The following is a 115,343-nucleotide window of genomic DNA, read 5'->3' on the forward strand; positions in this document are numbered from 1 at the left end:
CAGAGACGTCATTTCCCGGCTTAGAGGAATCCGAACTAGCCCATGCCGCCGAAGTAAACGTGGAAACGACCATCGTTAAGACCAGGGCGAGGACAAGTCCGATTCGTAATTTCTTGTTCATTTCAACTCTCCTTATTATTGAATGCGTTTTCATAATATAGACTAACAAGTAATAACAAAAATCGACAAAACAATCAGGGTAGAACGAGAGTCGGCCCTCCTTCGTTGGATGCTACGGATCGAAAATGCTAATAAACGCCTACATACCACTCGTTTGTAAGCGCTTTTACAAGAGATTATAGCTTAATGGCAGGAAAATTATAGAGGTCTGAATTGGTTTTTATTGTGTTCGTTTGTTGTTGTTTGTTAGGTTTCCTTGAGGGGGCAGAAAAAGTTTTGTTAGGTAGTTCGAAATGGAGGGAGAGGAGTCATGGACAACTCCGGTAGGCCATAGTCGTTGTCCATGATCGTGCTAGATTTGCGATCGGTACTCCGAGGGGGTCATTCCGACTCTCTTCTTGAATATCCGGCTGAAATATTTGTCGTCCTGGTAGCCGACCAGATTGGCAATCTCGTAGGTTTTCCCGTTCGTAGTCGTTAAGAGCGACTTGGCTTGCTCTATGCGTACGTGGGTAATGTAGTCCGTAATGTTCGTGGACTCCACTTGTTTGAACAAGAAGCTCAAATATACCGGGGAGAGGAACACTTCGGCGGCAATCGTTTCGAGCGTAATATTGCTTCCGTAATTGGCGAGGATGTACTCTTTGATTTTCTCGACGACGGCGTTTTTTCCGGATTTCCGCAAGCTTTGCGTCAAAGCCAGCAGCTTGAACAGAAATCCGCGCAGCAATTGGGCCAATTCATCGATCGTGTTGGCCTTGAAGACCAGCTCGATATCCTCGCCGGAGAGCAGTTCGTCCAGTTGGAGCTGGGGGTGCATCTCAACCATGACGTGGGTAGCCGCGATCATTTGCTGCAGGCTTAACGTTTTCGTTTCATGCTGGGTAAGCCCTTGATCCTTCAAAGACGAGAGGAAGGAAGTCAGCCAATCTTCCAAGCCGTTGGCGTTGCATACCCGAATAGACATGACGAGGTTCTCGTCTTGAAGGGGGGAATGATTCTTGCCCGTCAAGACGCCGCCCTGTTCTATCTCTAGATCGTCAACGCATATGACTTGGTTGGCGCCGGTGTAATATTTATATTGCAGCGCGATTTTGGCGTTCTCGTACGCCGTTTTACAGTCGCTGAGCAAGCTTGCGCAATGTCCGGATACTCCGATCGTAGCTCCAAGCCGCAGCGCGGCTTGAAGATTGGCGATTAGTTGCCGAAGAAGCGAACGAAGCTGGGGAAGCTGCTCCTCGGCGTCGATGTTGCACAGGATAATGAACCGCCGGGATTGTTCTTGGAATACAGCCTTGGCCGTCCAAGCTTCGAACGTTTCTTCGATAATGTTGGCGACGGCAAAATGGATCAGATGGTGATCTTCGACGGTGTACCGGTCAAGCTTACCCGTGTCATCCTCGATCTCCAACAGGCATACGCGAAACGGCCCGGATTGGATAGGGAGCCTTAAATACTCCGTTTTCTCCCGGAATATCTCTTGTTTCTGCTTGGTTCCGTCGATGAGGCTGTGAAGGAATCGCTCGACCATGACGGGGAAGTTCTCCTTCATCTGCCGCTTCAACGCGATCTCGGATTCCCATTCTTTCTTAACGCGCAGAATAACCTCCAGAAAGTGTTCCAGATCGGGCGGCTTAAGCAGGTAGTCGGATGCTCCGAGTTGGAGCGCTTGCTGGGCATACATGAATTCGTCATAGCTGCTTAGAATGATCGACTTGAGCTGAATTTGACGCGCGGCGATCTCCCTCAGCAACTGCAAGCCGTCCATTAACGGCATTTGGCAATCCACGATAATCAAATCCGGACGATGGGCCTCTATCATAGCCAACGCCTCTACGCCGTTATCCGCGGTTCCTGCCCATTCGAACCCGTACTCCTCCCATGGAATAAGCTTTCGCAGCCCGATGCATACGATGGGCTCATCATCGATGACTATGACTTTCATATAGGCTCACCCATTCCTCTTCGTTGTGGATCATCGGCAAACGAATCATGACGGTCGTTCCCTCGCCGATCCTGCTAGTTATCCGTAACCGATATTCTTCTCCGAACAGCATCGTCAGCCGTTCGTTCACGTTCTTGATCCCGTATCCGCCGCTGCTTGCGGGAGATACCTCCAAAAGCGCGGCCACTTGCCGCTCTTCCATGCCTTTGCCGTTATCCTCCACGGTGAACACGATTCCTTCGTCCCTAATGGCACCGGAGATCCGAAGGATGCCCTCTCCTCCGCGCTTCGTATCGAAGGAATGAAGGATCGCGTTCTCGACGATGGGCTGCAGAAGCAGCTTGGAGGTCAGATAGGGCTCAACGGCGGGCTCGATATCGTACTCCACCTTGAAACGATGCGGGAACCGCGCTTGTTGTATATTGACGTAGGCTTTGATTTGGTTGATTTCGTTTTCCAGCTTGTAATAATCGTTCCCGCGGTTAAGCGATAAACGAAACAGCTGGCTAAGCGACTTGACGACTTCCGCGGTATCGTTATCTCCATTGATCTTGGAATTGAGAAAAATATAATCGAGCGTGTTATACAGAAAATGGGGTTCGATCTGGGCTTGAAGCGTCTTCAACTCGATCATCTTCTGATTCGTCTGGCTGATATATACTTTCTGGATAAGCTCGTTTAACTCGGCGACCATCTGGTTGTATTTTTGCGTAAGCAGTCCAACTTCGTCTTTGGACTCGACGGGCACCTTCTGGTTGAAGTCCCCTCTCTTGAAATTGTTCATCGACCTCAGCAATTTCTGAATAGGCGAAGTCACGTTGCGGGACAGAAAAACGGACAACAACCCTACGATAAGCAAGAGAGAGGCGGACGCAATCAGAGTAAACCGCAATAGCACTTGGTGCTGAAGCCGTATTTCCTGCAAGGGAGTTAGACTGACTACGCTCCATTCGTAGGGCTCGACCTGAGCCGTGGATACGTAATAGTCTCTGTCGTTCACGCGGATAACCGGATCGGCATCGGGATCGATCAACCTCTTTTTAAATTCGAGATCCCCGTTGCGATAATATTCGATATCCCGGCTCTTCTGGTTGCTGGCCACCAGGTTGAAGTTGTCGTCGATCAACAGCAATTGAGTGGACTGGCTGATCTCGATATCTTGAATGGAATTCAACAGAGCATCGCGGCGGATCCCCATGAAGAGCATCCCCAGCTTCTGGTCGGCATCGTAGATGTTCGTTATGCGTCGTCCGATCATGATTTCGTTGTACTGTTGCAAATACGGGAAAAGAGGATCGCTGGAGAACATCCAGTTCGCTTCCCCCGCTTTGGCCGCGGTTACGATGTAAGTCGGAGTCTCCATTAACTGTTGGTAGGGAATCACTTCCCGATAAAAATCGTTGAAATCGCGGTACAGAAAGCCGTTCTCGCCATACACGATAATGAACGAGATGTAGTTTTTGGCGACCTTCAAGTTGGACAAGTAGGACACCATCGTCTGTTGCGCGCGATTGTATTCGTCGGGTTTAGGTTGGTTCAGCAGATTCTGGAAAGTCTCGTTGTTCATGATATAAGATGAAATATCCTGAACGTCGTCGAGCATCAGCTTAATGTTGCTCTCGATCAGGCCGATCGTCTGGTTCTGCTGGGTGAGCACCTGTTTCTCCAACAGCTTGGTAGAATTGAAATACGAGAAGATTCCCAAGCTTAGCAAGGGGATGAGCACGACGAGGATAAAGTAGAGAAAGATTTTTGTTTGGAGTTTTTGAAACAGCTTCATGGCGGGACCCTCCCGGAAGTACGACAAGGATGCTTATGGTGGCAAGCTTAACAAAAATAAAAAAGGGTTACAATCCTCGCAAACGTTTGCGAACGAGACTTCTAGAATAAGTCCACCAAATCTTGAAGTTGTCTCATTGTGAGGCGATCGCGGGAAAGAATATGATTAAAGCGCAGGAACGAATCCACTTGATACAGGGGGCATAAGCATGAAGACCGGCAAGAAGGGCGCGGCAAGATTAATAGGGTTGATCTTGGTTTTCAGTTTAATATTCGCAGGATGTTCCAACGGGAATAAGAACGAAGCTTCTCCGGAGGCTCAGCCATCCGGCACTCCGGCAAGCTCAAGCGCAAATGCGGGTTCCTCCGGCGAAGAAATCGATTGGAAAACGGTCAAAGCGGATATTCGCTTCGTCTATCCGGGTACGTCGGAGTCGGAGAAGCTGTTCGCCGAGACTTTCAAGAACGCGATGAAAGAAAAATATCCGAACGTCAACATCGAGTTCATGTACTTATCTTGGGCGGATATGGAGAAAAAAATCTCCGTTATGATCAGCACCGGCGACGTTCCGGACATCGCGACGACCCAAGACGTGACGAACTTCGTGCAAATGGACGGCTTGGAAGACTTGGCTCCGTACATGCAACGCGAGAATTCGACCGTGAAGACGGACAACTTCCTTCCCGGCACGCTTGATTATTCGACCATAGACGGCAAAATTTATGCGGCTCCTGCGACCGCGAACGCGTTCAATCTCATGGTCAACGAGAAAATGTTGAACGATGCCGGCATGAAGCTGGAAGATCTTCAAACTTGGGCGGACGTAGAGAAAGCCGCCGAATTGATGACGAAGGACGGCAAATACGGCTTCGGCTATCCGCTCGGCGTCGCTCGCTTCGCGTTCCGCGTGCCGTTCACGGCGGGTTACAGCAACGATCTGCTGATCGCGGACACTTCCGAGCAAAGCAAAGGCAAATATATCGAGCTGCTGAACCATTTCAAGAACCTGGAAGCCTTCCAACCGAAAGCCCATCTGACATGGGGCTATCCGGAAATGTTCAGAGCTTACAGCAACGGCGAAGTCGGCATGATTCCGGCGGGAACGTTCTTCTCGGCCAACGTTTACAGCATCAACCCGGACATCATCAACGTTTCCCGCGCGATTCCGTATCCGAAGGGTCCTTCGGGATCGGCGGCTAAAACTCCGGTTGCCAACTCCGGCTTCGGTATCTATAAAGGCAGCAAGAACAAGGAAGTCGCATGGAGATTAATCGAGGAATTGTTGTCTCCGGAGTTCAACAGCACGCAAGCGGCTATTCTAAACATTTCCGCCGAAAAAGAGACGAGTCTGGACGAAGTTATCAAAAAAGCGGAGAACGTGTATCCGAAAGCGATCGAAGGACATAAGCGCGTCATCGAGGATTTCTTGGGCATCGTCGACAAGACGGGCGTGCCTATGGACAAAATCATCGGACAACCGGAGATGGAAACGGTCGTTCAAGATATTATGGTCAAATTCCTGACGAACAAAGTTGACGCGGAAGAAGCTTACGGCGCAATCAAGAAGGGCATAGATTCAGTCGCAACCAAATACGCGAAATAAAAGGATTAATAGTATGGGGGACTCTCTATGGTTCAATCATTCGGAGTCCCCTTTCCTATCCGCATAAGATTGGACAGGGCGAGGAGAGTGGCATGATGACCCGCAAGTTTTTCAAGGCGCACGCTTTTGGCTATATGCTTCTGGCGCCCGCCGTGCTTTATTTGATCGCTTTTCAGTTCTACCCCCTGTTCGAGACGGTTCGGCTCAGTATGTTCGACTATTCCTTGATCTCGAATAGAGCCATGTCTTTCATTGGCCTCGACAACTACGTTTACTTGCTAACCGAAGACGATAAATTTTGGAAAATTATGTGGAACAGCCTCGTCTGGGTCATCGGATCGACGGTATTCCAATTCGCGGTGGCCATTCCGGCCGCATTGATATTAAATTCGAAGCTTCGATCGCGCGGATTATGGCGGGGGCTGATGATGGTTCCTTGGGTATCCCCGGTCGTCATTATCGGTATCGTGTGGAAATGGATATACGACGGACATAACGGCTTGGCCAATCACTATCTGACGACATGGCACATCATTCAGGACAATATCGTCTGGCTCGGAGACGAGTTCTGGGTATGGCCCGCGCTGCTCCTGACTTCCGTATGGAAAGGGTTCCCGTATATCGCCTTAATGTTGTTATCGGGGTTGACGGGCATATCGAAAGAAATGATGGAAGCCGCCGAAGTGGACGGGGCTACGTCTTGGCAGCGGCTAACCCGCATCGTGCTGCCGTTGCTCAAACCGATCATGTACGTTACGGGGATGGTTTCCATCGTCTCGTCTTGGACGAAGTTCGAAATGATCTGGGCTTTGACGAATGGCGGACCGGGTTTCGAAACGAGCATTTTACCGACTTACGTGTATACGAACGCGTTCGTCTATTACGATCTCGGAAGAGGCTCGGCCATCGCGGCTCTATCGATGGTATTCGTCCTTGTGCTGGTGGGGATCTACGCGAAGCTGTTCGGCAAGGAAAATGATTAGAAGGGTGAGGTTATGAAAGAGACGCTGTCGCTACGCACGATGAAATACGCAAGCTTAACGATTCTGATGGTGTTCACCCTTTTCCCTTTCCTGTGGCTTGTGGATACGACGTTTAAGGGCACGGAAGAGATGTTCGCTTCGTCGCCGACGTGGTGGATATCCGACTTCACTTTCGAACATTACGCCTGGGCAGTCGGGGAGCAAGGAATGAATATCGGCAAGCTGCTGTCCAACTCCATTATCGTGTGTGCTTTAACCGCGCTATGCACCGGGCTCATCGCCTGCGTCAGCGGGTATGGGCTAGCGAGGTTTAAGGTGCCGGGAATCAGCTTGGTCGTCGTATTATTTGTTCTGGCTCAGATGATCCAGGGGCCGTTAATCATGATTCCGTGGTACAAGCTGGCTTCCGCTTTCTCGATCTTGAATACGAAGACCGTGCTTGTCCTGATCTATAACACGATGACCATTCCCGTTGCCGTATGGATCATGAGCGGATTTTTCAAGAGCGTGCCTAAGGAGTTGGAAGAAGCCGCTTATATGGACGGATCGACCAAGCTCAAGACTCTGTTCAGGATCATGGTGCCTATGGCATTGCCGGGTCTCGTCTCCGTCAGCTTGTATTCGTTCATCCTTGGTTGGAACGATTACCAATATTCCTTGATTCTGACCAACTCGCTGGCGGCCAAAACCGTTCAGGTGGGCATCGCGGAAGTGATGGAAAGCATGGGAGCGGCGAACTGGGGCGGCATTCTGGCCAGCGGGGTCATAGTCATTCTCCCGATTATCTTTATTTTTTCGTTCATTCAGAAGCTGTTGATCGAAGGCCTAACGGCCGGCGGAATTAAAGGCTAACTCATCCCAGACACGGATAGGAGATTTCACTCATGACGACAAACCGTACGAAATATGCGAATCTGCAAGGAATCATTCCCGCTCTCATTACGCCATATGGCGCCGATGGCAAGATCAGCGATCCCGTTACCCGGCAACTGGTTAGACATCTCATTGCTCAGGGCGCATCCGGGTTTTACTTAAGCGGAAGTACCGGCGAAGGTTTTATGCAAACGATCGAGGAGCGCCAATATTTGCTGGAAATCGTCATGGACGAGGTGAAGAAGGAAGTTCCCGTCATTGCCCATGTCGGCGCGATGGATACGGATACCGCCGTCAGATTGACTCGCCACGCGCATGACACCGGAGCGACGGCCGTATCGGCGGTGACGCCGTTCTACTACAAGCATGGTTCGGAGCAGATCAAGCGCCATTACATCGACATTGCCGAGGCGGCCGACATTCCGCTTATCGCGTATCATTTTCCGGACATGACGGGCTCGAAGCAGTCGGCGGACTTCTATAGGGAATTGTCTCGGGTCGAAGGGATTATCGGATTGAAATTCACGTCCACGAACGTCTATGAGATGCAGCAAATCATGGATGTCTGCGGCGAAGATTTCCTCGTATTCAACGGTCCGGACGAGATTTGCTTGGCGGGCTTGACCATGGGGGCCGTCGGGGCGATCGGCTCGACCTACAACATCATGCCCGCGAAATTCGCGGAGCTGTACAAGCTGTTCCGGCAGGGCAAGATCGCGGAAGCGAGAGCGATCCAGTACGAGGTCAATCGGGTCATCCATGAGTTGCTCAAGTACGACTTCATTGCGTTCGAACGGGAGATTCTGCGTCTTCAAGGCATCGACACGGGCGTGCCGCGCAAACCGATTCAGCAATTGACCGACGCCCAGCGCGCCGACATTTACGAGACGGCTAAACGTTTCTCTTTCTTGAACGTGCAATAACGCGAGAGCGGAGGAGGCGAAGGCAAGTGGAGGCAAGGGTTAACGTACGGCAGTTGTTCGATCTGACGGGGAAGATCGCGTTGGTTACGGGCGGGAATAATCTAGGTTACGATGCGGCGGAAGCGTTGGCGGAGCTGGGGGCGACCGTCGTGGTCACCCGCCGCCGCCAGGAGGAAGCGGATCGGACGGCGGAGCGGCTCGCGGCGGATACCGGCGCGCTTGTTGTCGGAGCGGAACTGGAAGTAACGGACGAGGCGAGCTGGAGGAAGGTCGTCGGCGATATTGTCGGACGTTTCGGAAAGATCGACATTCTCGTCAACAACGCCGGCGGACGCAAGGTATCGACCGTTCCGGAGACGATCGAGGACGATCCTTCATTCGAGTTCTTGGAGACTCGTCTGCTGGAAGATTGGAAATATACGATGGACGCGAATCTAACGAGCGTGTTCCTAGGATGCCGCACCGTCGCTCCTCATATGAAGCAAGCCCGTTCGGGGAAAATCATTAACATGGCTTCCATCGACGGAATCGTAGGACGCGATCTGAGAATTTATCCCGGTTCGGGGTTGTCCCCGACCGTACCGGATTACTTGGCCAGCAAGGCGGGCGTCATCAATCTTACGAAGGGGATCGGCGTATCCTTGGCTCCGTTCGGGATCTATGTTAACGCGATCTCGCCGGGAGGCTTCTACCGGGCGCAGCCGGACCGATTCGTCGAGAATTACACGAAGCTGGTTCCGCTAGGGCGAATGGGACGGGACCGGATCGACCTGAAAGGATCGATCGCTTATTTGGCTTCGGGAGCCTCCGACTACACGGTAGGACATAACCTCGTCATTGACGGCGGGCTTACCTCGTGGTAAAACAGATGCGTAAAGCGCCAAAGCTAAGGAATCCTAGGGGACGGAGTTGCTACTATGATATTCGGCGATAGCTCCAAGCTCGCGACGCGCGAGTTCGAAATTGTTCATCCGGTGCTGCGGGAAGCCCTCTTGAGGCTGGAACGGACGGATTTGAAGGCGCTGGCTCCGGGGAAATACGAATGGGACGGCGACCGCGTGTTCTTGCTCATTCAAGAGCTGGAGACGGCGCCGAAAACGGACAAGAAGCTGGAATCGCATGAGCGATATGTCGACATTCAATATTTGATCGACGGAGAAGAAGTCATCGGTTACGCTAGAAGATCCTCCGATCATATCGTTTGCCAGGACGAGCTGGAGAGCAAGGACTTTGCCCTCTACGAGGATCCTGCCGTCGAGATGGACTTGCTCTTGAAGCCGGGAATGTTCGCCGTGTTTTTCCCCGCCGATCTGCATCGTCCGGGCGTTAGCGGCATTGTACCCGGCAAGATTAAGAAGGCGGTCGTTAAGATAAGCTGCGATCTGCTTTAGAGAAAGGCCGCGAGCCCTCGCTCTGGGGAGTTCGCGGTTTTTTTGCGATTCGTTGGCTGTTGACAGCCTTCGTCTCATTAGATACATTATAGTTAAATATTTAACTAATTAAGGGCGATGGCATAAATGAATGACATTCAACGGTACGTGACGGAGCTCCCGCTCGAAGCCCGAACGTTCTTCTCGCTGGTGGACGCTACGGCGCGTTTGATCGGTTTCTCCGAGAAGTACTGGTCTTCCAAAGGCTTGAACGGAGCGCGAATACGTTTGCTCGTGGAAATCGCCAAAGCCGGCGGTACGATCCTGCCATCGGATTTGGCTGCTCGAATCGGCGTGACGAGGGCGAACATAAGCGTCTTGCTCGTTCCGTTAGAGGAAGCGGGTTATCTAACGAGTTCGGACCATCCGGAAGACGGACGGAAGAGAATCGTCGTTCTTGCTCCGGAGGGAGAGCGCTTGTTGCGGGACGTGCTGCCGGGGAACAGGTCGGTCATCGCGTCCCGGATGGAAGGCCTTAACGATGAGGAAAAAGTACAATTGTTAACACTGCTTGGCAAGCTCCAAAAGGGGACTGCGACTCCGTAGTTCCTTTCTTTTAAGGAATATAGTTAAATGTTTAACTAATAACGAGAGGGGTTATTTGAACAATGAGAATCGTCATGACGGGCGCGACCGGCAATCTTGGGAGGTTAATTGCAAACGAATTGCTCAATCGCATGCGAGCCGAAGATCTTATCCTTAGCGTAAGGAGACCGGATGCAGTCGAAGTCGAACCCTTCAGGCGGCAAGGGGCGGAGGTTAGATACGGAGATTACGACAACCCGAAATCGCTTAGGGAAGCTTTTAGCGGAGCCTCTCGGCTGCTGCTCGTATCTTCCTCCCATTCCGATGATACCGTTCGTCTGAAACAACACGCGGCCGCGATCGAAGCGGCAGCGGAAACGGGAATCGAACATCTTTTCTATACAAGCTTCGCCTATGCGGAGAAAGGGCGCTTACCACTGCATGCGATGCATCTTCAGACGGAACAAGCGATCCGTGCCTCTGGTCTGTCTTATACGATTCTTCGAAATGCGACCTATACGGATGTTCTTAGATTTCTAGGTTTAAGAGAAGCGGTATCGAGCGGCATTCTGCTCAGCCCGCCCGGGGATTGGACGTTTAATGCGGCGTCCAGAGAGGATCTGGCGGCTGCCGCGGCAACCGTTCTGACGGAGGATGGGCATGAGAACCGAATGTATGAGCTCACGGCTTCGCGAGCATGGAATCTAGGCGATCTAGCGCGCGCGCTGTCGGAGGCGTCGGGACGCCGAGTCGTTCATCGCGCGGACCCCTCCATGAATAATCCCTTGTACGGGATGCTTCCTCTGTCGGATACGAGATCAGTTTCCCCCGATTTGGCGAGGCTGGTCGGCTATCCTTTGCAATCGCTGAAGGATGAAGTCCGCAAACTGCTGGAGTCCAAGATGATCGGCTAGAGGTTAATTCGGACGCTGTTCTCTAAGTTCAGAATGGGTTCAGAATCCCGATTATACTGGAGGAAAACAACCGCCGTGCATGAATGGCAGGCGCTCCTGCGTCTCATGCCGTGGAAGCCTGTCGAAGCGATGCTCTCGACAGGCTTAACTCTCGTTTAAGGCGGAATAATTCTGATATAATTCGAATAACGAATGGAAGGACAGAGAGATGCCGAGGAGCCGAATGATGGACAAGCGTAAGCGAATCATGGGTTTGGTTATGATTGCCATTTTAATATTAACCGTGCTGATGTTCGCTTGGATAGAGTTCGAATCGCGGGATGGCGTGAGAGCCAGCGAAGGCGTCATCGATTTGAGCGAATGGGATTTCAAGGGCGACGGTACGGTTCGGCTGGACGGGGAGTGGGAGTTCTATCGGAATCGGCTTCTTAAGCCGGAGGATTTCGCGTCGGGCGCCCTTGCCCCGGACAAGCTGGCGGGCGATGGTCAGTTCGTCAGCGTTCCCGGCAATTGGAACGGCTATTTGCACGGGGACGGATCCAAGGGAGGAATCGGCTACGGCACTTATCGATTGAAGATCAAGCTGCCCGACTCGTCAAAGGGCTTATACGGAATCAAAACTTCGAATATTCGAATGGCTAACCGGATTTATTTGAACGGACAAGAGGTTGGCTCAAGCGGATCGCCAGCTGCAATTCGATCGGAGGGCGTGCAAAATAACATTCCTTACGCAGGGTACGCCTCCATCGAGGGGGATTCCGCGGAATTGATCGTACAGGTTGCGAATTACAGCTACTCAACGGGAGGGATCATCTATTCGATCTCCTTCGGAGATCAAGCTTCCGTGACGAACAGCAAGCTGTTCAGCGTAATAAAGGATGCCGCATCGGTGACCGGTTTATTGCTTCCGGCCGTATTCGGCATGTTGCTCTACGGCTTGAGGAAGCAGGAGAAGGGCTTGTTATTTTTAGCGCTGTTCTGCTTGGTTTGCCTAGTCTATATGTTGACCCAAGGAGAGAAGCTGATCGCTCTGTTGCTTCCGGGCATTCCTTACTGGGTCGTGTTGAAGATTCAGCCGATCTCTTCGTCGTTAGTCTATTATTTCTTGCTGAGATCCGTAGCTTTGACCAGCCCGGGAGAAGCGCATAAATACGCGATACCCGTAGCGACATGGCTTACGCTTACCTGGATAGGCGTTATCGTATGCGGGTCCTCCTTGTTTATCTCCCAGTGGGAAATTTTGATTTTGTTCAACGGCATGACGGTGGTCGGCTATTCGATGTATTTAATGTTGAAGGGGCGCCAACGGAATTCGCCAATCGACTTCTACTGGTTGCTTAGCGCGCAGAGCGTTCTAATCATGATCGTCCTCTATGTGCTTTATTTGTCAGGGGTATGGGCGGGGTTGCACCTCGTCGCTTACGAGATGGTCATCTTTTTCATTGCCCAGGCCGCGCTATTCGCGAAACGGGTCACTCATTCCGCTAGGGAAGTAGAGAAGCTGTCCGAGAGGCTGCTGACCCTTGACGGGCTAAAGAACGAATTCATGGCCAATACGTCGCACGAGCTGCGAACGCCTTTGCACGGCATGATCAACATTGCCCAGTCCATGCTGGAGGGGGCAACGGGATCGCTGAATAACGAAAAGCAAGCGCAGCACCTGTCCATGATCGTGACGACGGGCAAACAGCTTTCGGTCATCATTAACGAAATCCTCGAATTCGCCGAGCTGCGCAGCGGAGGGCTGAAGCTGGTCAAACGAGCGGTTCATCTCCAGCCGGTCGTTCATGCCGTAGTCGAGGTAATAGAGCACACTCTGGCGGACAGGCAGGTGCGCATAGTCCAACGTCTGTCCGGCAATCTGCCGCTTCTGGATGCCGATGAGGATCGGCTGCGGCAAATTCTCTATAATCTGCTCGGAAATGCGATCAAGGCAACGAGCGCCGGAGAGATATCCGTATCCGCTTATGCGGAAGACGGTTATGTAACGGTCGAAGTCACGGATACGGGCATAGGGATGCCCGCCGAACAGTTAACGGCGATTCTACATCCCCGGCAAGGCAGGGCTTCCAGTCGCAAGTTCCAAGGCTCCGGGCTGGGGCTGAAAATTACGAAGCAGTTGGTCGAGCTGGGGGGAGGAACGATCTGGGCGGAGTCGGCCGAGGGCCAAGGCACGACCTTCTTTTTCACCGTGCCCTGTCTGGAGGAAGAGTCGCAGCTATCCGTTCAGCAGGGGATGGCGGAGGTTGCCGCTGCGGCCGTGCCGAATTGGGACATGCAAGGGGAGGTCGTCCCTTCGGCGGACCGCGGAGAAACGGAGTTCAGGGTTCTGATCGTGGACGACGATCCGGTTAACCTTCAGGTGCTTGTCCATTTGCTGTCCATGGAACGGTGCGAGGTTATCGCGGTCGGCAGCGCGGGAGAAGCGCTTCAGGAAATTATGGCGCCGGGCATGAAATACGATCTGGTGATCACGGACTGGATGATGCCGGGGATGTCGGGAATCGAGCTTTGCCGGGCGATTCGGGGAAGGTTCATGTTATCCGAGCTGCCCGTTCTGCTTCTGACGGCCAAGAGCAATCCCGAAGATATCCGAATCGGATTCGAGGCGGGCGTCAACGATTACATCAGTAAGCCCGTCGATGCGGGCGAGTTAAGGGCGCGCGTTCGAACGTTGCTCGAGCTGAGGGGATCGGTCAAGCTTGCCGTTCAATCGGAGATGGCGTTTCTGCAAGCGCAGATCAAGCCTCATTTTCTATACAACGCGTTAAATACCATTATCGCCGTCTGTCCCGTCGACCCGTACAAAGCCATGGAATTGTTAGTCGAGCTAAGCCAGTTTCTTAGAAGCAGCTTCGACTTCCATAACCGGGACAAGCTGACGACGATCGGCAAGGAGCTGGAACTGGTGAAATCCTATCTGGCGGTAGAGAAGGCGAGATTCGAAGAGCGGTTGAACGTACGGTTGGAAGTGGAGTGCGATTTGCAGGTGCGGATTCCTCCGCTGACCATCCAGCCGATTATCGAGAATGCCGTTAACCACGGGGTAATGAAAAAAGAAGCCGGGGGCACGGTCAAGCTCGGCATTACGGAAGAGAACGGTAATATTATGGTCAGGGTAGAGGACGACGGAGTCGGATTTACGGAGAAGCGGCTAGCCGAGGTGCAATCGGATAAGGGGACCGGGAGAGTCGGGCTCAGCAATATCCACCGGAGGCTCGTGAATTTATACGGCAGCGGATTGGTTATAAGCAACGGGCAGGAGCGGGGCGCGATCGTTAGCTTCCGGTTCCCGAGAGATTCCGTCGCGAGATCCGCCGAAGATGAGAGGGATGGGGGGGAGACAACGGATGAGAGCGATACTGATCGATGACGAGAAACCGGCGCTTGCCCAGATCGAATGGTTGTTGGAGCGCGACGGCCGCTTGGAAGTGGCCGCTAAGTTCACTTCCGCCCGCGAGGGGATCAAGTACCTGGAGAAGAACAGGGCGGAGATCGTCTTTCTGGATATCGAGATGCCCGGGCTGAACGGGCTTGAAGCGGCGGAGCATATTCGGCAGATCGATTCGGAGATCCGAATCGTATACATTACCGCATATTCCGAATACGCGATCGAAGCGTTCGATCTGAACGCTCTGGATTACTTGCTTAAGCCCGTTCACCCGGAGAGGTTCAAGAAGACCGTCACCCGGATTATCGAGGATTTAGGCAGAATTCGGGTCAAGACGGAAGAACCCGTTCAGCCTCAGGTGACGACTTTCAAAAGGCTTGCCCTTCATGACGGGGAAACGTCGAATACGTCTCTCAAGCATTTGCGGGCGTTACGAACGTTGAAAGCCCAGGAGCTGTTCGCTTATTTCATCCATCACAAGGATCAATGGATTTCCAAGGATCAATTGCTGGAAACGTTGTGGCCCGGCGGCGTGTACGAGAAAATCATGGTATTGCTGCATACTTCGGTATATCAAATCCGCAAAATGTTGAAGGAATGGAACGTAAAAGCCGCGATCGAGTTCGCCTTGGATAGCTACAGGTTAACAAGCGACAGCCTGACGGTGGATAAAGAGTTGTTCGAACGGGATACGGCTATAGCGTCCGTCGAAACGGAATCGCAGAGAGAATCGGTTGCTCGCGCGTTGGGATTGTATACGGGAGATTATTTGGAGGAGCACGATTACGATTGGGCCGCGTCGCGCAGAGGAGAGCTGAGGCAGAAATACGTAAGGCTGACGAACAGCCTCGCCCAATATGAATCGGCGACGGGCAGGGAGAAAGACGCCCTCGGGCGACTCATCGCGCTTCATGGGCAAGAGCCATACTCCGACGAGATTTGCCTGGAGATCATCAAGATGTATGCCGCGATGGGGGATTATGAAGCGGTCGGGGCTTATTATGATAAGTTCGCGCGCCTGATACGCGATGAGCTTAATGCCGAGCCGGAAACAAGCCTGACGCAGTACGCGAAAGATTTGGCTGCGGGAAACAAAGGCCGGAAACCCTAGGGTTTCCGGCCTTGTGCATGATAAGGTGATGCCATAACGCTTTTGCGTGCAAACAAGGTCGTTCGGAGCGAAATAGAGTGTTGGCATAGCGTAATGAATCCGAGATGGACGAAATCGGCTCTATCGATCACGAATAAGGTGTTGGCGTAACGCTATTGCGTCCAAACAAGGCTGCTCCCAGCGAAATAGAGTGTTGGCATAACGCTATCCCGTAACCCCGATGTCCAAGATGACCGGACAATGGTCGCTGCCTTTGATTTCCCAATCGATCTGCGCATCGGCGATCGCGGGAGCCAGACGCTCGGAGGCGAGGAAATAGTCGATTCTCCAGCCGACGTTCCGCTCGCGAACGCCCGGCATGTTCGACCACCACGAAAAGACATCTCCCCTATCCGGGTACAGGTGTCGGAACGTATCGATGAAGCCGGCTTCCAGCAACTCGGTCATTTTCCCACGCTCTTCGTCTGTGAAGCCGGAGTTGCCGCGATTGGCTTTGGCGTTCTTGATGTCGATCTCTTGGTGGGCCACGTTCAGGTCGCCGCACACGATGACGGGCTTATGCTTGTCCAATTCCAGCAGGTAGGCGCGGAAGCGATCTTCCCACTCGACCCGGTAATCCAGCCTGGAGAGATCGCGCTTGGCGTTCGGCGTATACACGGTTACCAAATAGAAGTCTCCGAACTCAAGCGTAAGCAGGCGGCCTTCGGGTTCATAATCTTCTTCCATTCCGTATCTTACGGATAGAGGCTTGATCCTCGTGATGACAGCAGTGCCGGAATAACCTTTTTTCTCCGCGTAATTCCAATACTGCGCATATTCTTCCCCGTATTCCAAGCAGATTTGTCCCTCCTGCAGCTTCGTCTCCTGAAGGCAGAAAATATCGGCGCCGACTTGCTTGAAATAATCGTTAAAGCCTTTATTGACGCATGCCCGCAGGCCGTTCACGTTCCATGAAACGAGCTTCATCCCATCTAACCCCTTGTCGCTTTCAGTCTCTTATTTCCCAGTGTATCATAGTTCCTTGTCCTTATAGAAAGACGGATTGTTTTTTATCCGAAAACTGCTATCCTTAAAGAGGGCTAAGAGCCCTCCCTACCGAACGCGCCGGCAACTCGGCGTGGAATACATTTACATTTGCGGCGAGGCTTTGAACGCGATAGGCTAGACATATCTTCTACTACATTTAATAGGAATAGATGACATATGACAATCGGATTTTTCGACTCGGGCATTGGCGGATTAACCGTGTTGGAGGAGTCGTTGCGGAGGCTTCCGGCGCAGGATTATCTCTATATGGCGGATACGCTGCATGTTCCTTACGGAACGAAATCGCAAGACGAGGTCAGATCGTATATATTGGATGCCGTCGAGACGATGATGGCCGAAGGCTTGGAGGCGCTTGTCGTGGCTTGCAACACGGCGACCAGCATCGCCGTTAACGAGCTGAGGGAGCGGTATTCCCTGCCGATCGTCGGGATGGAGCCGGCGGTGAAACCCGCGGTCGAGATGAACCGCGCTACCGGCAAAAGAGTACTGGTCTTCGCAACGCAGTTAACGTTGCAATTGCCGAAATATTACGCGCTCGTCTCCAGGGTGGACGACGGGGGAATCGTGGATTCGCTGCCTTTGCCGGAGCTCGTCCGTTATTGCGAAGCTTTGCAATTCGACAGGCGCATTATAGGCGACTATTTCCGCGAGAAGCTGGCTGCCTACAATCTCGACGATTACGGAATCGTCGTGCTCGGCTGCACGCACTACCCGTTCTACACGAACATCCTTCAGGAAATACTGCCCCCGCACATTCAGATCGTTAACGGGAACGCCGGAACGATCCGCAGGCTGGCGGCTTTGCTTAGCCGTTACGGCGTAGCGTCGGGCAGAGGGAGCGGACAAGTCAAATTCATGTGTACCGGCGGAGAGCAGGCTTATATCGACAAAATGCACACCGCGTTAAATCTCCTGCGCGAGAATAAACTGTAACCGAAAAGGCCGCTGCTCTCTCTATCGGAGAGTTAGCGGCCTTACATGTTGGAGATGCGAGCGCAAGGAAGCCTAACCCGGGCGATTACTTAATCCGTCTTAATCGGACGCGGTAAGCTGCGTAAGTCATAAGGATCGGCAAGCTAGGAACGAGGCCGATCAACCCTGCCGTCTTGAATGCTTGTTCCAGAGCCGTTGTTTCCTCAGTCGACGAGGCGGGCAGGGACGACAGGACGAACAGGATCGCCGTGAGAAGCGGGATAACGAGGAGCGGCCGGAGCATTCGGACGGTCCTTTTGTATTTCTCGACTTTCGTCTCGTTATCGGTATAGATCGGCTTGGTTCCCGGCACCGCGGAGAAAATATGAATGTTGGAGCTGGAGCATACCCGCGACCATCCGCCGGCCTCGAACAGTTCGATATAGTCTTCCATCTCGTTTGGTTTTACATTGTTGTAATCCACGCTATAAATGAGCTGCTGAGGTTCGCTCTTGCGAACTTTGTAACCGAATGGAGCGAACGAGTCCAGCAGCCAGCCTTTCGCCGCAAGCCGGCTTAACTTGTTCATATCCCCTTGCTCCGTAAAGGCGAGTCCCCCCGACGACACGTAACGTTTGTTCCTAGCCATTGTCATGCTCCTCCTTCGCCGATATCCGGGCTTGATCTCCGTGCTCCGCCATTCTCTTTCTCCGTTCGATCTCGTTGGAAACGAGCTGCTTTCCTTTGTCCGTGATGGCGTACGTTTTGCGCCTTTCTTGGCTATCGTCTCCCGTTAAAACGATACTTCCATTGTCCAGCAGCTTCTTGATCAGCGTATACGCCGTCGCGGGACCGATAGCGACTTCGCCGTTCGTTAGCTTCTCGATATAGCTCATGATGCCGTACCCGTGTCTAGGAACGAGCAGGGATAGCAAGATGTAGTAGGCCGCATCGGTTAATTGTTCCATTTCCAATGTATTGTTGCGGGACAAATTCCCCACCTCCGCCCAATCGACAGTTAATGTATCCATATCAGATATATCCATAACGGATATATCTGATATGGATACAGTATCAAAAGAAAGAGGCTGGCGTCAACCAATAATAACCAAAAAAACGAAGACCGGACCCGATGGGGAACCAGCCTCCGTTTCGCTATGAAATTTGGATTAGAAATTTTGCGTTACCGTATTTAGGTCTTCGGCGGAGCTTGCCACTTTAGTCGTCGCCCGGCCGACCTCCTCGATTGCCTTCACTAACGAGTTCAACTCCGATTCTAATTTATTGATTTCGGCGAGGCTGCTCTCGAACGCGATCAGAATACGCTCGAACGCTTTCCCGGTCTGCTCGGATTGCACGCGTCCGGATTGTACCAGCTGCCGGACTTCCAATATCGATTGCACGACTTCTTGCGATTGGGAGTTGGATTGTTGGATGAGCTCGCTGATCTGTTTGACGGCTTTGGTGGTCTCTTCGGATAGCTTCTTGACTTCGCTCGCCACGACGGCGAAACCGGCTCCGTGTTGGCCGGCCCGCGCTGCCTCGATGGAGGCGTTGAACGACAGGATTCGGGTTTGCGCGGAGATTTCCTGTACGATGCGTACGATCGTTCTCATTTGATCCGAAGATTGAATGAGCTCGGAGAGAGAGGACTCCATTTGCAAGGAGCGCTCAAGAATGGATTCCATTTGCGTTTCTAGCTCGTTAAGCTTATCCGAGCCTGTCAGGGCGAGTTGTCGAGAGGTTTGAGCCATGTCGGCGCTGTGGAGGAATAGTTCGTTGACTTGGTTGCTGCTGGCGACGAGCTGCTCGGTCGAGGCGCTCGTCTGTTCCGTTAACGCGGCCAGCTCTTGGCTGACGAGACCGATCTTATGCTTCACCTCTTGCCTGACTTGCTCGTGAACTTTTTCCCTGGCCTCGAGACTCTTCAGGTCGTAGGCTTCGATAACGAGCTGCTGTTCGAAGTTAAGAAGCTTGGTGACGGCTTTGGTATAGGTCAGGCATTGCTTGCTGTTCGGAATGGAGCGGTGAATGATATCCAGGAAAGCGTTCTGCAAGTTCTGAAAGCTTCCTATGTACCACTTGGATTCGAGGCCGATGCGTTGATGGACCTCGGCGATCCGCAACCGTTTCTGAATATACCCGTTGTCGATATGTCCGCTGAAAATTTCGATGATATGCTGCCTAAGCGTCGTCCTAAGCCGCTCGACCGTGCTGTTATCGGTAATGATCTTTTTCAAGTTGGATACTTCCAAAATAGTCGAGTAGAAGGTTTCGATAATTTCGTCGATATGCTCGAGAATGAGCGGCTGGAGAGCATGGACGTTCCGTAAATCCTCTTGCGTCAGATCGATCATTTTCAATTGCGTACTTAGTAGATCGTGATCTACTTCGATGGGCATGCGGGTTACACTCCTATTAGGTAACGGGATTCCAGCCTGTCCGAGGACATAGGCGGGTCGATGATATAGCCTTGCACGATATCGCAGTCCATTGTCCGCAAATATTCCAGCTGTTCGGTCGTCTCGACGCCTTCCGCGATTACTTTCAGGTTCATGCCGTGCGCCATGTCGATAATCGCTTTCGTGATGACCGCGCTCTTCTTGTCGCTCGTCAGCTCTTGGACGAAGCTCTTGTCGATTTTCAGAATATCGATCGGGAACTGCTTCATGTACCCTAGCGCCGAGTAGCCTTTGCCGAAATCGTCTATCGCGATCTGGAATCCGAGCGATTTGAATTCGTGAAGGAGCGGAAGCACCGATTCGATATCGTTCATGCTGCTGCTTTCCGTAATCTCGATGACGATTTGTTGCGGATCGCACGGAGTTCGGCGCACGATATCGCGGACGGAAGAGACCAGATCCGGTGCCATGAACTGCCTTGCGGATAGATTAACGGCAATCGTCGGAACGGTTAGCGATTCCTCCTGCCATGATCTCAACTGAGCGCATACCTCTTTCAATACCCATCTGCCAATATCCATAATGATGCCGGTTTCTTCCGCGATCGGAATGAATTCGCTAGGCGAGACGGGACCTAACGTAGGATGATTCCAACGAAGCAACGCTTCGATGCCTTCCATATGGCCGTTCTCGGCATTCACTTGAGGCTGATAGTAGACCTGCAGCTCGCCTTTGGCGGCCGCCCACCGCAACTCGTTCTCCAAATCAAGCTTGCGCTTGAACGTGTCCATTATGCCTGCGTTGAATAGCTGGTAACCGCCGTTGTGCGTTTTGGCCTCGTACATGGCCAGGTCGGCATGCTTGACTAAGGTGTTGAAATCGTCGCCGTGCGAGGGACACATGCATATCCCGATACTGGCGGTAAGATACAGTTCGTTGTCTTCGACGACAAAGGGCCGCTTCATCGAAGAGATCATCCGCTCAGCCGCCGTAATCGCCTCCGAGGGCTCTTGCAAATCTTGCAGAACGACAATAAACTCGTCGCCGCCCAAGCGGGAAACGATGTCGTTCTTGGTAACGCCCGAGCTTAACCGGTCGGCGACCTGCTGAAGCAGCTTGTCGCCTACGTTGTGCCCCAAGGAATCGTTGACCATCTTGAATCGGTCCAGATCGACGAATAACACGGCCAGATTGCGCTTGCCTCGGGCGGCTCGCGCCGTAGCTTCGTTCATTAGCTCATAGAGCAGAGTGCGGTTGGGCAATCCGGTCAGCGGATCGAAGTGGGCTAAATATTTCAGATGCTCTTCGGATTGCTTGCGCTCCGTAATGTCGGTGAACATGCCTATGTAGTTCGTGATATGTCCTTGTTCGTCTCGAAGCGTCGAGATGGACAGCCACTCGGGATACAATTCTCCGTTTTTGCGACGATTCCAAATCTCCCCCTGCCACAAACCGGAGGAATGGATTCGTTCCCACATCTTGATATAGAAATATTGGTTCTGGATGCCGGAGCTCAGCAATCCCGGCGTATGCCCGATAGCTTCTTGTTCGGTATACCCGGTCATCGTCGTGAAAGCCTGGTTAACGGCAAGGATTCTCAGCCGTTTATCCGTAATCATGATCCCTTCGCTGGCGTTGCTGAATACTTGCGCATGCAACCGGAGCCTGGAGATCGTATTCTTGCGATGGGTAATATCGGTGAACATTCCGACGTAGTGGAGCGGGCACCCCTCGTCGTCCTTGACGGAATGTATCGTAAGCCACTCCGGGTAGATTTCTCCGTTCTTTCTGCGGTTCCAGATTTCCCCTTCCCACTGGCCGTCCTTATGAATAGAAGCCCACATTTTCACGTAAAAATCCGCATCCTGCGTTCCCGATTTCAGCATGCTCGGGGTTTGTCCGATGACATCGGACGCGTCGTACCCGGTTATCGCGATGAAAGCAGGATTGACGCTGACGATTCTGGAGTAGCGATCGGTAACCATAATGGCTTCCTGCGATTCATAAAATATCGTGGCGTATGGCAACGCCAGGTCTTCTTGTGCCTGCATGCCGCAAAGGGAGTGAGGATGTCGATTCATGAGTGTACCCCTTTCTGTTGCTGGCTTCGCGTCGTTTGTCAGAATGTGATGCCAGCCATGGTTAACCGTTCTTGGAGCCGTTCGTGCATACCCGTGAAAGTAACCGTCGCGTGAAAATCAGTACAAATCTTCTGCACGGCCAGCAATAATCCGAGACCTGAGCTGTCCATGTCGGGTACCGCTTCGAGATGAAAGGTGATTCCGGAAAATTCTCGTTGAATCAGCGGGAACAAATGCTGGCGGATGGAAGTCGCTTCTTTAACCCCGATCGTTCCGGTTAACACGACTTCGATTTGCTGATCGATATCTCTGATTTCATAGCACATGAACGGGCCTCCCTAGAATGGAGCTGTATACCTATCTATACCGTGGATGGCAATATTTATCTGTGACTTTCCTCACAACGCCGCGAAGCCGGCAATCCTAGGAGTAGGAGCGCCGGCTTCGCCTAAAGAAAAGGTATTCATTGTTCGGGAGAAGGGTTGCTCTTGGCAAGTTTCCTGAAGAGGATTCTAATCAACGGCGGAACGGCGAAAAAGATAAAGAAAGTCCGGAAAAGCTGGTAACTGGTGACGATGGAGACATTCGCGTTGATCTCGTGCGCGATGATGCCCATTTGATCCATCCCGCCGGGGGATAGACTCAATAGCGAAGTCGCGGCGGAGACGGGGTGCATCATCGTCATCAGGTAGCTTAGCCCGCCCGCGCCTAAGACGAGAATAACGCCGCTGGCTGCGGCAAGCGAGACGATTCGAAGCTTGTTCGGCAGAGTCTCCGGTTTCAGCAGCAACCCCACATAACATCCGATCATTAACTGCGCGGCCGCGATCAATTGCGAAGGCAATACGGGTCCCGGCATTCCGGATAGATGCAGCGCGGCGGCGACGATCATCGGGACTAACAAATATGCGGTAGGAAAACGGATTTTTTGCCTAGTATGGCGCAAATGGTGCAGGCGATGGCATAGGGAATAAGATCGGGCAGAAGTTCGCCCCAGCTCGCGGACGCCGTTGCATGGATCGAATCCGGAAGCGCCGGGTGCGCCGAGCCGATTATCGGGCTGAAAATGATAAGAGGGACGGCTACGACGATCATCATTAACCTGGAAGCTTGCAAGAAAGCGACGACCGTGATGTCGATGCCTTTCGTCTCCTCCGCGAGGGCGATCATCTGCGTAAGTCCGCCTGGAATGCTCCCCGTCAAAGCGGTCGGGAAAGGAATTCCCGTCAGTTTCGATAAGCCGTAAGCGATGAGCGAGCAGAGGAGCAGCAATAGTAAGGTCAGCAAAACCATCGAAGGCAGCTGACGGGAGATTTCCCGAAGCGTCGCGATCGTAAACGAGAGGCCGATGGCGTAGCCGACGACAATGAGTCCCGCGCTCTGGAAGTAGCCCGGCCAATGGAGCTTAACGGACCCTCGGCTAGCTAACCATACTCCGATCATAGGCCCGAGCAGCCAGGGGATCGGGATATGCGCGAGCGTGAAGAGATAGCCGGACGCTAGAGCGATAAGCAAGGTCAGGCCGATTCCTTGGACAGTTCTCATATGAGTTGTAATCCTCCGGATAAATCGAGTCATATTCGGCGAAACAAGAGGGCCGGGTTCCTCCTCGGAGGATACCCGGCCTTAGTCGTTCGTGGCTTAGCTCAAATTCGGAATGCTTACGTTCGGGTCGACGTCCGCTTCGTAATCGACGCCGTCCGTTTCGAATCCGAACAATTGGAAGAACTCGCGTCGGTAGCCTGCGAGATCCGTCAGTCGGTTAATATTATCCGTCGTCAGATCGGCCCAGATTTTCGCGACTTCCTGTTGAACGTCATCCCGCATTTCCCAATCGTCGATACGGATGCGGCCTTCTTCGTCGACCGGGACGCCCGCCTCCGAATAGAGACGGTCGGCGAACAGGCGGTAGGTTTGCTCGATGCACCCTTCGTGGATGCCTTTTTCCTTCATGACCTTATACAAGGCGGAGATATATAGCGGCACGACCGGAATAGCCGAGCTGGATTGAGTGACAAGCGCTTTGCTGACGGTGACGTATGCCCGTCCGCCGTTTGCCCCGAGCTGTTCGTTCAACTGCTTGGCCGTAGCTTCAAGGTGGTCTTTGGCTTGTCCGATCGTTCCGTCGCGGTAGATGTCTTTCGTAATTTTCGAACCGATATAGGAATAAGCGATCGTGGTCGCATCGTCGGCCAATACTCCGCCTTGCCGCAACGCGTCGATCCACAATTGCCAGTCGTCGCCGCCCATGACGTCGACCGTCTCGCGAATTTCTTCTTCCGTTGCCGGCTCGATCGTGATCGTACTCACTTCGCCGTCATGGAAGTTTACGGTTTTGTTCGTATAAGGCTGTCCGATCGGCTTCAGCACCGAATTGGACGTTATTCCCGTCTTAGGATCCGTTCGGCGAGGCGATGCCACGCTGTATACGACCAGATCTACCTGTCCGAGCTCGCGGCGGATGAGATCGACCGCCTTTTGCTTTGTCTCGTCGGTGAAGGCATCACCGGTTACGCTATACGATTTGAGCCCGGCTTGTTGGGCCGCGTTCTCGAATGCCGCCGAATTGTACCAGCCGGCGGAAGCCGGGCGGTCTACGGCGCGTTGGCCTTGGCGGTATATGCCGACGGTATTGGCGCCTGCGCCGAAAGCCGCAACGATTCTGGAGGCTAGCCCGTATCCGGCGGATGCTCCGATAACGAGCACGTTGCGTGGCCCTTTCAGCGCCGGTTGTGCTTTTACGTAGTCTACTTGTTCCTGTACTTGCGCAGCGCAGCCTTGCGGGTGCGCAGTCGTGCAAATAAATCCGCGTGTTCTTGGTTTGATGATCATTGTACGTTGATTTCCCTTCTGAGTTCGATTGCTGTTTTCTATTTTAACGATTTTTCGCCAAAACGGAAACTCCGGTAGTCGTCCCCTCGATTCTCTGCCTATCGCGTTATGCAACATAAGAACTAATTTCGTATAATGGCTTTGGGTGTCAGAGTAGAATGACAGAGGATATGAACCTGAGAGAATGGATACTCTATTAGTAGAGTCGATATTTTAAATTGAAAGGGCAAAGGTTAAAAAATGAATACGAATCAAGAGGTTTCCGCAGTGCGCTCCAGTTCTAAGCCGATGAGCCGTCAACGCCGCAGCTGGCTGTGGTTGGCCGCATTCGCGATGCTGGCTATACTCCTTCTGGCAGACGCGGGAAAGTTGCAACGATGGCTTCCGATCGGATGGTTTCGCGAGGTTCAGGCCGTCACGGGCTTGCATCCGATCGTTGCAGAGCATAAGGATAAACTAATCGCCGAAAGCAAAAAAATAGGAATCCGCGTAGTTATCACCGATGATTTTCGCAGCACGGAAGAGCAGGATGCCTTGTATCGGAAGGGGAGGAGCGATGGCGGAGCGATCGTTACGCAAGTGAAGGGAGGGCAATCTTTCCACAATTACGGTCTTGCGATCGATTTCGCGCTAGGAGTCGCCGGGGGCAAAGTGATATGGGACTTGGAATACGACGGGAACGGCAACGGCAAGTCGGATTGGATGGAAGTGGTGGCCATCGCCAAGAGGCTGGGGTTCAGCTGGGGCGGAGATTGGGCGAGTTTTCCCGATTATCCTCACCTGCAGATGGATTTCGGTTACTCGATAGGCGAGCTTCAACGGGGCTGGCGACCTCCGGAGCAAACGTCATAGCCTGCTAAGCAAGCGAAGATCCTTCTAGTCGTTTATGGTACTCCGACTTCTTCAAATGGAGTATAATGGAAGAATGCATACAGGATTAGGAGGATCTTCCTTGGACTACAACTTGAAAGAACCGCAGTACGGTTTTTCTCCGCATACCGAAACTTACGTTCCGCCGAAGACGAACGGCAAATCTATTGCCGGGCTAGTGTTGGGGATATTATCCATCATTTTGCCTTATATCGGCTTCTTCATCGGGATCGGCGCGATCGTATTCTCGGCTGTATCTCTTAAAGAGATCAAGAATAGGCAAGAGAAAGGCCGAGGAATGGCGATCGCGGGATTAGTGTGCGGGATCGTCGCGACTTCCCTTTATGTGCTCGGCTTTTTGATCGGGTTCGTGATAGGGTTCAGTTCAGGCTTTTGGGACGCCGCTACTAATGGATGAACAACGCGAATAATGTAAAATAATGTCTACCGCGACATGAGGAATAGGGTATAATGGGGATACTCGACATGATTAGGAGGATCTTCCTTGGATCAAAATTTTAAAGAACCGCAATACGGATTTACGCCACCGCCTCCGCAACCTTACATGCCACCGAAAACAAACGGCAAATCGATCGCTGCGCTAGTGCTTGGGATCTTGTCGATTATATTACCTTATATCGGGTTCATCGTCGGGATTATCGCAATCGTTTTTTCTGCTATTTCCCTTAAAGAAATCAAAAAAAATCAAGAGCAAGGGCGCGGAATGGCGATTGCCGGGCTTGTGTGCGGAATCGTGGGGACGGCGCTCTACGCGATTATTATTCTGATTGTCGTTATCGCGTCCATCGCTTTTTGGGATTCGGGTTATTCGAGCTTTAACAATAATTATTCTTTCGGATAAGCCGACCGAAGACCGGAACCTTATTTTAGGGCTTCCGGTTTTTTTCATATCCGGAAAGGAGTCGTTCTATGGGTATTCATAAACTCCGGAAATCGACGTTCTGGTTTGTGCTGATGGCGTTGATCATCGTCATGGCGGACCTGAGCATCGTTCGGCTGATATCTGCTGCAGAAGAAGATCCAACGCTGGCGTATGCCGTTCTTGTCGATTGCGCGCTGGTCGTTCCTTTTTTGTATTGGTTGCTTATTCTGCGTCCCAAAGGAAAGTCCATTGCCGCGATCGCCGTATTGCCTATGATCGGAATATTGGCCGCGTGGCTTATTCTTCCGCCTGCGCAGCGAAGCATGGCGTGGAATGGGAGTTGGCCCGTTGAGTTGTTTCTGATCGCCGCCGAACTCGCCTTTGTCGGATACGAAGCTCGGATCGCTTATCGCGTGATTAGGAACTTCCGAAAGGTTGCGCGCGAGGAGAGAGATACGGCGGAAGCTTTGCGTATCGCGATTCAAGAAGGGATCGGCATGGGGAAACTGGCATCGTTGGTCCTTCACGAAGCGAGCATGATGTACTACTTGCTGTTCTCTTGGCGAAGAAAGCGGGAGGAGGAGTCTGCCGATAAGGCATTGTTCTCCTATCATAAGAATACGAATCAGGTACTCTATGCCGCCATTCTCTCCAAAGTCATTCTCATCGAAGGTGTCGTCGTTCACCTCTTGCTCCAGTCGTGGTCCCACTGGGCGGCATGGATTCTAACGATCGCGGACTTATGGTTGCTGGCTTTGATCTGGGGCGATTGCCGCGCGTCCGTTCTTCAACCGGTCAAGTTAGCGGACGATAAACTTCGCTTGAGGTATGGGTTGCGGATTCGCGCCGATATTCCGCTTGAGGAAGTATCCCACGCCGCCAGCGCGCGGGAATTTCAACCCGATCCCGAAGAGCAGAAGAAAGCCGCGCTGCCGATCGCCGGAACGCCCAATGTTCGAATCGAGCTTAAGCATCCGGTCACGGTAGAGGGATTGTTATTCCTTCCTCGAAAGGTAAGCGTTATTTTTCTTGCTCTTGATGAGCCGGAACGGTTCGCGAATATGGTTAATTTGGGTGTTTCTAGGAATGGGTAATAAATGTTGGGATATTCATTTTGTCGAATACCCCTTATAATAGGATAAAATACCCAAGGGGGAGTTCTTTTTGAGTAATTCCAGAGTACTAAAATGGATTACGGGTTCCATTGAGATTTTCTTAGCTATTCCTCTAATCGGGGCATTAGTCGTTATGGGGTCAGGGTATACGGTATTGGTCATTACGTTGATCCTGCACATTGTAACGCTGGTTCTTTCTTCTTCGAACAAAGAGCCGATCTATGGCTCCGTAATGGGAATTATTACTTCCTTATTAGCGTGGATTCCGTTCGTAGGATGGCTTCTTCATCTTCTAACCGGTATTTTCCTCATGGTGACTGCCGCTAAGAAACCGAACCAACTCCCTCCTCCACCGGCACCGCATTATTAATGGATCATCGATACGATTAAAAAAGGCTGTCCCATAAGAGGGCAGCCTTTTTAGCATTCCGTCGATGACGACGCTAGCTCCCCGATTTAGGTTGCCGCGCTTTCGCGAGCTCGGACGAGTAATACTCCTTCAACTCAGCCGTTTTCCTCTCGTCGGTTAAAGCGATTCTCGCCGCCAGATAGTTTTCCGCGAACGCGTCCCATTCCTGAATCTTCTTCTGGGAGACCATCGAACGAACGGCGTTCTTAATCATCCTGCGCTCCTTGGAGTTGGAGAATTGGTCCTTATATTGCTGCTTGAGCTCGAAATCCAGGTCGCCGAACAGTCGCCGGAACACCTCGGAGGTCATTCGCGCGTCGTCCAATGCCCGGTGAGCCGAACCTTCCGCGGTAATGCCGAGATCGAGAAGGGCGGCTTCGACGCTCACATCGTTCGTAACCTTCTTGTAGCGCAGAAAACCCTTAAGCAAGTCGAAATAATAGGCAGCCATCCAGTTCGTATCGTCGAGCTTGTGCATTCTCGTGTCGAACACGATACGCTTCAAGTCCTCCCCGCCCCAGGTAACCAGTATGAATGATTCGCTGCGGGCGAGCCATTGCTCGAATTCGGCGATTACCTTCGGGAAACCGGGAGCGACGTCGATGTCCTCCTGCGGGATTCCCGTTTTTTTCTTGATAAAGCTATTCAGCTTAGAAAAATACACGGGTTTGATCAACGAGGAAAACTCGTCTACATGCTGCAATGCCGAATTCAACCTCACGGCTCCGATTTCGATGACTTCCATCGGCAAGTCGCTGGCGAACTTTCGGCCGTTGAATTCGATGTCCAGAATAATATAGTCCAACTGGGTTCCTCCGCTCTATGACTCGTAACTTCCATTCTACCAAAAAGCCGGCCGATTCGCTCTGCCCAAAAAATAAGGAAAGAATCAGAAAAAAGCCCGTCTTATAAAGCGCGTCGAAAGCGCTTACGATTAGGAAGAACTCTCAGTCAAGGAGGAAAAAAGATGACTTCCAAAGTTGCACCAAGAACAATGGGCAAGCGTTTGATTCACCTAGCGTTAGCCGCGTGCCTTAGCATCCCTCTAGTTTCCGCTGTATCGCCCGCCGACAGGGCCCGGGCTGAGACGGCAACTTCCGTGACCCCGGTATTCAGCGGTAACCCTAAGGACTTAAAAACCTTTGTGGATGATGTATTGGATCACATGAATATCGATGATCTGGCCTATTATGCGGCACAGAAGACGGCGACGGAACCACGCGTGACTCTGGACGGAACCGGTTACCGGTTGCCTGCCGGCGCGGCGGGAGGTTCGGACAATGTGCACGGCGTAGCGACGGATATGCCGGTGACGATGCATCTGGGTCAATCGTGGGATCAGGATCTGATGAAGCAGGTCGGAACCGTGCTCGGAAACGAAAAAAGAAGCCAGGTCGGATTAGACAATGCGAATCCGCTTATGTTCTCCGCGGTGGCGGACGTTCGCATCAATCCGCTTAGCGGACGTTATGAAGAAGGTTTCGCCGAAGATCCGTTTCTTACGAGCGTATTGGCTGACAAGCTCGCCCGCGGGATCGTAGGGGATGATCCCTTTTACTTGAAAGTCCAGCTCGGAACGAAGCACTATATGACCTACAATTCGGAATGGAACCGTAATACGGGCAACTATTATACGGGAGCGCGCGGATTGTACGAGTATCAATTGCCGGGCTTCTTCAAGGCTATCGAGAGCGGCTCGATCCAAGGGGTCATGAGCTCCTACGCGACGCTGAACGGCGTTCCCGGCGCTATCTCTCCCGAATTGATCAGAGCGGAGAGCAAAGCTCCGTTCTCGTTGTTTAACGTGTCCGACTTTAACGGCGACGGATTGATGGTTACGCAATACGGCAACGGCTACGACAAAACCTACGTGCCTGACAATGACCATCTTGCCGGGCTGATGCTGCTAGCCGGTTCGCATATGAATAACTCCACCGCGACCGGGGAGGCGGGAAGCCCGACGGCGGACAATTACAAGAACGCCGTTAATAAGAAGCTCTACGGCGTGACGATCCAGCATCTTAAAGAACTGGTTCGCCCCCAAGTAGAGCTCTGGGTACGCGTCGGCTATTTCAATGCAAAGACCGCTCAAGGCTTGCCGATAGGGTATCCTTACGCCGGATTGACCGTTGATGTTAATAAGGTGGACTTCAATACGGCGAGCCATCAACAAGTCGCCCTCCAGGCCGCGCGCGAAGGGCTTGTCTTGCTTAAGAACGAGGGTAGCGTGCTGCCTCTAAGCAAAAACGCCAAAGTAGCGGTAATGGGACAGTTGGCGGATGCGCGCTTGAAGGATATCTACGCATCCGAGACGCCGAAGATCGAGGGCTCGGGAACTACGCCTCTTGCCGCCATTCGCCATTTAATCGGCGCGGACCAAGTGGCCTACGACTCCGGTGCGAAGAAAATCGCTTTGAAATCGGAGAAAACCGGTAAATTCGTGACGGCGGCTTCCGGGAACGGACAGCAGCTTACCGCAGGTACAGATTCGGTAGCAGCGGCGGGGACGGGTAAATCGTTCTACCCGCTACCTGGCTCGCAAGGATACGTGAGCGAGAATGAAGCTTTCGAAGTGTTGGATTGGGGCAATCGGGCGTACAGCTTCAAATCGCTCGCCAACAACAGTTGGGTGACGGGGAACGGCGATAAGGACCTAGCCGGCGACAAAGCGATGGTTCAGAATAACGGCAAAGACATGCTGTCCCAATCATGGGAAGGCGGTTTTGCGCTGAATATGTTCGCGACCAATTTCCCATCCTACTTCAGCTATGAGACGAATGCTTACGGTCAGAAAAATATTCGTACCGGAGCTCTGCCGGCTTGGAGCTTCTCGAGCAACGTGCCGTTCCAGAAGTCCATGTTGACGGAAGGTTATTATTTCTCCGTAAACGGCAGCAATGCCGTAGTGGCGGGCACGACGGTAGATCAATTCAAATCGGCGGCGGATGCTAAGGACTATGCGTTCTCCGAATTCGTCTTAGAAGAGCCGGGAGCGCAAGCTTCGGCATTGAAAGCTTCTAACGAATACGCTATTGTCGTCGTAGGCGCAGGTCCCAAAATCGTAGCAGGGGAAGGCGTCGACCGTTCCAGCTTAGAGTTGGGAGCGGATCAGGCGAAGCTCGTACGCAATGCTGCCGCGCAGTTCCCCGGCAAGACGATCGTCGTCATCAATTCGAACTATCCGTTGGCTGTTCAGGACATTCAGGACGATAAGAACGTGGCAGCTATTCTGTATGCTTCGTACGGCGGACAATATGATAACAAGGCGTTGGCCGAGGTTCTGTTCGGCGATTATGCGCCGGCTGGCCGGTTGACCGGCACATGGCTGAAAGACGCAAGCTCCCTTCCCAAGCTGACGGCGGGAGAACAAAGCGAAGTCGATCCTGCATATACCGTAGACATGTCGATCTCGGATCCGATCCAAACCAAATTGACTTACTTGTATTCCGAAGAGAAGCCTACCTACGAGTTCGGTTACGGGCTCACTTACACGGACTTCAAGTACAGCAAAATGGAAAGTTCCTCGACAGTTAAATCCGACCGTACTTTTAACGTTAAGTTCACGGTAACCAACACGGGCGAGACGACGAGCGACGAAGTCGTCCAGCTATACGTGCATGCTCGCAATTCCGCTTACGGCGCTTATGCTCCGAAGAAACAGTTAGCCGCATTTAAACGGATCAAAAATATTAAGCCGGGACAATCCGTAGCGGTGACGTTGACGGTCAATCCGAAGGATTTTGCGGTCTGGGATGTCAACAAACAAGATTATACGGTTGAGGCCGGTACCTATGACGTGATGGTAGGCCGTTCCTCAAGTCATATTCTGCTTAGCCGAACCGTCGAGGTTAAAGGCGATTCCATCTCCGAGCTTAAGCGGAATCAAGAAGCGAACGTGTGGGAGCACGCCTTCGCAAGCAAGGGCGTTATCGGCTCCGAGGTTTCCAAAGCCAGAACGGCTAAATATAAGGGACAATACTATGCCGTTACTTCAACGGCCAAGGGCGATTTCGTAGGCATTCCGAAAGCGAATCTAACCGGTGCCAAATCCGTTACGATGCGCGTGGCGACAACTAATCCGACCGGGAAGATCGAGGTGCGCGCAGGGTCCCCGTCGGGTACGCTGCTTGGCACGGCGAGCTTCGGCTCCACTGCTCCCGTATCTTATGGAATCGGGGGCGGGCAAACCGTTCAAGAGCTCGGCTTCAAGGAAGTTACCGTTCCGATTAAGTCGGCGAATAAGGGCAGCCAGAATCTGTTCTTGGTTTTCCAAGAAGGCAATATTCGCATAGATAGCATCAAAATCAAATAAAAGACCAAACCAAAACAAGGGGCTGATGCAGTCCCTTGTTTTGTCGCGTAGGAACGCTAAGAGGTCCGACCTGAAAAATTCGGATGTCTTCCAAAAAATGCGGCGCTTATGAATGCTTGTCTTTTGGTCTAAAATAGGGATTGATATCCGGAGTATCTGGTGCTACGATTCCCTGATCTGCCTAACAAACGACTTGGCGGTTTAGGGAATTTTATTTTCTGCTTCAAGACCGAATGAATGAAATGAATTAAAAGGGCGAATGATCGTGAACCATTGGCGTGAAATGATTAATTACATGCGTTTGCCGCGAATACGGAGCCGATTCCTCGCAGCCATGATTCTGGTGTCGCTTCCGCCCTTGTTCGTACTGGGTTACGTCTCCTTTAATATAGCCAAGGAAACGCTCGTCCAAAACCATATCCAAACGAATCAGGGCCACTTAAAAACATCGAGCGAAATGGCGGATCTTCTTCTCCGGAATATCATTAATATGAACCGGATCATTTTGTCCAACGAGCCATTGAGGCAGGAGCTCTATCAGAGCGGAGAGGCCAAGGGCAGTAACCAAGAGGTGCTGGATGTAAGAACGGCGAACCGCCTGCAAAATATCGTCGTATCCAATTTGTTCGATACGCAGAATATCGATTCCATATGCCTGTTCGACCGTAATTTCAAATCGGTGTGTTACGGGCGATCGGAGCAGGCCGGCAAGTACGGAACCGATGTTACCCGCGGACAGATCGCGGGTACCGATTGGTATACCCAGAGCTTGTCCGCCAAAGGCAAAGAAGTATTTTTCGGCTATAACGTACTGGAGGAATCGACATCGAGCAACTCCTTTTCCAGCGTCAAATTGTTAAGGGATCCGAACCGCCTAAGCGGAGAGATGATCGGGTTGCTGGTCATCAATATTCGGAAGACGATATTTCGGCAGGCGGTCAACGAAACCGATCAAAGCGGGTTTCTGGTATTGGATCCTGATGGGCAAGAGCCCGTGGTCGTATATGATCATCGTCCGGAGCTGACCAAGAGCGTCGGGGTGGGGTCGAGCCTAGAGGACACGTTGTCTCGTTTCGAGCAAGCCGGCTACCTCTACAGCCAATACCGCAATTCGACGAGCGGCTGGATGTTCGTGCATTTCGTGGAGACCAAAGCGCTCTTGAAACAATCTGACCGTATCGGCACCATCACGATGCTGATCGCGGCACTGATCGCGGGAATCGCTCTGCTCGTGTCCTATTTCGTATCGGGAACCATTACGCGTCCCCTGCTGCAACTGAAGAAAATGATCGTGGATTGGGCTAAAGGCAATCCGGCAAGCGAGCCGAACGAATCCTTCACCGCGGATGAAGTCGGGGCGATCGGCCAGACTTTTCAAAGAATGACCTTGGAGAACAAGCAGTTGAGCGAACGGCTTCTTCAATCGCAGTTGAAGGAGCGAGAGGCGGAGCTTAGATCGCTTCAAGCCCAAATAAAACCTCACTTTCTATACAATACGTTGGACTCTATCTATTGGATGTCTATGCTCGAGGACAAAACGGACATCGCCCAGATGGCGTTATCGCTTTCCGAGAGCTTCAAGCTCAGCCTTAACAAGGGAAGGGAAACGATCCCGGTCTTCAAGGAACTGAAGCATATCGAACACTATATGATTATTCAAAATTTACGATACGACAATCGGTTTGTATATGTCGAAGAAGTAGATGAAGACATTATGCAATTCGAGATGATGAAGCTTCTGCTGCAGCCGCTTGTCGAGAATGCCATCTATCATGGTCTCGAGCCTAAGGTGGGGCCCGGAACGATTACGTTGACCGGTCGCAAAGACGGCGAGTTCCTTGTGTTCACCGTGTCGGACGACGGGGTGGGGATGGCGGATTTGTCCCGAACGGAGCAAGGATACGGCATGCAGAACGTCCGTGAACGGTTGCGCTTATATTATGGTCCGAATAGCTCGTTTAAGGTTCAAAGTTCGCCGGGCGCGGGAACGATGATCGAACTTCGGTTTCCGTACAACGAGAGAAGGGAGGAATGAACAATGCTCAAGGCGGTTGTGTTCGACGACGAGTTCATAGTGCTCAAAGGGCTGCAGAAGCTGATCGATTGGTCGGAATACGGAGTGGAACTAGTCGGAACGGCCGCGGACGGACTCTCCGCGTTGGAAGTATTTCGGCGGCTTAAACCGGATATCGTTATGACGGATATTCGAATGCCCGGGATGGACGGGCTTCAACTGATCGAAATCATTCGCATGGAATGTCCGGATACGATGTGCATCGTGTTCAGCGGCTATAACGAATTCGAATACGTAAAACGGGCAATCAAATTGGGCGTCGTCGATTACCTTGAGAAGCCGGTCACGATTACTAAGATCAGGGAAGGGATTCAAAAAGCGGTTAACAAGATCACCGAATTAAATGAACTATCTTCGTTGAAGCAGAAATGGCAACAGGGCCTTCTCGAGAAGACGACCCTTGATCTATTATTGCAAGGTTCCGATGCAGAAGCGGCTTGGGCGGAACAATTCGGTCCGGATGCCTATCGGTTGACCGGGATTACGGTACTGGCCTGTTCAAATAGAGAGTTCGATCTGGATAACGGAGCTTCTACGGCATATAGGACGGTTTCCATCCGTAACGGCTCCGAAAATCTCGTCGTCGTTTTCCATTTCGATTCGACTTCGCAAGAGTGGACGGAGGATTCGGTAACTTGGTCCGAGTCCGCAATCGGATCCGGGCGTACGTACTCTTCTTTGGCCGACGCTCCCAAGAGCTACAAGGAGGCGTTAAGAGCGCTTCGATACGGCAAATATTTGGAGGGGAAAGGCTGGATTCGTTTCGAGGATCTCGGGGATAGTCACGCGGTGAATCCCAATCTCTCCGAAAGGGAAGAAGAAGTCCTCTTCGACATGAGGGTCGGGGATAAGGAAGGTCTGATGAAGAAGCTGGACGGTTATCTCGAGGAGTTTAGAAACGAGAGACTGGATCCCGAGGTTGCCGAAATCGAATTGCTGAAAATGGTGTTCCACGGTTGGGAAGTCGCAAAAGAGACGGGCGGTAATCCGGGGGAAATCAAACCGGCCGGTTATTTGCCGCAACTTGAGCTGCGTAACATGCAGACGCAGGATGAAATGGCGGCATGGCTTCGCCATGAAATGGAGACGATCATGGATTGGATTATCGGAGTGCGTCAGCGGTCCAAGCATTCGGCCGTGGAAAAGGCAATCCGGTATATTAGCGATCACTTCGGGCGCGATTTAACCCAACAGGAAGTCGCGGACCATGTGGAGATGAACGCCACCTATTTCAGTCTGTTGTTCAAGGAGCAAATGGGCATATCCTACATCAAGTATTTGACGAAGGTCCGCATGGAGAAGGCCAAGGAGCTCTTGAACGAAGGATTGCCTATCCATGAGATCAGCGAGAAAGTCGGATACTACCACGCGCGCCACTTTTCCGAAGTATTCAAGAAGCAGACCGGCATGACTCCGGGACAATACCGTTCGAATGGGGGAGGGTCATGAGCGCTAAGATAAGGGTGTTGGTCCGCGGTTGGGCGCTTGCTTGCCTGGCTCTCTCGATACTTTCTTCATGCGGCGCTTCTTCGAAGGAAGAGCCGAGCCGGCCGGAGGACGAGATCACGACTATCCTGTATCTGACCTCGATCAAGGAGAACGAAGGAAGCTCCAGGATCATCGGCGAACTCGCCAAGGAATATCAAAGCGAGCACCCCCATGTGCAGTTCAAGCTCGAGAACATAGCGGAAGGCGACCTCACGCAGAGAGTGCAATTGCTGGCCGCCAGCAACGATCTGCCGGAATTATTCAATTACCAATCGGGAAAACCGCTGCTCGATATTATTCGAAGCGACTCCGCGCTAGATTTGGAGGAAACCTTCAACGAACTCGGGATGATCGATAATTTAAATCCTGCCGCGGTCGACCTGCTGAAGGCTTATGTGAATGAATCGGGATTGTATGCGCTTCCGCTCGAAATGAATATCGAGGGGTTCTGGTACAACAAAGAGATATTCTCCAAGTATCGTTTGGAGGAGCCGACAACATGGGATGAAATGCTGCAGATCGCCCATATGCTACAGCAGGAGGGGGTCCAGCCTTTTTCCGTCGCGGGCAAGGAGAAGTGGCCCATCACTAGGTTGATTAACGCGTATGCCATTCGCATGTACGGTGCCGACGCGATGGAACGCGTGGACAAAGACGAGTTGAAATTGACCGGTCCCGGTTTTCTGGAGGCCGCCCAGACCGTGCAAAATATGGGCCTCAGCGGTTATTTCGGGCCCTTGGTGAACACGATCGATCTAGGAACGTCCGTCGATCTGTTTTTGCAGGGCAAGGCCGCAATGTTATATACGGGCAGCTGGCAGCTTCGGGATTTTAACGATTCCGTTCGCAATAAGATCGGCGTCGACCAAATCGGTTTTTTCAGCATTCCGTTGGTTCAGGGCGGCTCGGGAACGCTTGACGAGTATCCGGTAAATGCGGGTTTGACCACCTCGTTTTCCAAGTCGGCGTACAATGAAGAAGTGGGCAAGTGGATGAAATACGTGTTCGAACGATACGGGGATCGTGCCATGGGAGAGCTCGGCATGGTTACCGGATTTAATGTGCATACGCTGCCGGCAGACGTTTCCCCATTGACGAAGATGGTTCAAGACAAGATCAATCACGTCAAGAAGGGCGCTCTATGGTTCGAGGCCCGATTCAGCACGAGAGCGCAACTGCTGGCATGGGACAACGTCCAGCTGCTCGTTACCAACCGCAATTATACGCCGGGCCAATATCTGATGGAATTGCAGCAGGAGATCGATAAGGATCGGCGCTGAAGGCTATGGCGGATACCATGACTATTCAAGGACCCTACGGGTCCTTTTTCTATCCCAAAAAATGCGGAGCGGATACAAAAAATGCAGCGCTTATGAAGGGTCGGGTAACGAATTACAATTGATCTTGTAAGCGAGAAGACAAACTGCATTCCTAAATAGGGGGAGTAAAAATGAAGACCTGGAAATCGAAAATCGCAGGCGTTGCTTTGGCTTCGCTGTTCGCGGTTGCATTGAGCGCTTGCGGCAGCTCTAATTCCAATTCCGACGCATCGGCTAGCCCGTCAGCCGGCGCATCGGCAAACCCGTCCGAAAGCGCGGCTAACTCCGATCCGGTAACGTTGACAATGCTCGTATCGGGCGCTAAAGCGGCAGAAGGCGCGGATTTCGAACTCGATACGTTGCCGAAGCTTGTGAAAGAGAAATTTCCTAACGTAACGCTGGAAGTTCAGAAGCTTCCCGACGAGCAATATTACACCTCGGTCAAAGCTAAGCTGGCGGCCGGCGAAGGTCCGGATATCTTCCTAGTCTTCCCGAAACTCGCCAACATGGGAGCTATCGAAGTGGCCAAAGCCGGGTATGCGGCAGATTTGTCCGGAATGAGTTTCTGGAACAATATCAGCAAGGCGGCGGCAAGCGACATGAGCTTCGAAGGCAAGCCTTATGCCGTAGCAAAAGGAATGGACATTCTCGGAACGTACTATAACAAGGAGTTGTTCGCGCAAGCGGGCATCGCCGAGCTTCCTAAGGACTGGCCGAGCTTCCTGGCGGATGCCGAGAAGCTGAAAGCGGCAGGGGTTACGCCGATCGTTATGGGCGATAAAGATCCGTGGGTCGTACAGTTCGGCATGTACCAGCTAGCGGCTAACACCGTCTATCCAACGGACCCTGAATTCGACAACAAGCTGCAAACCGGCGAGACGGCTCTGACCGATGCGAAATGGGTCGAAACCGTAAACCAGTACAAGGAGCTGTACGACAAAGGTTACGTTGCTAAAGGATCTCTGGGCATGGCAAGCGCTCAAGCCGTCCAGCAGTTCGTCGACGGCAAAGCGGCCATGATCTTCACCGGTACTTGGGATCTGCCAGGTCTTGCGGCCAAAGGCGCAGTCGACTTCGAACGCGGATTCTTCTCTTTGCCGGGCAACAAAGCGGGCGAACCGTTGTATGCTTCCGCATCGACCGCGGCGGGATACGCATTGAACGCGAAGTCCAAGCATCTTGACTTGGGCAAACAAATTTTCGAATACCTGTATGACGGTCAATCTCCGCTGTTCCAAGCATGGGTGGACTCCAACCCGTCTATCAGCGTCTTCAACGGCGTTGAATTGAAGAACGAAATTTTCAAAGACGTGTTGAGCGACATCCAGAACACGGGCAACGCGTTTTATTTCTCCAATCAAATGTGGCCTGCGGGCGTTAGCGACGTGATGCAATCGAAATTCGCCGAGATCATCGGCGGCAAGAAAACGACGGCCGAGGACGTTACAAAAGCGATGCAAGACAAATACCAAGAGCTTAACAAAGGTTAATAGTCGAGGGTCATCAAGGGGGATTCTGTAATCCCCCTTGATGTAATTTTTTTCTGGAAAGGAAAGAAGCATCATGAACAGTGCCGTCATGAAAAAAACGATGTATTTCTTTGTGCTGCCGGCTCTTTTATTTTACTGCATGTTCTGGATCCTTCCGATCCTTAAGCTTTTTCAGTACAGCGTGACGGACTATAACGGCTATGTTCAGAAATTTAGCTACGTGGGTTTCGACAATTTCAAAACTTTGTTCGACTCGGAAATTTTGGGGCTTTCCATCAAGAATACTCTGATTTACACCTTTATTACCGTAGTGCTCGGCAATGTTATTGCATTGGCGCTTGCTTTCCTTCTGAATGCGAATATTAGAGCCAAGGGTCTATATCGTTCGGCTTTCTATATCCCGACGCTGTTTAGCGCGATCGTAGTCGGGTTCATCTGGAGCTACGTTTATATGCCGGACGAAGGACTGATTGCCTCTTTCTTGAATAAAATCGGCATCTCCGGAATCGACACCAATTTCTTGGGCAGCTACTCCAAAGCTCTCTATTCGATTATCGCGGTCGATATTTGGAAGAATATCGGAACGAGTACGATCATCTTCTTGGCCGGTTTACAGACCGTTCCTCATGATTTGATCGAAGCGGGGAAAATCGACGGAGCAGGCCGGTGGAAACTGGTACGGTTCATCAAAATTCCGATGCTTGCCACTTCCATCACGATTAACGTCACGCTCAGCGTCATCAACGGACTGAAGGCCTTTGACTACCCGTTCATCATGACCAACGGCGGTCCGGGCACGTCGACGAATACATTGATTTTCGCGATCTACAAAATGGCCTTTACCGATCAACAGTTCGGCAAAGCGTCCGCGCTCGGAATCATCTCGTTCGCGCTCATTATCGCGATCACGGCTGTATTCGTATTCACCTTAAACAGACGGGAGGTTTCGGCATGAATCCCGGCTCGCTTACGAAGAGGTCGCTTACGCATGTCGCGATCATTGCCCTGGTGTTCGTTAACCTTGTGCCGCTCTTGATTATCCTTTCCAGTTCGTTGCGGTCGCCTAAGAACATGACCGACCCTTTGAATTGGTTCAACGAGTTTACGCTTGAGAGCTTCAGATCCGCGTTTTCTCGCATGCACTTTCCTACGGCGTTGTGGAATAGCGCTGTATTAACCGTCGTATCGGTCATTTTCGTCGTTCTCATGGCCGCTATGGCCGCGTATCCAATGGCGCGAATCAGAAGCCGAGCCAGCCGGTTTCTGTATATTTTCTTCCTGTCGGGTCTCGTCGTTCCGGGGCAGATGGTGCTGATTCCGGTCATCCAGATGATCAAGGGATTCGGGATTCCGATGAACCAATATACTCCGATCCTAATGTTCATCACGTGCAGCCTTCCGTTCTCCACTTTTCTGTATACCGGATTTATCCGCAGCAGCGTTCCGGAAGAGATCGAAGAAGCCGCGCACATTGACGGAGCCGGATTGTTCCGTCGATTCTGGCAGATCGTTTTCCCGCTTATTCTCCCGGTTACGGTATCCGTCGTGATTACCCAAGGGGTCTGGATTTGGAATGATTATTTCTTCAACATGGTGTTTATCACTAAGGCGCTCGACGCTCCTCTTCCGGTAGCCATGCTCGGATTTTTGGGCGATCAGCAGAATCCCGCGCAATGGAATGTGCTATTCGCGGCGTGTATCCTGTGCGCGCTTCCGCTCCTGCTGGCATTCCTTGCCCTGCAGAAATATTTCGTGGGCGGATTGACGGTCGGTTCGGTTAAGGGATAATGGCGCCTTCGGGAAGAAGCTAGATAGGAAGAGGAGGCACGGAGGATGAGTTTAAGTTTTGTCGAGATGGCGGAGAGCCTTAAGCCCGAATTGATCGAGAAAAAGGTATATCCGACCCGGTTGGTCGAGATGAAAGCCGATACCGAAGCCTTTCAAGGATGGGCGGTGCAGGAGTCAGGGTCTATCGAGTCTCTGCGGACAGAGGCGTTCAGTAAAGGCGACAGCATGATCCTTGATTTCGGAGACCACCATGTGGGCAGGTTGACCTTGTCGCTGCAATCGGTTGATGCGAGGGCGGACTCGCCCGTTCGGCTGAAATTCATTTTCGGGGAAATGCCTTGCGAGATCGCCGAAAGCTTCGACGATTACGAGGGGTGGCTGGACCGCTCGTGGCTGCAAGACGAAATCGTCAACTTCGACGTGCTGCCCGGGACATATACTCTACCGCGAAGATATACGTTTCGATATTTGAAGATCGAGGTTATCTCTCCCGCCAGGAAATTCAAAGTCGAGTTCCCGGATATTTACGTGACGACGGAGACGTCCGCGGACGTCTCGCAGGTTCCTGCTTTGCCTGACCACGTGCCGGAACAACTGCGGGAAATGGATCGCATCGCGGTGAAAACGCTGCAAGATTGCATGCAGACGGTATTCGAAGACGGCCCTAAGCGGGATCGGCGGTTGTGGATCGGGGATCTGCGTCTTCAAGCGCTTGCCAACTACTATACGTTCAACAATCATGAACTCGTCAGAAGGTGCTTGTATCTGTTCGCCGGGTTGCGTCTGGAGGGAGGACAAGTCGGCGCCTGCGTATACGAGAAACCGGAGCCGGCCGGCGATGACATCTATCTGTACGATTACTCGCTGTTTTTCGTATCGACGCTTTACGATTATTATTCCGTCTCGGAAGATCGGGAGACTCTGGTCAGGCTTTGGCCCGTGGCGCTGGAACAAATCGAAATATCCCTCCGGCGGCTGGATGAACGCGGAATCGTGAAGGATGATCCTTCGTGGTACTGTTTTACGGATTGGCACGAGAAGTTAAACAAACAGGCTTCCGCGCAAGCCATATTGATCTATTGCTTGAAGCGGGGGCTGGCACTGGCGGTAGAATTGGAACTGGAAACGGAAACGGTCGCTATCCGTGATCACATCGAACGCGTATCCGACGCGGCGCTGGCGCATCTCTGGGATCAACGGCAAGGATACTTCGTCAGCGGGACGGAACGCCAGGTTTCCTGGGCGTCTCAAGTATGGATGGCGCTAGCCGAGGTGATGGATACGCAAGCGAACGGGGCATTGATGGATCGTCTCTTCGATGATAATCTCGAAGTCCGGCCGATGACGCCATACATGTATCATCATCTCATCGAAGCTCTTATTTCGTCCGGAAGGAAGGACAAAGCTCTGGAACAAATGAAAGCTTATTGGGGACAAATGGCTAGCGACGGAGCCGATACGTTCTGGGAAGTCTACAATCCGGAGGACAAGAAGAATTCGCCTTACGGCAGCAACCTGATCAATAGCTATTGCCATGCGTGGAGCTGCACGCCGACTTATTTTATTCGAAAATATTTTCTGCAAACGTAATGTATCGGAGACTCCCTCGGGGAGTCTTCTTTATTGAGCCCGAAACAAAGGGTTATACTGATATTCAATAGAAAATCAATCAGAAAACATCTAAGGCATGTGGTGAACGTGAGGAAGAAATTAGCGATGTTTAGGACAATCGGATTTGCAGGTAGCGTGCTGCTTCTGGCGTCATGCGGTAATCCGAGCGGAAGCGGTCAATCTGAAATCGCCAACCCGATTACGATCCTCTACCTGACTGCCAGCAATGAGGATCAGGGAAGCTCCAAAATCATCGGCGAGCTGGCTAGCGAATACCAACGGCAACATCCTCATGTGAATTATCGATTCGAAAGCGTTCGGGACAGCGATCTTTCCGAGAAAATTCAATTGCTGGCCGCCAGCAACGACCTCCCGGCCCTGTTCGGTTACCAATCCGGCAAACCGCTGCTCGATATCATTCAAAGCGGCGCGGCGCTCGACTTGGAACGGACGTTTCAGCAATTGGGCATCTACGACAAGCTGAATCCGGCGGCAGTCGAATTGCTAAAGAAATACGTAGACAATACGGGATTGTACGCCCTGCCTTTGGAAATGAACATCGAAGGCTTCTGGTATAACAAGGAAATTTTCTCTCGGCTGAATCTAACGGAACCGAAGACGTGGGACGAAATGACCGCTGCGGCCGAAGCGATCAAGCAGGCGGGGCTTCAACCTTTTGCCGTCTCGGGAAAAGCCAAATGGCCGATTACCCGATTGATCAACGGCTACGTCATTCGCAAGCTCGGAGCGGACGCGATGGAGCGCGTAGATCGCGGGGAGCTTGATATTACGGACCCGGGGTTCATAGAAGCGGCGGACGCCGTTCAGAAGATGGGGCTTAACGGTTACTTTGGACCGGACGTAAATGCCGTCGATATAGGAGATTCTTTCGATTTATTCGTACAAGGGAAGGCGGCGATGTTCTACTCGGGAAGCTGGTCGATTCGAGACTTTAATGATCCGTCGCTAAATCCGATCGGTCCCGATAATACAGGGTTTTTTAGCATCCCCCTCGTCAAAGGAGGAGTGGGTTCCCTTGATGATTATCCGGTTAATGCGGGCTTAACGACCTCGTTTTCCCAAGAAGCCTACAACGAAGAGGTAGGCCGGTGGATGAAGTTCGTGTTCGAGCGTTACGGAGATCGCGCCATGGGCGAGCTAGGGATGATAACGGGTTTTAAGGTCGAGGAAGTACCGGAAGAGGTTCCGCCGCTTACCCGTATGGTTCAGGGGAAATTGGACCGCGTCAAAAATGGTGCGTTGTGGTTCGAGGCAAGGTTTAATACACGAACGCAACTGTTAGCGTGGGAAAATGCTCAGCTCCTTGTTACTGATCCGTCGTTTACGCCGACGGAGTATATGGGGCAGCTTAAACGGGCGATCTCTAGCCAATAATTCGTTTTTAGTGTACTCGCGCATTCGAAAATGAACTATAATGGATCGTAATAAATGAAATTTGGTTTTGCTGCGTGAAACCAAATCGTATTTCCGGAACGGGAGCGTGAAGCGCGATGAACAACAAAGAACGGTTCTCTAGCAGAGTGGATACTTACCGGAAATATCGGCCCAGCTATCCTTCGGAAGCGATCGATTATTTGTATGGGGTCGTTGGTTTGAATACGGATTCCGAGGTGCTGGACATTGGAGCGGGAACGGGCATATTTTCCCGGCTGCTGCTGGAGAGAGGAACGTCCGTAACGGCGGTCGAGCCGAACGAAGCGATGCGGGAAGCGGCGATGGCCGCCTCGAAGGACGATCCCCGTTTTCGTGCGGTACCGGGTTCCGCGGAGGAAACGGGATTGCCGGATCGCTCGTACGATTATATCGTTTGCGCTCAGGCTTTTCACTGGTTCGATCAAGCAGCGGCGAAGAAGGAGTTCGGAAGGGTGCTCAAACCCGGCGGAAAAGCGATTCTGGTGTGGAATACGCGGTTGACGAGCGGCACGCCTTTTCTCGAAGGATATGAGGAGTTATTGCATTCTCTGGGCACGGATTACGGCAAAGTAAACCATCGGAATATCTCGCGCGACATGTTGCTCTCTTTTTTCAAGCCCGGCGCTCTTAAGGAAGCTCGCTTCTCTATCCGGCAGGTGTTCGATTTTGAAGGGTTGAGCGGGCGATTATTTTCATCGTCTTACAGTCCGCAAGAGGGACACCCTAATTACGAGCCGATGATCGCGGCATTACGGGAGTTGTTCGACCGGAATGAGGTGAACGGGACGGTAAACTTCGATTACGAGACGGAAATTTACTGGGGCGAAGTATAGACGGGACTGACTATTCGGCGGTTCTTAGCCCTTATCCATGCAGGCCGGGTTCTTCGCGTGGAAGAGCCTGGCTTTATTATTTTCAGAAAAGTCGGTAAAATTCTTTGTTGACAGAACGTTATGGCGAGCATAAAATGAGAAATCATAAAGCTGGCAGTTATTTATTGCCAATAAACCGACTAAACCAATAGGTTTAGAAAAGTATCGACCAGTACACTGGAGACCAAACAGGCTATACGTTTGGTCTCTTTCGTTTTCTCGGGGAGGGTGATGGTGCATTAAGGCTTCAAGGGAACGGCAATCGGAAGAAGGCGGGGTTTTCCCGGGCAAAGCCTATGCGGATGTGGTGCTCGAACCGGCCTACAGGCAGGCGCAAGAGGAACTTCTCGAGCCGATGATTGCCGTCAACAAGGCTCATCTTATTATGCTGTCGGAGCAGAGGCTTATTAGCGGGCAGCAGGCGCGGACGATCGCCCAAGCTTTGCTGGGGTTAGATTGCGAGAAGCTGCGCTCCCGTCGTTACACGGGACAATTCGAGGACCTGTTCTTCGAGGTAGAGCATGATTTGCTGGAGTCGGCGGGCGAGCCGGCAGGCAACTTGCATTTGGCTAGAAGCCGCAACGACATGGGAATCGCCATCTATCGAATCGTATTGCGCGGCAAGCTGCTGGGTGCGCTCGAGTCCGCGTTCGATCTACGGCAACGACTGATCGAATTTGCCGGAGAGCACGTTGAGACGCTGATGCTCGGTTATACGCATACGCAGCAAGCCCAACCGACGACGATGGCGCACTATATCGCCGCCGTGTCGGATTCGCTTACCCGGGATATCAGAAGGCTGAAGTCGGCCTATGCGAACTGTAACCGCAGCAGCATGGGAGCAGCGGCCTTGACGACTTCGGGCTTCTCCATTGATAGAGCGAGGGTAGCCGAACTGCTAGCGTTCGACGGATTGATCGAGAATGCCTATGACGCGGTAAGCGGCGCCGATTACGTAGGGGAGATAGCGACGGCAGTATCGCTAGCCGCAGTTAACATGGGCAGATTCGCGCAAGAGTTGCTGTTATGGAGCTCGCAAGAATTCGCGGCGATCCGGGTAGCCGCTCCTTACGTGCAGATTAGCTCGATTATGCCGCAGAAGCGTAATCCCGTTTCCATCGAGCATATCCGTTCGTTGTTGTCTAGCTGTGCAGGGGACGCGGGGACGGTGCTAGCCATGATCCATAACACGCCCTTCGGCGACATCGTCGATACGGAAGACGATCTTCAGCCCTACGCATGGAAGAGCCTGCGAACGTTAGAGTCGGTATACCGATTGTTGGCACGAATCTTCGCTAGCTTGGAAGTGAACAAAGACGAGCTTCGGGCAAGGGCCGAAAGGAGCTTCGCCACGGTCACCGAGCTGGCGGACACGCTCGTGCGCAAGGAAGGGCTAACGTTCCGCTCCGCCCACAAGGTGGTCGCGCGGCTGGTTCGGAAGATCGGCGAAGAAGAGGGCTTAACCGTTCGAGACCTCACCCTTGAGCGACTGAAAGAAGCGGCGAGGAGTACGATCGGGCGTTCGATCGGTCTATCCGGCGAAGAGCTCGCGGAAGCGCTCGATCCCGTATACTTCGTCGCCGTGCGCAAGCTTCTTGGCGGACCGAGTCCGCAAGAAGTCAAACGCGCGTTGGCCGTTCAAACGGAGAGATCGGCCACCGAACAAGCGTGGCTGAGTCAAAAGAAGGAACGCCTTATTCGCGCGAACACGGTACTGGACGACATACTAGGCGATTGGATTCGGTCGACGGATAGTTGAGAGGGAAAAGGATGCACATCGGCCTAAGGCAGGAGGAATGAATGATGTTCAGAGCGGGATTCAAAGTATTCGACATACATGGTCATTTGCCTTACCCCTATCCGGCTATCTATGAGCCCGACGATAGGATAACGGAATATAGCAAGGAACGAGCCGAGCGGATGCGGCTGACCTGGGATTTCACTGCCGAGTCCTCCGATCCCGCGGAGGCCGCAAGGCCGCTTGCCGACCGTTGGTTGGATCAATTGGACAAATACGGCATCGGAGGGCTTAATTTTCTGACCGGGCCGACCAACGACGAGCTGGCTGCTCAGATCGCCAGAGCGCCGGACCGATTCACCGGATTCGCATCCCACCCGATCGAAAGGCCGGATGCTTTGACCGAATTGGTACGCGCGGTAGATGAGCTGGGGCTGAGAGGGTATAAGCAGTTCGGACCGTTGACGCAAGAGTCGTTCGACGATCCTTCTTTCCGGCCGGTATGGCGGTTCTTGGCGGAGCGCAAGCTTCCCGTTCTCATCCATTTCGGCTTGCTAGGGCATGCGGGGGGCATCGTGCAGCACCGAAATATTAGCCCGCTGTCGATCTTTAACGTAGCCCGCGAGTTCACGGATATTCCGTTCATCATCCCGCATTTCGGGTCGGGATACTTCCAAGAATTGCTTCACTTGAGTTGGAGCTGTCCGAACGTGTACGTGGATACCTCGGGCTCGAATCAATGGGTGAGATGGATGCCGTACGAGCTAAATCTGGAAATTCTGTTTCGCAGAACGTATGAGCTGATCGGTCCGGAACGCATTATTTTCGGAACGGATTCGCTTGGTTTCCCAAGAGGGTACAACTACCGCTATCTTCAGGACCAGGTTCGGGTCGTCCGAGATCTGCGTTTCCCGGAAGCGGACATCGAGGCGATATTCGGCAACAACGCGAGAAAGCTGTTAAAGGTTCAACCTATTCCGGCATTAGACAAAGAGGAGAGAAAAGAACATGAGCAAACTGTACCTGCACGCTAAGGCTAATAAGTTATCCCTGATTCTATTGGCATTCCTTCTCGTATTGACGGCTTGCGGAGGCAATGGCAATAACGACTCGAACAATGCCGCGGCTTCTCCGGCAACGGAATCGGGCTCGGCTCAGCCGTCCGAGAAGTCCGCTGCCTCGCCTTCCGCCAGCGAAGAGAAAGTCACGATCGAGTACTGGCAATACGAGTTTCCGGCCAAGGTGGATTTGGTCAACGAATTAATCAAGGAGTTCCAGACGCTGCATCCGAACATCACGGTCAAGCAGACGAACTTCCCTTACGACCAGTATAGCCAGAAGGTCGCGACGCTCGTCCCTGCCGGTAAAGGTCCGGACGTTATCAACCTGTACTACGGCTGGTTGCCGCAATACGTATCCTCGGGGTATTTGCAGCCGTTGCCCGAAGATGCGTTCCCGACGGCGGACATCGAGAGCAACTTCTATCCTCTGGTGAGCGCGGCCAAGATTGACGGTTCTTATTATGCGATACCGACGGCCGTACGCACGCTGGCCCTTTTCTACAACAAGGATCTATTCGCCAAAGCCCAAATTACGGAGCCTCCTGCCACTTGGGAGCAGCTAGCGGAAGCTTCGAAGAAGCTGACGGAGAAGGATTCCAAGGATCAATTCGTCATCGAGGGGTTCGCATGGGAGCCGGGCGCGCAACTTCATCACTGGTATCGCGACGGCTTGTTGCCGCAAGCGGGCGGCCAGGACCTTAGCGACGACCGTCGCAAAGTATTGTGGGATCAATCGCCTGCCGGCTTAGAGGCGTTCCAATATTTGCTCGATTTCGCGATTAAGCACAAGGTGGGAATCAACGGTTTCTACAATGACGATAGCAATGCGTTTAAGACCGGGCACGCGGCCATCAACGTGGACGGCTCCTTCCGGATCGGTTCGCTCAAGAAGGACGTTCCGGATCTGAACTACGGGATCGCTCCTCTTCCGTCCTACAAAGGGAAATCCGCTCCGTCCTCGTTCTGGGCGAACGCGATTCCGAAGAACGTCGAGGGCGCCAAGCTGGAAGCGGCCAAGGAATTCCTCAAATTTCTGACCAGTAAAGAGGTACAAGAGAAATGGGTGGATCGTGTGGGCGAGCTGCCCGCGCAGAAGGCCATCGCTACCCAGGATAAATATTTGAACGACGAGAAGCTGGGACCGTTCATTAAGCAATTGGACGATAGCCGGGCGCATTTCTTCATCGACGAGACGCAGGAGAAGACGTTGTTCGTCGACGCGACGAACGAAGTATTGCTGAATAACGTGCCGGTCGAGACGGCTTTCAAGGATTTGGTAGCCAAAACCCAGAAGCTGTACGACGACTACTGGGCCAAACAGGACAAAAAATAAGCGATAGGCGGGCGGGCGCTCGGCGGGAGTCGTCGCCCGACTCTTAACGAAACGGAGGCGATTACCCGTATGATCGCATACGCCATCCGACTAACCGCGCGCAAAAGCCGCGAGCTGCTAAGCATAAGGCTATCCTACAGGGTGCAACGCTATCTGTTCATTTATTTAACCCTCGCGATCCCTTTGATTTATTTTCTGGCCACGCGGCTGCTGCCCATTCTCTATTCCTTCAATGTGAGCGTGCGGGAGTGGGATTTGTTGTCTTCGGAGAAACCGTTTGTCGGCTTCGCGAATTTCGGCGGGTTGTTCAAGGACGAAGTTTTTCGCAAATCGATCGTAAATACTTTCGTTTTCGTCGCGGTCGGCGTTCCCGGACAGATCGCCGTCGGGCTTGCCATAGCGCTCTTGCTGAATAATGTGCAACGGCTGCGCGGACTGTTCCGAACCGTATACTTCATTCCATACGTGACTAGCGCGGTTGCCGTCAGTTGGGTGTTCCGCTGGATTCTGATGCGCAACGGATGGTTAAACGAAACGTTGCTGAATCTGGGTTTAGAGCCGCAGCTATTCCTGCTGTCGCCGCGCCAAGCCATCTATCTCATTACGCTAACGATTATCTGGCAGAACATCGGCTTTCAAATGTTGATATTCGTTACGGGGTTGGAAGGTATCCCGAAAATGTATTACGATGCGGCCGCCATCGACGGAGCCGGAGCTTGGCGAAGATTCCGGCATGTTACGGTACCGCTCTTGAATCCCGTCATCGTCTTCTCGGCCGTCATCGGGGTCATCTCTTATTTGCAATCGTTCGGACAGGTGCTGAGCATGACGAACGGCGGACCTCTGAATTCCACGACGACGATCGTGCTCAATATCTACAATCTGGCCTTTCAGAAATTTCAAATGGGGAGCGCGGCCGCGGCTACCGTGATTCTATTCCTCATGATTCTGGCGCTGACCTTGCTGCAATTCAAAGTGTTGAACCGCAAAGTCGAATATTGAAAAGGAGGCGGATGGCGTGAGCGCGCCTATTGCTTATAAGAGAAGAACGTACGGTAAGCCGGTCGCGGCCCTATTAATCGCCGGGCTCCGCTATTTGCTGCTAGGACTCGGCACCGTCGTCGTGCTGTTTCCTTTTCTATGGATGATCGGCTCTTCGTTCAAGCTGCCCAAGGATCTGTATAGCTTGCGGATTATCCCGGAGACGTTCACTTGGGATAATTACAATGCTATCTTCGAGAAGGCGCCGTTCGCGAATTGGATCGGCCATACTGTGGCTATTGCCCTGATTACGACGGTAACCGTGTTGATCTTCGATACGGCGGTCGGATACGTGCTGGCCAAATTTTCTTTTGCCGGCAAAGCGGTCATCTTCCTGTTCATTATTAGCACATTAATGGTCCCGACCGAGATGCTCATTATTCCCTGGTATCTGATCGCCACGGAATTAGGATGGTCGGATACGTATTGGGGCGTACTTTTCCCGGGAATAATTACGGCGTTCGGCATTTTCCTCATGCGCCAGTTCATGGATTCCTTGCCTTCCGAATTGCTCGACGCGGCTAGAATCGACGGGCTTAACGAATGGGGCGTTTTGCTGCGGATAGCCATTCCGATAGTCAAGCCGGCCATCGTTACGCTAATGATTCTTACCTTCATCGGTAGTTGGAACCAGTTCATCTGGCCGCTTATCGTGCTGCAGACGGAGACGCGATTCACGTTGCCGGTGGGCATCGTGTACTTCTCCAGCGAGCTCAAGGATTCGAGCAACTGGCTTCTCATCATGACGGGAGCTACCGTCTCGATTGTTCCGCTGATCTTGGTTTTCCTTATCTTCCAGAAGCAGATCATTCGGGGAATCGCCTTGAACGGCATGAAGTGATGAACTTTGATGTACTTCCTTATTAGAGGGAAACGAAGGCACTTTTTTGGTCTTGGTGCTGCAAATGAGGCAGTTGCGGCTCAATGAAGTTAACATAAGAAAACCGTCAGGAAGCCCTGACGGTTTTCTTCGTATGTTACTGCTGGCTAGCCGAGATAGCTTGCTCAAGATCGTACAGAATATCCTCGATCGCTTCCGTTCCGATAGAGAGGCGGATTAGGCCTTCGCTTACTCCGGTGGATAGCTGCTCTTCGGGGGATAGCTGTTGGTGCGTCGTGCTCGCGGGGTGGATGATCAGCGACTTGGAATCGCCGACGTTGGCCAGATGCGAGAATAATTTGACCGCGCCGATGACTTTCTTGCCGGCTTCCGCTCCGCCTTTAATGCCGAAGCTGAGAATCGCGCCTTGGCCCTTCGGCAAATACTTCTTGGCTAGCGAGTAAGACGGATGGCTCTCCAAGCCGGGGTAGTTGACCCATTCTACGGCCTGGTGGCTCTCCAAGTACTTGCGACCGCCAGCGTATTCTGGCTGTGGCGTTCGATGCGCAGGTGGAGCGTCTCCAACCCTTGCAGAAGCAAGAAGGAGTTGAACGGTGAGAGCGCCGCGCCGAAATCGCGCAGGAGCTGAACGCGAGCTTTAATAATGTAAGCCAGCGGCCCGACGGCTTCCGTAAATACGACGCCGTGGTAGCTAGGATCGGGAGTCGTCAGGCCAGGGAACTTGTCGTTCGCCGCCCAATCGAATTTACCCGAATCCACGATTACGCCGCCTATAGTAGTCCCATGTCCGCCGATGAATTTGGTTGCCGAATGAACGACGATGTCTGCTCCGAAGTCGATCGGACGCAGCAACAGCGGACTTGGAAAGGTGTTATCCACGATAAGAGGAATTCCGTTTTCGTGGGCGATGTTGGCGACCGCTTCGATATCGAGAACGTCTCCCTTCGGGTTGCCGATCGTTTCCGCGTAGAGAGCTTTGGTCTTGCTGTTAATCGCTTTGCGGAAATTTTCCGGATCGGACGGATCGACGAACCGAACGGTAATGCCGAGCTTCGCGAAGGAATGCTGGAATAAGTTGTACGTTCCGCCATAGAGGCTTGTCGCGGATACGATTTCGTCGCCGCTGCGGGCGATGTTCAAGATGGAATAGGTAATCGCCGCTTGTCCCGAAGCGGTGGCAAGGGCGCCGACTCCGCCTTCGAGAGCCGCGATCCGTTGCTCGAACACGTCCGAGGTAGGGTTAGTCACGCGGGTATAGATGTTGCCGAGCTCTTGAAGCGCGAACAGGCTGGCCGCATGATCGGTATCGCGGAAGCCGAAGGATGTCGTTTGATAGATCGGTACCGCGCGCGCGTAAGTAGTCGGATCGATTTGCTGCCCTGCGTGAATCGCCAATGTTTCCGGTTGTAGCTGTCTTTCCTCTGCCATATGGATCAGCCTCCTGATTTGGGGTCGACCGACAAAAAAGGCATCTCCCTCTTCGCGCGCAAGCGCAAATGAGTTAGATACCTTCAGCGGTCTGATGGGTAATCTTCATTTTTAAATTCCGATTAAATATATAGGATTTATATGGATAATAACAATTTTTAGCATCTGCGTCAACAAGTTTTCAACGAAAATGCCTGCCGAGGCGTCTAATAGGGTATGATGTAGGAGTGGAAGAAAAACAAGGGAGAGCAACTATGAAATTCGGGTTCGACATCGATGACACTCTGCTTAATCTACGTGAACACGCTTTTCGAATATATAACGTTAAACTGAACAAACAAGTAGGAATGGAAGCTTTTCACGCGTTGACGACGATTCCGATTCACGAAGCTTTCGGGCTGTCGGCGGAAGAGGGCAAGCAGCTATGGAACCTTCACCGGGACGAAATTTATTATTCGGCGCCTCCGTTCGATGATGCCGTAGAAGCTCTGCAAGAGCTCGAAAAGCAAGGGCATGAGGTCTATTACGTGACCGCCCGTTCGGCGGAATATTGCGAGAGAACGAAGGACGCGCTAGTCCGGACGGGCTTCCCGGTTCAGGAGAGCCGATTCTATTGCGGGATGGCCGATTCCGAGAAGATTCATATTATAAGGAAACTAGGCTTGGACTACTATTTCGACGATAAGCCGGCGGTTCTCGACACGCTAACGGAGTTGGATATGGCGGTCTATTGCAAAGACAATCCGTATAACCAACATCTAGACTTTCCTCGAATCGTGAACTGGAGAGAGCTTCTAGAGATCGCACAACAGGCTAGCAAGGGAAAAGCGGAGTAGCCGAACTAATCCTACTTAATGATGAGTTCAAGCCGTCTATCGTAACCTTCCGGGAGTTCGAAGCCTATCGTTGTCCTTTCGCGGGGACAGGAACGCAGCGCGTATCTACAGGAGACGGGGACCGACTCGGATTTCCTTATCTGGTAAGCCGTTGGCTTCGGCTCGATGAGCTTGCCCAGATCCGTGTCGACGACCAAGCTGCCGTCACGGTTTAAACTGATATCGTTGCAGCCCTTGCAAGCCAGTCGAATATCGTCGGGTCGTCCGTTCGAACGAATGATCCAATCGTATTTTAGCGACTGTTGCTGTTCATGGATAAGGACATCGATCCCTTGCCAAATTTCTCGACAAATGACTTTCCTATAGGAAGGGAGGTTCATGTAGCGGAAAGCGGAGCGGGGGCCCGTGAAGTAATGGAAGGAGCCCGTTTCTTGGTCTATTCCTTCTACGATCGTATCTTCGGCAGCTCCGACGAATCGCCATGCAAGATGAAGGACGTTCCGGATTTCATTGGGTTGGCAGATAGTCATACTGACTTCTTGAGATGAGATGCCCACGTAATAGCCTAATTTCTCCGCAATGAAAGAGACGTTAGCGTCAGCTTGTCCTTGATTGGGGATGAATAGCAGGGGCTGATGCCGATAGAGTTCCGGGAAGGCGGGTAATAACTCGTTATCAGCGGGCATTCTGAAAGCCTCCCATCTCGCTTCGCTGCATGCATCGATTGAGGATATGAAGGAAGCGGATTGTCTTATTCCGAAAAAAGTAGGAGGCGGTACCGATGGAATGGAATTACTACAATACATTCATTACGGTTTCGAAAGATTGTCCGGCAGAGAGAGGCATGGTCCCCCCGGAGAAGAAAAACGGCAAGACGAAACCGGGGATCGAATACGAATTAGTCTTTAATCATCCGTATGCCTATACGCAGGAAGATGTGCTGTTCGAGACTCATTTGCGGCACAAGGAAGTTCCCGAGGAGGAGTTATCCGTCCGGCGGGATGACATTCGCAGCGCCTTTTTCTCTAAATCGATGGCATGCATGAGGGCTTCCATGTTGCCAAAGAAATACGGATGGGGACTGCACTTTAACGCGGAAGGCAAGGTTGCTCTTATCGCGAGAGAGTCGGCGGAATACGATCATTACGCGAATGGCGGCGAAGAGGGGATAAAGGTAGTCGCCGCTATGCGGAATAGTAAGGAAAAGTAACGTACATCAGCTGTACGGCGCAAAAATGAAGGGTTGATTCAGCGGACGGCGTAAAGTCTACCGGATCAACCCTTATTTGTTATCCCTTTACGGTAGGTTCGGAGCCTTTCGCAAGGTTATTCGAAACCCAATCGGGAGCGTCCGATTTAGGCGTCTCAGATTCGGGAGCGCTCAGCTCGGGAGCGTCTAACTCCGCTGCGGCCGATTGCCGGCTAAGACTGGCGTTCTTCAATCCCCGAGACACCAGAATGCACAATGACAGGAATACGGAATACAAGGCGACGTCAAAGATGCTGGATACCAGATAGAGCGTTGCGCTAGGGTCTTCCATTCTAGTGATAACTCGAGTAAGCCCGCTGGTGACGAAGAATAAAATAATGAGCGGTGCGGCCAATCCGCTAATGAACCGTCCTTGCTTGAGAGTGGCGGGCAATCTTTGCATATATTGTCCCATCCGGTAATAGGTGGATGGAATTCCGTAGAAGTTGAAGAAAGGGATCATCATGCAAGCGAGCGACATGCCCGGCGTGCGGGAATAGAACGGAAACAAATCCCTCAAATCCACATGAACGCGATAAATCCAAATCAAGTAGATAACGAGCACGATGAAGTAGAGTACGGAGGCGCATATGCCGACAAACCCGTCCAGGGAGTAAGCGTAATCAACGTATAAGTTAACGTCGATAGCCAAAACGACGGTACACAACAGACTGATGGATACTAAGGCAACTAAGGCCCAGAGCAAAATTTTGAGCACGTTCGACAACACTTCGGAATAAAGCTTCATTTATAAATTCTCCTCTTAGGATGGATTCAGGTTTCTTAGAAAATCCAGCGCGTCTTCCATGGTATCCACGGGAACGACCTCAAGCCGCAAGCTCAGTTCCTTAGCCACTAATGCGGCTTCTTCTTCGTTGCTTATACCTTCGTAGTAGAACCGGTCCTTGTCCTTAGGAACGAAAAAATAGTCCGCTCCGGCCTGCTCGGCCGTCCGCAGCTTATCGCGTATCGCGCCGACGGATCCGACCGAATGATCGATCTCTATCGTTCCGGTTCCCGAGATGATATATCGTCCGTTAGCGGAGAAGTCCTCTTCGCGGGCTTCTTCCACAAGCCCGATGGCTAGCATAAGCCCTAATGAATCTCCGTAATAATCGGAGGTTTCTTCGATCAGGCCGTCTAGCCTCTGATCGAATTCATCTTCGGTTACCGGGTTATCCGTTTCCTCATCGGCGGAAGTGATCGCGTTCATTATCGTCTCGTCGCGGGCTTCTTCGCCGATCTCCTCGTAGGAGTCGAAGCTATCCGCCGCGGAAGCGTCCGCGGGCACGAATTCCGCTTCGGGGAATGCCCGTTCGGTGGACCAACGCTCGAATAAATTACGAGTGAAGCCCTCGCGCACATAACAGAAATGAACGCTGCCGTTGACCCCGACATCCTGAACGGAAACAATCTCGCCGGGTGCGGAGAAAACGTAATAGCGAGGGAGGAAGCAGATAATCGCGGCGCTAACGGGGAGAAGGAGAAGCAGACTTACGATGATGATTTCGGGGCGAATCCGTCTTTTCGTTCGGTTAGCAATCAACTGCACACAACCCATTCTTGTAAAAATGTCCCATCGTTATCAATAATTCGACGATAATCTATTAATTCCTTCGAGCTCTGCCTTGCCCGTTCGACAAATTTTACACAAGACGCGCCTATGGATGATTCAGAGTTAAATATTTCCTATTAGAGTTAATCTAAGTACGGTTGACTCTATAGGAGGAATACGCGTGATCGATAGAGAGAAATGGAATTGGAAAGTTTGGTTATCGGGGTTTCGCACGATTCAGAATCAATTTTTGATGATATTCTTGTCCGCTATTCTCGTTATCCTGATCGCGATGACGGCCGTAAGCTATTCTTTCTCCCGTCAACTAGTTAAGGATGGCGCGGAGGAAAAGCTGCAAAGCCAAACGCATCGGTACGTGAACGAGATCGGAAACAAGCTGCTCGCTTCGATCTTTACTCCGCAGACATTAGCCCCGGTCGTGGAGGCTCACGGCACGCTAGGCGGCGGTGTTTCTTACGGGGAGCCTTACATAGACGGGACGACGGGGACGGCGATGGTTAAAGCGTCCGTTCCTTATTATGATGAACAGCAGGCTCTTCTTGGATATGCGACGCAAAACATTAGCTTGGATAGCATACAGCAGTTGGTCGGAGGCATCTCGGTCGGCAGGAACGGTTCGGCTTTCTTGATCGATAAGAACGGTTTGGTGCTGGCGGACAAAGATTACGTCAAAATAATGAAGGATAACCTGACGAAGGATTCTAATGCATCTTTGGCCCGGTTAACCGAGATCATGCTGGAGGGGTCCGCAGTTGAGGCAAACGCGGAGCCGAACTCCGCTGAAGAAAGCGTGCCGAGCGAGAGCGCGGACGACCAGAGCGCAGCGGATTCGGAAGCCGGCGAGACAGCGGAAGATACGGAGAGCGAGCTGAGCGATCTCGGCTTGGAGATCGATCTAGATTCGGAGGACGCGGATAGCGCCGCGGAGCTGGACGATCTTGGGCTGGAGATCGACTTGGGTTCGGGCGAAGAAGGCGAAGATAATCCCATTTCCGAGGATGCTCCTATCATAGATCCCGGTGCTGACGCAATACCGTCAATAGAGCTGACGGAAGGAATGGGCACCTACGAGAAAACCGGCCGAACGATACGCGTCTATTATGTCACGGTTCCGGATACGGGCTGGGTGCTGGCGCTGTCGATTCCCGAGAGCGAGCTGTACGGACCGCTTTTTAAGCTATTCGAACCGATGATTCTTCTTATTGTTGCAGCCTGTGCCCTTGTCGCGCTATGCGCTCACCTCTATAGCCGATACATCCTTAAGAACATCCGGGATATTAACCGGCTGGCCATCGCGATGTCGGAGGGCGATTTTACGAAAAGGACGCAATTGCGTTCGGGCAATGAGCTGCAGAGCCTAGGGAATAGCTTTAACCGGACGTTGGACGGACTGTGCGATACGATGGACGAGATGTCGCGATTCTCGATCGAATTGTCGTCCCATGCGAACCAAATGAAGCTCGGCACGGAGGAGACGACCCGCGCGGCGGAAGAGATCGCGAGCTCCGTGCAGAACATGTCCGCGGGCGCGGAGCACGGGGCAGGCATTATTCTGGGCTTCAAGGAAGTGGCGCAGGAGGTTCTGGGCCAGGTTAAAGAGATTAACGCGAGCACGGAACATATGACGGATGTAGCGGAGAAGGCACGCAAAGCTTCGGAGGGCGGCATTAAATCTTTATCGCACGTCATTCGTCAGATGGACGCCATTTATCAATCCGTACAAGCGTCTTCGGGAGACGTCATGAAGCTGAAGCAGCATTCGAACGCGATCGACGAAATCGTGGCGTTCATTACTTCCATCGCCTCGCAGACTAGCCTTCTCTCGTTGAACGCGGCGATCGAAGCGGCTAGGGCGGGCGAAGCGGGCAAGGGGTTCTCGGTCGTATCGATGGAAATACGCAAGCTGGCGGATCAATCCGGCAATGCGGCCGGAGAGATCGGCGTGCTGCTTGCCGAAGTTCAAACGGCGATTACCCAAGCGGCGCGCACGATGGAAGAAGGAACGGGCGCTGCGGAAGAGGGATTGGAGTTGGCGCGGCAAGCGGAAAAATCTTTCGGCGCTATCGGGAGCAGCATCGAGAAGGTTACGCAGCAAGCAACCCGCGTCTACGGTTCCGTTCGGCGGATCGAGGAGCGCGCCGGCCGCATGAATTCGTCCGTGAAGGAAATGCTGATGATCGCATCCAAGAACGCGAACGATTCCGGTACGATCGCCGCGGCGGCGGAGCAGCAAAACGCTTCCATGCAGCAGGTAGCCGCGTCTGCCGCTCTGTTGGCCGACTTATCCCAGCAACTGAAAGCAAAAGTGCAGCCCTTTAGGAAAAGGGCTGCACGGTAAGTCTTCTATACGTCATAGTTGACGATATATTTTTGAGTTTCCGTATTGTAATAGCCTTCGCTGAATTCGATCAATTCTCCGGTATCGTCATAGGAATATCGGGTTCGCATGAGCAGGGGAGTCTTCTCATCGACGTTCAGCAGGCTCTCCACGGAGGGCGGAGCAACGGCGACGGAGAACTGGTCCCGGAACTTGGCGAGCGAAATTTGCCGTTCGTCCAACATGCCGTATAAGGATTGAGCGTCCAGGTCGACGAGCTCCAGATCGCCTCTCCGCATCGTTAAATAATGCGTGTAATGGATATATGGCGCATCGTTAAGCAGATAGAGTCGTTCGATGCGAAGGCATCGTTCTCCGAATAACGCGTACAGCTCCGTTCCTTCTTCGTGACGAACCGCTTCGGTATGGAGCAATCGCTTCTGGATCCGATGGCCTTCCTCGACCAAAATTTCCGTGAATCGTTTCGAGGTCGACAGCTTGGAGGAGGAAGTATTGCGAACGACCTTCGTGCCTTTGCCGCTGCTCGTTTCCAGATAGCCCTCTTGAACGAGCTCCTTGATCGCGTTGCGAACCGTAATTTTGCTAACCTCGAACTCCGTTTCCAATTGGGGCTCGGAAGGAATGTTGGTCTCAATGGGATACGCACCGTGAAGGATTCGATCCTTTATTATACTTTTGATTTGCAAATATAAAGGTCTCTTATTACGGTTCAAGCCCATTCAGAATTCCCTACCTTTCCACATCGCCTACCGCTTCCGTCATCGCGCGGAGGACCTCGCTCTCGGAGGACATCGGCGTGTCGCCTGCGATCGTATGCGCCAGCATACCCGCGGCGGCAGCGAACTCGACGGTCTTCCCGGGCGAGAACCCGCTAAGCTCCCCATGCACGATTCCGCTCGTATAGGCATCTCCTGCACCTATTCTATCATAGACGGAGAAGGTAAGTTTCTTGGAATACGAGAAGTTTTGATTCTTATAAATAAAGCCTTGCAGGGAATGCGTGTTATCGCCGTTAATCGAGCGGTGAGTACCGGCCGCAACCCGGATACCGTATTGCGCCGCGACCTCCGGTATTAGTTCGGCGAGCTGCTCCGAACGGGTTTCTTTATCGGTGTGCATCCCCAAGATGAAGATGGCATCCTTCTCGTTCATCATGACGATATCCGCCAGGCGAAGCATGTCCTCGTAATGCGGCTTCGCCTTCTCGTAGCCGTCCGCTCCCCAGAGCGACGGACGGTAATTGCAGTCGAACACAACGGTTCCTCCGCGCGCTTTGACCGCTTTCGCCAAGCTTTTCATATGATCGCGGACGGAATCGTTCATGGCGAGCGTAATTCCGCAAAAGTGAACGACATCGGCTTCCTCGGCTATGGCCTCATAATCGTACGTGCCTTCCGGCGCGGTATTGAAGCTGCTCTCTAACCGGTTGGAATAGGTAACCCGGCTAGGCCGCGCGCCAAAGCCGTTTTCCAGGAAATACATCCCGATATATTGTCCGCCCCGCATCATAAACGTAGTCGTCAGGCCTAATTTGCGAAGATAAGCCATAGCGGCATCCCCCACGGAATTCATCGGCAGAGTGGTTACTAGATAACCTGTATGACCGAAACGCGCTAACGCCGATCCTACGTTAACTCCCGTTCCCGAGAAGGAAAAGTTCAGGCTGCCGGCTTGAGAGAGAAGATCGTAGCCGGGCACCTGCAAGCGCATCATGACCTCGCCGAAGACCGCGATCCGTTTAGCCATGATGATCAACCAATCTTTTCACGACGTCAAGCAATTTGCGAACGTCTTCGACCTTCGTTTTGCCCGTTGCTTTGTCGATAATCGACGAATAGACGTGAGGAATGACCTGCGGTACGTTCGCCTCAAGGGCGATACGAAGAATGGCTTCGAAATTGTCCATGTCGATGCCGCCCGTAGGCTCGAGCGCGAAGCCTTCTTCGCCGCACGCTTGCGCGACGGCGCGCAATTCGTCCTCGCGGCTTAATCCGTTCATCGGGAAGTATTTCAACGCTTGGCCGCCCATATCGCGAACGAGCGCGATCGCCGATTTCACGGGTACGATCGCTTGCTCGCCATGCGCCGCGCTTACGGGACCCGTCGAGATATTCACGTAACCGACTTGGCCGGTCGGGGATACTAAGCTGTTAATCCAGCTAGATTGTCCGCCAAGATTCGCGCGGGTTGCTCCGACGGCAGGAAACACTTGATTGATATGGCTTCCCGGGTAGTATTTCGCGATCTCGGCGACGACGGCCGCCTGGCGATTATCGCCCGCGCCCAATCCGATCGACACCGCGTCGTCGATTTCTTTGCCGTAGGCTTTCATGGCGGATACCGCTTCTTCGACCGTCGGGTAATCTTTCGATAGAACGCCGACCAGTACGTAACCTTCCGCCGCTTCGAATACCTCCTTGGCATTCTCGATGCTGTTCGCTAACACGTTTAAGGCGACCCGGTTTTTATAAAAGCGTTTGTTCAAGTCCGTCATCTTAATGTCCTCCCGCTAGTTCACGTATTCTTGTTGCGATGACTTGCATATCGTCGCCTTGCAGCGGACGAGGATCGATATCGAAATATCCTTGTCTGACTCCGTAATCGCGAGTATAGATCGCAATTTCGCCGTTCTGTAATTCGGTAACGACTTGTTTGGCGGTCGTCCCCGATTTGGCGGCATCGATCTGAATGCGCGCCCGGAAGATCGCTCGTCCGGCTTCGTCCTGAACGATGCCGACTTGTACGCCTTCCAGCTCGTTCAACGTCATTAGCGTCTGCAACGATTGCTTCTCTTTCTCGCTGTTGTCCGCTTTTACGATATATTCATCGAGCGCTTGAAGCAGCCCGAACGTCGTTTCCTTGCCCACCTTCATGCTGCGTCCGATTCCGTGCAATTGCACCTTGAGCCATTCGACGTAAGTTCTTTTGCCGCCCACGATGCCGGACGTCGGACCTTCAATCGCCTTGGAACCGCTATAGATCGCGAGATCCGAGCATTTGACATACTTCTGGATGTCTTCTTCGGCAGCCGCGTCGACGATGAGCGGCACTTGATTGCGCTGGGCAATCTCCCATGCCTCCTCGACGGAGATCATGTTTTTCTGTACCGCATGGTGCGACTTGACGTATAGAATGGCTGCCGTCTTGTCCGAGATCGCGTCTTCGATATGCTCGGCTTTACCCTCGTTCGCGTATCCCACTTCGAGGAGCTTCCCGCCCCCTAAGAATACCATCGTTTCCACCGGTGCTCCATATTGGACGTTATGGCCTTTTAGGATAATGATCTCGTTCTTGGCAATGGCCTCTTGGTGCAGGCGCACGCTTTTGCGGCGATCTCCTTGCGTTACGACTGCCGCAACGGAGAGCGCGATGCCGCTGGAAGCCGAATTTACGACTACCGCAGCCTCGGATCCTAGAATTCGCGCGATATAGTCGCCTGCTTTGTCCACTAAGTCCGCGATCTCCACGTAATTTTGCCCGCCGTGCTTCATGGCGTCCATAACCGTGTCGGTAGGAGCGGATACTCCTAATATGCTCATTCGCCCGCTTGCGTTAATGACGCGTTTAAGTCCGTATTTAGCATTCAATGAATTCGCCATTTCGAACGACTCCTTTAGGTTCAATTCTGCTGTCGGCTATGCGCTGTTTTCCTTCGGAGTCCAGCAGCACGATCCGTTCGTTTGTTACGGTAAATAAAGTTAAGTTCGCGGAATCGCCCGCTTGAATGCGGCCCAGCTCGGGTTTGCCCAGCCAATCGGCCGCGCGGGTAGTGACGGCCGCGATGACCTCGTCCAGAGAATAGCCCAAGTAAAGAAACTTGGAGAGGACATGCCCCATGCTATATACGGGGCCGTTCAGCCGATTCCCGCGGTAGATGTCGGTGCTGATCGTACTCGGCCGGATACCGTGCCGTTTCGCGGCTTCGGCAACCTTGAAGGAAAAGCTTGCGGTGCCGTGCCCGACGTCGAGATGCACGCCTCGGGCAATCGCGTCTTGCAGCACTTGGAGAGGGTTGCCTTCGGCATCGAAAAGGTTGTTGCTTTTCCCGTTGAGGTAGTGCGTGATGATGTCCTTCTTCTCGAGAAGGGGGATCACCTCTTCGATGTCCGGAGGTCCGGAACCGATGTGAACCATTAACGGCAACGAAGTTTGATTGGACAGCTCGCGAGCGCGGCGCAACGGCTCGATGCCGCTGTCGCGGACTACGCTTCTGCTTATGCGCGCTTTAAGTCCAACGATGAAATCCCTGTGCTGCCTCGCGGCTTGAACGACTTTGTCGGCATCGATCCAATCCAGGTTGGATAATTCGTCGATTCTGGCTAAGCCTAATCTTGAAATGTTGAGAAAAGCGAACACGTTGGTACGAGCGCGTAGGCGGCTTGCCGCCAAATCGTCGATTCGGTCCGCTCCGCAGCTTCCGGCGTCCACGATCGCGGTTACGCCCTGCTTGACGCCGATTTCGTCGATTTCATCGCCGTAGGGATCGAAATCGGGAAAGGCATGAACATGCATATCTATCCATCCGCTCGATACATAAGCGCCGGAGCAGTCGGTTATTCGGTCTCCCGTCCCGCGGCCGGCTTCGGCTACCTCGATAATTGTGCCCTGTTCGATGATGATATCGATAGCGTCGCCATTGACGCGCTTTAGGTTTCTCAGAACAAATCGATCGTGCATGTCAGTCACCTTCTTCCGCGGCTAGAATGGAAATCATTAAATTGCGAGATTCGTATTGCTTTCCTCTGTAGGATTAGGATAGCATATAAATCACATAATACAATATAACGTTATAATGTTTAATCGTCAAAAGTTGGAACTCATTCTCAGGTTGCAGGAGGAAGCGCGATGAAATTGCATTTTGAAGGAGATTTAGATGCATTACGGCCCGGGATAAGGGCATTGTCGCAAGAGCTTGGCTTGTCCGAAGAGGCGGAAGGATTAATCGTTCAAGTCGGGCGGTCGGGTAACGAGAACGACCTTGAAGTCGGCTTGAAACAAGGCAAGGCTTACATCTATTATGGACAAAAGCATCAGTTTTTTCGCGGATTGGGGCTACTCTTGCAAACGTTATCCGAGGGGGACTCGGATTTCGAGCTTCGGGAGCGGCAGCAGTTCGATACGATCGGCCCGATGTTCGATCTGTCGCGCAACGCGGTATTAACGGTCGATAGCTTCAAACTCATGCTTAATAAAATGGCCTTGATGGGATTAAACACCGTGATGCTGTACATGGAGGATACGTACACCATCGACAGCGAGCCTTATTTCGGCTATATGAGAGGCAGATATACGCATGCGGAGCTTAAGGAGATCGACGACTACGCCGACCAATTCGGAATCGAAGCTTTCCCGAGCATTCAGACGCTGGCGCATCTGGAGGAGTTTTTGAAATGGTTGCCCGTGTGGGAGTATCGGGATACGAAAGGCGCGCTGCTCGTAGGCGAAGAGCGGACGGATCGGTTGATCGAGCAAATGATCGAAGCCGCCAGCGCTCCGTTCCGCAGCCGCAAAATCCATATCGGAATGGACGAGGCGGAGGAGCTGGGCCGGGGCAAATATTTGGATCGCAACGGCTACCGCAGCCGGTTCGATATCATGACGGAGCATCTGGATAAGGTGCTCGACTGCACGCGCCGCCTCGGCCTGAAGTCGATGATGTGGAGCGATATGTTCTTGAAGCTGGCCGTCGGGAACGCCGGAACCGAAAGCAACTATTACGACAAAAATACAACGATCCCGGAGGAGATGGCCCGACGTATTCCTAAGGACGTCGATATGGTGTACTGGGATTACGTCCACTTGGAGCCCGAGCATTACGAGAGCGTGATCGCCAATCATCGGCCGCTCGGGTGCAATCTCGTGTTCGCCGGAGCCGTGTGGATATTCAATACGTTCGGGGTTAATTATGGTTTGAGCTTGAACGCTTCGGATACGGCGCTTCAAGTGTGCAAGAAGGAAGGCATCCGCGAAGCCTACGCGACGATGTGGGGCGATGACGGGAACGAAGGCAATCCGTTCGCGGCATTGCTGGGGTTGCAGCTCTATGCGGAGCACGCTTATTCGGCGGAGAAGCCGGATCGGGCATGGGTAGCTAGCAGAGCCAAGTTCTGTACCGGAATCGAAGCGGACACGTTCCTGCTGATGAAGGATCTGGACGAGACGCCGGGAGCGGAACCCGACAACCGGAAACAGAGCAATCCTTCGAAGTTTCTGCTGTACCAAGACGTTCTCCTCGGCCTATTCGACAGACAGATCCAAGGCTTGGACATGGCGGGGCACTACGCGCGGTTGGAGGAGAACATTCGCAACCGTCGCGACAAGTCCGCCGAATTGGATTACCTGTTCGAGGTTCCGGAGAAGCTATGCGGCGTGCTGAAGCGAAAAAGCGAGATCGGAATCGAGCTGAAGCGGGCTTACGATGCGAAGGACAACGATAAGCTGCGGGAAATCGCGACGGAAGTGCTGCCCGTGATCGCGGAAGCGGTACGCGAGCTGAGGGGGGCTCATCGCGCGCAGTGGCTGCGCATGTTCAAGCCGTTCGGCTGGGAAGTCATCGACATTCGCTACGGCGGAGTCGTGAACCGGCTGGATACGGCTGCGTACCGGTTGCTCGATTATGTCGAAGGCCGGGTCGAACGGATCGTGGAACTGGAGCAAGAACGGCTAGTCTATAGCGCGACAAACCAGTTCAACAACAAGGGAGCCGGCTGGTGCAGCTATTATTACAGAATGGCTTCGCCGAACGTCTTTTTCCACGTCCTTAATCCGTTCTGACGATTGATGATGTAGGCTGCCTGTAAGGTCGTAATTGACCCGAGGGCAGCCTTTTTTCGAGCGAAAATAAATTTGTTATAATAATGACCAGCATTAAGAATGGGATAACGGGCGGGGATACATATGAAATTGGAACGATTGATCTCTATGATCTACAAGCTGTTGAACCACGAAGTTCTTTCTGCCTCCGCGCTGGCCGAAGAGTTTCAAGTTTCCCCAAGAACCATCTATAGGGATATCGACGCGATCTGCGCCGCTGGCTTCCCGGTCATATCGTATCAGGGAAACAAAGGCGGATTCGGCATGATGGACGGATATAAAATGGATAGAACCTTGCTCGGCTCCTATGATGTCGCTTCCCTGATCACCGTGCTCAGCAGCCTTTCCTCCGTGTTTGAAGACGAGCGCGCGAAAGGAACCATCGAACGACTGCAAACGATCGGAACGGAACATCAGAATTCTAGTCTAACGGTGGACTTCGAAACCCGCCGTACCGATCCCGACGCGCTTCCTCATTTACGCACGGCCATTAAAGAACGAATAATCGTCCGTTTTGATTACATCAATGTAAAGAATGAACGTACGACCCGCGAAATGGAACCGGTGAAGCTTCATTTTAAATATAGCAATTGGTACATATACGGTTATTGCCGAACAAGGCGGGATTATCGAGAGTTCCGACTATCCCGGATGATGAATTTGTTCCTGACTCAGATTACCTTTCAGCCGCACCGCGAGCCGAAAGAGGTCGATTCCGCAAATCAAGATCGGGTGGAGGAAGTCGTCATCCGGGTGAGGCCCGAGGCTTTGGCGGAAGCGATGGATCAGTTCCACCAGGTCGATAAGCAATTTCATGCCGATGGAAGCATGACGATGCGAATTCCCGTCAATAAACCGTTGGAAGCACGGTGGCTATGGTCGATTTTGCTGAGTTTCGGCAGCGGTGCGGAGGTCCTCGAGCCTCCTGCATTGCGAGGCATAGTAATAGATCAGCTTCAAAATGCACTCAAACAATATGAGTAGTATGACAGACTGTTGTCATACTACTTTTTTTATACTAACAACGGATGCCGAAACAAAATCCATATCCAGTCAAAAGGAGACGATCCAAATGAATCATCCGGTACGAATGTTCGACTACCATGCGTGGGCTACTCAAACTCTCTTGGAACGAATCAAGGAGCTCCCGTCCACGGTGCTGCAACAAGAAGTAAACACCTCGTTTCCTACTATCGGCGAAGCGTTCGCGCATGTCTATGCGCTCGACAAGTGTTGGCTTCAGATTCTGAACGGTACCAGTATGCCCAAGGCGCTGGAAGCGTGCCTTCCCCTTCAACAAGAAACCCTTCGGTACTCTGTCGATGAATTCGCGATTGCCTTTAGCGAGCTAGCGGAACAATTCGGAGCATGGTTCCGAAGCCAAGACGACTTGGAGCAATTCATTGCGCTCGAGAATCCGTACGCCGGAACGCGCAGCATCCGATTCTCGGAAATCGTGCTGCAAGTGGTCAATCATGGCACCTACCACAGGGGCAATGTTTCTGCGATGTTGCGTCAATTGGGCCACGCCTCCACCATGAACGACTATTCGCTTTTTTGGTATCGGGAATCCCCTAAATTAATGAGCGAAGAGGAGCAAAATGATGTTTAATGTCATAGAGGAGCTTAATTGGATTGCCGTCTTGCTTGCTGCGTTGGCGTCCGCTTTATTGGGAGGCGTTTGGTTTACTGTGATTTTTGGTAAGGCTTATGCCCTTGCGTTAGGAAGAGAAGGTGCACCAAGCGAAAAGCCGGCTCCCATTTTTATCGCGGGACCCTTTGTATGCGGCTTAGTAACTACGGTCGCAACGGCCATTTTGATCTATGCTTTAGGTATCGAAACCATTGACAATGCTATGATCTTTGGCGGCATTGCCGGTATTGGTTTCTTGGCTTCAACGACCGTCAATACGGCAATAAACCCGAACATACCTCGTCCTCTTCTATACGGACTTATTAGCGGGAGCTATTTTTTACTTTCGGGTTTGATTACTAGTGTAATTCTTGTAGCTATGAAATAATTGTCATAAAAGCAGGGGGTGTCCCATAAGTCGCTTATGGGACACCCTTAGTTATTTCTATCGATTAAGTTTTGCGGGGATGTATCTCCTTCCGGTTGCTTAGAAATCGTGAAATCTGATTCATACCAAGCAAAAAAAGGTCCGTCAAGGAGAATTCAACGCTCCCTGACGGACCTTTTCCACTAGATTAACCTTTTACAGCGCCCGCGATCATGCCCTGCATAATGTGCTTCTGGAAGATCAAGTAGACGATGATGGTCGGAACGACCGAGATGGCTAGAGCGGCCATCGTTAATTTGTAGTCGGTCATGTATCCCGTCGAGAACATCGATAAGCTTAGCGGCAATGTCTTCAGCGCCGGCTTGCTGATGAACACGAGGGCGAACGAGAATTCGTTCCAGTAGCGAAGGAAGGCTAGAATCGCAACGGTAGACAGCGCCGGAAGGGATAGCGGAAGCATGATTCTTCTGAAAATACCCCAGTAACCGGTGCCGTCGATCATGGCCGCTTCTTCGATATCTTTCGGGAAAGTGTTCATGTACGCTTGAACGATAAAAATCGCGATAGGCAGCTCGAACGCCACGTAAGGCAAGATTAGCGCCCAATAGCTGTTAAGAAGATGAACCTTGTTCATCAGAATGAAGAGCGGGACAAGCGTACTGTGAATCGGAATCAGCATGCCGAGCAGGAAGATGCCCATTACGGCGAGCTTGAGCTTGAATTGAAAGCGAGACAGGACGTAAGCAGCAAGAGCGCCGGCCACTAGCGTCAATGCGAGCGAAGCGATCGTAACGACGACGGAGTTGAACATGGCGAGCCCCATATCGGATACTTCCCATGCTCTCTTGAAGTTATCCCACTGCCAATTAGCCGGGAACTGGAACGGACGGCTGAAAAACTCGTCGTTCGTCTTGAACGCGCTTATGAAAAGCCAGAACAAAGGATAGAGAGTAACCAAGGCGTAGACGAGCATCGCGACGTTCGTGATTCCGCCCCGCCATTTGCGCAGACCCAAACTCGTCTCCGAGGAGGATGACCTGCCTGAATCGATTGTCGTTTTCTTATTCATTGTCGGATCCTCCTCCTAACGATAGTCTTTTTTCATCAAATATTGACTGCCGGCAATTAAGATAAGGCTCAGAATAATAATCGTCGTCGATACCGCGCTACCGTATCCGAAGCGGTAGATGGAGAACGTGTTGTTATACATGTAGGACGCGAGTACCTCGGTCGAATGCGCCGGACCGCCGCCGGTCATGATATAGATGAGATCGAAGGCTTTCAAGCTTCCGGAAATGCAAAGCACGATAACGACCTTGATCGTATCCCAGATCATGGGCAGCGTGATGGAGAACAGTTTGCGCGAGCCTTGGACGCCGTCGATCTTGGCGGCATCGTCGATCTCGCCCGGGATATTTTGCAGCGCTGCAATAAAAATGATCAAGTAAGGCCCGATGTAGTTCCAGATGATCGGAACCATGATCGAATACATGGAGATGTCCGGGTCGGCCAACCAAAGCTGCTTCCAAGAACCGAGTCCCAGATTGTCGAGCAGGAAGTTCAGAATTCCGATCTCCGGGTGATAGATGTAGCCCCAGATGATCCCGACGACGACCGAGGAAAGCACCATAGGCATGAACACCGAGGAACGGACGAACTTGGTGAACCAATTGTTCTTGAGCAAGAGCAAAGCTAGAATTAGCGCGATGGGCACTTGTCCGAAGACGGAGGCCGCGACGACGAGCATGTTGTTCTTAAAAGAAAGCCAGAATATAGGATCCTGGATCGCCTCCAGGTAATTTCCGAGACCTATGAATTTCGCCGTGCCAATACCTTTCCAATCGAACAGGCCGTAATAAGCCGACCAGAAAATAGGGATCATAACGAATACGATAAACAGAAGCAGCGCAGGTAACAGACCTAATACGATAAAACCTCTCATACGGCTGGATGATGTCATACAAAACTCCTTTCTCCCAAGAGGAAGTTCAAAAAGTTACCCATATAAGGTAGGACGGTTTCAGCCCTCCTGCTAGGAGGAGAACTGAAACCGCGACATGTTGTTGTTCGATTAAGGGCCTCTGCCGTACGTTACTTGCCGAGCGACTTGGCTTGCGCGTCTTGAATTTTCTTCGCGATATCTTCGGCTTTGCCGCCCATGAGCAGCTCTTGAAGTCCGTTGTTCACGGCTTCCGCGCCGGCGGAAGTCATGATGCCGTCATATACCGGAGTCATTTTCACGGTATTCAGAAGCTCGTATACCGCCGAGAAGATCGGAGTAACTTTGCTCTTGTCGAGATCGACTTTGTAGCTGACCAGCTGGTTGCTTTCCAGAACGCGCTTCTGAGCGTCAGGACCGGCCATGGCAAGCATCAGCTCGAATGCGGCTTCTTTCTTGGCGCCGGTAGCGTCTTTGCCAAGGCCTAGGCCTGTTCCGACAACGCCGGACAACGTATTCGGGTCGCCTTTGCCGCCCGGGATGGAAGGAAGAACCGTTGCGCCCATTTGGGCCATAGCTTCCGGGCTCGCATTCGCGGCGAAGTTAGTCAATGCCCAGCCGCCGTCGATCATGAACGCCGATTTGCCTTGCGCGAACATTTGCTCCATTTGCGTATTGTCGATCGCGTTGAAGCCTTCTTGGAACGCGCCCGCGTTGCCTAGATCTTGCAAGTGCTGAAGCGCTTGAACGAATTCCGGATCCGTGAACTTCGCGCCGTCTTGGGCAGCTGCTTTGAGGAACCATTCCGTGCCCGTTACGCGATCGGCCAGCGAGCTGAGGATACTGGATTGCGCGAGCCAAGAAGCTTTGTTGCCAAGCGCGATCGGAGTGATCTTTTTGCCTTTGAGAACTTCGACGGCTTTCATTAAGTCGTCCCATGTTTTCGGAACTTGTAGGCCGTTGGCGTCAAGAATCGATTGGTTGTAGTACAGAATCGACGTAGGGCTCAGAGCGATCGGAGCGCTGTAGATGTTGCCGTCGATCGTAAACCCGTCGAACGAACCGGGCAGGAAGCCGTTTTTCCATTCGGCTTGTTTGTCGAGAAGCTCGTTGATCGGCTGGATCATGCCGCCGGCTTGGAACTCCTTGGTCATAATGCCCGGCCACATGACGAACAAGTCCGGCATTTCGTTGGCTGCGGCGACCGTTTTCAGGCGCGTTCTGTAGCCGTCAGGCGGAATCGCCTGAATATCGAGCTCGATGTTCGTGTGGTCTTTCTGGAATTGCTCGATGATCGAACGCATCGTCTGCGCGCGTTGGTCGTCACCGGTATAGTTATGCCAGAGCGAGAGCTTTACCTTTTCCGTTCCGGCCGACTGGGTGGCTCCGCTGTTGTCGGAGTCCTTGTTGCCGCAACCGGCTAAGAGGAGCGAGATCGCTACCGTAGATGCCATAATAACGGATAATGGTTTTTTCATTTATCTGACCTCCCTGTTTTAACTGCTCCTTCAGTATAGGGGTTGTTTTTGGGATAGGCAGGGGACAGAAATCAGGAGTAGGGTGGGTAAATATCAGTTGTTCGTTCGATATTCCGAAGGCGTCTTCCCCGATACCTTCTTGAATAGCTGGCTGAAATATTTAACGTCCTCGTATCCGACGCGCCGCGCCACGTCGCTGATTTTCATCGGAGATTGGCTCAGAAGTTCCATCGCCCTACGCATGCGTTCCCGCGTTACGAACTCGATATACGTAAGGCCTGTCTCCCGCTTGAACACTTCGCTGAAGTGGTTAGGGTTCAAATGGACATGCTTGGCCACTTGCTGCAGCGTTAGATTATTATCCAGGTGATCGCCTATGTACGCCATGGCTCGTTTGATATAAGACACCCGCTCGCCCGCGGCCAGCTCCTGATACTTGTCCGTTAACGATTGAAGATGCTTGAACAGCGTTTCTTCCGGACGCGCCGTAATGTCGTCGGACGGCTGCAGCAGTCGCGCCGGCAACGGTTCTTCTCCTTCCAACGCTTGCATCGCTCTGACGCGTTCAATCCAACGATGCCCCGAGATCAGAATCGAATTCACGTAAGCGCGGAACGAGCTTGGCGTTGCCGCCGGATCGGAGAGCAGGGTTCTTATCGTTTCGTTGACCCACATCCGAAGCTCGACGACATTGCCCGTCTTCAGAATAGAAATGAGCTGCTCTTCCTCTTCTTGGGTGGATATCGTTCTTCCGCCTACGTTATCTTTAATATCCTCATAAGTGACTAAGCCTTCCCGATCGGCGAACCATTTGAAAGTAAAGACGTAGGAGGCCTCCGAATACGACGCCCGCAAGCCGCCGAGCTTATTTACTCGGGAGCCTGCGGCAATGAACAGCTTGCACTTCAGCTTCCGGCTGATTCGCTCGAATTCCAGCTTGATCTTCTGAAGCTCGATCTCCGTCCTTTCCTGGCTAAGAACGAGTAAGATATAGTCTTTGCGCAGCAAAGTTTCCCCATTCAGCAGCTCGTTAACCATATTTTGAACCGCAAAATGAAGAGAGTTGGCGTAAATCGTATCTTCGCCCCATCCGGCGGCAGCGATGATAAACACTTGGAATGATTGATTATCGGGATTCAGCTTAGGCAACAGTTGAGGAATTTGCGTTAGCGATTGCTTGTCCAGATTGTCCTCCTGCACCAATTGCTCGAGCAGGTTGTCGCGGAACGCCGATTGCTGGATGTGGCCTTGCTTAAGCGTAGCCCAACGGTTTAATAGGCGCTGTTTCGCTTGCATGGCGGCTTTAATAATATCTTGAGGCGGGCTTGTCTTGAGCAGGTAGTCGCTGACGCCTTCCCGGATAGCCTGCTGGGTATAGCTGAAATCGTCATAGCCGGTCAGAATGATGATTTCCGTGTCGGGCAACAGCTTCTTCGCTTCCGCGGCCAACTCCAAACCCGTCTTGCCGGTCATGCGAATGTCCGTCAACACGATATTCGGCCGTTCGACCGGGATGCGGGCGATCGCCTCTTCCGCGGAGACGGCAGGAGCCAACAGCTCGAAGCCGAGCTCTTGCCAATTGATCACCGTGCTAAGCCCGGTGCGGATAATGACTTCGTCGTCGACGATCAGTACTTTCATGCTTGGGGTTCCTCCAATGCGGGTAGAGTAAACGTGACGCGCGTTCCGATGCCTTCCATGCTCTCGATCTTAAGTCCCGCCTCATTGCCGTAATGGAGCAGCAGCCGTTGATGTACGTTGCGCAAGCCGTAGCTGCCTTGCACGATAGGCTCGCGATCGCGATCGTCCGGCGGGTTAAGCCGGTATTGCACCTCGCGAAGCTTTTCGGGCTCCATGCCGATGCCGGTATCGTCGACGACGAAAGTCATCGAGTCTTTGTTCATGACGGCATGGACGTGAATGATGCCTTTTCCGTCTTTTTTCAGGATGCCATGGATCAAGGCATTCTCGATTAGCGGTTGCAACAGCAGCTTAAGCATCATGATGTCGTTCATGGCAGGATCGACGAAAAAGTGGATTTCGAATTTGTCCGGGTATCGGATCGATTGAATGTTCGCATAGTGGCGGGCATGGGAAATTTCCTGCGCGACCGGGCAGTACTGGGCCCCTTTGTTCAAGCTGAAACGCAGGAAATCGCTGAGGTTGCCGACCATATGGGCAGTCTTCGAGTCGTTATTCATCAAAGCCATCCAATGGATGGACGATAACGTATTGTACAAGAAGTGCGGATTGATCTGGGCCTGCAAGGCGAGCATGTCGGCTTCCTTCTTCATCGCTTCGTTATGCTTCACTTGCTCGGTCAGCCGTTCGATTCGGCCCCCCAGCTTGTTGTAGCTGCGCACGAGCTGTCCGATCTCGTCCATCGTCTCCACCGGATACGGTTCGATCGGCTCCTCCGGGTTCGTATCTTTCAAGAAGTGCGTCAGCATCAACAGCGGTCGAGTAACCTGTTTGACGAAGAAGACGACGAGCGAAGCGATCAGCAGGCCGGCAATTCCGACGGACGCGGCCGTCAGCGCGAGGACATATCGGTTCTGCGCCCGGAACTCCGCGTAGGGTATCACCCTGACTAGCGTCCAGTCCACATCCGGCATCGTCAAATACAGGATCGTTTTCTTCGAAGCCGATCCCCCGTAGTTGAACGATCCGGAAGTTTCCGTGAAAGGGTTAAGTCCCGGGAGAAAATCTTGTATGGAGCCGTTCATAGGGTCGGCCGTTCCGCTGGACAGGATCCGTCCTTGCGAGTCGACGAGCATCGTGTAATCATCGCTCTCCGTGCTGGATTGCTTCAGGATTCGTTTGACCGATTTTTCGTCCAAGCTCATGACGAGCATGCCGATCTGTTCGAACGTGAACATGTTGCGAATAGGACGCACGAGGGAGATGACGCGTTTAACGCCGGAGATCGTCTGATTCTCGTACAGGGAAGACCACCATCTGGGATGGGTATCGAAGTAGTCCGGCTCCTGCTCCGTTATATTGACCAAGCCCGAATTCAGAATCGTTGAATTGGACACCGGATGGGTCTGATATTTGGGATAAATGGTAATATCGGATATGTAGGGCTTGGAATAAACAAGATTGGACAAAAATTCGATCATCAGGGTTTGCTTGACCACGTTCTCCCCCTTGTAGCTTAAATATTGCTGAACATCCTTGCTTCCGATCATGAACAAGGACATATTTTCGATATCTTTGACGATGAATTCAAGATTCGTGTCGATTTGCCGAAGACTGTCCATCCCCGATTGCTTCGCCTTTTCCTCGGTTAATTTCGAAGCCGTCGTATAGGAGAAGTAACCTAACGACAAGAGAGGAACGAGTATCGAGACGAGCAAAAAAAACGATAATTTGCGATTAAGCGACCTTCTTAGCCAGCGTGTCATAGATAGCCTCCGTCACGATTGTCAGTCGTATCCATAGCCTCTCTCATCCCGTAGATGTTTATGAGGTCCGCATGGATCCAAATCTTCAAGATCGTAACACAATCCCCATTATGAAAAATAGATGACGATAAAAAAGCCATCCCCGAAGGTCATCGTTGACCTGCGAGGATAGCTTAATTTTGGCCTTGATTGTCGGATCGTTCGTTACCAGCCGTAATTGAGCGGTTTACCCGTTTCCGAATACGTCTTAATGTTGCTGAGGATGTACGGCCAGCTTTCGGAAGTTCTCTCGAAAGAGGGGTGGTTGTCCGACCATTGGTCGTTCACGAGCGTTAGTCTCGTCGTTTCGCCAACCTCCTCTAGCGTAATCGTGACGCGGGTTTGCAGTTGCGCGTGGTTCGGATTATAAGAAGGTCCGGGATGCTCGGTCGTGCTGAATACTTTGTTCGGCTCGAAGGCGAGAATTTCGCCGTAGACATGCACCGTTTCGTCTCCGTCGGCGCCGGGGCCGACATATTCGTAACCGCTGCCTACCTCGAAAGTCGAACGAAGGACGGAACCGAAGAAAATCGCTTTGGTGCCTTCGGGAGAGACGAGCGTCTGCCAGATCGTTTCCGGTTTTGCCCCTATATATAGCACGTATTTCAATTCCATGAACAGATCTCCTTTCGGAACGTTGTGGTTCTTTATGATAGAATATCTCGGTAGGCAAGTATTGTAAAAATACGACAAACCCGATAGCGAAGGGGAGAATCCGATTCATGGACCCTATTGCGGATCAATCCACCAAAGGGATTTTGCGCGCGGATGCGGGCAAACGAAAATTCAAGCTGTCCCGGTACGAGCCCGCGGAAGAGTTGCGGTCGTTCATTCAGCATTATTGGGTCGTGGAATGGGATTTAAGAGGGCAGGAACCGTACCGGCAAACGGTGCTTTCCCATCCCAACGTGAACTTGGTATTCGAGCCGGGGCTTACGCGTATTTACGGGATATGGGAGAAAACTTCTACGCAAATTTTGGAAGGGTTGGGCAGCGTGTTTGCCATTAAGTTTAATCCGGGAGGCTTTTACCCCTTCTGGCGGAAGCCGCTCTCGTCGTTAACCCGCCGTTCGATCGTGTTATCGGACGTGTTCGGGGAGGAGGCGGATCGGCTTGAGAACGAAATCCTTGGCACGTCCAACGTAGAGGAACAGGTTGAACGGATCAACCGGTTTTTCCTTGCGCGCCTGCCGGATAACGAAGGGAACGTAGAGTTGGTCAACCGAATGGTCGCGACTCTCGTTGCCGATCGGGACATCCTCAAAGTCGAACAGCTGGCCGAACGATATGGCGTGAGCGTAAGGACGCTTCAACGGCTATTCGATCGTTATGTCGGCGTCAGCCCGAAAGGGGTCATTCAGCGATTCCGGCTTCACGAGGCGGCCGAGAAAATCGAGAAGGGGGAAGCCGTCGATTGGCCGGCGCTGTCCGCGGAAATGGGCTATTTCGATCAATCGCATTTCATTAAGGATTTCAAGGCGTATATCGGGAAAACGCCGGACGAGTATATGAGAACGATCTCGGGCACCGGTACGGGAGGTTAAGCGGATTATTCGGCGAAACGAATGTCGCTGTCCGTACAGTCTCCCGCCGCAAACCGAAGCAGGCGGTCGCCTTCCTCGGTTAATTCCGCCATGTCCTTCTTGCTAATCGTGCGGAAAGGCTCGATGACGAGAGTAGCGGACTTGCGTTCCCTTGCGATCTTCCAAGTGCCTGCCACGAATCCGTCGATTAGGAAAGTGGAGCGGATGATGCCGTTAATCGTAAATACCCGTTGCCTGTCTTCCTCGGAAATAATGCGAGTCCTGTCGGCATGGGATAGAAGCGCGTTATCGAATTCGGCCATATATCGCGCGGATATCGGCGCGTCCGGATCGGGAAGCGGCGCGTTCGGCAGATCGAAGAGCTCCGTGCCGTTCTCGTCGCGGAATGTCCTTAGGCGAGGCCTCATCCGTCGAACGGCTTCGCCGAGCCGGGTCAGACCGGACCATGTTTGCATGTCTTTCACCGAAGCGGGTCCGAAGGCCGCGAGATAACGTTCGAGCATCGTTTCCAACGAGCCATCGCTAGCTTGGGATAGGGAGCTTCCCAGCCAAGCTTCCGCGGAAGTATGGGCGGATTGTCCGCTTTCGCCCCACAGTCCGCGCGGCGGAACCTGAACGAGCGGGATATACGTGCGGATGGCGGCGGCGATGGCGGAAGGATCGCGGTCCTGCCATCGTTCATCCGCAGCCAATAAGCTGCTGATTTCGCCGAAAGTTCGGGGCTGTTCCTCTATAAGCGACCGACCCGCCGAGGCCAGAGCTGCCATGTCTATACCTGTAAGCCGTTTGCCGTGGTTGCCTTGGAATCCGCGTTCGATAAAGGGTTGAACAAGGGGACGGAGCATCAGGCAATCCCGGGAAGAGACGAGATGAATCGTCGAGCGCATGAGCGCGATTCTTACCGCCTGGCGGGATTGAATAAGCCGCGATAATTCGGCGTGGTCGAAGTTCGCAAGCCGAGCCCAAAGCCCGATATAGGGCGGGTTCGGGGCTTGCGCCTGCAATCCGACGAGATGCTCGAGCGCCTCTAGCGCCGGCATTTGGTTACGGCGGATCAACATTTGCCGTTCGAGCAGCGCCCGGTTGAGCGCGCGCTTGGTAAGAATGGTCGACATGATTCATATCCCTCCCGATACCAACGTCTAAAATAATCCAAAATAGGTTTAGTGATCCCGATAGAGTGATGGCGTAACGCTATTCGCTTCATATTCGACCGGGGGAAGTAAAATAGAGTGATGGAGTCACGCTATCGCTCTCGCAACTCTTGAGATCGGGTGGCGCGGCTCCAATAAGGTGATGGTATAACGTTATTCCCAAGATTATCATCTGACGGAGTCGAATAGAGTGACGGCATAACGTTATCAAAAGCGAGCCTTATCTGCATCGTATATACCCATTATAAACCAACAACCCTGACATCAGTCTGTCAGAGTTGTTGGTTTGTTTGCGATAAATCGGGGCGTTGCCTCGCCAAAGTCGCAAAATGCGACGATGGGAGCGAGGAACGCGAAGATTGCCTCGCCAAAGTCGCAAAATGCGACGATGGGAGCGAGGAACGCGAAGATTGCCTCGCCAAAGTCGCAAAAAGCGACAATGGGAGCGGGGAACGCGAAGAATGCCTCGCCAAAGTCGCAAAATGCGACGATAAGCGGCGAAAGGTAGCGAGCCGTCAACAATGGAGCTACGGCTGCAAATCCTTCAACAGAATTTTCCGCCCCGTTTGCGCGGAAAGATAAAGCGCTTCGAGAGTTGCGGCAAGCGCGATTCCTTCCTCGACGCCCGTCAATATTTCGCTATCGCGGCCTTGGATCGCCTTTAACCATAAGGAAAGTGTAGACTCTCCTGCTTCGGGCAGGGCCGCCGCCTCTTGAAGAGCGTCCATGCGGGCTTCCGGCGCGAAGAAACGCACCATGCTATCCGAAGGCTGTAGCAGCTTGCGGTGCACGCCGGACGCGCCTCCTCCCAAGAAGCTTCCCGCCGTGCCGTAGAGCTCGATGGAGAAGGGCGACTGATCGGCGGCATAGCTGGAATCGCATATAGCGAGCATGCCATTGGCATATTCGAATAAGCTCGCCGCGTTGTCCTCGGCTTTATTGCCGCTATAACTGGAGGTAATGGCGGTGACGGCAACCGGCTGCCCCAATAACCAGTGCATCAAGTATAGGCAATGCGCCCCGAGATCGGTAAATACGCCGTATCTCGAATCGAGGAATCGGGACGCGAGAGGGACCTCCCCAGATGCCCCGTCGTGGGCATTCCGAATGCGTACGCCGGTAATCCCGCCGATCGCGCCGGTAACCGCCACCTTCTTGGCGGCCAGATTGACGGGCCAGCGCATTAACGACATATCGAGCGCGAAATGGATATTCGAACGGCGAATCCAAGCCGCGACCCTGTTCGCTTCTTCAAGCGTGAGCGCCAATACTTGGTCGGCTAGCACGTGCTTGCCGGCTTTCGCCGCGATCTCGATCAACGAAGCGGCTTGTTCCGGCGAGCTGTCGACGATGACGCCGTCGATATCCGGTCTAGCGAGCAACGCTGCGAGATTCGGCTCGAACGCGGCGCCGAATTCCTCGGCGTAGGCTCTTCCCCGTACGAGGTCATCGTCCCACGCCGCGACGATTCTAGCCTCGGGAAATTCGGCCAAATCCCGTACGAAGCTCTTGGCATGATAGTGGTTCCAACAGCTGAGCATAGCAATATTAGGCATTAGAGTACCTCTCATTCATCGACTTTCACAGTCTTTAACAAGCTATAGATTCACGGCGAAGATCGCCGCGATTCCCGTTGCGATACCCAACGCGCCGCCTCTGGTCAGCTTCTCTTTGAAGACGAGCGCGGACGCTAACGTCAGCAGCACGATCATGCTGCCGTTTACGAACGGATACAGATAAGCTCCCGGCAGCCGGCCGGACAGATCGTTCATCAAGGCGTTTCCTGCTCCGGTCGATAACCCCACTCCGAGGATGAGCATAACGGAGCCGCGCGAGAACGGAATCCGGTCAACGGGCTCTTCCGTTTGCCGCGACGACCGACTAGCCCCGATCCAGCCGAGCAGGGAGAACGCCAGCGCGGCCGAGAAGCCCACCAGCGTAAGCTCCGCCGATTCGCGCCCCTCCAGCATCGACTGATGGGCTTTAGCGATCACGGGAATAAGTCCGTTCAGCAGAAAGGCGAGCAGGCAGTATACGAACCAGCGTTTTTCCGTCCGTCGGTTCGCGTTGCCTCGTTGCCTGCCGTATATCTGGATGAAGTAAAAAGAAAGCAAGAACAGGGCCAATCCCGCAAGCTTGGCCGGACTCGCGGCTTCCTGCCACAGCGTCATGCTGGCGACGACGGGGACCATCAGGCTTACGGAGAAATAAAACGACGAATACGATAGAGGGCCGGTATTCATGGCGCGCGTATAAAAGAACATGGTCGAAGTAAATACCGCCCCGTACAAGATTCCGAAAAGCCATGTCTCCGAGCTGATCGGAGTGGCTCCTTCGATCGCCCGCCATAGAAGCAGACCGGCGGCGATCAAGGAGCTATAAGCGGCGATAAGTCCGAACATCGCCCGGTTCGACCGCGGCTCGGGCAGCTTCTTCAGGCATAACGTCTGGATGACGAACATCAGGGCGGCGACAGCGGCTAACAGCACGGTTCCTCCCGGGTTAACGCTCTTCCGATGCCGATCGATCGAGCATCGGGAAGAGGGCTTTCATCTCGTCGTCGCTAGGACGACGTCCGTATCCGGCGATCTCGAAGGGCTCCGCGTACCGAATTCCTTCAGCGTTTTCCGCGCCGTACCACTTACCGAGAGCAGGCTTCATTTCCTTGGAAACGTTCATGAACTCGGCCCAATATTTCAACAGGAATGCCTTCTTATCTTCCCAGCTCTCGGGAACTTGATCGAGAAAACCGGCTTGCCACGGCGCGAACTCGTAAAATTGAGAAGCATGGGCATCGCACGCCAGAAGCTTCTTCTCCAATACCGGTTCGATATCAATGACGATGTCGGCAGAGTAACGGCTTTTCATCGAGTAATCCGGCATGAGCAGCACGACGGGGCCTCGGTTCAGGGCAGGGGCGTCCGGTACCGCATTCGGGGTTTTGGCGACGAAAGGAACCGCATCGCTGACGACTTTGCCGGCATACCTATTGTCGGAATGGGCGCCACCCTCGGGATGGAAGGTAATGACCACGTCGGCTCCCCAATTGCGAATTTGCCGGACGACCTCGTTGCGTACCGCAATCGTCGGCAGAAGCTCTCCGTCGGGCGTATCGAGCACCTCGTACTCGTCGATTCCTAGCTTGCGCGCCGCCTCGGCCGCTTCATTCCTTCTTCGTTCGACGAGCTCCATGCCATTAATCTCGTAATGCCCGCAGCAGCCGTTGGTCAGCGATAGAAATTTAACTCTATGCCCCAACTCCGCGAACAAGGCCGCGGTCCCTCCGGCGTAGATGTCCGGTTCGTCGGGATGGGCGCCGATAACGATGACCCGTACTTCTTTATTCATGTTACATCCCTCCATAAGCTCTAAAATGATCTATCCATCCAAACCCAGGTCTTTCAAAATTTGTTGTAGATGCTTGCGCGAACTGTCCAGTCGTTCGTCCATTTCGTCCCAATAGCTGATCGCCTCGTACTCGTCCGGCTTCATCCACTCTCCCGAAGCCATCCGCTGCTCGCAAAGCGCGGCAAGCCTCACCAGCTCCGCTACTTCCGCCATGCTGAGATCGGGGTGGACGTTCCTCCATTGCTCCACGTAAATATCGACATGCATGAGGCCTTTGTGGTCTTCGACCTGCACGTGCAAATTCGGGTTTACTTTCCCGATTTCCGCGAAGATCGCCTTATAATCGACGATGCCTTGCCCGGAAGCTTTCAATTGACGTACGAGACCGTTCCCGGAGAAATAGAGAATGCCGTCTTTCGCATGCATCTGGTGGATATAAGGAGCGGCCCGCTTGGCGACCGCAACGGGATCCTCGGCCCGGGACAGCACGTTCGCCGTATCGAAGGCCACGCCGAGTACGTCGTCGCCGATCTCTTCGATCATTCGCAGCACCTCGTAGGAGGTGATTTCTTCATGGGTTTCGAGATTGATGCGGGAGCCCGTCTCCCTAAGAACCGGAGCAAGCCGTTGCAAGAACCGGGTCGTTGCCTGTAATTGTTCCTCCCAAGTCACGTCCGTCCGGAATCGATCGTTCACGAAATACCCCTTATGTTCGCCTCTCCAACCAGCGGTAACGCCGATCAGTTCATGGGCGCCCATCTCCGCGGCGGCATAGATTTGCTTCTCCATGGCGAGCTTGTAATCCCCGCCGCCTAGCCGCCAGATTTCCGGCGATTCCGTCGTGTTGTAGGGATTCACTCTGCCGATTCCGAAATCCAGGAACATTCCGAGATCCTTGGCGCATGCGGCAGCCCCCCGCAAAGCGCCGACGTCCAGCTTCTTGGATACGTAGAAGGGGGATTTGTAATATACGCCCTCGTAACCGTCCGCCTTCGCCTTCTCGAGTACTTGTTCCACCGGCATATATTCGTCTTTCAAATAGCCGTGATGCAGCTCTATGCCTACTTTCATTGCGGTGAACCTCCTTGGTCTGTTCCGTTTCCGTTCCGTTATGAAAAACGCCGGGAGAGCCTTGTCTCGCGATGAAGCAAGGCTTTCCCGGCTTATTCCCTTGCTAATGATCTTTTATTGCTTCAACGTGTTGTTATAGATCTCAAGCAGCTTGGCAACGCCTTTGTCGTTGATTTCCTTTACGTAGCTGTCCCAATCCGTCTCTACGGAAGATTTGCCGTAGATGAATTGCTCCTGCGATCTCATGAAGAAGTCGTGCACGGTCGTGCTTCTCATCGTTTCTTCTTCCTTGTCGGCCGGCGTCAGCTTAGGCACCTTGGCGACGGAAGGGAACCAGTTCTTGGCATTGGCTTCCGCGGTCAAGGAGTCGACGAGCGGGTTGTTGAGCACTTTGGAGAACCAATCGTAAGTGAACACGGTCGTGAAGTTGTTATTGGACGCGCCGACGTTCCATAATGCTTTTTGAATCATGCCGCTGCTCTTCACGGCGTCGGTAAAGTCGCGTTTGCCGTCTTTCTCGACGAACGTTTCGTCTTGGATGCCCCAAGTTCCGAGGTTGATCGCTTCATCGCTATATAACCAGTTCACGTATTCGAGCAGTTTGTCGAAGTTAGGCTTCTGAGCCGCGGTCGCCGGAATGACGTACGCGAAGTTGATGCGTTGAGCCGACGGACCTTTGACGCCTCCCGGTCCGGCAATCGGAGGGAGCGGGGCAAGCTCGAAGTCCGGCGATACGTTTTTCTTGCCGTCCGCGTTAATCTGGCCGAGCTCGCTGATCCAAGTGTAGGTAAATACGCTTTGGCCGGTAGCCATCTTCTGCTTCCATTGGTCCGTGCTGGACGTGAAGATTTCGGGATCGGCTAATTTTTCTTTCATCAGACGGTTCAAGAACGCAACGTATTGCCTGTAGTTGTCGCTCGTGTAAGCATATTCGAATTGTTGTTTTTCCGAGTTGAAAATGAATCCGTTATAAGCCGGCCCGATGCCCCACGCGGCTCCCGACAGGTTGATGAGTCCGAACGCGCCGTTCAGGTTCGCCATCGGATAGCTCTTCGGATCGGCTTCTTTCAACTTCTTCAATACGTTGTATAGCTCGTCCATCGTCGTCGGCGCTTGCAGGTTATGCTTTTTGAGCAGATCGACGCGGATGACGGGGGCGGTGTTGTACATCGCCGATTCGAACATGAACGGCAGACCGTACAGTTTGCCGTCCTTCAACGTCCAGTTGTCGATTTCCTCGGAAATATTGTATTGTTCGAGTTTTTTCTTCAAGTTCGGCAGTTTGTCCATATAATCGCTAATCGGCAAGAATACTCCCGTTTGAGCGAATTCCATATAGACGGGATGCTCGACGTAGCTGACGAGATCAGGCGCGGAACCGGAGCTTAGCACGATCTTGAGCTTGTTCTGGTAGTCGGCGTCCGGAGTAGGCTGAATGTCCAGCTTGACGTTAGCCAGCTGCTGGAACTTCTCAAGCACGGGCCACGCCGCGTTGAAAGGGTAGGATGGGTTATCGTCATACATCATGGAGATCGAAATCGGCTCGTTTCCGCCGTTCCCCGCGGATGCCGCCCCGCCGGATTCCTTCGCGTTCGAGCCCGAATCGGAACCCGAGCATGCCGACAAAATCATGGACATGGCCAGCGTTAATGCGAGTCCTCCGGCAAGCCGCTTGTTTTTCTTCGTGCCTTGTACCTCATTCATAGTGCAATTGCCTCCCTTGTGTTGGTATAAATCTATCATAAAAGCTGTTCAAGCTGGGCCTGCGCGAGTAACGGAATCAGCCCTTTACGGAACCGAGCATGACTCCCTTGGCAAAATACTTCTGGGTGAACGGGAAGACGAGCATGATCGGCAACGTGGTCGACATAATCGCCGCCGCTTTGAGCGATGCCGTAGAAACGTTGTTTCCCGTCTCGATTACTTGTCCGGCGTTCCCTGCCAGATCGGATCCTGCAATGATATTGCGCACGATCATCATGACCGGATGTTTGTCCGTGCTGTTCAAATAGATCATGGAGTTAAACCAGTTGTTCCAGTAGTACACGATCAGGAACAATGTAATGGCCGCCAGGATCGGCTTCGACAGCGGAAGGATGATCTGCACGAGAATGCGAAACGGATTCAAGCCGTCCAGCATGGCGGATTCCTCGATTTCTTCCGGAATTCCTTGGAAGTAGGTCATCATAAGAAGCAAATAATAAGGCGTTATGCTGAAAGGGAGGACGATGGCCCAGATACTGTCGACGAGACCCAAGCTTTTGACGAGCATGTAAGTCGGGATGAGTCCTCCGCTGAAGAACATCGTGAACATAATGAACAGAATGAGCAGCTTGCGCCCCTTCAACGCTCTCTTGGACAGCGGATAAGCGCAGATCGTTAGCATGAACAAGCCGATCGCGGTTCCTAGAGCCGTCTGTAGAATGGAATTCTTAAAGCCGGCAAGGATGCTCGGATGCTGGAATACCCGGACGTACGAATCTAAGTTGAAGCCTTGAGGCCATAACCCGACCTTGCCTCCCACGACCGCGCTCGAATCGCTTAGCGATACCGAGAGCAGATGCAAGAAGGGGACGAGTATGGACGCCATAAGAAGGAGCATGACGGCGGAATTGGCGGCCATGAACCATTTGAAGCCGGTCGAACGGCGGTAGAGCATGTTAGTCCTCCTTTTTGAGGTTGTTCAAAAAGTCCTTTTTTGATCACCTAGTACAATGAGAAGCCGGATATTTTCCTCGAAATATAGTTGCCCGCCGATACGAGCATGAGCCCGATCAGTCCGCCGAACAGGCCGACGGCCGTCGCATAGCTGTAATTGTTGTTCTGCAAGCCCATGCGGAATACGAACGTATCGATAATGTCGCTGGTCGTGGAGTTGCTAGGCGTATAGAGCAGTAACACTTTCTCGAAACCAAGCGCGAGCATGGAGCCGAGCGAGATGATGAGCACGACCGATATCGTAGGCAGAATTTGCGGTATGGTGACGCTGAACGTCTGCCTCCATCTACCCGCGCCGTCCATTTCCGCCGCTTCGTACAACTGCGTATCTACCGATGCGAGAGCCGCCGTGTAGATGATGGCGTTCCAGCCCATGAACTGCCAGATGTCCGACGAAATGTAGATCGTGCGAAACCAGCCCGGTTCGTTCACGAAGAAGATCGGTTCGATGCCGAACTGTCCGAGAAAGGAATTGACGATCCCGGTAGTCGGAGACAGAATTTCCTTCAGTATTCCGACGACGACGACAACCGCGACGAAGTTAGGAAAGTAAGAGACCGTCTGGATGATCGTCTTGATCTTCTTATTGAGGACTTCGTTCAGCAGCAGGGCGAACAGAATGGGAAGCGTGAACGTGATCGCCAGGTTAAGAACGCTGAGCAAGATCGTATTCTGGAAAGCCGCCCAGAAGGTCGGGTCGTGCCAGAACATTTTGAAGTACCGAAGCCCAACCCATTCTTCCCCGTACATCGAACCGCCGGGTACGTATTTTCTAAAGGCGAGCACGTTGCCCACGATCGGCCCGTATCTGAAAATAAGGAAATAAGCAATCGGCAACACGAGCATGAGATAGTAGTGATTGTAGCGTTTGAAGTAGGGACTCACCCGCATAACCAACCTCCTTCGTTTTTGTCTTCCCTTATCCAAACACATCCGAAAGCGGCTTCCTACGGCCAATGTCGTCCGGATGTCACACGATTCTACTTCCCCGAAGTCACGAAAACGGACAATGTAACACTTTTAAACCAATCTGCACGTAGGGAGGACGGGGTTATTGACGGCGCGCGGCGTACATAATACCCTTTGTTTCTAGGCTCTTTAATTGAAAGGGGGAAATGCGGATGGGCCGACTGGCGATAAGATGGAGAGTGGGCTTCCGGAGCATTTTCTTCAGGTTCATTATTTTGTTCGTCTCGATTTCCGTGCTGATCCAAATCATTAATTTCGTGACCTATAACGTCTATTTGCAATACGTGCAGGAACGCATAGAGAAAAATTACGATAGCTCCCTTGCCAACGTGGCTTCGTCCCTGAACCATCTGTTCGAAGGAATCTATCAATCCAATTTCCTGCTGTCGCTCGATCCGAGCGTTCTTAGCGTCTTCTCCGGGGAAGGCGACGAGAAGGGTACCTCCAAATACGCGGACATCAGCCAAACCGTTCGTTCCTTGGCCCGGATCAAATACATCGATTCCTCCATCGACAGCGCGTATATTTACAAACGCAAAGACGACTTGATCATTAGCAACGAAGGTACGTACTCTGCTTCGTACTTCTATGACAAGGTGTACCGTTTCGAGGAATATCCCGCGGGTTTCTGGAAATCGCACAGCTCGGGTTACAAGCTGTTCTCTATATTGCCGCCATCGCAGATTAGCGGGTCGGAGCGGAATGAAGGCAAGGTCATTATCCCGATCGTTCAGTCGAAGATCGCCGAATACTGGTCCAACAATCTGTACGTCATCAATCTGAACGCCAAGTACATCGTCCGATTGCTGCAGGATTACAAGCTTACGCCGGGCAGCGTGCTGTTCATTGCCGACAAGAACGGGACGGTGCTCGCTTCTTCGGAGCCGGATTTCGTCGGCGATCCGGAGCTGCGGACGTTCATGGGCGGAATTCTCGAACAATCGGACGACAAGGCGCAGGCAGTCTATAAAAAACAAAAAATGAGGGTCGTCACCCTCAATACGAATTTCTTCTATAACGATGTCGTCATGGTCGCCGCGGTACCGGAGAACGATATCCGCAGCAGCTTAAGCAACATGGAGAAGTTAAGATGGGTTTCGGCGATCTTCACGCTGCTGCTCAGCTTGATTCTGTCCGTCGCCTTCAGCAAAAACTTGTACGCGCCGATTAAATCTCTCGTCGATCGCTTGAGCGGACCTCAGACGAAGGGCAAACGCGCCGTGAACGAGTTCGAGTATTTGAACGACGAGATCGGGCGAATCATGACCAACGTTCAGTCGCTTAACCAGCAGCTTTCCTACGCGCTTCCGCTCGCCAACGAGCAGTTTTTGGTGAAGATGCTGAAGTACAATTACTTATACGACGACGTAAGCGTCGATTACCAGAAAAACAGCAGCTTCTCGTTCGAGAACGGCTATTTCATGATCGCCTTGTTCCAATTCAACTTCCGGAAGCCGTTCTATGATTCGTTCAACGAGTCGTTCCAGAACGATTCTTCGCGAATGCTGATGAAATTGCTGAAATCGTTGCTTCCCATGGACTACCCATGTTATTTGCTGGAGATGGATTCGCATTTGTTCTGTCTGCTGGCCGACGTTCCCGAGGGGACGGACCAGGCGCTATACGAGCGGTATTGCGAAGATATCGTGGAACTGTTCCGTAAGGACGAGGACTTCCTGAGGGTACATGCGGGCATCGGTTCCGTGCGCAAAGGCTATAAGGGCATGCGTCAATCGTACATCGAAGCGATGAAGGCGCTCTGGCGCATCTCGCCGTTCGACGGCAAGCGGGTCTATACGTTCACGGACGCCGATCGCGACCAGGACGTGGCGCGTTATTTGCTCAGCAAAGAGGACGAGAACCGTCTGTTCAACCTTCTGCTGTCCGGCAAAAAAGAACAATTGCGCGGTCTGCTGAAACAGATCATCGATCATAACGTTTCCGCCGGAATGACGGCTCCGCTGCTGCGAGAGTTGTACATGCGGTTCTATATGATCGGCCTGCAGGTTCTGAAGCAGCGGGATAAAGAGCTGGACGAAGAGGTCGGCAAATCGTATACGGGCTTTATTCTGTCCAACGATTCCCCTTCCGTCGACGAGATCACGGAGTCTATTTTCTCCTATTTCGAGAACGTCGCGAACGTTTGCGGCGAGGCGAACGACAAATTCGACGTCGGCTCCTTCAAGGCGTATATCGATCAACACTTCCACGAGGATATTCATCTGGAGCTGTTAGCCCAGAAGTATAATACCTCTTCGCAGTACATGTCCCGGTTGCTGAAGAGAGAGCTGGGAGTAGGGTTTCAGGAATATTTGCTGGATCTCAGAATCCGCAAAGCCAAGGAACTGCTCGCGCAGTCGGATCGCAAAATCGGCGACATCTGGGAAGCCGTCGGCTTCAACAACCGGAATACGTTTATTCGGGCGTTCAAGGGAAAAGAGGGGATTACGCCCAGCGAGTATCGGAGCAATATGAGCAAGAAATAAATGTACTTATCCATTTGATTTCAGCTATACTACCGCTCGCACTCCGCCCGAAGCCGGTTAATGTATCGCGACACGCCGCGGTCGTCCTCGTGCGGATAATCGTAACCGAGCTGTTCGGCGACGGCGACCCCGACCGTTCGGGTCAGCTCGCCTGTTGCGATAAGCGCGTCCCATATGTGCTCAAGATCGCTGTCCGCGTACGTTCGAACATAGGCGGACCATAGTTCCTCCGGCAAAAAGCGCTCAAGCCACCTGCCCGCTTTGCCCGTGTTCGCCGACCAACCGCTATTCATTCCCACGTACCACGTCAGCAGCTTGATCAGCGCATCTCTAACGACGACGTCGAGCATGAACTTGGCATAAGGCAGCTCTTTTCTCCATAATCCCTTGGCGACGTTCGTGGAACACCACCAGATTTCGTTAACGGCTTGATCGTATTGCCGACGGTCGGGTTTGCTTGTTACGTAAGATGCGTCGCTTGGAGGTTCGACGTTGCCCATCCGGTTATCCTTGTCCAACAGAACTTTCGTCAAGCTGTCCGCGGGCTCAACGATATGCTCTACTTTGCGGAACGAGAGATCGATGCGGATCCCGTCGTTGAATTGCATCAAGAAAATATCCCACGGTTCATCGTCTTCCTCGATTCGGTTATGCTGCATGATCATTAACTCGCCGAAGCGGGCGATCCATCGTTGATCCTGCGCGTAAGGGGCGATATCCGTCACGCCGTAGATGACGTCGTAGTCGCAGAGAGCATCCTGCGTAACGTTCGGATTGACGCGGGAGCCGTTTAGGAGAACGACTTTGATTCGCGGGTCTTGCTCGGCGAACGCGAGCAGCTGGCCGAAAACTTCGGCTTCGTTTCTCATCCCGTCACCTGATTCCTATATTAGTTAGTTGCCAATAGTTTACCGACTTTCTGTACCGATTTCCAATTCTCCTTCCGATATAACTAATAGAGATAGAGGGAGTGTGAGAGAATGCTTGGAACCGAACTGGAAAGAGTGAACGGGGAGTCGTTGAACCTTCTCGCCGGAGAAACGATTTTCCGCGAAGGCGATACCGGAAGACAAATGTTTGTCCTTCTAGAGGGTACCGTAGAGGTGTACGTACAGTCGGATGGCGCGCGGATCCCGGTAGCTAAGTTTTCTCCGGGAGATTTTTTCGGCGAGATGTCTTTGCTGGAGGGGCTGCCGCGCAGCGGAACGGCGGTCGCTCGGAGGGCAGTCGGCTTATCGCGTTGGATGAAACGGCTTTTCGCAAGCTGGCGGCCGAGGACAGCTCGTTCTCGTGGCGGATCATGAAAGCTTTGTCGCATCGTATTCGCAATCATAACAGGGAGCTTACGCAGCGCATCGGGAACGACCTTCAAGAGGTATCGGCGCAGTTGGACGATAACGCACGAGGCATACACCGGGGGATCGAAAACATTGCCGCGTCCGCCGGAGAGATCGAATTGAACGAGAAGCGGCTTGCCGAGCAGATCAAAGACGTGCAGCAGCTATCCGGGCAGATCGTGTCCACGCTGAGCTTCCTTCAGCAGGTCGCGCGGCAAACGCAGATTCTCGGCTTGAATGCCGGAATCGAGGCGTCGAGAAGCGGTGAATTCGGTCGCGGGTTCCTCATTATTGCTGAAGAAATACGCAAGCTGTCCGTTCAATCCAAAGAGAACGCGGAGAAAATCGCCGCGCTCACGGAACGGATCGGAGCCAAGATGAGCAGCGTCGCGGAAGCTTCGGAGGACAGCGCCCGCCGAAGCAACGAACAGGCGTCGGCGACCAGGCAGATGGTCGTGTCTACGCAGGAAGTCACGCAACTCGCGCAACGGCTCGGCGAACTATCGGAATCTTTGAAAGCCTGACCCCGGAGGGTCAGGCTTTTTTTGCCTTATTTCATGATCATGACCGGGATGTGCGAATGAAGAATGACGTTATGGCTGACGCTGCCGACCATAAATTCCTTGAACGAGCTTAGGCCTCTGCTGCCCATGACGATCAAATCGCAATCGCTGTTTTCGGCATAATCGATAATAGCTTGGGCCGGCGAACCGGCGAGAATGACTACGTCCGAATTCGGCAGTTCGCCCGTGATCGCCCGTACTTTGTCGATGACCGCGTCGCCTTGCGCCTTTACCTGTTCTTGATAGCTATCGGGCTGGGCGAACGTCATGTCGGCGACGAACACCGGCTGCAGATTAATGACATGCGCTACGGTCAGCTGCGCGGACGGGTCTTTTTTGACGATTTGAATGGCTTTATCCAAAGCCTTGGCGGAAGGTTCGGAGCCATCGTACGGGACTAGAATGTGGGTGAAGATCATGATGAATTCCTCCATTTTATCGTTGTGCCGCGCGGGAAGACCCTATTTGCTCGGCATCGCTTGGTTAGTTTCCCTCTTTTTACAGAAATTCACTCATGGCGTAACCTTTCGGACAGGAAAAACGATATAGTTAGAGTGAGGTTGCGAACATTTCATAGGAGGGCGATAGGTGCTTATGGTACAACTTAAACAAAATCAACCGCGAATTAAACACGATATTCCCGTTACGGGGCAAGAAAGGGTGCTGCAAGCGCTAACGCTCATTGCTTTTTTGTGGGGGATCGGTTATTTGATTGCGCAATGGTCCGATCTGCCCGCCACGGTTCCCGCCCATTATAACGGCAAAGGAGAAATCGACCGCTGGGGCAGCAAGTGGGAGCTGGCGATCCTGCCGGGGATCGGATTGATTTTATATGTCGGGTTAACGATTCTCTCCCGCTTTCCCCATCTGTATAACTATCCGGTTACGATCACCGAGGAGAACGCGGTTAGGCAATATTTACTGGCGAGAAAAATGATCGGTTGGACAAACCTCGAAATTCTCGTTTTATTCAGCTATATCGAATGGACTTCCATCCAATCGGCCCTCGGCAAGGGCGACGGAATGTCGATGTGGTCGATTCCGATATTGCTGATCGCGATCTTCGGCACGATGGCGATCTATTTCGTCCGCGCGTTCAGATCGAAATAATCGCGGAGGCTTTTTGTGATATGATACGGAGTGTTATTGCATTCCTAAGACAAAGTAGGTTGATGTTCCATGCATTTGCTATCCGTTGAAAATATATCGAAAAGCTACAGCGACAAAATACTGTTCGAGGACGTCACCTTCGGTATCGAAACGGGGGATAAAGTCGGGATCATCGGCGTTAACGGGACGGGCAAATCGACGTTCCTCAAAGTGATCGCCGGATTGGAGCCCGCCGATTCGGGCAAAGTGTCGATCGGCCGATCGGTCGTCCTTCGAATGCTCGCGCAGGATCCCGTGTTCGCTCCCGAGGAGACGGCTCTTGAGCATGTGCTGGGTGGAAATTCTCCGCAATTGGCCGCCGTTCGCGACTATGCCGAGGTGATGGAGGCGTTAGCTCTGAATCCGGACGATGCCCGGTTGCAGGAACGTTTGATTGCCGCCAACGCTCGAATGGACGAACTAGGCGCATGGCAGCTCGAGAGCGAGGCGAAAACCGCGCTGACGAAGCTGGGCATCTTAAATTATAACGACAAAGTATCTACGTTCTCCGGCGGGCAGCGCAAAAGGGTGGCGATGGCGGCGGCGCTGCTTCAACCATCCGACGTGCTTATCCTCGACGAGCCGACGAACCACATCGACAACGACTCGGTCGCTTGGCTCGAAGGCATGCTGCAGAAACGCAGGGGCGCGCTGCTTATGATTACGCACGATCGTTACTTTTTGGATCGGGTCAGCAATCGCGTCATCGAACTGGATCAAGGCAGGGCTTTCTTCTATGAAGCGAATTACAGCCGGTTTCTGGAGCTGAAGCTGGAGAGGGAAGAGCGGGAGGCCGCATCGGAGGCGAAACGCCAGAATTTGCTGCGCAACGAGCTGGCTTGGATACGCCGGGGAGCGCAAGCGCGTTCCACGAAGCAGAAGGCGCGGATCGACCGCTTCGAAGCGCTGAAGAATCAGGGACCGAAGGCGGCCGCGGGCAAAATGGACGTGTCCATCGCGTCTTCGAGGCTCGGCAAGAAAATCATCGAGATCGAGCATCTAGTTAAGCGGTTCGGAGATCGGACGCTGATTAACGATCTGAGCTATATCGCGGTGCCCGAAGATAGAGTCGGCATCGTGGGGCGCAACGGAAGCGGGAAGTCGACGCTGCTGAAGCTGATCGCCGGCAAGCTTGAGCCCGACGGTGGGCGCGTGGAGCTCGGTCCGACGGTGAAGCTCGGCTGGTTCAGCCAAGAGCACGAAGAGATGGACGAATCGCTTAGGGTCATGGAGTATATCCGCGAAGGGGCCGACCAGGTCAAGACATCGGACGGTTCCACGATATCCGCGGGGCAGATGCTTGAGCGGTTCCTATTCGCGCCTGCGATGCAGTGGACCGTCATCTCCAAGCTGTCCGGAGGAGAAAAGCGCCGGTTGCAGCTGCTGCGCGTGTTGATGAACGCGCCTAACGTGCTGTTGTTGGACGAGCCGACCAACGACTTGGATATCGCCACGCTGACGGTGCTGGAAGATTACTTGGACGATTTTCCGGGCGTCGTCATCACGGTGTCTCACGATCGTTATTTCCTCGACCGGACCGCGGAACGCATTCTTGCCTTCGAGGGAGAAGGAGTCGTCACGCACCATGTCGGCAACTACTCGGAATATCAAGCGTTCGCCGAGCGGCAGGAAGCGTTGAAGCAAGCGGATTCTGCTCCGGCTAAGTCTGCGTCCGCGCCTGTTAAATCCGAGGGCAAGGACCGTCCCATCGTTAAGATGTCTTACAAGGATCAGAAGGATTTCGAGCAAATCGACGGTTGGATCGAGGAAGCGGAAGAAGAAATCGCCGCCGTCGCAAGACAGATGGAAGAAGCGAGCAGCGACTCGGTGCGGTTGCAGCAGTTGGCGGAAGAACAGCAACGGCTCGGCGAGAAGTTGGACGGCCTGCTGGAGCGCTGGACGGAGCTTAACGAGCTTGCCGAGCTGATCGCGGCCAATAAGAGCGGAAAGTAATACGTGTGCATACGCGAAAACAGGCGTGAATCCTTCCTTGGGGAGGGATTCACGCCTGTTTTTGAGTTGCCAGACTCGATTCGATCCGCGGTTGGCGGAATAGCATTATGGCATCGCTCTATTGTGTGCCCGATGACACTGATTCCGAGCAATAGCGTTATGGCGTAACGTTATCATTCTCATGAGCAATGAGTATCGGCATAGGGAAGATCACGGAATGGAGTTACGGCTTCACGCTTCCGGGTAGGAGAAAGCCACCTCATGCACGCTTAGCTTGGCGCCAAGCATGATACCCGAGCCGGGCGGTTTCGCCGCCGGTTGCTCGCCATGGCCCGGTTGCTCTCCGGGTGCGGATCCTTCGGGAGATTTAGGGCGCGAGTGGGCATGCGCTTGCTTGAACGCGTCGCTGTTCACCCAGCCCTCGAACGATTCCCGGTTCTCCCAAGTGGTGCATACTTTGAGCTCGTCGTGCTCTTCGCCTGCTTCGGTTAACAGCTCCATGCGGATGAAACCGGGCGCATGCTGCACGCCCTTCGGATTTTTAAACCTCTCGGCGACTTCGCCTACGTGGCCGGATTTGATTTTTATCGTATTAATGGCAACGATCATCCTTCTATCCCCTTTCGATTGTGGGTGCACCTTCCCAGTGTATCAAACTTGAGGCGCAATCAAAAATCGATTAGGAGTCCACGTCAATCCTCCAACAGGATGCCTACGCCCAGCCTCTCGGCTTCCCTCCAATAATAGGCGGAAAGGGTCATATCGAAAGCCGCCATTCCCATCGGATTGAAGAAAATAGGCTCTTGGGGAGCCCATTCCCGCAGCGCTCCCCGATAAACGACATCTTGCAACGTTACGGTATCTTGCTCGGTTAACCCGTTCATCAGATGAAGCTGCTCGATGTCGGTATTTTCTCGGCACACTTCCTGCCAGTTATCGACGACGACGGCTTTGACGGAGCTTACGCTATTCGGCGTGTACTCGCGCAAGGAAATATTCAGGAGCAGAGAGCCGGGAAGGGGAGGTTCGTCGATATAGCGCCGGGTTGACGAGGTGCAGGTGAGGACGATATCGCTCTGCCGATAAGCTTCCTGCCAACTAGAGGCGATATACGCCTTCGGAAGAAGATCAGGACCTAGCGTTTCAGGGTCGACGCCTCTCAGATCGTGCAGGCTGACTCTTTCAACTCTATCGCCGAACATAGCCATGACCATTTCCAAATGCCTTTGCCCGATCGGTCCCCAGCCGATCACGCCGATCCTGTAGCCGCGCCTGCGTTCCAAGGCGAAATAATGGCGCAGCATGACCGCGCTAACCGCCGCCGTTCGAAGTTGGCTGAGCAAACCGCCGTTAATAATCGCAACGGGAACGCCATCCGCCGGGTCGTTAAGAATAATCGTGCTGTGCGCCCGGGGTTTGCCTTGCGCCACGTTGTCCGGAAAGCCGGCAATCCACTTGATGCCGCTGATCTCCGCCTCTCCTCCGACGAACGAGGGCATGGCGATGATCCGATTGCCCGGATGCCGGAATCGCAAGTACGGCTTAAGCGGCTGAACGACTTCCGGGGTATCCATGAGCAGCAAGGTCGATTCGATCCGTTGAACAAGGGCAGGCCAATCAATGCCTATTCGCCTGATGTGCCTATCATTCAGATATCTCATTTGATCCTTCTTCCTCTAACAAGCATCGGTGACATGCCGTCGCACCCACTCTTCGTCGTACACCGTATCCAGATACCGGTCCCCGCGGTCGGGGAGAATGGCAGCGCACACCGATCCGGCGGGAATGCCGTCGCTCATCGCTCTAACGGCCGCGATGACGCCTCCTGAAGAAGCGCCCGCTACGATCGACTCCGTTCGGACGAGGTCGCGGCAGCCTTCGACGCATTCGCGTTCCGATACGTAGACGATCCGATCGATAAGTTCCTTGCGGCTAATGGGAGGGGAGATGGCCGCGCCGAGCCCCGGGAACTGCCGGGAGCTTTTCTCTCCGCCGAAAATAACGCTTCCGAGCGCATCCACGGCAATGATTTGCGTAGGATGCCGACCTTCCTTCAGACTTTCCGCGCAACCTCGAATCGTTCCGCAGGAGCTGACCCCGCAAAATAAATAATCGACTCGCGGCAGCAACTCGAGAATTTCCGGCATCGTCGTATGGTAGTGCGCCAGGTAATTGTTCGGATTGCCGTACTGGTTCGTCCAGTAACAGTTGCCGATCCGCTGCTGCAGCTGCTTAACGCGTTGGATTCGCGCGGGAAGGTAATCTCCGCTAATCGGATCGGGGTGTTCCACTCTCTCGATCTCTCCGTGCAGACAGCGAATCAGCTTCAGATGCGCGTCCGTCGTTCTCGGGTCTACGACGCAGATGAAGCGCAGACCTAAGTACAAGCAGATCTGCGCCAAGCTAACCGCCATATTGCCGGAGCTGGATTCGATAACCGTCGTATCTTGACGAATATGCCCCATTCGCACGGCTTCCCGCAAAATGAACAAGGCGGGGCGGTCTTTGGCGCTGCCCCCGGGATTCATAAGCTCCAGCTTGCCATATACCTGAAATGGCGCGTCCCGGAACAGCCGCCGCAGAGGGACGAGCGGAGTACGGCCAATCGTCCGGCACAAACCGTCAATCCTATCGATGTCCAAGGTCATCGGACGGGCAGCTCCCCTCAGTCGTAAAATACTTTTTTGTGCTTGGGCAAGTTGTTGTCGTACGCAATATCGGAAGGAATGACCCGCAGAGCTTCCAGAATTCCGCCCCGAATCATAATGCCGATCTCCGGAATCCGATCCAGCAGTTCGCGTTCTATTGTCGCGTAGAGCTGCGGATTCTTATCCTCGCTGTCGATCCTTACGGTCAGCTTGTTGGCGTGTACGTGGATTCGAACGGTCGCCTCGTTCATATGGCGATAGACGACGTCTTCGATGTCGTAGACGCTAATTTTCTCCCCGTGCTTAAGCTCCGGCCCGATTCGCCTGACGATCGCTTGAAAGCTCATGGTCCTACGCCCGTCTACGACGATCGGGCGCAAATCCCTCACGATGTCGTACGTCACATACCGCAATGCGGGGAAGAGATCCCGGGTAAGCGAGGATAACGCTAGAACGGTCTCGCCCTGTTGCAAAGGATCGGCATCCTGAAATAATTCCCGGACGGAAACGCCCTCCGCTTCGATTCCTTCCGCGAACAAATATCTGCCATGCTCATGCGAATAGTACGCTATCGTGCCGATCTCGATCGAGCCATACGTGTCCGTAATGTTCCGGGGGTCTATCCCGAGCCGTTCGGCGACGCTGCAACGCCAAGCAGGGGAGGCGATTTCGCCAACAAGGATCACGTGTCGGATACCCCAAGCAGCAGGATCGTCCGCGGATGCCGATAAGAGTCGGTCTAAAATGGATGGCATCGTATATAACACGTGGGGACGCAGCGTTCCGAGTCGAGCGAGATGCTCCTCGATCGGTTGTTGAAAGGCAATAGATTGGGCCTCAACTCCGATAGACCCGAAAATATCCACAGCCGTGCTGGCCGCATGGCCCGTGCCCATATCGGATAACGCCGTAGTCGCGCCGGAGGGCAAGAGAATGCATCTGAAAATCTCGGCTTTAATACGGAGATATCTTCGTTCGTCCTCTTCGGAGTAGTAGATGGTTTTGCGACGGAGAGAGCTTGTTCCCGAAGTTCGGTAACAGGTGACGTTGTCCCGAGGCTTGAAGGGCTGTTCCCGATAGTAGTGACGCTCCAGCAGCTCGGATGTCATGAGGGGGAGCTCGCTTAACGACCGGACGGTCGCGAGAGCTGCCGCGTGATCTTCCAACAGCTGCGCGTACCAGGGAAATACGTCTAGAGTCTGCTCTATTTTCAATCTCAGAAGATCACTATCCATCTCGTTTCCTCCGCATCGGAAGCCATAGTTATTCATTTATATGTCGGGAATGAACGCAGGTTCTTCTTTGCTCCTAGACGGCAGCCCTTCCTTCCGACGCGGATTTCCATACAGTAATCTATGAAGCGCTGCCTATTCTGGACGAACGGAGCTGATGGCCCGGATGAATACGATAACCGCGGTATCTAGCAAATGGATCAAAACAAAGGTGCTGGCCGGCTCTTCCGTTCTTGCCGCGCATGTTCCCGAGACGATTCGTCTTACGCATAGCGCGCTGAATCAGTCGTTGAACCGATACGGTATGGTCTACGTGAAGCCGGAAACCGGATCTTGCGGAATCGGAGTTATGCGGATTGAACTGTCGAAGAAGAAATGGATCGTACATTCGGGAGTCGATCGGATCCCTTTTTCCACGTATCAAGCGATGTTTCGGTGGCTGCGCGAGAACATGCACGGCGAAAAATATTTGGTACAGAGGGGGATCCGCGTACTGAGGCACGGGGGAAGGCCGACCGACTATCGGGTCATGATCCAGAAAGATACGAGAGCGGGGTGGAAGGTAACGGGCATGGTCGCACGGGTCGCCCACCCTCGCAAAGCCGTAACGAACGGAAGCCAAGGGGGCAGCATATTCGCCGCGGAATCCATGCTGCAACGGACAACGGGGACGAAGGCCGCAAGGCTGCTCAAGACGTTCAATCGCCTGGCGTACGCTACCGCGCGCCGCTTCGCGGAAGCCTATCCCGGAATGCAGGAACTTGGATTGGATATCGCCGTAGACGACAAGCATCGGACTTGGATTCTCGAGGTGAATACGAGACCCGATCCTTGTCCGTTCACGAAGCTGGAGGACCCGTCCATGCTTCGGAATATCGTGAAGGTTGCCCGAGGATACGGACGGACGTATCGATTGCGGTGCGACAAAGCCAAACGGGGTTAACGTTTTTCAACTCCGAGAAACCAGACTCGCGTTTCTTTCGTAATAGATAGGGTAAACTATTGAATGAGGGAGGAACGCTTAATGAACTGTCCGGTATGCGAAGGATCCCGTATGAGAGAAGTAGAGAAAAATGGCATTCTGATCGATATTTGCCCAACGTGCAAAGGAGTGTGGCTCGATCGGGGAGAATTGGACAAGCTGATGGAGGACGTTAAGGAAGTCCGTCAGGACTATAATGAATGGTACTATGGGGATTCGAAACATCAGGAAGCTCCAAGAGTCCCGCAAACGCCTCAACAAAATTATCAGCCGCAGCAACAGTATATACCGCCGCAGCAGCATTATCCTCAGCATGGTCAACATCACGGCCATTCTCAATATCCGAAGTATAAGAAAAAGAAGAGCATGATGGATGTTTTCGGCGACTTGTTCGGCGATTAATGACGCATCCGTCACAACAGCCCGGCCTTCGGCCGGGGCCGTTTCATGAGAGAGGCAGCCGGATTGCGGAGGCCTCTTTTTGTATGGCGAATCACCGTTTTTCATTGACAACGACATTGAGAACGATTATCATTCAATACAAGGAAATGAATTGAGAACGGTTTTCAACGGAGGATGAATGCGATAATGTCACGGTTAACCACCAATCAGTTATCCCTTGCATACGGCAGCCGGCAGATTGTGCAGGAGCTGAATTTAAGCGTGCCGGACGGTCTGATTACGGCGCTTGTAGGCGCGAACGGATCAGGCAAATCGACGATCCTGAAGTCCATGGCTAGGATTCTTGCCCCTGCTCAGGGGGGCGTTTATTTAGACGGCAAGCTCATTCATCGCCAACCGACGAAGGAAGTGGCCAAGCATCTCGCCATTCTGCCTCAGAATCCGACCTCTCCGGAAGGTTTGACGGTTCGCGAGCTCGTCTCGTTCGGAAGATACCCGCATCAGAAGGGTTTCGGAAATCTGTCCGCGGAAGACAACCGCATGATCGATTGGGCGTTGCAAGCGACGGGAATGACGGAGTTTAACGGCAGGCCCGTCGATCACTTGTCCGGCGGCCAACGGCAACGGGCATGGATCGCGATGGCACTGGCGCAAGGGACGGAAGTGTTGCTGCTCGACGAGCCGACGACGTTCTTGGACATGGCTCACCAGATGGAAGTCATGACGTTGCTCGAGAAGCTTAACAAGGAACAGAAACGTACGATCATTATGGTCGTGCACGATCTGAACCACGCGGCCAGATTTGCTCAGCATCTCGTGGCGTTGAAGGCCGGAACGGTTCTGTATGAAGGTCATCCGGAAGTCGTCATGACTCCCCGGATGCTGCGCGAAGTATTCAACATCGACGCGGACATCATACCGGATCCGCGTACGGGCGCGCCTCTATGTCTGCCTTACGGGCTGGCGGAGGATTCGGAGCCCGTCGCGAGCGATAAAACCGCCGGCGGCACCCCGGCTTCTGAGGAGTACCGCGAGGAAAGAGTCGAGGCCATGGCATAAGCGCCGGACGCTATTGGAACTAAGTCTGAATATAATGTGAAATCTTTACAATTCACGCCCTTCTCCAACATTGCTAAAATGTAGAAAACGGAGGAGGGTGTTTTTGTCATGGATAAACAGAAGCTGCAGCAGAAACTTGCGGCTGTCGTCGATAACGTAAGCTCCGTCGTAATCGGGAAAAACCAGGTGCTAGAGCATCTTCTCATCGCGCTGCTTTCTTCCGGACATCTCATTCTGGAGGATGTGCCGGGGACGGGGAAGACGCTTCTCGCTAAGTCGCTGGCCAGGTCTCTGGATTGTCAGATGCGGCGAATTCAATTTACCGCGGATTTGCTTCCTTCCGATGTGACGGGCATTAACTTCTACAACCAGCAGGCGAGCCGATTCGAACTGCGGCAAGGTCCCGTATTTACGAACCTATTGCTGGCGGATGAGCTTAACAGGGCGACGCCCCGCACGCAATCCAGCTTGCTGGAGTGCATGGAGGAGCGCCAAGTGACGATCGACGGCGTCACGTATCCGCTGGAATCTCCGTTCATGGTCATCGCAACCCAGAATCCGATCGACAATCACGGTACTTTTCCGCTTCCCGAAGCGCAATTGGACCGTTTCATGATGTGCGTCTCGATGGGGTATCCGACGGAGGAGGAGGAGCATGCGATATTGAAGCGTTTCACGGGCCATAATCCGTTGAACGCGCTTAAGACCGCAATCACCCAGCAAGAAATCATCGAGCTGCAAAGCCTCGTGCCGACGGTATTCGTTAGCGATGAGGTATACCGTTATGTGATCGCGATCGTATCGGTTACGCGCAATCATCCGGAAATTTCGTACGGGGTCAGCCCGAGGGGAAGCTTGCAGCTGCTGAAGGCGGCACAAGCGCGCGCCTTGCTGCAAGGCAGGGATTTCGTCCTTCCCGACGATGTGAAAACACTGGTCAAGCCGGTTTTCGCGCATCGGATTATTCTCAAAGATACTTATAGGGGCGAAGCCAATCGCGCGGACCAACTGCTGGAACGGTTGGTTGCCGGCATTCCCGTTCCGACCGAAGCCGCGTTGGAGTCGAGGTAGCTATGGCGGTTCTCGTCTGGGTCGTTCTCGTGATGGCCATCCTCTATATTTTGCAGCGATTTTATTACCACGCGTTCGGACTGAAATCCGTTTCGTACGTCCGCGCTTTCAGCTCGCCGCGGATTTTCGCCGGCCAGACGGTGTGGATGCACGAGACTTTGTCGAACCGCAAACGGCTGCCGCTTCCGTGGTTGCGCGTGGAGTCCCAGCTTCCGGCGCAACTCGTGTTCAAGCACCGCGAAGCGGATATGGCGATTAACCGGGGAGATCAGCTGCAGAACCATGCCAGCTTGTTCAGCGTTCCGTCTTATACGGAAATCGTGCGCAAACACGAAATCGTCTGTCCGCATAGGGGGAAGTACCGGATCGCCAGTTACACACTCTCGTTGGGAGACATCATAGGCGTAACTGGCAAGTCGTTTCAACAGCCGGCGGACTGCGAGATCGTCGTCTATCCTAGAGTTAAGGAACTACACGATTTTCCTCTGGACGCCAGAAAATATTTGCAAAGCGTGAGAAGCATGAACAGCCCGATCATGGAGGATCATTATTATGTTGCGGGCATCAGGCCGTACAGGCCGGGGGATTCCTTTCGGATGGTGAACTGGAACGCAACGGCCAAGTCCGGGGAGCTTCTCGTACATAAGCGCGAAAGCATGCAGGACAACGACCTGACGATTATCTTGAACTCGGAGCTGCACGATTCCGTCCACAACGTGCGCGTCACTCCGGAAACTTACGAGGAATCGCTAAGTTACGCGGCTTCCGCGGCGCATTATATCATTTCCGGCGGCGGGAAAATCGGATTTCTCTATAACGGAACCGTCGAAGGGCATCCGGGAATGGTGTTCCGCCTCCCGATCCGATCGGGAGCCATGCAAATGGAACGGCTGCTGGACGCGATGGCCGGCTTTCAACCTGCCACGACGCTAGGGCTGACCTATTTGCTGGAGCAATTGGTCGCGGAGCGAACGAGCGGCCTTAACTATATGCTTATCTCGGCTTTCGTCGACCGGAAGCAGGAGCAATTCGTCCGCGAGCTTCGCGGACAAGGCAATACGGTACAGCTTCTGCTTACGGGCAAGGGGGTGCAATGATGGACGATCCTGTACGCAAGTCCTCCGGGATTGGATCGATGGCATTGCGCATTTTCATAGAGTTCATGATCTGGCTTCCCGCGGTGTTGGCCTTAACGATTAGCTTGGGGGTCAGGGATAGGGTAGTCACGTTGGGAATCGTTCTGCTATTCATTGTCCTAGGGTTGCTGCTTTATCGGTTTCCCCCGTTATGGCGCAGGATAATCATGATCTTGGCTTTCCTAGCTCTAGTCGGAATAGGGATCGGTCGGTATACCAATCTTCTTCCGGTATTCGCTTGGCTCGGAATCGTTCTGTGGAGGGGAAGGTTCGTTAAGTTCGGGCATTGGCATTATGGCCTTGCGTTCTGCATCTGTTGCGCCGGTTTGATCATTAACTCGAACAACGGCGCCGGGGTCGGTTATCGGATCTTTGCTATCCTGTTAGCGGTCGTGTGGGTAGCGATCTGGTTTTACGCGCTTAATCGGCACTTAGTAGAAAATGCGGGCGTTCATAGCGGCATCGTAACGAAACCCGTCCGTACGGCGAGCCGCAAATATTTGCTCGTTTTCCTAGCCATAGGAGCGGTAGTCATCGCCCTTACCGCCGGCTACGGAGAACGATGGCTAACGCCGAAGCAAGCGAATATCGGGACACCGGTTAAACAGATCCAGGAGCCCCTTCTTCCGCCGATCGAGCCGATGGAGATTCCGGAGTGGATGGAGGATCTGGTCGAGGAGCAAGGCGAACCGTCGGTTATATGGGAGTACTTGTTCTGGGCGCTTATGGCAATCGGCGCTTGCGGAGTGATCTGGTTCCTACGGCTCGGCTGGAAGGACAGAAAATGGACTTGGCGGAGTTTAATGCGGAAAGTCCGTGAATGGTTCCTTCGGGAGAAACGGGAGGAGGAGCTTCCGTATGTCGAAGAACGGCGCAGCTTAAAGAAAGAGAAGCCCGGGCGGAGAGGGCTCAATGCCTGGTTTCGCAAGAACGAGCCTCGCAAGGCTTGGGAGCGACTGAGCAACTCCGAGAAGGTGCGGCATCTCTATGAAGAGGCGGTGCTGGCCGGAATTCGGGAAGGGTACGGATTCAAACCCAGCGATACGCCGACCGAGACGTTGGACGGGATCGAGCGATGGCATTCCGGAAGGAAAGCGCCGGTTTCCGGGGAGCAGGCAGCAGCCTACTGGAGCTGGCTGCTTAGCGTCCGTCGGTCGCTGGCGAACTTGTACGGCAAAGCCAAGTACAGCCCGCACGACATCGCGTCCCGGGAAGTCGGCGAGTTGCGGGAAGGCCGGCCCGGCAAGCAGAGACCCGAGGGTTGAGAGGCTGCAAATGAAATGTTTCCAATTCGGAGAGCGCCTTGGAAGCCGTTGTTTCGTTGCGTTAAGTGACGGGCAACGGCTTTTTTTCATGCCGCAATTCGGGCTATCGTAACGGGATGCAGCTACTAACGGAGGCATCTTCGGCATAGCGCCATTCTGGATTATCCGTTGAAAGACTGATAACCTAATAGAATGAAAATGACGAATCGGGTAGGTGTCCGCCGTGTCTCAAAGCCCTTCCATGCCGTTCCTTAGGCGCATCTCGATCAAACATCGGCTGCTGGCCGCATTTCTCATCACTTCGCTTCTGCCCGTCGTATTCGTCGCGCTGTATTCCAACATGAAGTACGAGTCGTCGATCTCGAACAAGATCAGCGCTTACTCGCAGCAGATTCTGACCGAGCTTACCCAGAACCTGACGCGGGAGCTCGTGCAATACGAAACCCTAAGCGAAACGATCATAATCAATAAATCCATTCAGGGCGGATTGCCCAAATTCGGTTCGTTAACCGATTACGAGAAAAACGAGCTGCGAACGAAAATCAGCGAGGAATTGGGCCAACAAATTTTTCGCTTGAGCAATCTGACGAACGTGGTCGTTCTGACGAACGACGGACAATCGATCTACGACCTGGGCTTCGAATGGTATCCGGATCTGCAGCTGGACAAGCTTACGGACGCGGTGAACGCTTCTCCCGGCAACGCGACCTGGACTTATATCCGTTCCAACCGGGGCGCGAACAGGATCGTCCTCACCCGCGCGGTGTTCGCCGAAGATAATTTGAACCACAAGCTCGGCTACGTCATGATTCTGATCGACGAGAAGGTATTTTCCCGCAATACGTACGAGCAGGTCGATCTCGGAGCGGGAAGCCGCGTCTATCTCGCGAACTCGGAGGGGATGGTCGTCTCCTCCGTATCTCCGGATATCCCTCACGGCGAAGCGTTCGAAAAAAGAGAAGTATTCGACCGCGCGACGGGAGAGCATAAGAACGAAGCGTTCTACGCGAACGTGGGCGGAAGCAAGACGCTTGCGATCAGTTCTTATATCCGGTCGGCGGATTGGTACTTGATCGGGCTCGTCCCTCATTCTTTCCTCGTATCGGAGCTGAGGGAGATGCGGGGCAACATCGTCTATATCTGCCTGATTACGCTCTTCTTGTCCGGCATGCTGGCAATGTGGATCTATATCAGCATTCATAACCCGATGAGATCGCTGCTTCAATACGCCAACCAGATCCGCATGGGCCAGCTCGAGACGAAGATCGGGAAGTCCTATCCGGACGAGATGGGCAAGCTGACGGAGACGATCGACCGAATGGTCGAACAGCTGAAGCAGCTCATTATCCAAGTGGAATCGGAGCAGCAGTTGAAGCGGGACGCGGAACTGAAAATGCTGCAGGCGCAGATCAATCCCCACTTCCTGTTCAACACGCTGAATTCGCTGAAGTGGAGCGCGATGATGAGCGGCAACGATTCCGTCAAGCAAGGGATCGAATCGTTGTCCGAGCTGCTCCGCAACACGATTCTCGTCAAGGAGGAGTTGATTCCCCTGGAGACGGAGATCGAGAACCTGCTCCATTACGCGACGATCCAGCGCATCCGGTACGGCGATTCTTTCAAGCTGAGCTTCGCGATGAGCGCTGAAGAGCTGTACGCTTGCCTCGTGCCGAAGTTCATTTTGCAGCCGATCGTCGAAAATTCGATTCTCCACGCGGGCAGTGAAGACGGCCGCAGGGTTGGCATCCGGGTGGAAAGCGCCAAGGAGGGGACGAAGTTGAAAATCGTTATCGCGGACGATGGCAAAGGCTTCAACATGGAAGATGCCCACGCCCGCAAGTCGTCGTCTCACGCCAAGCTGTCGGGGATCGGGATCGGCAACGTCGACGAGCGGATTCGCATCCATTTCGGGCCGGGCTACGGTCTCATAACCCGAAGCGCGCCGAACGAAGGGACGGAAACCGTCATTACGTTGCCGATTCTGACGAAGGAGGAACGGGACGATGGTTAAAGTGGTGATCGTCGACGACGAGATGATCGTCCGCCATGCGGTTAAGACATTGATCAGGTGGGACGAAAGCCGTTTCGAATACGTCGGGGCGGCCGCGAATGGCGCTTCCGCGCTCGAGCTTGTTCGGGAGACGGGAGCGGATATCGTCATTACGGACATCAAGATGCCCGAGATGGACGGCTTGGAGCTCATTAAGCGGTTGACGGCGGAAGGGTTCGACGGAGAAGTGCTCGTGCTTAGCAATTATAACGATTTCGAATTGGTTCGCGAAGCGCTGAAATGCGGCGCGCACGACTATATGCTTAAGCTGACGCTGAAAACGGAGAGCTTCATGCAGACGCTGGAGGACATGGCCGGCAAGTTGGACGGGGAAACGCGGGCGGGGGCAAGCCCGGACGGAAACGCCGGCGGCGGACGTCCGGAGCGAGGGCAAGAATCGGATTTCTTCCCTGCTTCAGGAGATGGACGCCTCGCCGTCCGATTCTACGCAGTGGCAAGGCGACCGTTTCCTGGAAGCGGGTCAGCACGTGTATAGTTTCGTCGTAATGGTTCGCAGCGACGAGCAAAGCGTCCATCAGATCGGAAGCTTCCGGGAAACGCTCGATCGGCTGGCGGACGGCTTGTTCACGGGAAGCCGCTGGACGCGCGCGATTCGCACCGATTCGCGGCGATTCCTGTTAGCCGCGGCGTATGCCTCGGAAGCCGCCGCGGCGAACCCGCAAGAATTGGCGCGCAGGCTGGCCAGCCTAGCTTCCCTGTATTACAACGTGCAGATCAGCGTCATCTACGCGTCCCCCGCGGCGGACGAAGAAACGCTGGCGCTCGAGATGCGACGCAGCCGGCAAGCGGAGGGACTGCTTTTTTATTCGCTTCCCGTGGCGGGTTGCTTGTCCAATCGCGAGATCGGGAGCAAGGACGACGAACCGTTCCGGGCCGCGGAGACCGCGCTTAGGGACAGCTTGCGCAAACCGGTCGCCGGCGCGATCGATCTATGGACGGAAAGCGCGTTAAATCTGGTCGATACGGCAGCGGAGAGACGCATTCATCCGCGCGCGCTGAAACGCGCGATCAGCGGGGGCATCTGGAGCGTGGCGAACGCGGAGGAGCTCGGGGTCAGGCTCGGATGGGACGAAAAGCCGTGGCTGGAAAGGGTCGAAGCCGCGGAGTCCGATTCGCAGCTGAAGGAAACGATTCGAGAGCTGTCCGAGGAAGTCGCCGAATCGGCAGGCGCGTCCGCGCTGAAGCCGGACGCGCGGGAAGAAGTCCGCCATGCGGTCCGTTATCTCGAGGAGCACTATCCGGAACGGGTGGCGATCGCCGACGTCGCGGCGCGGGTCGGGCTGTCCGAGCCCTACCTTTGCCAAGTGTTCAAAGCCGATACCGGCCAGAGCATTCTGACCTACCTTAACGAAATCCGAATGGCCAAGGCCTATGAACTCCTGGCTTCAGGCAAATACTTGGTCAAGCAGGCTGCGCTCGAGGTCGGCATTCCGGACCCGTTTTATTTTAACCGCCTCTTTAGAAAACGCTACGGAATCGCGCCTAAAAACGTGAAAACAAACTGAAGATCGCCTCGTAAAACCTGTACGATTTTAAGATGAAAAATGTGAAATCGTATAGTTTCTCCAGTCTCATGCCTCCGCGCGGAATAAAATCGTCCATGAAGTTCATGCCTTTTGTTAATATGGCCGGAACCCCCGCAAGCTTATAATGAGACCATCAAAGGCTAAGGGGGTCACGAAATGAAACCAAAGAAATGGGTAACGATGGTCGCCGCTTCCGTCGTGGCGATGTCGGTACTCGCCGGATGCGGTTCTAACAACGGCAATTCAAACGAAGCATCGCCTTCCGCTTCCAATTCTCCGTCGCCGTCGGCGTCGGCCAGCTCGTCCGCGGGCGGCAAGCAATTCGAGAACATGGAACTGAACGTAGCGGTATTCCAAGGCGGATACGGCCGCGAGTATTGGGACACGATCAGCGAAGATTTCATGAAGGATTATCCGGGCACGAAAATCAACATCACGGCTAGCCCGAAGATCGCCGAGCTCGTCCGTCCGAAGATCGTCGCGGGCAACCCGCCCGATTTCATGTACATCGCGGGCAGCGACAATACGCCGATTCTCAGCGGACTCATTAAAGATAACGCTTTGCTGGACCTGACAGACGTCTTCAACGAACCCGCGGAAGAGGGCGGAGCTCCGCTGAAGGACAAAATCCTTCCGGGCGTCTTGGAATCCCGTTCAAGCTCCCCGTACGGCGACGGCAAAGTGTACCTCGCTCCTTACAATTTCGGCGTCATGGGCTTGTGGTACAACAAGACGCTGTTCGACGGGAAAGGCATCGCCGTACCGAAAACTTGGGACGACTGGTTCGCCCTGACGGCGACCGCGAAAGAGAACGACCGCGCGCTCTTCACGTATCAAGGGCTGTACCCGGGCTATCTCGAAGAAATCATCGTTCCGTCGATCTATAGCGTGGGCGGACAAGAAGCGCTCGACCAATTCTACAACCTGGATCCGGAGTTCTGGAAGAGCGATACGTTTAAGCAAGTTTGGGGCCTGTTGGAGAAAATCGCGAACGAAGACAATGCCTTGATGAAAGGCACGATCGCGCTCAACCATACTCAATCGCAAACGTCGTTCATGCAAGGCGACGCGATGTTTATCCCGAACGGAACGTGGTTCGAGGACGAGATGAAGGACGCGCCTCGCGAGGACGGTTTCCAATTCGGCTTCCTCGGCGCTCCTGCCTTTACTGCGGATAAGCCGGCGATGGCGATGACGAACGTAGAACAGATGGTCATTCCGGCCAAAGCGAAAAATCCGGAGTTGGCCAAGGAATTCCTGAAATACCTGTACACAGACAAGAGCGTCAAGCTGAACGCCGAGAAATCCAAAGCCGTGCTCGCGGTCAAAGGAGCGGCGGACATCGCGAAGGAATACATCTCTGAGTCGATGTACAACGTGTACAAAGCGGTAGACGAGGGTATCGTTACGGTTAACGGAGCATTCAAATCCGTGGCCAAAGGCAGCAAGTATAATCCAAGCGACGAAGTGTTCAAGCCTATCTCCTCGATCATGAACAAGCAAATGACCGTAGAAGAATACGGTAATAAAATGTTCGAAATCTACACGAAAATTCAGACCGAATTGAAAGAAAACGGAGCGCAAGAATAAGCAAACCATAAAACAGTCTCATCATCCCGGAAACCTGCCGCGCGTTTGGACGAACCCGGCAGGTTTCCTGCATCTTCAGAGGCGGAAAGATCAGGTGAGAGCATGAACATAAATATGAAAACAAGAAGGGGAATTTTTATCGCGGCTTGCTTGCTTCCGGGGCTGGCGTTATTTCTCCTGTTCAAAGTCTATCCGACGATACAGATCTTCCATAAATCGCTGTACTTATGGACCGGCGTAGGCGACAAGCCGAAGTTCATAGGGCTGAAAAACTTCGTGGACATGTTCAACGACGACGTTTTCTTGCTGGCGCTGCGCAACACGGGATTCCTAATGCTCATCGTTCCCGTGCTGACGCTGCTGATCGCGCTCGTGAACGCCTCCCTGCTGACGCAGTCGAAGCTGAAGGAAAAAAGCTTCTACCGTACGGTGTTCTTCTTCCCGAGCATTCTATCGTTCGTGGTCATCGCCATTCTATGGTCGTTTATTTATCACCCGACGATGGGTTTCGTCAACTCCGGGCTGGAGCTGCTCGGGCTGGGCGACTGGGCGATGGCCTGGCTGGGCGACCAGCGGACGGTGCTATGGGCGCTCGCGGTGACGCTGATCTGGCAGGCGGCGGGGTATTACATGGTCATGTACATGGCGGGAATCGACGGCATTTCACCCGACCTGTACGAAGCCGCGGGACTGGACGGCGCGACGCGAATCCAGCAATTTTTCCATATTACGATTCCGATGCTGTGGGAGATTATCCGCGTCACGATCATCTTCAGCATTAACGGCGTGCTGACGATCAGCTTCGTGATCGTGTCGGTTATGACGGCAGGCGGTCCGGACCGCCATTCCGAGGTCGTGATGACGTACTTGTACGGCCAAGCTTTTACGAACTCGAATTTCGGCTACGCCATGGCGATCGGCGTGTTTATTTTCATCGTCTCGCTGCTGCTTGCGCTGATCAGCAACAAACTGACGGAAAGGGGGTCGCACTAAGATGTCATCCTATTCTGCATCTTTGCAACCGGGGAAGAAGTCTGTCGGCGGCGGCATCGGCAGGCTGGTCGTTCGCGTATTTCTGATCCTCCAAGCGCTGATCGTGGTCTATCCGCTGCTATGGAACGTGTTGGCTTCGCTCAAGACGAACGCCGAAGTGATGGAGAGCCCATGGTCCTTGCCGTCGACCCTGAACTGGGACAACTACGTCAACGCGTTCACGACGGCCAAGATCGGAGATTACATGGTGAACTCCGTGCTTGTCGTCGCGATGTCGATGGCCGTTCTGCTCTTTACGGCGATTCCGACGGCCTACGTGCTCGGACGGATGAGATTTCGCGGGCGCTCGTTCCTGACTAATTTCTACATGGCGGGTTTGTTCATCGGAGGCGTATACGTAATCGTACCGCTTTTTATCATGATGAACGACATGAGCATGCTCGATAATCGTTTCTGGCTGAGCGCCGTTTACGCGACGAACAGCTTGCCTTTCTCCGTTTTCCTGTTGACGGGTTTCATGAAATCGATCCCTCACGACTTCGAGGAGGCGGCCGCGATCGACGGCTGCGGCTATTTCGGAACGTTGTTCAGGGTCATCATGCCGATGGCGCGTCCGGGTATCATCACGCTGATCGTGTTCAGCTTCTTCGACTTCTGGAACGAGTACGTTCTCGCGATGACGTTCATTACGGACGATGCCAAGAAGACGATCCCGATCGGCTTGTCCAACTTGATGCAAATCCAGCAATACGCGACCGATTGGGGCTCGCTGTTCGCCGGCCTCGTCATCGTACTCATTCCGACCATCCTTGTCTACGCTCTGCTTCAGAAGAAGCTGACCCAAGGCATGATGCTGGGCGGGGTTAAAGGTTAATCGGAAGCAGGATTTAGAAATGCCAAGCAGGACATAAAAGAAAATTAACTTACGTAGCGGTAAAGGAGGTCGTTTCTGTGGCAACGTTCGGGATTCAAGGCGATGATTTCGTATACGACGGCAAGCCGATCCGGATTTTGTCCGGCGCCATTCACTATTTTCGCGTCGTGCCGGAGTATTGGGAGGACCGCCTGTTGAAGCTGAAAGCTTGCGGCTTTAATACGGTCGAGACGTACGTGGCGTGGAACGTGCACGAGCCGAAAGAAGGAGAATTCCGCTTTGACGGCATCGCGGATGTCGAGCGCTTCGTCCGACTGGCCGGCGAGTTGGGGCTTCACGTAATCGTGCGGCCGAGCCCGTACATCTGCGCGGAGTGGGAGTTCGGCGGTTTGCCCGCCTGGCTGCTCGAAGACGCGAACATGAGGCTTCGCTGTTACGACGAAGCTTATCTGGCGAAAGTGGACGCGTATTTCGACGAGCTGCTGCCGCGTTTCAAGCCGCTGCTCTGCGCGAACGGCGGGCCGATCATCGCGATGCAGATCGAGAACGAGTACGGCAGCTACGGGAATGATAAACAATACTTGGGATACGTCCGCGACGGCATGCGGGTGCGCGGCATGGACGTGCTGCTGTTCACGTCGGACGGTCCCGAAGACCACATGCTGCAAGGCGGAATGGTCGACGGCGTGCTGGAGACGGTCAACTTCGGCTCGCGCGCGGCGGAGGCGTTCCGCAAGCTGCGGGAATACCAGCCGGAAGGCCCGCTCATGTGCATGGAGTTCTGGAACGGCTGGTTCGACCACTGGATGGAGGAGCATCAATCCCGTCCTGCTTCGGACGTAGCCGACGCATTGGAAGAGATGCTGGCCGAGGGCGCCTCGGTCAACTTCTACATGTTCCACGGCGGCACGAACTTCGGTTTCCTGAACGGAGCCAATCATATCCAACGTTACGAACCGACGGTCAACAGCTACGATTACGACACTTTATTGGACGAATCGGGCGAGCCGACGGAGAAATATTGGGCCGTGCGCAAAGTGCTCGAGCGGTACGCCGATTTGCCGGAGACGCGGCTGCCGGCGCCCATTCCGAAGCGCGCTTACGGCGAAGTGCGGATGGAGAGCTTCGCGGGATTGTTCCCGCAGTTGGACCGGCTCGCGACGCCCGTTCGGAGGACGTGCCCGGACCCCATGGAGAAGGTCGGCCAAGCTTACGGCTTTATCGTCTACTCGACGCGAATCAGCGGACCGAGAAGCGGGATGAGCCTGCATCTGCAGGATGTTCGGGACAGGGCGCTCGTTTTTGCGGACGGCGTTTACGTAGGCACGGTGGAGCGCTGGAATCCGGTCGAGCTGCCGTTGGAAGTTCCGGCGGATGGCGTACGGATCGACATTCTGGTCGAGAACATGGGGCGAGTAAACTACGGTCCCCTTATGCGCGATCCGAAGGGCATCACGGAAGGCGTGAGGCTGGGTAACCAGTTCCTCTACGATTGGACGATCTATCCTTTGCCGCTGGAATCGTTGGAAGGACTTGAATTCGATTCGCTGCCTCTTGAGAAGACCGCATCGCAACCTGCGTTTTATCGGGGTACCTTCCATGTTGACGGCCGCGCCGATACGTTCGTTCGATTCGACGGATGGACGAAAGGCGTCGCGTTCCTGAACGGCTTTAATCTCGGTCGCTATTGGGAAGTCGGGCCGACCCGCACGCTGTACGTTCCCGCGCCGCTGCTGCGCGACGGCGAGAACGAGCTCGTCGTGTTCGAGCTGCACGGTACGAAGGCCGGCGTCGTTCGGTTTACGGACAAGGCGGATTTGGGATAAGTTTGGGAGACGTATAAGAACGAGCGTCCGATGCGCCGGGTTGCACCGAAAGATGCAGCCCGGCGATTTTTGAATAGGAGGAGCTATCGATGGGAGTATCGGTTAAGGAAGCCGCGCGAATCGCCCCGTCGCCCAGGCAACTGGCATGGCAGGAGCTGGAGTTTTACGGTTTTATTCATTTTACGATGAACACGTTCACCGACCGGGAATGGGGGCTTGGCGACGAAAGTCCGTCCCTGTTCAACCCGTCGGAGTTGAGTGCGGCGCAATGGGTGGAAGCGAGCCGCGCCGCTGGCATGAAAGGGCTTATCCTCACTTGCAAGCACCACGACGGCTTTTGCTTATGGCCGAGCGCCTACACGGAGCATTCGGTGAAGAACAGCCCTTGGAGGAACGGTCGGGGAGATCTGGTCCGCGAGGTGGCCGACGCTTGCCGGGAGGCGGGACTGAAATTCGGCGTCTATTTGTCTCCTTGGGATCGCCATGAACCGAGCTATGGCGATTCTTCGGCATACAACGCTTATTTTCTGAATCAGCTGCGCGAGCTGCTGACCGGGTACGGGGAACTGTTCTGCGTCTGGTTCGACGGGGCTTGCGGAGAAGGACCGAACGGCAAGCGCCAGGTTTACGATTGGGACGCTTACTACGGCTTGATCCGGGAGCTGCAGCCGAACGCGGTCATCTCCGTCTGCGGACCCGACGTTCGCTGGTGCGGCAACGAGGCGGGCCAGACGAGAACGTCGGAATGGAGCGTCGTTCCGTCGACGATGCGGGATAACGAGAAAATCCAGGCTAATTCGCAGCAGGCCGATGATGGGGAATTCGCCAAGCGCGTCGGTTCGCAAGACGAGGATCTCGGCAGCCGCGCCGTGCTGGCCGGAACGGAGGAAGTCGTCTGGTATCCGGCCGAAGTGAACACTTCGATCCGGCCGGGTTGGTTCTATCATGCATCGGAAGACGATAGCGTGAAGAACGCGGACGAGCTGATGGAGTTGTACGAGCGGATCGTCGGAGGCAACTCGTCGTTCTTGCTTAACCTGCCTCCGGACAAGCGAGGCCTGCTTCACGAGAACGACGTCGCGCGGATGAAAGAGCTGGGAGAGCGGATTCGGGCCGCTTACGGGAAGGATCTGGCTGCCGGCGCCGAAGTTCGGGCTTCGCATGCGATGGATGAGGCGCATGGAGCGAACCGGCTGACCGATGGCGACTCGTCGACATACTGGCGAGCTCCGGAAGGCGAGGAGCAGGCGGAATTCGTCGTCGATCTCGGAGACGAATTCCGCTTTGACCGGATCCTGCTCTCGGAATACATCCGCGAAGGACAGAGAGTCGAGCGCTTTCGGCTGGAGGCGGAGAACGGCCAAGGAGAATGGACGCCCGTATTCGAGGGAACCGTCATCGGCTACAAGAAGATTTGCCGGATCGAAGAGACGACAGCCCGACGCTTGCGCCTGACGATCGCCGAATCGCGTTGGAGCCCGACGCTGAGCGGGTTCGGGGTATACAAGAGCCGAGGGTAGTAAGCAGAACGAACTTGCTGCTTATGCTCGCTAGCGTAACCAGGCTCGGAATGATGCGATAAACCAAACAATAAAGGCCCGCGAATGCGGGCCTTTGTTCATATGTGCGCCCAGCTTGGGCATACCGTCCCTCTACTCGAATCTCAGGAAAATAAATAGGTCGATAGATAAATCACTAGCGTCAAAGTGACGCTGCTGCACAAGGTCGAGACGAGCACGGCTTGGGCGGCGAATTCCGGTTCGTTGCCGTACTCAAGAGCGAGCGCCGCGCTATTCCTCGAGGTCGGTATGGCGCTTGCGATGAAGAGCGCTTGCGCGACGATCCCGTCGATATGAAACAACGTCAGAAGCGAGAAAGCGATTAGCGGAGCAACGAGCAGACGGAGGAAGGAGCTGAGCAGTACCCGGCTCGTATTTCTGTACAGTTTGGCCCCCGCCATTTGCGCTCCGATGGATACCAAAGCGAGCGATAGCATTCCTCCGGCCACCGTATGCATGGGAATCTCTATCGAATCGGGAAGCGGGATCTGCAGCAGATTACACAGAATACCCGCCACGAAAGCGTACAAGATAGGCATCTTCGCGAATTGGCGCAACGTCTTGGACGTCCCGATGCTGGCCGCGCTCGCGTTGAACAGGCCGAAAGTGAACGTAAGGGCAATCTCGAATAAGACGACCATCATCTGAACGGACATGGCAAAGGGATCGCTCTGAAAAACATAACCGTTAACCGGGATGCCGATGTTGCCGTTGTTCGTCAGGATGATGCTGTTGGAGAAGCTCGCCGCGGTCGGGCGGTTGTGCTTCAGTAACCGGCTAATGCCGTTGCCGAGCAGGAACAGAACGATAAACTGCGCGATCAGCAGTCCGAAGATAAGAAGCAGCAGATGCAGAGAGAGGCTAGCCTCGTATACCGTAATGAAAGTAAGCGCCGGAATGTAATAATACAGAATAAGGCGGGAGAAAGTTTTCATCTCGAATTGGAAAAACCTCTGCAGCACGACGCCGACGCCGATAAGAATGACGAGGGGCAATATGATTTCTTCGATAATGTGCAGGAAAACCATTTGAATCACCCTATCCGCGTTTATGCTAGTAATTGATCGATACTTAACGTTTGACCGGGTTCCATGACCCGACCATGAATTCCTTTGGCCGCGAGCCTATCCGTAAACTCGCGACCGTCTTGCCGAATGATCGGGAACGTATTGAAGTGGACGGGAATTACGCATTTGGCTTGCAGCCACTGAGCCGCGACAATCGCGTCGGACGGGCCCATCGTATATCGATCGCCGATCGGCAAGAAAGCAAGGTCGATCGGCTGCCGCTCCCCGAGCCACTTCATATCCCCGAATAAGCCTGTATCGCCGGCATAGTAGACCGTATATTTTCCGATCGTAAGCAGGAAGCCGACCGAAACTCCGGTACTCAAGCTTTCTCCGTTCGTATCGGTTACGGATGAGCTGTGCAAGGCGGGCGTCACGTATACTTTGCCGAAGTCGAAGGACCACTCTCCGCCGATGTTCATGATCTCAACGTCTACTCCTTGCTTCCCCATATGGAGGGCAAGCTCTTCCGCCGCGATAATGGGGGCGTTATTTTGTTTTGCAATGGCAACGGCGTCGGTGATATGATCGGTATGACCGTGCGTCAGCAGGACGTACTGCGCTTGGATTTGCTCCGGTTGCGCGACGGAGACGGGATTGCCCGTCAGGAAGGGATCGATAATAATCGAGCTTTCTCCGTTCGTGATCTGGATGCAGGAATGTCCATGATAGCGAATCAGCATTTGAAACCGCTCCTCTGATGATATATAATAAAAATTACAACGATCGTTGATAATAAAGTTATATTTAATTCGAGTTGCTGTCAACTCTATTTTTTTGCATTCTTTCGGAGGGGGGTCTTTTTTGTGTTATCCGTCGAGAAGCAAATTCTCTATTTAATTTCCCGTACGGAGAGCCTGTCCGCGAAGGACCTTATTCGAATTTACGAAGGAAGAGGCATCGGCTCGCAGATCGTGAGGAACGCGTTGGCGCGGCTGAAGAAGGAACGTTACGCGGATGCGACCGCACGATCGATGTACGCCGCTACGGAACTCGGAAGAGAATACGTCGCTTCGATCAACGGGAAGCCGAGGCAATACGAACGGCAATGGGACGGGAATTGGTACTTCGTCATGTTCGAAATTCCGGAGACGGAACGCAAGAAGCGGGATGGATTTCGTACGGATCTCGTGCAGCTCGGTTATGGCGGGGTGTATAAAGGGGTATATGCTTCTCCGTGGGAGTATACCGAGGAAGTGCTTCGCTTAGGCGCGGTGCATGAAGTTCTCCCTTACTTATCCTTGACTAAGGGGGAGTATTTGCATAACCCGGTTACTTCCGGGCAGGCGCGGGAAATTTGGGGACTTGAGGAAGTCGAGAGACTCTACGAGGAGAAACGGGACTGGTTCGACAACGTTTTTCTACCTTCGCTGCGCGGCGTGGAAGAGTCCGAGCCCGAATACGATCTGCGGCTGTTTCTTAAGTTTCTCGAGCTTGGGGATGTTATTGCCGAATTGGGGCTCCGAGATCCGATGCTCCCGGCGGAACTGCTTCCGGACGATTGGACGAACGGGGGGACGATCGCTAGGTTTAACGAGACATTGCGGCGGATTGCGGACCGTATTCCGAAGGAATCGAGCTATCGGAGATTCGTGGTTTAACCCATTGCCGAAATCCTCTCCCTTCCAACGCCGCATCAATCGCTCAGGGACGAAAAACCAAGACCTAAGTAGGGGAACGATCCCCATCTTCGAGGGGGGGTTCCGGCAGGAAATTTGAAGTATGATGTTATCTATAAACGCATTGTCGAACTGCAGGGGGCCCAGACGCTGCTAACCCGGTTTTAAAAACAACAAAGGCCCGTAGATACGGACCTTTGTTCATATTACATAAAAAAACTTATTGCGGTTTAACTGCTGCAGCTACTTCAACGGCTTCCGGCTCGGTAGCTACTTTCTTATACGTTTCGTCGCTCATTACGCGGCGAGCGCCAAGGTAGCGCTTTGCGTAATAGCTCTCGTCCAAAGACGTGATGGTAACGCCTTTGGATGCCGCATGGGCGAAATTGTTGTTGCCAACATAAATTCCGACATGCGAGACACCGTTGCCGCTCGTATTGAAGAATACGAGATCTC

Annotated in this window: 101 protein-coding genes and 2 pseudogenes (2 of these 103 cut by a window edge); 59 read left to right on the forward strand and 44 right to left on the reverse strand. The window is 53.3% G+C overall.

What is annotated here, in order from left to right:
• The 3 genes from FPL14_RS15595 to FPL14_RS15605 all read right to left on the reverse strand — a co-directional run.
• On the reverse strand, positions 1 to 121 hold the 5' portion of the coding sequence (locus FPL14_RS15595) for a glycosyl hydrolase (protein ID WP_182298371.1). 4,568 nt of this gene lie to the left of the window's left edge; 121 of the gene's 4,689 nt are visible here — the first part of the coding sequence; its start codon is at positions 119 to 121; its stop codon lies off the left edge, out of view.
• A gap of 351 nt (positions 122 to 472) precedes the next feature.
• A complete protein-coding gene (locus FPL14_RS15600) occupies positions 473 to 2,065 on the reverse strand; it encodes a response regulator transcription factor (RefSeq protein WP_182298374.1) in 1,593 nt (530 codons plus the stop codon).
• On the reverse strand, positions 2,043 to 3,845 hold the full coding sequence (locus FPL14_RS15605; protein WP_182298376.1) for a sensor histidine kinase: 1,803 nt from the start codon (positions 3,843 to 3,845) through the stop codon (positions 2,043 to 2,045). The genes FPL14_RS15600 and FPL14_RS15605 overlap by 23 nt, the downstream gene beginning before the upstream one ends.
• Before the next feature lie 208 nt (positions 3,846 to 4,053).
• On the opposite strand from FPL14_RS15605, the gene FPL14_RS15610 reads away from it, so the two are divergent.
• The 10 genes from FPL14_RS15610 to FPL14_RS15655 all read left to right on the forward strand — a co-directional run bounded on the left by FPL14_RS15610 (position 4,054) and on the right by FPL14_RS15655 (position 15,598).
• Complete coding sequence (locus tag FPL14_RS15610; protein WP_182298385.1) at positions 4,054 to 5,448, forward strand: ABC transporter substrate-binding protein; 1,395 nt, start codon at positions 4,054 to 4,056, stop codon at positions 5,446 to 5,448.
• Between the two features lie 92 nt (positions 5,449 to 5,540).
• Positions 5,541 to 6,431 (forward strand): carbohydrate ABC transporter permease, encoded by an 891-nt coding sequence (locus FPL14_RS15615; RefSeq protein ID WP_182298387.1) that lies wholly within the window; start codon positions 5,541 to 5,543, stop codon positions 6,429 to 6,431.
• A gap of 12 nt (positions 6,432 to 6,443) precedes the next feature.
• Positions 6,444 to 7,283 (forward strand): carbohydrate ABC transporter permease, encoded by an 840-nt coding sequence (locus tag FPL14_RS15620; protein WP_182298389.1) that lies wholly within the window; start codon positions 6,444 to 6,446, stop codon positions 7,281 to 7,283.
• A 32-nt stretch (positions 7,284 to 7,315) separates the two neighbouring features.
• The gene (locus tag FPL14_RS15625; protein ID WP_182298391.1) at positions 7,316 to 8,227 is read left to right on the forward strand and encodes an N-acetylneuraminate lyase; all 912 of its coding nucleotides are present in this window, start codon (positions 7,316 to 7,318) and stop codon (positions 8,225 to 8,227) included.
• 26 nt (positions 8,228 to 8,253) lie between these two features.
• Positions 8,254 to 9,090 (forward strand): SDR family NAD(P)-dependent oxidoreductase, encoded by an 837-nt coding sequence (locus tag FPL14_RS15630; RefSeq protein WP_182298393.1) that lies wholly within the window; start codon positions 8,254 to 8,256, stop codon positions 9,088 to 9,090.
• A gap of 54 nt (positions 9,091 to 9,144) precedes the next feature.
• Positions 9,145 to 9,618 (forward strand): NanQ anomerase/TabA/YiaL family protein, encoded by a 474-nt coding sequence (locus tag FPL14_RS15635; protein ID WP_182298396.1) that lies wholly within the window; start codon positions 9,145 to 9,147, stop codon positions 9,616 to 9,618.
• A gap of 126 nt (positions 9,619 to 9,744) precedes the next feature.
• Positions 9,745 to 10,203, forward strand: coding sequence for a MarR family winged helix-turn-helix transcriptional regulator (locus FPL14_RS15640; RefSeq protein WP_182298398.1), 459 nt, complete (start codon positions 9,745 to 9,747; stop codon positions 10,201 to 10,203).
• Positions 10,204 to 10,265: 62 nt separating this feature from the next.
• On the forward strand, positions 10,266 to 11,096 hold the full coding sequence (locus FPL14_RS15645; RefSeq protein ID WP_182298400.1) for an NAD(P)H-binding protein: 831 nt from the start codon (positions 10,266 to 10,268) through the stop codon (positions 11,094 to 11,096).
• 208 nt (positions 11,097 to 11,304) lie between these two features.
• Complete coding sequence (locus FPL14_RS15650; protein WP_229263525.1) at positions 11,305 to 14,469, forward strand: hybrid sensor histidine kinase/response regulator; 3,165 nt, start codon at positions 11,305 to 11,307, stop codon at positions 14,467 to 14,469.
• The gene (locus FPL14_RS15655; protein WP_182298402.1) at positions 14,447 to 15,598 is read left to right on the forward strand and encodes a response regulator; all 1,152 of its coding nucleotides are present in this window, start codon (positions 14,447 to 14,449) and stop codon (positions 15,596 to 15,598) included. Before FPL14_RS15650 ends, FPL14_RS15655 begins: the two co-directional genes overlap by 23 nt.
• A gap of 204 nt (positions 15,599 to 15,802) precedes the next feature.
• Here the strand turns inward: FPL14_RS15655 and FPL14_RS15660 are convergent, their stop codons facing one another.
• Positions 15,803 to 16,564, reverse strand: coding sequence for an exodeoxyribonuclease III (locus FPL14_RS15660; RefSeq protein WP_182298405.1), 762 nt, complete (start codon positions 16,562 to 16,564; stop codon positions 15,803 to 15,805).
• 237 nt (positions 16,565 to 16,801) lie between these two features.
• Here FPL14_RS15660 and murI point away from each other — a divergent pair, with 237 nt between their 5' ends.
• The gene (gene murI / locus FPL14_RS15665) at positions 16,802 to 17,578 is read left to right on the forward strand and encodes a glutamate racemase (RefSeq protein WP_182298407.1); all 777 of its coding nucleotides are present in this window, start codon (positions 16,802 to 16,804) and stop codon (positions 17,576 to 17,578) included.
• An 85-nt stretch (positions 17,579 to 17,663) separates the two neighbouring features.
• On the opposite strand, the gene FPL14_RS15670 is transcribed toward murI, so the two are convergent.
• The 7 genes and pseudogenes from FPL14_RS15670 to fabV form a co-directional block, all read right to left on the reverse strand.
• Entirely contained in the window at positions 17,664 to 18,206 is a 543-nt protein-coding gene (locus tag FPL14_RS15670; protein ID WP_182298409.1) for a DUF2812 domain-containing protein, read from the reverse strand.
• Positions 18,199 to 18,588 (reverse strand): PadR family transcriptional regulator, encoded by a 390-nt coding sequence (locus FPL14_RS15675; RefSeq protein WP_182298411.1) that lies wholly within the window; start codon positions 18,586 to 18,588, stop codon positions 18,199 to 18,201. Before FPL14_RS15675 ends, FPL14_RS15670 begins: the two co-directional genes overlap by 8 nt.
• Positions 18,589 to 18,726: 138 nt before the next feature.
• The gene (locus tag FPL14_RS15680; RefSeq protein WP_182298413.1) at positions 18,727 to 19,959 is read right to left on the reverse strand and encodes a globin-coupled sensor protein; all 1,233 of its coding nucleotides are present in this window, start codon (positions 19,957 to 19,959) and stop codon (positions 18,727 to 18,729) included.
• Positions 19,960 to 19,964: 5 nt separating this feature from the next.
• A complete protein-coding gene (locus tag FPL14_RS15685) occupies positions 19,965 to 22,040 on the reverse strand; it encodes a sensor domain-containing protein (protein ID WP_182298415.1) in 2,076 nt (691 codons plus the stop codon).
• 38 nt (positions 22,041 to 22,078) lie between these two features.
• Positions 22,079 to 22,366 (reverse strand): STAS domain-containing protein, encoded by a 288-nt coding sequence (locus FPL14_RS15690; RefSeq protein ID WP_182298417.1) that lies wholly within the window; start codon positions 22,364 to 22,366, stop codon positions 22,079 to 22,081.
• Positions 22,367 to 22,503: 137 nt separating this feature from the next.
• A pseudogene (locus FPL14_RS30790) lies at positions 22,504 to 23,618 on the reverse strand (AbrB family transcriptional regulator).
• A 63-nt stretch (positions 23,619 to 23,681) separates the two neighbouring features.
• A complete protein-coding gene (gene fabV, locus FPL14_RS15700; protein WP_182298420.1) occupies positions 23,682 to 24,872 on the reverse strand; it encodes an enoyl-ACP reductase FabV in 1,191 nt (396 codons plus the stop codon).
• A 240-nt stretch (positions 24,873 to 25,112) separates the two neighbouring features.
• Between fabV and FPL14_RS15705 the strand changes: the two genes are divergently transcribed.
• From FPL14_RS15705 to FPL14_RS15725, 5 genes are all read left to right on the forward strand, one after another.
• Complete coding sequence (locus FPL14_RS15705; protein WP_229263528.1) at positions 25,113 to 25,724, forward strand: M15 family metallopeptidase; 612 nt, start codon at positions 25,113 to 25,115, stop codon at positions 25,722 to 25,724.
• 100 nt (positions 25,725 to 25,824) lie between these two features.
• Positions 25,825 to 26,160 (forward strand): DUF4190 domain-containing protein, encoded by a 336-nt coding sequence (locus FPL14_RS15710; protein ID WP_229263529.1) that lies wholly within the window; start codon positions 25,825 to 25,827, stop codon positions 26,158 to 26,160.
• Between the two features lie 147 nt (positions 26,161 to 26,307).
• A complete protein-coding gene (locus FPL14_RS15715; RefSeq protein WP_182304007.1) occupies positions 26,308 to 26,604 on the forward strand; it encodes a DUF4190 domain-containing protein in 297 nt (98 codons plus the stop codon).
• A 68-nt stretch (positions 26,605 to 26,672) separates the two neighbouring features.
• Complete coding sequence (locus tag FPL14_RS15720) at positions 26,673 to 27,719, forward strand: hypothetical protein (RefSeq protein ID WP_182298424.1); 1,047 nt, start codon at positions 26,673 to 26,675, stop codon at positions 27,717 to 27,719.
• 70 nt (positions 27,720 to 27,789) lie between these two features.
• Positions 27,790 to 28,110 carry a hypothetical protein gene (locus FPL14_RS15725; RefSeq protein WP_182298426.1) on the forward strand — a complete coding sequence of 107 codons (321 nt, stop codon included), beginning with the start codon at positions 27,790 to 27,792 and terminating at the stop codon, positions 28,108 to 28,110.
• A 73-nt stretch (positions 28,111 to 28,183) separates the two neighbouring features.
• Here the strand turns inward: FPL14_RS15725 and FPL14_RS15730 are convergent, their stop codons facing one another.
• Complete coding sequence (locus tag FPL14_RS15730; RefSeq protein WP_182298428.1) at positions 28,184 to 28,954, reverse strand: 3'-5' exonuclease; 771 nt, start codon at positions 28,952 to 28,954, stop codon at positions 28,184 to 28,186.
• Positions 28,955 to 29,116: 162 nt separating this feature from the next.
• On the opposite strand from FPL14_RS15730, the gene FPL14_RS15735 reads away from it, so the two are divergent.
• From FPL14_RS15735 to FPL14_RS15805, 15 genes are all read left to right on the forward strand, one after another.
• Positions 29,117 to 32,461 carry a glycoside hydrolase family 3 protein gene (locus FPL14_RS15735; protein WP_182298431.1) on the forward strand — a complete coding sequence of 1,115 codons (3,345 nt, stop codon included), beginning with the start codon at positions 29,117 to 29,119 and terminating at the stop codon, positions 32,459 to 32,461.
• A gap of 259 nt (positions 32,462 to 32,720) precedes the next feature.
• Positions 32,721 to 34,496: a sensor histidine kinase gene (locus FPL14_RS15740; RefSeq protein WP_407644620.1), complete on the forward strand. Its 1,776-nt coding sequence runs from the start codon at positions 32,721 to 32,723 to the stop codon at positions 34,494 to 34,496.
• 3 nt (positions 34,497 to 34,499) lie between these two features.
• Complete coding sequence (locus FPL14_RS15745) at positions 34,500 to 35,984, forward strand: response regulator transcription factor (protein WP_182298435.1); 1,485 nt, start codon at positions 34,500 to 34,502, stop codon at positions 35,982 to 35,984.
• A complete protein-coding gene (locus FPL14_RS15750; RefSeq protein WP_182298443.1) occupies positions 35,981 to 37,303 on the forward strand; it encodes an ABC transporter substrate-binding protein in 1,323 nt (440 codons plus the stop codon). Before FPL14_RS15745 ends, FPL14_RS15750 begins: the two co-directional genes overlap by 4 nt.
• A gap of 170 nt (positions 37,304 to 37,473) precedes the next feature.
• Complete coding sequence (locus tag FPL14_RS15755; RefSeq protein ID WP_182298452.1) at positions 37,474 to 38,832, forward strand: ABC transporter substrate-binding protein; 1,359 nt, start codon at positions 37,474 to 37,476, stop codon at positions 38,830 to 38,832.
• 73 nt (positions 38,833 to 38,905) lie between these two features.
• A complete protein-coding gene (locus FPL14_RS15760; protein ID WP_182298454.1) occupies positions 38,906 to 39,787 on the forward strand; it encodes a carbohydrate ABC transporter permease in 882 nt (293 codons plus the stop codon).
• Positions 39,784 to 40,620 carry a carbohydrate ABC transporter permease gene (locus FPL14_RS15765; protein WP_182298457.1) on the forward strand — a complete coding sequence of 279 codons (837 nt, stop codon included), beginning with the start codon at positions 39,784 to 39,786 and terminating at the stop codon, positions 40,618 to 40,620. The genes FPL14_RS15760 and FPL14_RS15765 overlap by 4 nt, the downstream gene beginning before the upstream one ends.
• A 45-nt stretch (positions 40,621 to 40,665) precedes the next feature.
• Positions 40,666 to 42,210: an alpha-L-rhamnosidase-related protein gene (locus FPL14_RS15770; RefSeq protein ID WP_182298459.1), complete on the forward strand. Its 1,545-nt coding sequence runs from the start codon at positions 40,666 to 40,668 to the stop codon at positions 42,208 to 42,210.
• Between the two features lie 126 nt (positions 42,211 to 42,336).
• Positions 42,337 to 43,626, forward strand: coding sequence for an ABC transporter substrate-binding protein (locus tag FPL14_RS15775; RefSeq protein WP_182298467.1), 1,290 nt, complete (start codon positions 42,337 to 42,339; stop codon positions 43,624 to 43,626).
• A gap of 116 nt (positions 43,627 to 43,742) precedes the next feature.
• Entirely contained in the window at positions 43,743 to 44,498 is a 756-nt protein-coding gene (locus FPL14_RS15780; RefSeq protein WP_182298469.1) for a class I SAM-dependent methyltransferase, read from the forward strand.
• A gap of 277 nt (positions 44,499 to 44,775) precedes the next feature.
• Positions 44,776 to 46,296 carry an argininosuccinate lyase gene (argH, locus tag FPL14_RS15785; RefSeq protein WP_182304008.1) on the forward strand — a complete coding sequence of 507 codons (1,521 nt, stop codon included), beginning with the start codon at positions 44,776 to 44,778 and terminating at the stop codon, positions 46,294 to 46,296.
• Between the two features lie 41 nt (positions 46,297 to 46,337).
• A complete protein-coding gene (locus FPL14_RS15790; RefSeq protein WP_182298471.1) occupies positions 46,338 to 47,309 on the forward strand; it encodes an amidohydrolase family protein in 972 nt (323 codons plus the stop codon).
• Positions 47,284 to 48,669 (forward strand): sugar ABC transporter substrate-binding protein, encoded by a 1,386-nt coding sequence (locus FPL14_RS15795; protein ID WP_182298473.1) that lies wholly within the window; start codon positions 47,284 to 47,286, stop codon positions 48,667 to 48,669. The genes FPL14_RS15790 and FPL14_RS15795 overlap by 26 nt, the downstream gene beginning before the upstream one ends.
• 69 nt (positions 48,670 to 48,738) lie before the next feature.
• The gene (locus tag FPL14_RS15800; protein ID WP_182298475.1) at positions 48,739 to 49,671 is read left to right on the forward strand and encodes a carbohydrate ABC transporter permease; all 933 of its coding nucleotides are present in this window, start codon (positions 48,739 to 48,741) and stop codon (positions 49,669 to 49,671) included.
• Positions 49,672 to 49,687: 16 nt separating this feature from the next.
• Positions 49,688 to 50,551, forward strand: a complete 864-nt coding sequence (locus FPL14_RS15805) for a carbohydrate ABC transporter permease (RefSeq protein WP_229263532.1) — start codon at positions 49,688 to 49,690, stop codon at positions 50,549 to 50,551.
• Positions 50,552 to 50,687: 136 nt separating this feature from the next.
• Here the strand turns inward: FPL14_RS15805 and FPL14_RS15810 are convergent.
• Positions 50,688 to 51,979 (reverse strand): annotated as a pseudogene (locus tag FPL14_RS15810) (homocysteine synthase).
• Between the two features lie 254 nt (positions 51,980 to 52,233).
• Between FPL14_RS15810 and FPL14_RS15815 the strand changes: the two are divergent.
• A complete protein-coding gene (locus FPL14_RS15815) occupies positions 52,234 to 52,815 on the forward strand; it encodes a 5' nucleotidase, NT5C type (protein WP_182298477.1) in 582 nt (193 codons plus the stop codon).
• An 11-nt stretch (positions 52,816 to 52,826) separates the two neighbouring features.
• Here FPL14_RS15815 and FPL14_RS15820 read toward each other — a convergent pair whose 3' ends face one another.
• Complete coding sequence (locus FPL14_RS15820; protein ID WP_182298479.1) at positions 52,827 to 53,501, reverse strand: DUF7948 domain-containing protein; 675 nt, start codon at positions 53,499 to 53,501, stop codon at positions 52,827 to 52,829.
• Between the two features lie 95 nt (positions 53,502 to 53,596).
• Between FPL14_RS15820 and FPL14_RS15825 the strand changes: the two genes are divergently transcribed.
• Positions 53,597 to 54,025 (forward strand): DUF6157 family protein, encoded by a 429-nt coding sequence (locus FPL14_RS15825; RefSeq protein ID WP_182298481.1) that lies wholly within the window; start codon positions 53,597 to 53,599, stop codon positions 54,023 to 54,025.
• A 79-nt stretch (positions 54,026 to 54,104) separates the two neighbouring features.
• Here the strand turns inward: FPL14_RS15825 and FPL14_RS15830 are convergent, their stop codons facing one another.
• Positions 54,105 to 54,812 carry a hypothetical protein gene (locus tag FPL14_RS15830; RefSeq protein ID WP_182298483.1) on the reverse strand — a complete coding sequence of 236 codons (708 nt, stop codon included), beginning with the start codon at positions 54,810 to 54,812 and terminating at the stop codon, positions 54,105 to 54,107.
• Between the two features lie 15 nt (positions 54,813 to 54,827).
• Positions 54,828 to 55,610, reverse strand: a complete 783-nt coding sequence (locus FPL14_RS15835; RefSeq protein WP_182298485.1) for a hypothetical protein — start codon at positions 55,608 to 55,610, stop codon at positions 54,828 to 54,830.
• 190 nt (positions 55,611 to 55,800) lie between these two features.
• Here FPL14_RS15835 and FPL14_RS15840 point away from each other — a divergent pair, with 190 nt between their 5' ends.
• The gene (locus FPL14_RS15840) at positions 55,801 to 57,978 is read left to right on the forward strand and encodes a methyl-accepting chemotaxis protein (RefSeq protein ID WP_182298487.1); all 2,178 of its coding nucleotides are present in this window, start codon (positions 55,801 to 55,803) and stop codon (positions 57,976 to 57,978) included.
• 5 nt (positions 57,979 to 57,983) lie between these two features.
• On the opposite strand, the gene FPL14_RS15845 is transcribed toward FPL14_RS15840, so the two are convergent.
• The 5 genes from FPL14_RS15845 to FPL14_RS15865 are packed head-to-tail and all read right to left on the reverse strand — an operon-like array spanning position 57,984 to position 62,655.
• Entirely contained in the window at positions 57,984 to 58,697 is a 714-nt protein-coding gene (locus FPL14_RS15845; RefSeq protein ID WP_182298489.1) for a GntR family transcriptional regulator, read from the reverse strand.
• A 10-nt stretch (positions 58,698 to 58,707) separates the two neighbouring features.
• Complete coding sequence (locus FPL14_RS15850) at positions 58,708 to 59,724, reverse strand: sugar kinase (protein WP_182298491.1); 1,017 nt, start codon at positions 59,722 to 59,724, stop codon at positions 58,708 to 58,710.
• A complete protein-coding gene (gene dagF / locus FPL14_RS15855; protein WP_182298493.1) occupies positions 59,717 to 60,472 on the reverse strand; it encodes a 2-dehydro-3-deoxy-phosphogluconate aldolase in 756 nt (251 codons plus the stop codon). Before dagF ends, FPL14_RS15850 begins: the two co-directional genes overlap by 8 nt.
• 1 nt (position 60,473) lies before the next feature.
• Positions 60,474 to 61,577, reverse strand: coding sequence for a DgaE family pyridoxal phosphate-dependent ammonia lyase (locus FPL14_RS15860; RefSeq protein ID WP_182298495.1), 1,104 nt, complete (start codon positions 61,575 to 61,577; stop codon positions 60,474 to 60,476).
• Complete coding sequence (locus tag FPL14_RS15865; RefSeq protein WP_182298497.1) at positions 61,555 to 62,655, reverse strand: amidohydrolase/deacetylase family metallohydrolase; 1,101 nt, start codon at positions 62,653 to 62,655, stop codon at positions 61,555 to 61,557. The genes FPL14_RS15860 and FPL14_RS15865 overlap by 23 nt, the downstream gene beginning before the upstream one ends.
• Positions 62,656 to 62,823: 168 nt before the next feature.
• On the opposite strand from FPL14_RS15865, the gene FPL14_RS15870 reads away from it, so the two are divergent.
• The 4 genes from FPL14_RS15870 (at position 62,824) to FPL14_RS15885 (ending at position 66,812) form a co-directional block, all read left to right on the forward strand.
• A complete protein-coding gene (locus tag FPL14_RS15870) occupies positions 62,824 to 64,752 on the forward strand; it encodes a beta-N-acetylhexosaminidase (protein WP_182298499.1) in 1,929 nt (642 codons plus the stop codon).
• Between the two features lie 123 nt (positions 64,753 to 64,875).
• The gene (locus FPL14_RS15875; protein WP_182298501.1) at positions 64,876 to 65,775 is read left to right on the forward strand and encodes a helix-turn-helix transcriptional regulator; all 900 of its coding nucleotides are present in this window, start codon (positions 64,876 to 64,878) and stop codon (positions 65,773 to 65,775) included.
• Between the two features lie 88 nt (positions 65,776 to 65,863).
• Positions 65,864 to 66,403: a DinB family protein gene (locus FPL14_RS15880; RefSeq protein ID WP_182298503.1), complete on the forward strand. Its 540-nt coding sequence runs from the start codon at positions 65,864 to 65,866 to the stop codon at positions 66,401 to 66,403.
• Entirely contained in the window at positions 66,393 to 66,812 is a 420-nt protein-coding gene (locus tag FPL14_RS15885) for a DUF1761 domain-containing protein (RefSeq protein ID WP_229263533.1), read from the forward strand. Before FPL14_RS15880 ends, FPL14_RS15885 begins: the two co-directional genes overlap by 11 nt.
• Positions 66,813 to 66,999: 187 nt before the next feature.
• Here the strand turns inward: FPL14_RS15885 and FPL14_RS15890 are convergent, their stop codons facing one another.
• From FPL14_RS15890 to FPL14_RS15915, 6 genes are all read right to left on the reverse strand, one after another.
• A complete protein-coding gene (locus FPL14_RS15890) occupies positions 67,000 to 67,881 on the reverse strand; it encodes a carbohydrate ABC transporter permease (protein WP_182298505.1) in 882 nt (293 codons plus the stop codon).
• Positions 67,882 to 67,896: 15 nt separating this feature from the next.
• Positions 67,897 to 68,772 carry a carbohydrate ABC transporter permease gene (locus FPL14_RS15895; protein WP_182298507.1) on the reverse strand — a complete coding sequence of 292 codons (876 nt, stop codon included), beginning with the start codon at positions 68,770 to 68,772 and terminating at the stop codon, positions 67,897 to 67,899.
• A 131-nt stretch (positions 68,773 to 68,903) separates the two neighbouring features.
• On the reverse strand, positions 68,904 to 70,229 hold the full coding sequence (locus FPL14_RS15900; RefSeq protein WP_182298517.1) for an extracellular solute-binding protein: 1,326 nt from the start codon (positions 70,227 to 70,229) through the stop codon (positions 68,904 to 68,906).
• A gap of 93 nt (positions 70,230 to 70,322) precedes the next feature.
• Entirely contained in the window at positions 70,323 to 71,870 is a 1,548-nt protein-coding gene (locus FPL14_RS15905) for a response regulator transcription factor (protein WP_182298519.1), read from the reverse strand.
• Positions 71,867 to 73,636 carry a sensor histidine kinase gene (locus FPL14_RS15910; protein ID WP_182298521.1) on the reverse strand — a complete coding sequence of 590 codons (1,770 nt, stop codon included), beginning with the start codon at positions 73,634 to 73,636 and terminating at the stop codon, positions 71,867 to 71,869. The genes FPL14_RS15905 and FPL14_RS15910 overlap by 4 nt, the downstream gene beginning before the upstream one ends.
• Before the next feature lie 204 nt (positions 73,637 to 73,840).
• Positions 73,841 to 74,290, reverse strand: coding sequence for an SRPBCC domain-containing protein (locus FPL14_RS15915; RefSeq protein ID WP_182298528.1), 450 nt, complete (start codon positions 74,288 to 74,290; stop codon positions 73,841 to 73,843).
• 107 nt (positions 74,291 to 74,397) lie between these two features.
• Here FPL14_RS15915 and FPL14_RS15920 point away from each other — a divergent pair, with 107 nt between their 5' ends.
• Positions 74,398 to 75,219 (forward strand): helix-turn-helix transcriptional regulator, encoded by an 822-nt coding sequence (locus FPL14_RS15920; protein ID WP_182298530.1) that lies wholly within the window; start codon positions 74,398 to 74,400, stop codon positions 75,217 to 75,219.
• Positions 75,220 to 75,224: 5 nt separating this feature from the next.
• On the opposite strand, the gene FPL14_RS15925 is transcribed toward FPL14_RS15920, so the two are convergent.
• The 8 genes from FPL14_RS15925 to FPL14_RS15960 form a co-directional block, all read right to left on the reverse strand.
• Positions 75,225 to 76,334 carry a winged helix DNA-binding domain-containing protein gene (locus FPL14_RS15925; RefSeq protein WP_182298532.1) on the reverse strand — a complete coding sequence of 370 codons (1,110 nt, stop codon included), beginning with the start codon at positions 76,332 to 76,334 and terminating at the stop codon, positions 75,225 to 75,227.
• A 566-nt stretch (positions 76,335 to 76,900) separates the two neighbouring features.
• Positions 76,901 to 77,929 carry a Gfo/Idh/MocA family protein gene (locus FPL14_RS15930; protein WP_182298534.1) on the reverse strand — a complete coding sequence of 343 codons (1,029 nt, stop codon included), beginning with the start codon at positions 77,927 to 77,929 and terminating at the stop codon, positions 76,901 to 76,903.
• A 42-nt stretch (positions 77,930 to 77,971) separates the two neighbouring features.
• Positions 77,972 to 78,862, reverse strand: coding sequence for a hypothetical protein (locus FPL14_RS15935; RefSeq protein ID WP_182298536.1), 891 nt, complete (start codon positions 78,860 to 78,862; stop codon positions 77,972 to 77,974).
• Between the two features lie 13 nt (positions 78,863 to 78,875).
• Positions 78,876 to 79,721 carry a PIG-L deacetylase family protein gene (locus tag FPL14_RS15940; RefSeq protein ID WP_182298538.1) on the reverse strand — a complete coding sequence of 282 codons (846 nt, stop codon included), beginning with the start codon at positions 79,719 to 79,721 and terminating at the stop codon, positions 78,876 to 78,878.
• A 30-nt stretch (positions 79,722 to 79,751) separates the two neighbouring features.
• Positions 79,752 to 80,792, reverse strand: coding sequence for a sugar phosphate isomerase/epimerase family protein (locus tag FPL14_RS15945; RefSeq protein WP_182298540.1), 1,041 nt, complete (start codon positions 80,790 to 80,792; stop codon positions 79,752 to 79,754).
• Between the two features lie 114 nt (positions 80,793 to 80,906).
• Positions 80,907 to 82,496: an extracellular solute-binding protein gene (locus tag FPL14_RS15950; RefSeq protein ID WP_182298549.1), complete on the reverse strand. Its 1,590-nt coding sequence runs from the start codon at positions 82,494 to 82,496 to the stop codon at positions 80,907 to 80,909.
• 76 nt (positions 82,497 to 82,572) lie between these two features.
• The gene (locus tag FPL14_RS15955) at positions 82,573 to 83,451 is read right to left on the reverse strand and encodes a carbohydrate ABC transporter permease (protein WP_182298551.1); all 879 of its coding nucleotides are present in this window, start codon (positions 83,449 to 83,451) and stop codon (positions 82,573 to 82,575) included.
• A 47-nt stretch (positions 83,452 to 83,498) separates the two neighbouring features.
• Positions 83,499 to 84,401, reverse strand: a complete 903-nt coding sequence (locus FPL14_RS15960; RefSeq protein WP_182298553.1) for an ABC transporter permease — start codon at positions 84,399 to 84,401, stop codon at positions 83,499 to 83,501.
• A gap of 230 nt (positions 84,402 to 84,631) precedes the next feature.
• On the opposite strand from FPL14_RS15960, the gene FPL14_RS15965 reads away from it, so the two are divergent.
• A complete protein-coding gene (locus tag FPL14_RS15965; RefSeq protein WP_182298555.1) occupies positions 84,632 to 86,965 on the forward strand; it encodes a helix-turn-helix domain-containing protein in 2,334 nt (777 codons plus the stop codon).
• Positions 86,966 to 86,994: 29 nt separating this feature from the next.
• Here the strand turns inward: FPL14_RS15965 and FPL14_RS15970 are convergent, their stop codons facing one another.
• Complete coding sequence (locus FPL14_RS15970) at positions 86,995 to 87,834, reverse strand: aminoglycoside 6-adenylyltransferase (protein WP_182298557.1); 840 nt, start codon at positions 87,832 to 87,834, stop codon at positions 86,995 to 86,997.
• Positions 87,835 to 87,945: 111 nt separating this feature from the next.
• Between FPL14_RS15970 and FPL14_RS15975 the strand changes: the two genes are divergently transcribed.
• Both FPL14_RS15975 and FPL14_RS15980 read left to right on the forward strand, forming a co-directional pair.
• Positions 87,946 to 88,269 carry a cyclic nucleotide-binding domain-containing protein gene (locus FPL14_RS15975; RefSeq protein ID WP_182298559.1) on the forward strand — a complete coding sequence of 108 codons (324 nt, stop codon included), beginning with the start codon at positions 87,946 to 87,948 and terminating at the stop codon, positions 88,267 to 88,269.
• On the forward strand, positions 88,206 to 88,826 hold the full coding sequence (locus tag FPL14_RS15980) for a methyl-accepting chemotaxis protein (RefSeq protein ID WP_182298561.1): 621 nt from the start codon (positions 88,206 to 88,208) through the stop codon (positions 88,824 to 88,826). Before FPL14_RS15975 ends, FPL14_RS15980 begins: the two co-directional genes overlap by 64 nt.
• A 26-nt stretch (positions 88,827 to 88,852) precedes the next feature.
• Here FPL14_RS15980 and FPL14_RS15985 read toward each other — a convergent pair whose 3' ends face one another.
• The gene (locus FPL14_RS15985) at positions 88,853 to 89,284 is read right to left on the reverse strand and encodes a universal stress protein (RefSeq protein WP_182298563.1); all 432 of its coding nucleotides are present in this window, start codon (positions 89,282 to 89,284) and stop codon (positions 88,853 to 88,855) included.
• A gap of 175 nt (positions 89,285 to 89,459) precedes the next feature.
• Here FPL14_RS15985 and FPL14_RS15990 point away from each other — a divergent pair, with 175 nt between their 5' ends.
• Together FPL14_RS15990 and FPL14_RS15995 are read left to right on the forward strand one after the other, a co-directional pair.
• Positions 89,460 to 89,975, forward strand: coding sequence for a DUF1648 domain-containing protein (locus tag FPL14_RS15990; protein ID WP_229263983.1), 516 nt, complete (start codon positions 89,460 to 89,462; stop codon positions 89,973 to 89,975).
• A 69-nt stretch (positions 89,976 to 90,044) separates the two neighbouring features.
• Positions 90,045 to 91,967 carry an ABC-F family ATP-binding cassette domain-containing protein gene (locus FPL14_RS15995; RefSeq protein WP_182298567.1) on the forward strand — a complete coding sequence of 641 codons (1,923 nt, stop codon included), beginning with the start codon at positions 90,045 to 90,047 and terminating at the stop codon, positions 91,965 to 91,967.
• A gap of 231 nt (positions 91,968 to 92,198) precedes the next feature.
• Here FPL14_RS15995 and FPL14_RS16000 read toward each other — a convergent pair whose 3' ends face one another.
• From FPL14_RS16000 to FPL14_RS16015, 4 genes are all read right to left on the reverse strand, one after another.
• Positions 92,199 to 92,576 carry an antibiotic biosynthesis monooxygenase gene (locus FPL14_RS16000; protein WP_182298569.1) on the reverse strand — a complete coding sequence of 126 codons (378 nt, stop codon included), beginning with the start codon at positions 92,574 to 92,576 and terminating at the stop codon, positions 92,199 to 92,201.
• A gap of 83 nt (positions 92,577 to 92,659) precedes the next feature.
• Positions 92,660 to 93,628 carry a 2,3-diaminopropionate biosynthesis protein SbnB gene (locus FPL14_RS16005; RefSeq protein WP_182298571.1) on the reverse strand — a complete coding sequence of 323 codons (969 nt, stop codon included), beginning with the start codon at positions 93,626 to 93,628 and terminating at the stop codon, positions 92,660 to 92,662.
• Between the two features lie 15 nt (positions 93,629 to 93,643).
• The gene (gene sbnA, locus FPL14_RS16010; protein ID WP_182298573.1) at positions 93,644 to 94,615 is read right to left on the reverse strand and encodes a 2,3-diaminopropionate biosynthesis protein SbnA; all 972 of its coding nucleotides are present in this window, start codon (positions 94,613 to 94,615) and stop codon (positions 93,644 to 93,646) included.
• Positions 94,616 to 94,632: 17 nt separating this feature from the next.
• Positions 94,633 to 95,850: a phenylacetate--CoA ligase family protein gene (locus FPL14_RS16015; RefSeq protein ID WP_182298575.1), complete on the reverse strand. Its 1,218-nt coding sequence runs from the start codon at positions 95,848 to 95,850 to the stop codon at positions 94,633 to 94,635.
• A gap of 163 nt (positions 95,851 to 96,013) precedes the next feature.
• Between FPL14_RS16015 and FPL14_RS16020 the strand changes: the two genes are divergently transcribed.
• The 14 genes from FPL14_RS16020 (at position 96,014) to FPL14_RS16085 (ending at position 112,162) form a co-directional block, all read left to right on the forward strand.
• Positions 96,014 to 96,790, forward strand: a complete 777-nt coding sequence (locus FPL14_RS16020; protein ID WP_182298577.1) for a YheC/YheD family protein — start codon at positions 96,014 to 96,016, stop codon at positions 96,788 to 96,790.
• An 81-nt stretch (positions 96,791 to 96,871) separates the two neighbouring features.
• Entirely contained in the window at positions 96,872 to 97,231 is a 360-nt protein-coding gene (locus FPL14_RS16025; protein ID WP_182298579.1) for a TFIIB-type zinc ribbon-containing protein, read from the forward strand.
• Between the two features lie 186 nt (positions 97,232 to 97,417).
• Positions 97,418 to 98,290, forward strand: a complete 873-nt coding sequence (locus FPL14_RS16030) for an ABC transporter ATP-binding protein (RefSeq protein ID WP_182298581.1) — start codon at positions 97,418 to 97,420, stop codon at positions 98,288 to 98,290.
• Positions 98,291 to 98,398: 108 nt separating this feature from the next.
• Entirely contained in the window at positions 98,399 to 99,361 is a 963-nt protein-coding gene (locus FPL14_RS16035; protein WP_182298583.1) for an AAA family ATPase, read from the forward strand.
• Positions 99,362 to 99,363: 2 nt separating this feature from the next.
• On the forward strand, positions 99,364 to 100,458 hold the full coding sequence (locus FPL14_RS16040) for a DUF58 domain-containing protein (RefSeq protein ID WP_182298585.1): 1,095 nt from the start codon (positions 99,364 to 99,366) through the stop codon (positions 100,456 to 100,458).
• A complete protein-coding gene (locus tag FPL14_RS16045; protein ID WP_182298587.1) occupies positions 100,455 to 101,762 on the forward strand; it encodes a hypothetical protein in 1,308 nt (435 codons plus the stop codon). Before FPL14_RS16040 ends, FPL14_RS16045 begins: the two co-directional genes overlap by 4 nt.
• Before the next feature lie 223 nt (positions 101,763 to 101,985).
• Complete coding sequence (locus FPL14_RS16050; RefSeq protein ID WP_229263534.1) at positions 101,986 to 103,773, forward strand: cache domain-containing sensor histidine kinase; 1,788 nt, start codon at positions 101,986 to 101,988, stop codon at positions 103,771 to 103,773.
• Complete coding sequence (locus tag FPL14_RS16055; protein WP_182298589.1) at positions 103,766 to 104,308, forward strand: response regulator; 543 nt, start codon at positions 103,766 to 103,768, stop codon at positions 104,306 to 104,308. The genes FPL14_RS16050 and FPL14_RS16055 overlap by 8 nt, the downstream gene beginning before the upstream one ends.
• Positions 104,301 to 105,338 (forward strand): helix-turn-helix transcriptional regulator, encoded by a 1,038-nt coding sequence (locus FPL14_RS16060; protein ID WP_182298591.1) that lies wholly within the window; start codon positions 104,301 to 104,303, stop codon positions 105,336 to 105,338. Before FPL14_RS16055 ends, FPL14_RS16060 begins: the two co-directional genes overlap by 8 nt.
• Before the next feature lie 177 nt (positions 105,339 to 105,515).
• Complete coding sequence (locus FPL14_RS16065) at positions 105,516 to 106,949, forward strand: carbohydrate ABC transporter substrate-binding protein (RefSeq protein WP_182298593.1); 1,434 nt, start codon at positions 105,516 to 105,518, stop codon at positions 106,947 to 106,949.
• Positions 106,950 to 107,063: 114 nt separating this feature from the next.
• The gene (locus FPL14_RS16070; protein WP_229263535.1) at positions 107,064 to 107,942 is read left to right on the forward strand and encodes a carbohydrate ABC transporter permease; all 879 of its coding nucleotides are present in this window, start codon (positions 107,064 to 107,066) and stop codon (positions 107,940 to 107,942) included.
• 1 nt (position 107,943) lies between these two features.
• Positions 107,944 to 108,816, forward strand: coding sequence for a carbohydrate ABC transporter permease (locus tag FPL14_RS16075; RefSeq protein WP_182298597.1), 873 nt, complete (start codon positions 107,944 to 107,946; stop codon positions 108,814 to 108,816).
• 77 nt (positions 108,817 to 108,893) lie between these two features.
• Entirely contained in the window at positions 108,894 to 110,642 is a 1,749-nt protein-coding gene (locus FPL14_RS16080; RefSeq protein WP_182298599.1) for a glycoside hydrolase family 35 protein, read from the forward strand.
• Between the two features lie 89 nt (positions 110,643 to 110,731).
• Positions 110,732 to 112,162 (forward strand): alpha-L-fucosidase, encoded by a 1,431-nt coding sequence (locus FPL14_RS16085; RefSeq protein WP_182298601.1) that lies wholly within the window; start codon positions 110,732 to 110,734, stop codon positions 112,160 to 112,162.
• Positions 112,163 to 112,305: 143 nt separating this feature from the next.
• Here FPL14_RS16085 and FPL14_RS16090 read toward each other — a convergent pair whose 3' ends face one another.
• Together FPL14_RS16090 and FPL14_RS16095 are read right to left on the reverse strand one after the other, a co-directional pair.
• Positions 112,306 to 113,229: an AEC family transporter gene (locus FPL14_RS16090; protein WP_182298603.1), complete on the reverse strand. Its 924-nt coding sequence runs from the start codon at positions 113,227 to 113,229 to the stop codon at positions 112,306 to 112,308.
• A 20-nt stretch (positions 113,230 to 113,249) separates the two neighbouring features.
• Positions 113,250 to 113,951, reverse strand: a complete 702-nt coding sequence (locus tag FPL14_RS16095; protein ID WP_182298605.1) for a metal-dependent hydrolase — start codon at positions 113,949 to 113,951, stop codon at positions 113,250 to 113,252.
• 123 nt (positions 113,952 to 114,074) lie between these two features.
• Between FPL14_RS16095 and FPL14_RS16100 the strand changes: the two genes are divergently transcribed.
• Positions 114,075 to 114,869: a PaaX family transcriptional regulator C-terminal domain-containing protein gene (locus FPL14_RS16100; protein ID WP_182298607.1), complete on the forward strand. Its 795-nt coding sequence runs from the start codon at positions 114,075 to 114,077 to the stop codon at positions 114,867 to 114,869.
• Between the two features lie 238 nt (positions 114,870 to 115,107).
• On the opposite strand, the gene FPL14_RS16105 is transcribed toward FPL14_RS16100, so the two are convergent.
• A protein-coding gene (locus tag FPL14_RS16105) for a C40 family peptidase (RefSeq protein ID WP_182298609.1) crosses the window boundary here: on the reverse strand, positions 115,108 to 115,343 show its final stretch. Its footprint extends 271 nt past the window's final position; the window shows 236 of its 507 coding nt (coding positions 272–507); its start codon lies beyond the right edge, outside the window — the gene reads right to left on this strand; the stop codon is at positions 115,108 to 115,110.

It is taken from the genome of Cohnella cholangitidis, from assembly GCF_014107495.1.
Lineage (GTDB): Bacteria > Bacillota > Bacilli > Paenibacillales > Paenibacillaceae > Cohnella > Cohnella cholangitidis.

Bases quoted from the DNA above. Each gene is read 5' to 3' on its own strand.
- FPL14_RS15600 (WP_182298374.1), bottom strand. From the start codon at position 2,065: ATGAAAGTCATAGTCATCGATGATGAGCCCATCGTATGCATCGGGCTG.
- FPL14_RS15605 (WP_182298376.1), bottom strand. From the start codon at position 3,845: ATGAAGCTGTTTCAAAAACTCCAAACAAAAATCTTTCTCTACTTTATC.
- FPL14_RS15610 (WP_182298385.1), top strand. From the start codon at position 4,054: ATGAAGACCGGCAAGAAGGGCGCGGCAAGATTAATAGGGTTGATCTTG.
- FPL14_RS15615 (WP_182298387.1), top strand. From the start codon at position 5,541: ATGATGACCCGCAAGTTTTTCAAGGCGCACGCTTTTGGCTATATGCTT.
- FPL14_RS15620 (WP_182298389.1), top strand. From the start codon at position 6,444: ATGAAAGAGACGCTGTCGCTACGCACGATGAAATACGCAAGCTTAACG.
- FPL14_RS15625 (WP_182298391.1), top strand. From the start codon at position 7,316: ATGACGACAAACCGTACGAAATATGCGAATCTGCAAGGAATCATTCCC.
- FPL14_RS15635 (WP_182298396.1), top strand. From the start codon at position 9,145: ATGATATTCGGCGATAGCTCCAAGCTCGCGACGCGCGAGTTCGAAATT.
- FPL14_RS15640 (WP_182298398.1), top strand. From the start codon at position 9,745: ATGAATGACATTCAACGGTACGTGACGGAGCTCCCGCTCGAAGCCCGA.
- FPL14_RS15645 (WP_182298400.1), top strand. From the start codon at position 10,266: ATGAGAATCGTCATGACGGGCGCGACCGGCAATCTTGGGAGGTTAATT.
- FPL14_RS15650 (WP_229263525.1), top strand. From the start codon at position 11,305: ATGCCGAGGAGCCGAATGATGGACAAGCGTAAGCGAATCATGGGTTTG.
- FPL14_RS15655 (WP_182298402.1), top strand. From the start codon at position 14,447: ATGAGAGCGATACTGATCGATGACGAGAAACCGGCGCTTGCCCAGATC.
- FPL14_RS15660 (WP_182298405.1), bottom strand. From the start codon at position 16,564: ATGAAGCTCGTTTCATGGAACGTGAACGGCCTGCGGGCATGCGTCAAT.
- murI (WP_182298407.1), top strand. From the start codon at position 16,802: ATGACAATCGGATTTTTCGACTCGGGCATTGGCGGATTAACCGTGTTG.
- FPL14_RS15670 (WP_182298409.1), bottom strand. From the start codon at position 18,206: ATGGCTAGGAACAAACGTTACGTGTCGTCGGGGGGACTCGCCTTTACG.
- FPL14_RS15675 (WP_182298411.1), bottom strand. From the start codon at position 18,588: ATGGATACATTAACTGTCGATTGGGCGGAGGTGGGGAATTTGTCCCGC.
- FPL14_RS15680 (WP_182298413.1), bottom strand. From the start codon at position 19,959: ATGCCCATCGAAGTAGATCACGATCTACTAAGTACGCAATTGAAAATG.
- FPL14_RS15685 (WP_182298415.1), bottom strand. From the start codon at position 22,040: ATGAATCGACATCCTCACTCCCTTTGCGGCATGCAGGCACAAGAAGAC.
- FPL14_RS15690 (WP_182298417.1), bottom strand. From the start codon at position 22,366: ATGTGCTATGAAATCAGAGATATCGATCAGCAAATCGAAGTCGTGTTA.
- fabV (WP_182298420.1), bottom strand. From the start codon at position 24,872: ATGATCATCAAACCAAGAACACGCGGATTTATTTGCACGACTGCGCAC.
- FPL14_RS15705 (WP_229263528.1), top strand. From the start codon at position 25,113: ATGAATACGAATCAAGAGGTTTCCGCAGTGCGCTCCAGTTCTAAGCCG.
- FPL14_RS15715 (WP_182304007.1), top strand. From the start codon at position 26,308: ATGCCACCGAAAACAAACGGCAAATCGATCGCTGCGCTAGTGCTTGGG.
- FPL14_RS15720 (WP_182298424.1), top strand. From the start codon at position 26,673: ATGGGTATTCATAAACTCCGGAAATCGACGTTCTGGTTTGTGCTGATG.
- FPL14_RS15735 (WP_182298431.1), top strand. From the start codon at position 29,117: ATGACTTCCAAAGTTGCACCAAGAACAATGGGCAAGCGTTTGATTCAC.
- FPL14_RS15740 (WP_407644620.1), top strand. From the start codon at position 32,721: ATGATCGTGAACCATTGGCGTGAAATGATTAATTACATGCGTTTGCCG.
- FPL14_RS15745 (WP_182298435.1), top strand. From the start codon at position 34,500: ATGCTCAAGGCGGTTGTGTTCGACGACGAGTTCATAGTGCTCAAAGGG.
- FPL14_RS15750 (WP_182298443.1), top strand. From the start codon at position 35,981: ATGAGCGCTAAGATAAGGGTGTTGGTCCGCGGTTGGGCGCTTGCTTGC.
- FPL14_RS15755 (WP_182298452.1), top strand. From the start codon at position 37,474: ATGAAGACCTGGAAATCGAAAATCGCAGGCGTTGCTTTGGCTTCGCTG.
- FPL14_RS15760 (WP_182298454.1), top strand. From the start codon at position 38,906: ATGAACAGTGCCGTCATGAAAAAAACGATGTATTTCTTTGTGCTGCCG.
- FPL14_RS15765 (WP_182298457.1), top strand. From the start codon at position 39,784: ATGAATCCCGGCTCGCTTACGAAGAGGTCGCTTACGCATGTCGCGATC.
- FPL14_RS15770 (WP_182298459.1), top strand. From the start codon at position 40,666: ATGAGTTTAAGTTTTGTCGAGATGGCGGAGAGCCTTAAGCCCGAATTG.
- FPL14_RS15775 (WP_182298467.1), top strand. From the start codon at position 42,337: ATGTTTAGGACAATCGGATTTGCAGGTAGCGTGCTGCTTCTGGCGTCA.
- FPL14_RS15780 (WP_182298469.1), top strand. From the start codon at position 43,743: ATGAACAACAAAGAACGGTTCTCTAGCAGAGTGGATACTTACCGGAAA.
- FPL14_RS15790 (WP_182298471.1), top strand. From the start codon at position 46,338: ATGATGTTCAGAGCGGGATTCAAAGTATTCGACATACATGGTCATTTG.
- FPL14_RS15795 (WP_182298473.1), top strand. From the start codon at position 47,284: ATGAGCAAACTGTACCTGCACGCTAAGGCTAATAAGTTATCCCTGATT.
- FPL14_RS15800 (WP_182298475.1), top strand. From the start codon at position 48,739: ATGATCGCATACGCCATCCGACTAACCGCGCGCAAAAGCCGCGAGCTG.
- FPL14_RS15815 (WP_182298477.1), top strand. From the start codon at position 52,234: ATGAAATTCGGGTTCGACATCGATGACACTCTGCTTAATCTACGTGAA.
- FPL14_RS15820 (WP_182298479.1), bottom strand. From the start codon at position 53,501: ATGCCCGCTGATAACGAGTTATTACCCGCCTTCCCGGAACTCTATCGG.
- FPL14_RS15825 (WP_182298481.1), top strand. From the start codon at position 53,597: ATGGAATGGAATTACTACAATACATTCATTACGGTTTCGAAAGATTGT.
- FPL14_RS15830 (WP_182298483.1), bottom strand. From the start codon at position 54,812: ATGAAGCTTTATTCCGAAGTGTTGTCGAACGTGCTCAAAATTTTGCTC.
- FPL14_RS15845 (WP_182298489.1), bottom strand. From the start codon at position 58,697: ATGGGCTTGAACCGTAATAAGAGACCTTTATATTTGCAAATCAAAAGT.
- FPL14_RS15850 (WP_182298491.1), bottom strand. From the start codon at position 59,724: ATGGCTAAACGGATCGCGGTCTTCGGCGAGGTCATGATGCGCTTGCAG.
- dagF (WP_182298493.1), bottom strand. From the start codon at position 60,472: ATGACGGACTTGAACAAACGCTTTTATAAAAACCGGGTCGCCTTAAAC.
- FPL14_RS15860 (WP_182298495.1), bottom strand. From the start codon at position 61,577: ATGGCGAATTCATTGAATGCTAAATACGGACTTAAACGCGTCATTAAC.
- FPL14_RS15865 (WP_182298497.1), bottom strand. From the start codon at position 62,655: ATGCACGATCGATTTGTTCTGAGAAACCTAAAGCGCGTCAATGGCGAC.
- FPL14_RS15870 (WP_182298499.1), top strand. From the start codon at position 62,824: ATGAAATTGCATTTTGAAGGAGATTTAGATGCATTACGGCCCGGGATA.
- FPL14_RS15875 (WP_182298501.1), top strand. From the start codon at position 64,876: ATGAAATTGGAACGATTGATCTCTATGATCTACAAGCTGTTGAACCAC.
- FPL14_RS15880 (WP_182298503.1), top strand. From the start codon at position 65,864: ATGAATCATCCGGTACGAATGTTCGACTACCATGCGTGGGCTACTCAA.
- FPL14_RS15885 (WP_229263533.1), top strand. From the start codon at position 66,393: ATGATGTTTAATGTCATAGAGGAGCTTAATTGGATTGCCGTCTTGCTT.
- FPL14_RS15890 (WP_182298505.1), bottom strand. From the start codon at position 67,881: ATGAATAAGAAAACGACAATCGATTCAGGCAGGTCATCCTCCTCGGAG.
- FPL14_RS15895 (WP_182298507.1), bottom strand. From the start codon at position 68,772: ATGACATCATCCAGCCGTATGAGAGGTTTTATCGTATTAGGTCTGTTA.
- FPL14_RS15900 (WP_182298517.1), bottom strand. From the start codon at position 70,229: ATGAAAAAACCATTATCCGTTATTATGGCATCTACGGTAGCGATCTCG.
- FPL14_RS15905 (WP_182298519.1), bottom strand. From the start codon at position 71,870: ATGAAAGTACTGATCGTCGACGACGAAGTCATTATCCGCACCGGGCTT.
- FPL14_RS15910 (WP_182298521.1), bottom strand. From the start codon at position 73,636: ATGACACGCTGGCTAAGAAGGTCGCTTAATCGCAAATTATCGTTTTTT.
- FPL14_RS15915 (WP_182298528.1), bottom strand. From the start codon at position 74,290: ATGGAATTGAAATACGTGCTATATATAGGGGCAAAACCGGAAACGATC.
- FPL14_RS15920 (WP_182298530.1), top strand. From the start codon at position 74,398: ATGGACCCTATTGCGGATCAATCCACCAAAGGGATTTTGCGCGCGGAT.
- FPL14_RS15925 (WP_182298532.1), bottom strand. From the start codon at position 76,334: ATGTCGACCATTCTTACCAAGCGCGCGCTCAACCGGGCGCTGCTCGAA.
- FPL14_RS15930 (WP_182298534.1), bottom strand. From the start codon at position 77,929: ATGCCTAATATTGCTATGCTCAGCTGTTGGAACCACTATCATGCCAAG.
- FPL14_RS15940 (WP_182298538.1), bottom strand. From the start codon at position 79,721: ATGAATAAAGAAGTACGGGTCATCGTTATCGGCGCCCATCCCGACGAA.
- FPL14_RS15945 (WP_182298540.1), bottom strand. From the start codon at position 80,792: ATGAAAGTAGGCATAGAGCTGCATCACGGCTATTTGAAAGACGAATAT.
- FPL14_RS15950 (WP_182298549.1), bottom strand. From the start codon at position 82,496: ATGAATGAGGTACAAGGCACGAAGAAAAACAAGCGGCTTGCCGGAGGA.
- FPL14_RS15955 (WP_182298551.1), bottom strand. From the start codon at position 83,451: ATGCTCTACCGCCGTTCGACCGGCTTCAAATGGTTCATGGCCGCCAAT.
- FPL14_RS15960 (WP_182298553.1), bottom strand. From the start codon at position 84,401: ATGCGGGTGAGTCCCTACTTCAAACGCTACAATCACTACTATCTCATG.
- FPL14_RS15965 (WP_182298555.1), top strand. From the start codon at position 84,632: ATGGGCCGACTGGCGATAAGATGGAGAGTGGGCTTCCGGAGCATTTTC.
- FPL14_RS15970 (WP_182298557.1), bottom strand. From the start codon at position 87,834: ATGAGAAACGAAGCCGAAGTTTTCGGCCAGCTGCTCGCGTTCGCCGAG.
- FPL14_RS15975 (WP_182298559.1), top strand. From the start codon at position 87,946: ATGCTTGGAACCGAACTGGAAAGAGTGAACGGGGAGTCGTTGAACCTT.
- FPL14_RS15985 (WP_182298563.1), bottom strand. From the start codon at position 89,284: ATGATCTTCACCCACATTCTAGTCCCGTACGATGGCTCCGAACCTTCC.
- FPL14_RS15990 (WP_229263983.1), top strand. From the start codon at position 89,460: ATGGTACAACTTAAACAAAATCAACCGCGAATTAAACACGATATTCCC.
- FPL14_RS15995 (WP_182298567.1), top strand. From the start codon at position 90,045: ATGCATTTGCTATCCGTTGAAAATATATCGAAAAGCTACAGCGACAAA.
- FPL14_RS16000 (WP_182298569.1), bottom strand. From the start codon at position 92,576: ATGATCGTTGCCATTAATACGATAAAAATCAAATCCGGCCACGTAGGC.
- FPL14_RS16005 (WP_182298571.1), bottom strand. From the start codon at position 93,628: ATGAGATATCTGAATGATAGGCACATCAGGCGAATAGGCATTGATTGG.
- sbnA (WP_182298573.1), bottom strand. From the start codon at position 94,615: ATGACCTTGGACATCGATAGGATTGACGGTTTGTGCCGGACGATTGGC.
- FPL14_RS16015 (WP_182298575.1), bottom strand. From the start codon at position 95,850: ATGGATAGTGATCTTCTGAGATTGAAAATAGAGCAGACTCTAGACGTA.
- FPL14_RS16020 (WP_182298577.1), top strand. From the start codon at position 96,014: ATGAATACGATAACCGCGGTATCTAGCAAATGGATCAAAACAAAGGTG.
- FPL14_RS16025 (WP_182298579.1), top strand. From the start codon at position 96,872: ATGAACTGTCCGGTATGCGAAGGATCCCGTATGAGAGAAGTAGAGAAA.
- FPL14_RS16030 (WP_182298581.1), top strand. From the start codon at position 97,418: ATGTCACGGTTAACCACCAATCAGTTATCCCTTGCATACGGCAGCCGG.
- FPL14_RS16035 (WP_182298583.1), top strand. From the start codon at position 98,399: ATGGATAAACAGAAGCTGCAGCAGAAACTTGCGGCTGTCGTCGATAAC.
- FPL14_RS16040 (WP_182298585.1), top strand. From the start codon at position 99,364: ATGGCGGTTCTCGTCTGGGTCGTTCTCGTGATGGCCATCCTCTATATT.
- FPL14_RS16045 (WP_182298587.1), top strand. From the start codon at position 100,455: ATGATGGACGATCCTGTACGCAAGTCCTCCGGGATTGGATCGATGGCA.
- FPL14_RS16055 (WP_182298589.1), top strand. From the start codon at position 103,766: ATGGTTAAAGTGGTGATCGTCGACGACGAGATGATCGTCCGCCATGCG.
- FPL14_RS16065 (WP_182298593.1), top strand. From the start codon at position 105,516: ATGAAACCAAAGAAATGGGTAACGATGGTCGCCGCTTCCGTCGTGGCG.
- FPL14_RS16070 (WP_229263535.1), top strand. From the start codon at position 107,064: ATGAAAACAAGAAGGGGAATTTTTATCGCGGCTTGCTTGCTTCCGGGG.
- FPL14_RS16075 (WP_182298597.1), top strand. From the start codon at position 107,944: ATGTCATCCTATTCTGCATCTTTGCAACCGGGGAAGAAGTCTGTCGGC.
- FPL14_RS16085 (WP_182298601.1), top strand. From the start codon at position 110,732: ATGGGAGTATCGGTTAAGGAAGCCGCGCGAATCGCCCCGTCGCCCAGG.
- FPL14_RS16090 (WP_182298603.1), bottom strand. From the start codon at position 113,229: ATGGTTTTCCTGCACATTATCGAAGAAATCATATTGCCCCTCGTCATT.
- FPL14_RS16095 (WP_182298605.1), bottom strand. From the start codon at position 113,951: ATGCTGATTCGCTATCATGGACATTCCTGCATCCAGATCACGAACGGA.